The sequence below is a fragment of the Marinobacter sp. S6332 genome, assembly GCF_023016045.1.
GTDB lineage: Bacteria > Pseudomonadota > Gammaproteobacteria > Pseudomonadales > Oleiphilaceae > Marinobacter.
Genome location: NZ_JALKAP010000002.1, coordinates 57672 through 171773 on the forward strand (window position 1 = coordinate 57672; position 114102 = coordinate 171773).

Consider the following 114102-nt stretch of genomic DNA (forward strand, 5'->3'; position numbering starts at 1 on the left):
CCACACTTTGCGTAGCGGGCTGTCTTTCACCGCCTGCTTCAGCGTGGTTTGCAAACCGCTGGTAAGAATGGGATACCAAACAAGATAAACGCCGTGGCGGCATTTGTGCCAAGCTTTCTGGAGAGTCGAGGCGACATCCGAATAGTCGGACTTTATTTCGTAGGAAGGATCAATCAGCGCCATCAGTCTAGGCTGGGGAGGGGGTAACTGCCTCAATAAGCCCTTTAGGCCATCGTCGTGTATTACCCGCACCTTCTGGTTTGCTGCCCAATCGGCAAGTTGGCCGCTTTCAGTTGGGTGTAATTCAAACGCCGTTAAAGAGTCCCCGGGGCGCAGGAACCGGCGGAACCAAGCCGGGGAGCCCGGGTAGACCGTTAACTGGCCCTCGCCCGCGTTAAAGCGCGACAGCACTTTTAAAACAGGTTGCCAATCTTCAGAGATTAAAGCATTCCGGCTTGCCCAGAGCTTTTGCACGCCGGCATCCGCTTCCGACGTTTTACGCGCCCGCTCGCTCTTTAAGTCGTAAATGGCGCTACCCGCGTGGGTATCAAAGCAGGCAATGGCCGAAGGCTTCGCTTGCATCATAGAAATGGCAAGCGTCAACGCCCCATGCTTTTGAACATCCGCAAAGTTTCCGGCATGGAAGGCGTGAAGATAACTCAACATGTATAAGCTCCCTAGTAACAGGAGCTATTAGGCCCGAGCGCACACCATCAGTGCAAGAGAGCTCCTGAAAAAGCCCCCTATGAATACATTAGCCAGAATTACGATCGCGAGAGGTTGGCTGACATACCGCGCAGGATTCCTGCTCATTCTGTCGCGCACTGGTTTTATCCACCGACTTGCGAAGTGATTGCCATGCGGTGAAAACAGTTTTTGAAGAGCCTGCCAAACGCACTACTGATGTACTCATGATGCTTCCTTCTCAATTAAGAACCTGTCCAGATCGAAATTTAGCAGCACAAACAGTATTTGCAAATGATTATCATTAAAATTTAATATTGGAAGACATCTTGATTGATAAACCTTGCTCCGCGTCAAGGTTTCCTTGCGTTGTGGCGCTTTAGTCAACATAATTACGAACGATAATGCATCCGATTACCATAACCGTTCATCGAAATCCGGAGTTCTCAATGAAAACACTGTTTCGACCAGCCCCTCTTGCGCTCACTATTGCCGCAGCCATGAGCGCAGGCTGCGCCAATACCGCCACGTCTGATTCAGCAACCTCACAACCTGCCACCAAAGCCTCGGTTGTAGAGCACTACGCAAACTTGGCGCATGCTGGATATGAGGACGCCCTGATTACCGCAAAAGCTCTGGATAAAGCGACAGACCAACTCATTGCCAACCCCACAGAGGCCAACTTGCAAGCGGCTAAAGAAGCCTGGCTTGCCGCACGAGTGCCCTACCAGCAAACAGAAGTGTTCCGTTTTGGCAATGCGATTGTTGATGATTGGGAAGGGCAGCTGAACGCTTGGCCTTTGGATGAAGGCTTGATTGACTATGTACAAGCCGATGACTACCAATACGAGCTGGGCAACGCTGGCGCAACTGCAAATATCATTGCCAATAACAGTGTTAACGTAGGCGGCGAAACCCTAGATGTGACTAACCTCACCCCGGAGCTGCTGGCAAACCTGAATGAGGTTGGTGGATCCGAGGCAAACGTTGCTACCGGCTACCACGCCATTGAGTTTTTGCTCTGGGGTCAGGACCTGAACGGTTTTGAACAGGGTAACGGCGAGCGCCCGGTAACCGACTACGCAAAGGGCACAGGGTGCACCAACGGCAACTGTGAGCGCCGCGCCGAGTACCTTGATGCAGTGACCGATTTGTTGGTATCTGACTTAGAGTGGATGGCCAATCAATGGGCCGCCAATGGCTCTGAGAACTACCGCAGCCAACTACTGAGTGCCAACGCAGATGAAGGCGTCCAGAAAATGCTATTTGGTATGGGCTCTTTGTCGTTGGGCGAGCTGGCTGGCGAGCGCATGAAAGTAGCACTAGAAGCCAATTCCTACGAGGACGAGCACGATTGCTTTAGCGATAACACTCACAACTCCCACTACTACAACGCTCAGGGCATACAGAACGTATACACCGGCAGCTACCGCCGCGTAGACGGCAGCTTGGTTTCCGGCCCATCCCTGTCTGACTTGGTTAGCCAGAGCAATCCGAAGCTAGACGCGCGCTTGAATAGCCAGCTTGACGCTTCCATGGAAGCGTTGAGTGTGATGAAAGCAAAGGCCGAAGCAAGTCAGAGCCCTATGCCGTTTGATATGATGATTGCGCCGGGCAACGCAAAGGGCGCAAGCATTGTGAACGGGGCTATCATGGCGCTGGTTGAGCAAACTGGCTCCATTGAGCAGGCAGCCCGCCAACTGGGTCTTGAGGCTCTGTCGCTGGATGATGCCGGCCACACTTTCTGATCAATAAGTAGAAAGTAACAGATACCGGGGGCACCTTGAGCCCCCGGAATTCAAGGAACAAGAACAAGCCATGGAAAGCCTGCTTTGAAGAGAGCGGATTTTCCATGGCTTATTCAATTGTGTGGTAAGAAATAATGACCGGAAAACGACTCATAACGGGGCTGCTGCTAGTAAGTGTGGGGGGGCCGATATACGCAGCCTCTCACGCGGGCTTTCCACTGCAAGATACACCCGATACCGGCGGCGACGGCACCGTTCAGCAATTCGACACCAACGCTTACTCTCTGCCTCAGGGTAACCTCTCCATGACGAAACGTCTGGATTTCAGTGTAGGCAACAGCTTCTTCCGCAACCCCTGGGTTGAAGCACCCGCCAGCACCACGGCGCGCGATGGCTTAGGCCCCTTGTTTAATACCAACTCCTGTCAGGGCTGCCACATAAAAGATGGTCGCGGTCACCCCCCCGGCGTTGATGAGCCACCCGTTTCGCTGTTCTTGCGCTTGGCTGTTCCTGCAGATCCGGAAGTAGACTCGGATATTCTGCTAACCCACGGTTTTAAGCCGGCACCGGTTTACGGCAGCCAACTGCAAACAGCCGCCCTACCCGCATTTAAACCAGAAGCGAGTATGGTGCTTTCATGGAACACAATAACCAAAACTCTAGCTGACGGCACCGAGGTGGAGCTTAGAGAGCCTATTTACCGGATAGAGAACCCAAACTACGGCCCACTGCCCGAAGATCTTCTGATTTCTCCAAGAGTTGCACCACCAATGATCGGCATGGGGTTGCTCGAGGCAATTCCAATTGCTGACTTGGAAGCCTTGGCTGATTCACAAGATGCAAACGGTGATGGCGTTTCGGGCAAGCTTAACCAAGTCTGGAATCTGGAAACACAGCAAACGGCCGCCGGCCGTTTCGGCTGGAAAGCGGCGGAACCCAATGTTCACCAACAAAGCATGGGCGCCTTTGCAGGCGACATGGGGCTAACATCCAGCCTAAAACCTGCTACCGACTGCACGCCAGAGCAAAAATGTGAACAGTTTCCAGACGGCGGCCAGCCAGAGGTCAGCGACAAGATCGCAAACTTTGTCACCTTTTACGCCAAAAGCTTAGCTGTGCCCGCGCGGCGCAATATGGAGAATCCCTCCGTACAACGGGGCGCGCGGCTTTTTAACGAAGCCGGGTGCGCAGGCTGCCACACTCCTCGCCACATCACAGGTACCGATCCAGAACGGCCAGATTTGAGTAATCAAACCATCTGGCCTTACACCGACATGCTACTGCACGATATGGGCCCTGCCCTTGCCGATGGCCGCGATGAGTTTCTGGCAAACGGCAACGAATGGCGCACCCAGCCACTCTGGGGCATAGGTTTGGCGCAAACTGTTAATCCGCAAGCCGGTTTTTTGCATGATGGCCGAGCGCGCACGATGGAAGAGGCCATTCTCTGGCACGGTGGCGAAGCAGCCCCGGCCGTGGCCCAGTTCAGCCAATTCAGCGCCGACGACCGTCAAGCTCTGCTCGACTTCCTGAATTCACTTTAACGGAGCCTGATATGAAGCGACTGGCACTGACTCTCCTTCTGGCCTCATCACTGACCGCCGTGCCACTAATGGCGGCAGACGACAAGAACGCTAGTGACCCGACCGCTGTTTATCGAACGCAATGGCATAAAGATATTCTGGCGGGCTACCAGAGCCTGGCAACACAGAGCCAAGCGCTGGAAACCCAAGCGCAGACCTACTGCCAAAGCCCGTCCTCTGAAGAGCTGGAGCAAACAAAGCGACTTTGGTTGGATGCATTTCTCGCGTGGCAGCAGGTGCGTTTTATAGATTTTGGGCCTGTAGAAGAAAATAACCGTGCGTGGCAATTCCAGTTCTGGCCAGACCCAAAAAATTTAGTTGCGCGCAAAGCCTCTTATTTGCTCAAAAACGAGGCACCCATCACACCTGAAAAAATTGCTCAATCCGGCGTCGCCGTACAAGGCTTTCCAATGGTTGAGTACCTGCTTTACGACCAAACATTCAACAGCAGCGAAAATGCCCTACCGGCAGGGCGTAGTTGTGAATTACTGGCAGCCGTGACCCGTCATATCGCCCGCAACGGCGAAACACTGGCTACCGATTGGAAGGGTTTTCAGGGCAACTACCTTGGCAGCGAGCAGTACACAGATACAACTATTCGTGCCGCCATGGCTGGGCTGGAAATTCTTGAAGAGCGTCGTCTGGCCACACCCATGGGGTTGCGTGGTAATGGCAAGCGCTCGGTTTACAGCGCTGATGCATGGCGCAGCGGAGCCAGCCTAATCGCCGCAGACGCAAGTGTTCAAGGGCTAAAGAAGCACTTCATGCCAGCCTTTTCAAAGCTCCTTAACGATCGTGAGCAAACCGACTTGGCTAAACGGATCGAGCAACAATTTGAGGAAGTATTAGCTAACTTTCCCGAACTCGATCGCCCGATGGCACCGTTGCTGTCTGACGACAACGCATTCAAACCCCTTCAAAGCCTTTATATAGACCTCACACAGCTCACTGCTCTGGTGAATGATCGGGCTGCGGTTGAGCTTGAGGTTGTACGCGGCTTTAACTCCAGCGATGGTGACTGAGGAGCAGCCAATGCCTGAACTGACTCGCAGAAGCCTGATTAAGGCCACGCTTGCTGGTAGCGCAGCACTCACCTTCTCAGGTTGCGGTATGCTACCGCGCAAAGCTGGCAGCAATAGCCCACAGCAGTACACGGGGGCAATCGGTCTGGCAGACGGTCGATTTGCGGTGGGCGCCATAGCCCCGAGTGGGCAAATGCTATGGCAGGCACCGGTTAATACTCGCTGTCATAGCGGCTGCAACCGACCGGGCACCGCCGAAGTACTGTTCTTTGAACGCAGGCCTGGCTGGGCGTTCTACGTACTTAACAGCAAAACGGGCGAACAACGGCACCGCATTGAAGCGGTCAAAGGCGAGCATTTTGTGGGTCATGGCGTATTCTCGCCAGACGGTCGCTATTTGTACGCTCCTGTTAACCGCTATGAACCCGGAGAAGGCATTATCGCAGTTTACGATAGCCATCAGAATTATCGACGGGTGGACACCTTTGAGCTGAACGGCATAGGCCCGCACCAGATCACTATGCATCCAGACGGCCAAACACTGGTGGTGGGGCTGGGAGGTATTCTTACTCACCCAGATTACGATCGCATCAAGCTAAATCTGCCCACCATGAAACCAGCACTGGTGATGATGGATAGAGTCTCTGGCGACATTCTCGCCCGGTTCCGGCCATCCCATCACCAACTCAGTACCCGGCATGTAGATGTGGCGCCCAACGGCACGGTTTACTCAGCCTATCAATATCAAGGCCCAGACCACGAGCTACCGCCGCTCGTCGCACGCTACCGGAACGGGCATTATGAAGAGATTGACTTTGGTGAGTCAGTTCACCGGGAGCTGGGCAATTATATTTCCAGCATAATTGCACACCCGGAGAACGAACTGGTCGCCATTGCCTCCCCGATCGGAGGCACAGCTCTAATCTTCAATGGCCGCACTGGAGAGGTTATTGAAAAAAGCGCCATTGCAGATTGTGCCGGCGTTGAAGCTCTGGCAGGTGGGGATTTTCTAGTGTCTTCAGGGCGTGGCAAGCTGGTTCGCATAGGTAAGGGAAAGCCGGGAGTAGAGATCGCTAACATGCTCGTTCAATGGGATCATCATCTGGTGTAACAGCCGCAAACCTTAACTTTAAGAGTTCAGGGCTTTATTCCGGGGTTCAAGACTGCATTCCGGGGTTCAGGAGCGCCAGCCCGGCTGGTATCCTTGGCTATCCATTTTCCGGAGGACGGCGGCTTGTCCCAGCAACAGACACCTTCACAGAACAATATATCGTCACAAGAAAGCACCGACGCAGCAACCGGCACTCTGGAGCGCTCAGTCGACCGGCTCTATAGCCTGATTGCCAACGAAGAAGACGCCCGTGTTTGCAAAGACATCCCGGCGGAAGCCTGCCATGTGGTACCTCGAAATTTCTTCCTGATTTTGGCAGCCAACGTGCTGACCAAGCTAGGCGACCTGCTGATCAGCCCCAAAACGGTGCTTGCTTGGTTGATGAGTGCCATTGGAGCACCCGCACTGGTGGCATGGCTTGTACCCATCCGAGAGTCCGGCTCCATGGTGCCCCAGATGATGATTGCAGCCTGGGTTCGCCGTAAGCCGGTGCGCAAATGGTTCTGGACTCTCGGCAGTTTTGGTCAGGCGATCAGTGTCACGGCCATGGCTGCTTGCGTCTGGTTTCTTGACGGCTATGCCGCCGGTAGCGGCATTATTGCCGCACTGATAGTGTTTTCCCTATCGCGGGGCTTTTGCTCTGTGGCCATGAAAGACGTGCAGGGAAAGTGCATTCCGAAAACCCGCCGGGGTAGGCTCTCGGGCCTTGCGGCCACCATAGGCGGCACCGCTACTGTTGTTTTAACGGTGTTACTGTTCTGGGAGCGCGGCGACCCCACTCTGGCATTTTATAGCCTGTTGCTCCTGCTTGCCGCTGCACTGTGGATCATTGCCGGGCTGCTGTTTGCCGGTGTAGATGAACACGACGGGGAGACCGGTGGCGGCGGCAACGCTCTCTCTGAAGCGCTACATAGCCTTTCGCTGCTGCGCGATGACGCACCCTTTCGAAACTTTGTTATCACTCGTGCTTTGCTACTGTGCTCGGCATTGGCCTCGCCCTATTTCGTGGTGTTGGCTCAGAAAGAGTCAGATACTGGTTTAATGCTTGGCGTATTTCTTTTGGCGAGTAGTTTAGCCAGTTCGGTATCCGCAAGCTTTTGGGGCTGGATGGCAGATACTTCCAGCCGGCGAGTGATGATTCGTGGCGCGGCTATTGCCAGTGCGGTGTGTTTGGGCGTTGGCCTGACCGCCATGTTTGCCGGCACAGGTGTCGGCAACGGCTGGTTTTACCCACTCGCCTTCTTTACATTGAGCATTGCCCATGCGGGCGTGAGACTGGGCCGGAAAACCTACTTGGTGGACATGGCGGGGGGCAACAAACGCACTGATTATACTGCCGTCAGCAATACGGTGATCGGCTTTCTGCTGCTTGCAACCGGCGGACTGACAGCGCTGCTCTCGCTGATATCAAACTCAGCGGTGATTGTGGTGCTTGGCTTGATGGGGCTGGCTGGTACTCTCAGTGCCATTCGGCTCAAAGAAGTGACCGAGGGCTAGGCTACCCAGCCCTCAACTAGCTATGTCAACCGGGTGCTTTGCCGTCGTTCAACGCCAAGGCGCCCTTTACAATGCGGTAGATGACCCATATCGCTATACCAATGAGAATGAACCATCCGATAATAATAAAGCTGGTTACAACACCAATAACGGTCCACAACAAGCCTATCCAGAAGGTGCGAATCTGCCACCGGAAGTGCGGCTCAACCCAGGTGCTGCGAACATCATCCAGCTTTATGTAATTGATGATTACACCCGCCAGTCCGGTAATGCCCCCTAGAAAAAATGATAACCCCTGAAGTATGTAGACAACAACCGCCAGATTACGTGCGGGATCAGTTTTGCGTGACAACTCATCCGCGCCTTCATCGACGGGAATGTACTCAGGATCAGCCAAGGCATCTCTCCTTTTTAAGTGTAATTCCAGAGTTTATCACAAGCCATTGAGCGGTTTTCCCAGCCTCCGGATCAGTGATTATCCGGACGGTATCCAAGCCGGAAGCCACCCCAATGCCGTCCATTCACATATATCGGTACCGAAAGGTCATGCATTACTTCGCCGGTATCGCGCCTATAGGTCTGCAGCAACATATCTTCGGTATGGCTGCCACAACGGATGCCTGTACGGTCATTAAACAAACGCTTGCTGCGACTGCGCACCAGATCAACATCTGGGTCACCGGTGGGCGCATGGGCAAAATCCCTGTTATGGGTGGGAATGTAGCCATCGGGAGCTGCGACAATCGCAAATACCAACGCAGGATGCGAAGCTTTTACCTTTTCCTGAACCTCAGGCAAAAACTGATCAGTAAACGCATCGAAGCTGCTTGAATATTTTGCAGGCTGAGTACCGGGAATCGGTTTTCTTGTTTTATCAAACAACATGTTTTCAGCGAGCTTGCCATCGCGCACAGCCTTCTCAAAAATTTCTCCGATCTGCCCAGCGCCAGCACGTGCCTGATCGTAAAAAAATCGGTGATAGCTGGAACCACTATTCAACGCAAAGGCAGCATTGCCTATTTCCGCTAGCTCCATCAACGTAGCGGCCTGTTCCGCAAGGGAAACAACGTTAGTATCACTTTCAGAGATCTGGTCCCTAACGGTTTCAATGGCAGAAAACACATGAGTTAGGCTAACTTCATTGTTCTGGTCAATTTCCGCAATGCGTGCCACCTGTTGCTGCACGCGATCTGACTGATCCCGTATTTGATCAAGCCGCTCGCCAACGGTTTCTACGGAACCTAAGCCCTCCTCTACACTGCGGGCTAGGTCTTCAATGCGAGTCACTATCAATGCTGTATCGGAGCGAATCTCCTGCAGAGTTTCTGCCACCTCACCTGTAGCCTGAGCCGTGCGCCCCGCCAGCTGCCGAACTTCATCGGCAACCACTGCAAAGCCGCGCCCCTGATCACCTGCCCGGGCCGCTTCAATGGCCGCATTCAGTGCCAGCAGATTGGTTTGCTCAGCAATGCCCTGAATGGTAGCGGTTACACCCTGAATTTTGTTGGATTTATCGTTAAGCTCTTGAATTAGCCGCAGGTTTTCACCGGATTGCTGATGTACAACTCGAATGCTCTCGATGGCCGCGGTCAGCGCCTGACGACCTTCGGTACTGGCCTGCCGATTCTGCAGGGCCATGGTGGAGGCTTCGGTTGCTTGTTGTGAGGATTCCCGCACGGTTTCCGTAATCTGCCCCGCATAATCTGCCATCTGGGCAGTTTCTTGAACTTGGCGCTCAAGCTGCACTTTGAGCTGATCGGCAGCGAAAGATACCTGCGCCGCTGAAATGGCATTTTTATCCGCACTTCCGGAAAGCGCCTCCACTAAAGCCCGCCCCGATTGGGCATCGGCAAGGAGCGCCTGACAGCGGGATCGAAGAGGGCTATTTTCGTCCAATGTGCCACTGTTCAAATCGTTGAGTCCACGGTCAGTCGGCTCCAAAACTCTAACAACCAGAAAGCCCGCAGCGGCCACAAGACCGATAACCAAGCCGATTACCAGCGATGTCGGGTCTAAACCTAACAAGGGCGCCACCAAAGCAGAGGCAAGCGCAAGAACGATACTAATTGCGCCTCCCCAAAACACAGTTGCACGATCAAGCAACCCCATAAAAACCTCGTCATTGTTATTGTTACTGATGGGTACACGGTTATCCGGCCAATTTAGAGACTAGGGAATTAAAGCGGGTTAATAACTCATACTTTAGTTGATTTAATGAATATAACGGCCTAATTAAATCTTTCTTAAACAAAAAAAACCGCAACCCCCGCGTGCCTTTTTGATCAGGCCGCCGAGTTTGCGGTTCTCGAGGAGGTTAAATCTTCGTTCAGGCGCCCACAACACCGTTATCGTTGCGGGTAACGATAACCGTTGCGTCCCGAGGGTGGTCACCTTCGTTTCCGAAAGGCCAGTCCTTCGCTGGGTGCTGAATATTCACAAACATCGTTTTAACATCCGGCGTGGTTACGACTCCAGTTACCTCACAACCCTGAGGCCCCACGAAGAAGCGCCTAATTTCCCGGGTGGCGGGGTTGGCGGCCAACATCATATTATTCTGATACGGCGGAGCGTCGGAGCCATCGGTTTGAATCCAAAGACGGCCGTTGTAATCAAACCACAAACCGTCTGGGCTGTTGAAGATATTGTCATCGGTAAGCGACACAACGACTTCTCCGTCTACGACCGTCTCTGTCCCCTGAGCCCCGCCAAAGACAAATATATCCCACTGGAAGCTTGTGGCTGCAAAGTCGCTGTTACCTTCGCTCCAGCGAATGATATGACCCGTGCGATTCTCTGCCTGAGGGTTTGCGGCATCAACCTGTTCCTCGGTGCGGTTGGAATTATTAGTTAGGGTGAAATAGACTTCACCGGTATTAGGATCAACCGCGCCCCACTCTGGACGGTCCATGGGTGTGGCCCCGGCAATATCTGCAGCCAAGCGCGTATTCAAAAGAACATCCGCCTGATTTTCAAAGCCCTCAAACTGAACACCGCCAACCATCGTGCCCTGTGCAGCTTCCACACGGGCCATAAACGCTGACTCATCAAGTGATAAAGAGAGCCAGTCTCCGGAGCCATCTTCGTTAAAACGGGCGACGTACAGAGTGCCTTCATCCAACAAGTAACCACTAGCGGTTGCGGCGTAGTATGGCCGCGAAGAAACAAACTTGTAGATATACTCAAAACGCGAATCGTCGCCAGAATAGCAAACCACCGGCTTGCCTTCTTCTACTGGCGCAAAGATCACACCCTCATGCCCAAAACGACCAAGAGCGGTGCGCTTCTGAGGTTTGCTTTCAGGTGTAAACGGATCGATTTCGACCATGTAACCGAAGGTGTTGGCCTCGTTACGATAGTCATCCACAGCGCTCTCGGCAGTGGGCGTTATGTTGAACCTAACGTATTGGTCATCGCCACCTTCGGCAAGCTCCCAATCGTAGCGACTGGCATTCCCTACGCCATGACGGGTTTGTTCCCGTGGTGGCGTTGCAGAGCCGTTAGCAAAGTAACCGTGCCAGTTTTCCTCCGCCGTAAGATAAGTCCCCCAAGGCGTCGAACCCATTGAGCAGTTGTTCAAGGTGCCGCGAGTTTGAGTGCCATCTTTACTGAAGCGCGTTGCAAGCTTCTGGTAACCACGCACCGGACCGCGAATATCCATCTCGGTGCCACCGGTAATCCTGCGATTGAAAGGGCTTCCGAACACAACATCCCAGTTGCCCGCACTGTCTTGTTTTATATGCACAACAGACACGCCGTGAGCAGCTACCTCCTTACGCACTTCATCGGTAGGGCGCATGTTATTCGAGGTATAAGTAGGGCCGTCTGGGTGCAGAGCACTTTGGTTGATGTACTCATGGTTCATCACCAGCAGCCCCTCGTCAGAACGGTTACCACCAGCTTTGAAGTCAATCGGAAAGAAATGCATCCCATCGTGGTGCATGCCTACCTGCTGTTCTTGATCCGCGCCCGAATTAGAGGCGTCGGCCCTAAAAGCCGGGTAGGAACCAGTAATCGGCGTTCCCCAAGGCAAGAACGCTTTGGCGGTATAGCCAGTAGGCACCACGACAGAGTTCGCAGTTGATACAGCCACCGCTTCAAACCCAAGCTCGGTTGTGTTGACCGTATCTCCTTCTGGATCGCCTGTTCCGGTTCCGTCATCATTCTTACTATCACTTCCACAACCCGCAAGCCCAACACCCATAAGGCTGGCCAGAGCTGCACCAACGCCACCTTTAATTAGAGTTCGACGCTGCATGCGCGTCGCGAGCACGTCTTGGAAGGCTCTGTTGCCGGCATGGTTCACAACAGGTTCGTAATCGGGATCCAGATAATTGGGATCAAGGTCATGCTTGGCCATATTTTGTCTCTCTTTGTCTTTCTCAATATTCAACAAACGGGGTGTTGTCGGAAAGGCAGTGTCGGCGGGAGAGATGACAATATGTGTACAGTAAAAAGACAAAACCGTTAATTTTTTCTAAAAGGCGAGAAAAAAGGCCCGAGCACAAGTCCGCGAGCCTTTTAGCAACTAGATCAGAGTAGGCTATGCCTAATCAGATTGCGATAAAACCGCACGAACTACTTTTGTATGCGTTTTTTTCGAGACAAGCCCAAACCTGCAATACCTAGCCCTAGCAGTGCTAATGTGCCCGGCTCTGGAACTGGCGTAGGACCAACAATCTGGCTACCAAACCCGAAGTGCAGGTTGTCAATTGCAAAGCCGGCGGGTTCAGAACCCACTAAGCTGAACTGAATTCCCGCGATACTGCTAACCTTGTCCTCAGTAACCAAGCCCAAAAACTCAATACCTAAAGCTTCGTTTTGGACTGAACCAATGACGTTACCATTACGGTCGAATGCTGTAATTGCAGTACCGCCAATAGCATCGAAATAGCCCCCTTCTAGTCCGACACCTGCTTGATCGGTACTGAACAAGATAGAAATTGCTCCGTTGAACGTCGGACTACCAGAGAGAACGGGAGAGGTGGGGTTAGCGGAATCTGTTGTTATAAATGTGTTGGGAGAGTTGGGATCTAAAGCCAGTGAGCCAACTGGTGAACCAACAACGCATCCTGTAAGGGCCGCGCCTATTGGGCATTCCCCCGCTACACCAAGGCGTTGCCCATCAAAAAAGCCGCCAAAGCTTACAATTGTTGAGCCTACACCTCCGTAATCTGCCGGGTTATAAGTAGGGTTAACGGTCATGGTTGCGAATTCGCTAAATGTGATCGACCCAGCATCAGGGTTAAACGCAGTTTCGTCTATCTTAATAACTCCAGCACTTACTACTCCAGATACAAAAAGGCTGGTAGCCATGCCTAGAGACATAAAACTCACTTTGAGGTTGTTCATTGTCAAACTCCTTTGACAGTTATATTTTTTATGCCCAATAACAGAAAGTTAGCTGCTGGATACAAACCGAGGTTTTTGATCTCTGCGAGCTGGATCACAGCACCATTCGGGCGCGAATTTTAAGCACCATCTACGCCAACAACTACAACCCCATGATTTAAAATAATAAAAAGATCTTCGCAATAGAATTGGCCGAGTAGCTGTAAAAAAATTCGACATATTTTTTAGTTTTCGATTTGGGAATGAAGGCAGCGGCGGCGGGAGAGATGACAATATGAGGACAGTAAAAAGACAAAACCGTTAACCTTTTTTCAAAGACTAACGGTTTCGATGTTCTCGAGGAGAAGCGCCCCAGCGCAGCTAAAACGCGCTGGAGCTAGAAAGCGAGCATCTAATCGCTTACTTGGTTACGTCGTCATAACCTTCTTCAATGGCGTCGCCTGCATCTTCAGCCGCATCGCCCATTTCTTCGCCAGCGTTCTCAACGCCTTCTTTCATTTCGCCTAAAACGCCTTCGTCTTGGCCTGTGGCCTCTTCGTAGGTTTCTTCAACCGAGTTGCCAGCATCGTCCATTATTTCTTCAGCGTTGTCCGCGGCTTTCTCAAAATCAGCTCCCTCATCTTCGGAGCTGCAAGCAGCAAGACCCAAAGTCAAAAACATAATAAAAGCGCTGAGAGTTAACTTATTCATCACATATCCCTCTGTTGGTAAACGTTTGTAACCGTGTACAGGGTAAGGCCATGTTCGGTGCCACACAATTACTTGCGGATTACCCTTTATTTAGCTAACGCCTATAAAACCGCCTTTAAAGACATGAAAAAGCCGGAAAATTCAGGATCGCGCCAGATAACCCACACCCTCGAACCCACCTTGTCATTTTGCGCCAACCTCCCAAACACCACCTATTATTGTTGCATTGACAGATTGTCCGACATAAATTACCAAAACGCGCACTGCAATGGAGAAAAACAATGAATGCAAAAACCTATGACACTGTCGGTTTAAAATCTGACTTAAAATCCGATCCAAAAATGGTGAATAACCCCGTACAGAACCCCACGGAAACCAGCGTTGCTGGAAAGTGGAAAGACCCCAAGCGGTACCTCTGGCTACTCGGCCCAGCTCTACCCGGTATAGGTTTGGCAGCGCTAACCGGTTACGCGATAGCACCTAAAAAGCTTAAGGCGCTTGCTTGGACTGGGCCTGCATTGGTTCATGGTGTTATTCCAGCGTTGGACCGCGCTATCGGAGAAGATAAGAGCAACCCCCCGGAATCAGCAGTCAGTTCCCTGGAGCAAGACAAGTATTACAACCGCATTGTTAAGGCATTCATTCCCACCCAATATGCGATGACGGTTATGGGTGCTTGGCTTGCTAGCCGCAAAAACACCCCGATTGAGGATAAGATTGGTCTGACGCTGACCGTTGGAGCCATCAACGGTGTTGGTATCAATACGGCACATGAATTGGGTCACAAATCAAACAAGTTCAATAAGTTGATGGCCATGGCTGCTTTGGCACCTACGGGCTATACCCACTTTGTGGTTGAGCATAACTTTGGCCATCACAAACGCGTCGCGACGCCGGAAGATCCGGCGAGCAGCCGTATGGGTGAGAGTTTCTGGAAGTTTTTGCCGCGTACTGTGTTTGGGGGCATCAAGTCTGCGGTGAAGATTGAGAAAGCGCGGCTTGAGCGAAAAGGCAAGAGTTTCTGGTCTTTGGACAACGAACTATTACAAGGCTGGGCCATGAGCGCTGGCTTCTTTGGGGCGACGACCCTAGTTTGTGGGCCACGGGCCGTTCCGTTCCTTGCGGCTCAAGCGGTTTATGGTGCCAGTTTGTTGGAGAGTGTAAATTACATTGAGCACTACGGACTACTGCGCCAGAAAGATAAAAACGGGAAGTATCAACGCACTCAACCTGAGCACAGCTGGAACAGTAATCACATTGTGACGAACCTGTTCCTGTATCAGTTGCAGCGTCACTCCGATCACCACGCCCACCCGCAGCGCAGTTATCAGGCCTTACGCCACTTTGAGAAGGCTCCCCAGTTACCGGGTGGCTATGCATCTATGCTGATGCCCGCTTATGTGCCGCAGTGGTGGTACGAGACGATGGATAAACGGGTGATCGATCACTACGAGGGGGATCTGAGCAAGATCAACTGGGACCCGGATCGTAAGGCGGAGTTGATGGCTAAGTATGCAGATTATGCAGCTGAGGTGGCGGCTAAGGCTGCTGCTCGTCGGGAGGAAGAGGCTAGTTCGGCCTCGGAGAAGGCTGCCTGACTCCAAACATTCGGAAACTCGATCTCGGGGTTGCTGGCCTCGAACTTTTGGTGCGGGCCGCCGGTGGGCTCTGCCTCTCAGGACACGCTGTAAATACATCCCTGTACGCTTGACGGCAGCATCCTTGCTGCCGACAGTCCTGAGAGGCAGAGCCCACCGGCAGCTTCAAACTTCGCAGCGCCTGCCTTACTTTCCTTTGAACACTGCTTCTCGCCGTTCGAGGAAAGACTGGATGCCTTCTTTTACATCCTCACTGACCATCACTGGCTGCAAATCCGGAAACAGTCGCTGCTTGGCGGCCTCCTGACCTTCGCTTACCGCGATTTTGGAAGATTTCAGGCTGCCTCGCACACCCAGAGGTGCCGCATTGGCGATCTTCTCTGCAATTTTCAGGGCAGCGTTGAACTGCTCACCCGGCTCGACCAACTCCTGTATCAAACCCCACTCATAAGCTTGCTCTGCCGTCCACTCATCGCCGGTTAGAAGGTAACGCTGGGCATTACCCCAGCCGATTTCACGCTGCAGGCGTATAGTCGCGCCGCCGCAGGCGAAGATGCCACGTTTGACCTCCAACTGTGCAAACCGGGTGCCTTTTGCTGCAACACGAATACCTGTGTTCAGCATCATCTCAACACCGCAGGTAAAACAAATACCCTGAGCGGCAAAAACCACAGGCTTGCTGAGGCCATCGCCGGTGATATGGAACGGATCCAGCTCGCCTTCCGCCGGTTCTATTCCCTTACCGTTTGCAAATACGCCAGCCCAATCATCTAACTGCAAACCACTGGTAAAGTGGTCGCCTTCGGCATACATCAGGCCCACTCTCAAATCGGCATCGTGTTCCAGCAGGTAATAAGCCGCGGCGATGTCGTGGTACATGGCTCTGTTCATGGCGTTCATTTTTTCGGGGCGGTTTAGCCCTATGAGCAGAATATGATTTTTCTTCGTTACCTTAACCAGTGACATTGATGACACCTTTTAGTTAGTAAACAGCTGTTCTTTCGAGGCGTTTGAGGGCCATCTCTTGAGCTGAAGCGCAAGCGGCGGACGGTACCTCCCGGGAATGTCGTTGGCCATGGATGGCCAACGCCAAGCCCTACATGGATGTACTCGCGGGCGTTTCCCGGGAGGTACCGTCCGGCGATTGTGGCTACTCCAAAATCAGAACCACTCAGCCTTCATGTTCAAACACGTGTCATCCATATTCCGCAACAACACCAAATCCTGAGCAACCGTTGGCAACTCCCAATGGAAGAAATACTGAGCAGCCTGAAGCTTGCCCTGATAGAAGTTACGCTCATCATCAGTATTGGCAGAAGCCAGTGCATTAGCCGCTGCGTTAGCCTGACGCAGCCACATCCAAGCTACAATGATGTGCCCGAACAGATGCAAATAGCAGGAAGCGTTCGCCAGAGTTTTATCCACCTCGCCGCTCATTAGCGATTTACCCAGATTTTGAGTCACTTTAACGGCCTGTTGCAGCGTCTCACTTAACGACAACGCCCACTGCTGACAGCGATCCGTTGTAGCTGCCTGCAAATCCACCTGCATTTCCTGCATAAGCAACTGCAATCCATGGCTTTGATCCTGCCAAATCTTACGGCCCAGCAAGTCCAGACCCTGAATGCCGGTAGTGCCCTCATGGATGGGATTCAAGCGGTTATCGCGCCAGCACTGCTCCACTGGGTATTCGCGGGTATAACCCGCTCCACCATAAACCTGAATCGCCAAGTCGTTAGCTTTCGGCCCATGCTCTGATGGCCAGGTTTTGATCACAGGCGTAAGCAGATCAAGCAGTTTGCCCGCTTCGATTCGTTTCTGCTCATCCGGATGGGTGTGTTGATCATCCATCAAACGCGCACCGTAGAGGCAAAGTGCTAACCCGCCTTCACTGTATGCTTTCTGAGCCAGCAGCATGCGGCGCACATCTGCGTGATCAATAATAGGTACCTGTGGGCTTTCCGGGTTCTTTTCCGACGCCTTACGGCCCTGCAGTCGGTCTTTGGCGTACTCAAGACTGTGCATGTAACCGCGATACCCAATCACCGCCGCACCAAAGCCTACGCCTACCCGGGCTTCATTCATCATCTGGAACATGTACTTCAGACCCTGATGGGGCTCTCCAACCAAATAACCGTGGCAAGGTGCATCATCACCAAAACTAAGCGCTGTGGAGGTGGTGCCGCGATATCCGAGCTTATGGATCAGGCCAGCAAGGCTCACGCCGTTACGATCCACCGGATTTCCATCGCTATCCACCCGGAACTTAGGAACGATAAACAGGGAAATGCCTTTTACACCGGCTGGCGCGCCTTTGATTTTGGCGAGCACCATGTGGACGATATTTTCGGTAATGCTCTGTTCACCACCGGATATATAGATTTTTGCGCCTTTGATAAGGTAGTGACCATCATCGGTTGGCGTGGCAGAAGTGCGAATGTCCGCCAAAGATGAGCCAGCATGTGGCTCCGTGAGGGCCATGGTGCCGCTGTAACGGCCACTGAGCATGTTGGGTAGAAAGCTGGTTTTTTGGGATTCGTTACCAAACACACGGATTAGGTTTGCCGCCGCTGTGGTCAGGAATGGATAACCTGCTGTACCTGGGTTAGCGGCGGTAAAAAAGCCGTTACAAGCTGCCATGACGGTCTCGGGGAGCTGCATGCCGCCCAATTCGTAGTCATAACGCCCCGCAATAAACCCCGCCTCGGCGTAGGCATCAAAAGCCTGTTTAACTTCAGGCAGCATTTCGACTTGGCCGTTTACAAACTTCGGCTCGTCTTTGTCTGCTGCACTGTTGTGATTCGCGAATTTCTCCCGGGCCATTTTATCGGCGGTTTCGATAACGGCCTCGAAGGTATCGCGATTATGTTCGTTAAAACGCTCACGGCTAAGCAGGCTTTCAGTGTCAAGAACTTCGTAGAGTTGGAACGCCAAATCACGGCGGTCTATCAGTGTATCGGTCATTTTTTCAGCTTCCGGATGATTGGCTGGAGAATTTCATTGTTATGCACAGGCTCTCACACCCGAGTTTTTCTGGAAACCGGCATTTATGACATAATTATGGTTAAAACCGCCAATCTATAGGCCGACGCTGAGGTGCATTGCTGGTGCCACTGCTCAGGACTGTCGGCAGCATGGATGCTGCCGTCAAGCGTACAAGGATGTATTTACAGCGTGTCCTGAGCAGTGGCACCAGCATTGCACCGTTCTCGAACCGCGCCCCGGAGCCTCTATGCAAAAGGTCTTTATCATCGGATTTGACGGCGCTTTAGCCAGCGCCATAACCGGTGTGATCGATTTATTTCGTTTGGCCGGCGTCACCTGGGCACGAATTCACGGTGAGCACCCAGAGCCACGTTTCACTACCCGCCTGATAACTCGTAACGGAGATCCCTGCCGCTGCATCAATGGCATCACTTTGCTTTCAGGTGGAAGTTGGGAAGAGCTAGATACAGAGACAACGGAAAACGCTGATTTGGTGATCGTACCAACCATCGGGGCGCCAATTGATCAAGTACTGATGGCAAACCCGGATCTAATTCTCTGGCTGAGCCAGTTCAATGCCCCGAATAAAAAGAGCACCGGCCAAGTTCAACTGGCCAGCAACTGCACGGGAGCGTTTCTTCTAGCTGAAGCGGGACTGCTGAACAATAGAGAGGCCACCACGCACTGGGGTTTCAGCAACAGTTTTCGCCAGCGCTACCCACAAGTAAACCTGATTCCAGACAAACTGGTCACTGTAGATGGCCACATTGCATGTGCCGGTGGCGGCATGGCGTGGTGGGATTTGGGCGTGCACCTTATAGAACGCTATGCAGGTGCTCAGGTTGCCCGTGAGTTGGCCAAGGCGTTTGTTATCGATGCGGGGCGTAATAGTCAGGCACCCTACAGCGCACTTCAAACCAAACGGTACCACTCAGACCTAGTGATCCTAAAACTTCAGAACTGGCTGGATAGCCATTATGGAGAGGCCGTAAGCCTGCAATCACTTGCCGCTTTCAGCGGTTTGACAACGCGTTCACTGATACGTCGTTTCAAGCTTGCGACTGGTGAAACACCGACAGGCTATTTGCAATCCATACGCATCGAAGCCGCTCGGCGACATTTGGAAAACTCGCGCTTGCCCGTGGAAGAGGTTACCCGGCTGGTTGGCTATGAAGACGTCAGCTCTTTTAGCCGACTATTTCGCAAGCAAACCGGATTGGCTCCCGGGGCCTACCGATCGCGGTTTGGGCGCTAACTACAAGCTACAAGCCGAGCGTTTGGCCCGGGTTATGCATCGAATTACCCAAACGGCCGCTGGCCGGATGTTTCTGTAAATTATACTGACAGGTGCCATGTGGGAGAAATGAGCCATGAACGCACCCGTTCAACAAACACAGCTTGAAGTTCTGAGCAGGTTGTACACCATGAAGCTTGCACAGATTGAGCAGGCAACCCAACAAGGCAACAATCTGCGCAGCATGGTGCTGGAAGCAGAGGCCGAAGCAATTTTCAATGCGCTCAAATCCGCCAAGTAGCGCAAAGGTGACAAAACCAGACGACAAAAATGAGCCTCTCTATGCCCTTCCACGTCACTCTCAAATTCCCATTCTGCGCTTGATTGATCACAAGTTGACTTGACCTACGAGCCCGGGCACGTATCATCGGATATCAGGTTTTACTAACGGAGCAACCATGACCGCAAGGTCCTTCGGCTGCATGCAGATCAATCGCCCCCCTATTACCGCTGACATCGCGCGGCAACGCGGGCGTTTACCGTACTTTCCAGACCCACCGGCCTTTCGCTGATCAATCTCTTGTTGCCTAATCAAATCGTCTTGATGCGATTTATGCAGGGTGGGCAATGGGAGGCTAGACTCAGGCTCATAAGCCATCTCCATTCATAAGAAAAGAAAACCGCTAACGAGGTTGCGATGTCGCTACCGCTGGTTGTACTACTGCCATTTTTGGGTGCCATAGCCGCCCCTCTATTTGCTCAGGGTGGGCGAACCGCTATCGCAATAGCATCATCCGTTCCCGCTCTGATTGCGCTAGCCGCGCTGTTTCCGCATTGGTCGGTTCTTTCTGCTGGCGGCACGGTGCTTCACATATATGAGTGGCTGCCGGTTCTCGGGCTCTCCTTCAGTTTTCGCCTTGATGGCCTTGCGCTTCTCTTCGCACTGCTGATTCTCGTTATCGGCCTGTTGGTTATTATTTATTCTCACTACTACCTCAAAGCCAGTGAGAACGTGGCCAAGTTTTACTCCCTGCTTCTATGTTTCAAAGGCTCCATGCTGGGCATAGTGCTTTCTGGCAACCTGCTTTTGATGCTTATTTTCTGGGAGCTCACTAGCCTGACCTCCTTTCTGTTGATCAGCTTCTGGACACACAAACAGGACGCCCGGCGCGGCGCGCGGATGGCGTTGGCGATAACCGGCGGCGGCGGGCTTGCGCTACTAGGCGGTATTTTGCTCATCGGCAATATTGTGGGCAGCTTTGAGCTGGACGATGTGCTTGCCGCGGGCGACCAGATCAAAGCCCATGCTTTGTATCCCGTAGCGTTAACTCTCGTTTTGCTTGGCGCTTTTACCAAGTCAGCCCAGTTCCCGTTCCATTTCTGGCTGCCCCATGCCATGCAGGCGCCTACTCCGATCTCTGCTTACCTGCACTCCGCCACCATGGTTAAAGCGGGTATCTTCTTGATGGCACGCTTATATCCAGCTTTGGCGGGAACCGAGCAATGGTTCTACATGGTCAGTTTTACCGGCATGGCCACACTGCTTCTTGGCGCCTATATCGCCATGTTCAAACACGATTTGAAAGGGCTGCTCGCCTATTCAACCGTTAGCCATCTGGGTTTAATCACGTTGTTATTAGGCATGGGTACTCAACTGGCTGCTGTTGCGGCGATATTCCACGTAATCAACCATGCCACCTTCAAGGCTTCACTGTTCATGGCTGCCGGTATCATCGATCATGAAACAGGCACCCGCGACATGCGGAGAATCAACGGGCTTTGGCGCTACATGCCCCACACGGCAACTCTGGCCATGGTAGCAGCCTCATCCATGGCCGGTGTCCCACTGCTGAACGGCTTTCTCAGTAAAGAAATGTTCTTCGCCGAGTCGCTACAGCTCAATCTTCCTGGCCTCTGGGCGTGGGTACCGCCAATTGTTGCAACTCTGGCGGGCATTTTTGCGGTTGCCTACTCGGCCCGATTTGTTCACGACGTGTTTTTCAACGGCAAGCCGGTGGATCTACCCAAGTTCCCGCCCCATGAACCGCCCCGTTACATGAAGTTTCCCGTAGAGATTCTTGTATTCGCCTGCATCATGGTTGGCGTTTTCCCTACTGTCTCCGTTGGCCCCCTGTTGTATTCCGCGGCATCTGCGACCCTTGGCGGCGATGTGCCGGATTATCAGCTTGCGATTCTTCATGGCTTTAACCTGCCACTGCTGATGAGCTTCCTGGCCTTCTTTGGTGGCCTACTTATGTACACCCAGCGTCAGCGCTTTTTCGACTTCCACGCCCAGCTTAAGGAAGTGGACGGCAAAGCTGTATTCGAGTTTGTAGTTTCAAAAATTGAAGACATGGCTCGCAGCTTTACTGGATGGCTCGAAAACGGCTCCTTGCAGCGTTACGCGATGCTTCTGGTCGTTAGCGTTATTGCGGTAACCATAATGCCGCTTGCAGAGCATGGCTTCTTTATTGGCGAAAACGGATTAAGCCCTGTGGATTGGCCAACGGGTATCGCCGCCAGCGTGCTTATCATTGCAGCTCTAGCAACCGCACTCTGGCACCGAGAGCGCTTTTACGCGCTGGTACTTCTTAGCGTTGTTGGCCTTATCGTAGCCTTGGCGTTCGCCCGCTTCTCTGCGCCGGATCTCGCCATGACACAGCTTTCGGTTGAAGTTGTCACGATTGTGCTGCTCATGCTGGCGCTTTACTACATGCCATCTTGGACACCCATGGAAAGCTCTCGAAGCCGCCGCATACGCGACGTTTTGATTGCTCTGGCGGCCGGTGCTGGCATGACCCTGATAACGCTGGCTATGTTGACCCAGCCATTCAGCTCTATCTCCGAGTTCTTCCTAGAAAACAGTAAGCCGGGCGGCGGTGGAACCAATGTGGTGAACGTGATTCTGGTCGACTTCCGTGGCTTTGATACGCTCGGCGAGATAACGGTGCTGGCCATCGCGGCGCTTGGTATCTACGCCATGTTGAAAAACACTGCTCTGACTCCCCCGCCGGGAGATGGTCTAGGGCATGCCTGGACACGAGATCACTACCCTTTGATGCTACGACAGATTGCCCGGCCCATGCTGCCGTTAGCACTAATGGTGTCTGCCTATATCTTCTTGCGCGGGCACAACTTGCCCGGGGGCGGATTTATTGCAGGGTTGATTACCTCCGTAGCCCTGATTCTTCAGTATATCGCTAGTGGCATGGTGTGGACCGAGGATCGTATTCCGTTCCGGTACCACAACGTGATTGGTCTCGGTCTATTGTTTGCCACCATCGCGGGTGCTGGCAGCCTAGCCTTCGGATACCCCTTCCTGACAACCACATTCGGCTACATAACCTGGCCTGTGGTGGGCAAGTTCGAAGTGGCTTCGGCCTTGGTGTTTGATTTAGGCGTTTACCTTGCGGTGATTGGTGCAACCTTGTTGGCATTGGTCAGCATCGGCCGGCTGTCGCCTCATTCGGCCATCAAAAGCAAAATGGAGGGCGCGTAATGGAACTGTTATTTGCAATCGCTATCGGTGCCTTAACAACATCGGGGGTCTACTTGCTGCTGCGCGCTCGTACTTTCCCAGTGGTCATGGGGCTGACGCTGCTTTCCTATGGCGTGAACCTGTTCTTGTTCGCCTCTGGGCGCCTCGCCACAGGCCAACAACCCGTCATCGGAACTACGGCCAGCTATTCTGACCCTTTGCCTCAAGCTCTAGTGCTTACGGCCATCGTTATTGGTTTTGCCATGACTGCATTTTTGGTTGTGCTGTCGCTGCGCAATTTGGCAGACAACGAAAACGACCATGTGGACGGTCGGCGTGAGGCCACTACATCACCCTCCAAAATTGAGCAAGAGGTAAGCAGTAAATGACGCACTGGCTTATCGCTCCGATTCTGATTCCGCTGCTCGGCGGTATTCTGCAGGTGTTCATGGGGTATGCCCCTATCAGCCTGCGCCGAACTCTGGCAATTGCGACTACCGTGCTTATGCTGGTGTCTGCTGTTGTTTTGTTGGCACTTGCCAGCGATGGCAGCTACCGAGTTTATGCCTTCGGCAATTGGCAACCGCCGTTCGGCATTGTGCTGGTGCTCGACAGGCTGGCTGCTTTGATGCTGGTGTTAACAGCCGTGCTTGGCCTGTTCTGCCATATTTATGCGAGCGGCGGTGCGGATGAAGGAAACCGCCAGTTCCACGCATTGTTTCTGTTCCAACTGATGGGGCTGAACATTGCTTTTCTCACCGGCGACCTATTTAACCTTTTCGTTGCGTTTGAGGTTCTGCTTATTGCCTCTTACGGGCTGCTCATGCACGGCGGAGGCACATCTCGCACTGTACCTGGGCTTCATTATGTGGTTCTTAATCTGGCAGGGTCAGCCCTGTTCCTGATCAGCGTCGGCATGATTTACAGCGTAACTGGCACCCTGAACATGGCGGACCTAGCTGTAAAAATTCCACAAGTAACAGGCAGCAACCTAAACCTTGTTAAGGCTGGAGGCATGATGCTACTGGTTGTTTTCGGCCTGAAAGCAGCCATCCTGCCACTCTGTTTCTGGCTACCCAAAGCTTATGCCAGAGCAACCGCCCCTGTTGCAGCCCTGTTTGCGGTGATGACCAAGGTAGGCATCTACGCCATTGTGAGAATCTACCCTCTGATATTTGGGGACAATGCAGGCGAGCTCGCCAATTTGGGTATGGACTGGCTCTTCCCTCTGGCGTTGGTCACACTGAGCATGGGTGTCATTGGGGCTCTGGGCGCTGACAACCTCAAAACTCTAGTCGCCTGGCAGGTTATTATTTCCGTAGGAACACTGCTCGCTCCTATCTCACTTGGTTCCGAGGATGGCCTATCGGCAGCACTGTTCTATCTGGTGAGCACCACTTGGACCGTTGCAGCTCTGTTTTTAGTGGCCGAATTAGTGGCGAGCCAGAGAGGCACAGCGGCAGATAAAATCGTAACCGCACCCAAAATACCCCACAGAACCTTCCTAAGCGTATTGTTCCTGATAGGCGCAGTATCCGCTTCCGGGTTACCACCTCTGAGCGGATTTTTCGGTAAATTACTTATTCTTAAGTCCGTAGAGCCCGGTGTTGAAATGGCTTGGCTCTGGGGCGTTTTGCTGGTTGGCGGTTTTCTCACGCTTATCGCTTACAGCCGGGCTGGCAGTATCGTTTTCTGGTGGAACGTAGACGGCCATCTGGAAACCCCAGAACCCATGAACAACCGAGTGGCGGTTTCCACTGGAATATTAACGTGCCTCACCATGCTCATTGTTGTGCTGGCTGGGCCCTTGAGCGACTTCACCCGCGCAACAGCAGAGCAACTGCATGACAGTCAGGGTTATATCAATATTCTGAAAACACCCATGCACACTCCACAGAATCCGTTGGTCGAGGAGATAAACTGATGTTTGATCGCCTGAGTTTTCCTCAACCCTGGCTGAGCCTCATTCTGTTTCTTATTTGGCAAATACTCAGCGATGGTGTGTCCGGAGGCAGCGTTGCTCTCGGCCTTATTCTGGCCTGGCTGATTCCTCAGATAACCCACGGCTTTTGGCCGGAGCGCCCAGCGTTTGTGAAGGTTTGGCGTATGCCTGCGTATATTCTTCGGGTGTTAAAGGACATTGTGATCGCCAGTTTTTCAGTAGCCTGGTTGATTCTGAGCCCCCGAAACCCACGGCCAGCATTTATCAGCTACCCGCTGCAGCTTGATCATCCGTTGGCGATCTCCATTCTCGCCAGCACCATCTCGCTCACCCCCGGCACCGTCAGTGCGGACGTAAGCGATGACAACAAAACCCTACTGATCCACGCGCTAGACGCAACCAGCGATCAGGAAGTTATTGACACCATTTACAACAGCTACGAAAAGCCGCTGATGGAGATGTTCCAATGATCGCCATTGCCCTGTATTCAACCATCGCCATGGTAACTCTGGCCGCCCTATTAAACGTATACCGCTTGATAAAGGGGCCAGATGAGCCTGATCGGGTTTTGGCCATTGATACGCTGTATATCAACGCCATTGCCTTGATTATCCTATTGGGCATTACGCTGGGAACGCGCATGTATCTGGAGTCTGCCTTGCTGATTGCGGTTATGGGCTTTGTCAGCACGGTGGCTATGGCCAAATACCTGAAACGCGGCAGCGTCATTGAGTAAAACGGGAGATAAATCATGAGCCCATTGGCAGAATACGCTATATCGGCCCTACTGGTGTTCGGTGGTGCTTTTACCCTGATCGGTGCAATCGGCTTGGCCCGGCTGCCAGATTTTTATACCCGACTGCATGGCCCAACTAAGGCTACCACCGTTGGCGTGGGAGCTATCATGCTCAGTTCAGTTATCTATTTCAGCGCCATTGGCGAGGGCGTAGGCATCTCAGAAGTTCTGATCACCGTATTTTTGCTAATGACGGCACCCGTGAGTGCCAACATGCTGGCCAAAGCGGCCATGCACATAGGCGTAAAAACAGTGGAAGACACCGAAGGCAAACCGTGGGAGCAGTAGCTCCAGTCTAAGCTCTGGCCTCCAACGCCTGTAGAAACCAGAGCTTAGCAAGCTTCCGGTTTTACTCAATTTATGTCAGATTAAACCAACTTCTCAGACAAGACTAACAAACGGGAAAGAGGATTCCAGATATGGCACAAACGCGTATTTTACCTGCCGCAAAAAATGCCCACCAGTACCAACTTCTGATCAAACAACTGTTGCTCTCCGGGCCAAGATATTCGCCAGATCAGGAAATTGTGTACGCCAACAAAAGCAAGTACACCTATACAGATCTGGTCGAGCGCATTCATCGCCTCGCTAACGCTCTCACCGATGCGGGCGTTAAGCCAGGCGACACCGTAGCCGTTATGGACTGGGATACGCCGCGCTATCTGGAGTGCTTTTTTGCCATCCCCATGATCGGTGCCGTTTTGCACACCATTAACGTGCGCTTATCACCCGATCAAATTGTTTACACCATGAATCACGCAGAAGACGATGTGGTGTTGGTACACGATGATTTCCTGCCGATTCTGGAAGGCCTGCAGAGCGAAATCACAACGGTTAAAACCTACATCCAACTCAGCGATGAAAAAACTGCGAAAGAGACAAAACTCGATACCGCTGGCGAATACGAGGCTCTGCTAGCCTCTGCTGGCACAGAGTTCGACTTCCCCGACTTTGATGAGAACAGCCTCGCAACCACCTTTTACACCACGGGCACCACAGGAAACCCCAAAGGCGTTTTCTTCAGCCACCGCCAGCTAGTTCTCCATACACTGGCCATGACAGGGTCGCTTTCTTCCTATGACGAAATGCCGCTACTGCGCTCATCGTCTGTATATATGCCGGTAACTCCCATGTTCCACGTGCATGCTTGGGGTGTTCCTTATGCCGCAACCATGATGGGCATAAAACAGGTTTATCCGGGCCGCTATGAGCCGGAATTGCTGGTTGATCTGATTAAAGAGCACAAAGTATCTTTCTCGCACTGTGTACCAACCGTCATGCAAATGATGATGGGTACTGAGTCCATCAAAACAGCAGATCTAAGCAATTGGCAGGTATTGATTGGCGGTAGTGCTTTGACCAAAGGCCTTTGTGATGCAGGCGCGAAGCTCGGCATTCGCATGTATACCGGCTACGGCATGTCTGAAACCTGCCCCTTGCTCAGCACCACCTTCCTCAAGCCGGAAGACCTTGAACTACCCTTGGAACAGCAAACACCGAAACGCATCAAGACGGGCATTGCGGTGCCTATGGTAGAGCTGGAGATTGTTGATACGGATGGCAACCCTGTACCCCACGATGGCGAGGCCAAGGGCGAAGTTGTTGCACGTGCACCCTGGCTCACCCAAAGCTATATCAAAGAGCCCGCCAAAGGTGAGGAGCTCTGGGAAGGTGGCTGGCTGCACACCGGGGATGTTGCCTCTATGGAGCCGAACAACACGCTGACCATTAAAGATCGCATCAAGGATGTCATCAAAACCGGCGGCGAGTGGCTATCATCCCTCGATCTGGAAAACCTAATCAGTCAGCACTCTGCCGTCTCCGGTGCTGCGGTGGTGGGTATTCCTGATGAAAAATGGGGTGAGCGGCCTTATGCTCTGGTTACCCTGAAGCCAGGCGAGCAAGCAACGGCAGAAGATATACAAAGCCACCTGCAACAACATGTTGATAGCGGTGAGATCAACAAGTGGGCGATACCTTCCAAGATCGACTTTGTTGACGACATTCCGAAAACAAGTGTTGGAAAGATCAACAAAAAAGTGATTCGAGACCAACTGCAATAAGCCACTTTGCTCCTGACCGCTCTCATGCGGTCAAGAGCAACACCAACATTGTTCACCTTGGGTAAGCTGCCCGGCGTTATTCAGGCTTGACCCGTTTGAACCCGCCATTGCGCGGCGTAAGCTCCGCCCTGTTCCAGTAGCTCTTTGTGTGAGCCCACCTCAACCACCTTTCCCTTGGCTATAACAGCAATTGAATCTGCATCAACAATGGTAGATAGCCGATGGGCGATCATAATAACCGTACGGTTGTGCCCAATTCGCCGTAGCGAGCGCTGAATAGCAGCTTCTGTTTCGTTATCCACCGCACTGGTGGCCTCATCAAGCACCAGAATAGGCGAGTCTTTCAGAAGTGCGCGAGCTAGAGATAGCCGCTGTCTTTGTCCGCCTGAGAGTCGCACACCCCGCTCACCCACGGGAGTGTTCAACCCCTCCGGTAACGCCTCGATAAACGCCCAAGCTTCTGCTGTGCGCGCAGCTTCTATAATTTCGGCGTCCGTCGCATCAGGGCGCCCGTAGACCAAATTCTCGCGGATACTGCCTTCAAATAGGTAGACATCTTGGCTAACCAGACCAATGGACTCGCGAAGAGACTGCAAGCTTACCGCCCGGGTAGACTGGCCATCAATGCGGATGTCGCCGCTCTCAATCTCGTAAAACCGCAACAGCAGCTTAATTAAAGTGGATTTTCCCGAACCGGTAGCGCCAACCAGCGCTAGCGTATTACCGGCCGGGACGGTTAGTGAAATCTGATCTATCCCGGCGTTACTGGAGGGATAGTGAAAGCTGACATCACTAAATGTCACTGCTCCACTCACTGGCTGCTGGAGGGCTTTGGTGCTTTGGTCTTTGATGTGAAGTGGCTCAGAAAGCAAATCTAGAATGCGTCGAGTGCTCGCCATGGCGCGCTCAAACAGGTTGATCACCTCAGCCATACCAGTCAACGGCCATAGCAATCGCTGAGTCAAAAACACCAACACGCCATAAGCACCCACATTCAGATCGCCTTTCAGCGCCATCATGCCGCCGACCGTAAACGTCGCCAAAAAACCAGACAAAATCGCCATGCGAATAATGGGGATAAATGCCGAGCTGATGCGGATGGCCCGGCGATTGGCATCCACATAGGCACTGCTGCTGGCCTTGAGGCGTTCCGCTTCGCGCTGTTCTGCTGTGAAGCTCTTGATGGTGGCGATTCCGCCGAGGTTATTGGACAGGCGACTGGACAGATCGCCAACCTTCTCTCGCACATCGGCATAAAGCGGCCCAGCTTTGCGCTGAAAATAGAAAGCTCCCCAGATAATTAGCGGGATCGGCATAAACGCCAGCACAGCGATGAGGGGCGATAGCACAAAGAATACCGCCCCGACAGCGACCACCGTCACCAGCACCTGAATCATGGCATTGGCACCACCGTCCAAGAAACGCTCAAGCTGGTTAACATCATCATTCATCGTGGCCACCAATTGGCCGGAACTACGAGACTCGAAAAAGCCCATGTCCAATTTTTGAACATGCTCATAGGCATCTTGGCGCAGGTCGGATTGCAGCCGCTGGGCCAGGTTACGCCAGAGAATCTGATACAAATATTCAAACAGAGATTCACCTGCCCAAATGAAAAATGTTAGCACCCCCAACACCAGAATCTGATTCAGCGACTCCGTAATCCCCAGTGAAGCTACGAAGCTGTCTTCCTGATTAACCACAACATCTAACGCAATACCAATCAGTATTTCCGGTGCGATATCAAACAATTTGTTAACAATAGAACAGGTAGTAGCCGCGATAATCTGACGACGGTAGCCGCGCGCATAACGCAACAATCGAGCGAATGCTGCGAAGCTACTTGCAGCATTGATTTCTTCGGACATGGGTTTTCCTTAGAAGGCCTTAATGCAGATAGCAGAACTGAACGCTGAGCTGCGAGGTGCTAATTGAGGGCTAAAGGTGCGTTTACGCCAAGCCAAAAACAATGATGCGAATTATAATTATTTAGAGTTCATCAATCCAGTTTACTTACCACCCCAAGCGGACCATTTTTATTTTTCATCGTATACTCCCCCGCTTTAAATCTTTCTCAATTTAATGCTGCAAAAGAGTCCAACCATAATGATGTCCAAACTCCGCAACTGGATTTCCAGCCCGAATGGCATACGCAAAATAATGAATGTGTACGGCCCCTATGCAGGCGCCGGGGTTAAAGTGACTCACATTGCAGACGACTATCGCACAGCTTCGGTAGAGATGAACTTGCACTGGTACAACACCAACTACGTGGGCACGCACTTTGGCGGTTCGCTCTACAGTATGGTTGACCCTATGTACATGCTGTTGCTGATGAACAATCTGGGGAACGACTACATAGTGTGGGACAAATCAGCCTGCATCGACTTTATCCGGCCCGGTAAAGGCCGCGTAACGGCACACTTTGAGCTAACACAAGAGCGGCTGGATGAGATTCGCAAAGCCACCGCAAACGGCGATAAAACGTTGCCTGAGTGGGATGTGGATATTGTCGATGAAAAGGGCGAACTGGTCGCCCGGGTTAACAAGGTTCTATACGTTCGGAAAAAACGTTAAAGCCCAGAGAAGGTAAAATCCACCTCGGGCTTTCGGCCGCCAACGATATCTGCCAATGCGGCGGCAGAACCACAAGAGTGGGTCCATCCCAAAGTGCCGTGCCCGGTATTCAAATACAGGTTGGCAAAGTGGCTTTTGCCCACGTAGGGAACATTAGAAGGTGTGGCCGGGCGCAACCCCGTCCAGAACTCGGCCTGATCCCAATAACCGGCATCCGGCATTATGTCTGCGGTTCTGCGCACAATGGCTTGGCAGCGGGTGTAGTTAAGCGTGCGAGTGTAGCCGTTAAGTTCAGCGGTTCCCGCCACTCTAATGCGGTTACCCAGCCGGGAGTACACCAGTTTATATTCGTCATCCGTGAGGCTCACACTAAACGCCGCATCTTCATTTTTTACCGGAACCGTAATGGAATAACCTTTAGCGGGGTAAATATTCAAAAATAGCCCAAGTTTTCGGGCGAGCACAGCACTAAAGCTACCAAGGCTGAGCACATAGGCGTCGGCCCTTAAAGTTTGGTGTTGCCCGTCTTTCAATAACTGCACACCAAGAATACGCTCACCAGAGTGCTCGAATCCAAGAATGTCCGTGCGGAAGCGAAACTCCACGCCAGCCTTTTGGCAGAGTTCGGCCAATGCTTGAGTGAACTTGCGGGCGTCGCCGGATTCATCTTCAGAGGTGTAAGTTGCGCCTGCTATTTTGTGCTGGATAGGTTTGAGGCCAGGCTCAATCTCTACAGCTTTGTTTGCATCGATGACCTGACGGTCGCACCCGAGATCACACATGATGCGGGTGGGCTCAAGCGCTGCGTTAAACTCGTCGGGATTGGTATAAAAGTGCAGGATGCCCTTGGTAACCTGATCGTACTCAAGTCCGGTTTCCTGACGCAAACCCTGCAACTGGCTACGGCTGTACATGCCAAGGTTGACCATCTGGCGGATATTATAGGCGGCTTTTGCTGACGTGCACTGGGTTAGAAAAGATAGGGCCCAGCGCCATTGTGCAGGATCCATTTTCGGACGAAACAGTAAAGGTGCATCCGCTCGAAATAGCCATTTCAGAATTTTTAGTGGCGCGTATGGGTTGGCCCAGGGTTCGGCATGGGAAACAGAAATCTGGCCTCCATTTGCATAGCTGGTCTCCAGGCCTGACTTGCTCTGCCGGTCTACTACCGTTACCTGATGCCCCTGCTTCTGCAAAAACCAGGCGGTAGTTACACCAACAACTCCCGCGCCCAAAACCACTATGTGCATGCCCGCCTCCGTTCAAAGAGCGCCTACCCAACTGACAATAAGTCAGGCTTACGGCAGGGCTCTGGCCAGTGCTTAGTAAAAGAGATGCTTATTCACTTACCACGATTGTAACGTGGGAAAGGCCAACTTGTGACTTATACCATCAGCCACCGGCGCGCTTCACAACCCAGCCATTCTGCTCCAGAAGCAGCACGAGTAGGTCTCGCTGATCCCCCTGAATTTCCACCACGCCATCTTTCACCGTGCCGCCAGTGCCGCACTTGGCTTTTAGAACCTTAGCGTAGGCTTTAAGCTCTTTTTCATCCATGGGAATACCAGTAACCAGAGTAACGCCCTTACCTTTGCGCCCCTTGGTTTCACGGCTCACCCGCACTATGCCATCACCCTCCGGGCGCTGCGCTTGACGGCAGGTACAGTCTGAAACAGGGTGACGACATTCCGGGCACATACGCCCTTGTTCGGTTGAAAACACCAACCCACCTGTAGATCGTTTTGCCATGTATCCTCCGAATATTGAACAGCTTACAAGAGCTCATTGCTTTTTTTAGAGCTAGCCTCAACGAAGTGGAACGAAAGCTCACTCGCTGTGGCTTTGATCACGGTCAAAGCTGTAATTCAGCTTATGAGAGTCACAAAAAGCCGTGAAGGTTTGCATCTGATCCTCGGGAACGAGAACCCGTGCCGTTACCGAACTGCCATAGCTGATGGATTCGAGCTCGGCCGCGTTCACATCGCACCAATGCCGCAGGGGCTGCTCATCTGCAAACCCCATGGTTATATTTGCTGCCTTCACCGGTTTATGAACAATCCTCCCCACCTCTGACAGCACACTCTCAGCTGCACCAGCATAGGCTCGAACAAGACCTCCAGCGCCGAGTTTAATACCACCGAAGTAGCGGATTACCATCACCAGAACATCACCCATATCTTTGTGCTGAATGACATTCAGAATCGGCTTGCCTGCAGTGCCGGAAGGCTCGCCGTCGTCATTCATGCCCGCCTCGTCTGCCGAGCCGGGGCGCCCGATTTGGTATGCCCAGCATATATGGCGGGCGTCGGGGTGGTCCTGATGCGCCTTCTCCAACCAGCCTTTCACCTCATCCCGGGAGCCCACAGGTGCAATCCGGGCAATAAATCGGCTTTTTTTCACCTCAGTTTCCCGTTCAAGGTAGCTGGCAGGAACTGGATAATCTTTTTTCATAAGGTCGCCCGTGCTTGCATTAGTTGGCGGCGAATATCGGCAACCGGGCCACAATCTGCAAACCGCCACGCTCGCTGTTGTGGGCAGCAATCTCACCGTCATGGGCCAGAATAATATCTTTGGCAATTGCCAATCCCAAACCCCAACCTTGGCCACCCCGGGATTTGTCGGCCCGGAAGAAAGGCTCAAAAAGGTGTTCAAGAATGTCATCCGCAACACCCGGCCCTTCATCCTCAATCGTAAGGCTTACCCAGCCCGCTGAAAGCGCCAAGGAAACATGAACCACTTTGCCCGGCGGAGTGTAATCAAGGGCGTTCTGGAGAATATTATCGAATGCCCGCTGAAGCAGGCCCGCATCGCCCAGAACCGAAACACCGGTGCTTTCAGGCATTGAGTCAAGCTTACAATCCACCCTCTGGTGTTCGGCGTAGTCTGCAGCGTCTTGCAAAACCTGATTCAACAGATCCACCGGCCGCAATGGTTCACGGGCAATATCACTGCCCTGCTCAGTCACCCGGTATAGGGTCAGTATCTGACCGGTCATGGTGTCGAGACGCTCATTCTGGCGCAGAATACTGGCCATCAGGTCTTCTTCTATGCCGCCTTCGCTGGCAAGTTCGATAGCAACTCGCTGGCGCGCCAAGGGGGTTCGTAAATCGTGGGATATATCCCGCAGCAGGTGTTTCTGGCGATCCAGCAGGATACAAAGCTGTTCTGTCATCGCATTGAATGCGGTGGCTAACTGTCCCACCTCATCCCGGCGGCTGGCTATGCGCTCACTAACTCGCAGCTCGGTTTTACCTCCAGCGATAGCCTGCGCCGTACTCTCCATATGCCTCATAGGTCGCGAGACAAAGCGAGCAATCAGCCAGCAAGCCAAAGTAATTAAAACAAACGCCAATCCCATTTCTATAAACCGAAAAACTCTCGGTTCTAGCCAACCCTCACCGTGCATTTTCGGCCAGGCAACCAAGCGGTAACCATCGCCCACATCCACAATGGCCGGCTTTTGCCGGTACCAACCAGATTTTATGCGCGAACGGATTGCCGAGGGTAGGCGGTTGTCATCATCTGCGCTGATCATCATCAGATGTAGACCCAGCTCATCTCCCTGCGCGTTGAGAAATCTGTAAGCATCTCTACGTCCACGGCTTTCGCGGATAGCGGACACTTCAAACCCAAGATCCCTCAGCTCAAGCTGACGCTCGATTGCTGCGCGCTCCCGGTCGAGCATGACACCTGATGCAAGATTGCTGACAACCACAGTTACCACCATGGCCAGCCAGATGAGCAGGAAAATTCGCCAGAACAGGGGAATGATCAACCGACGTTTCATGTTGGCACCCGGTAGCTGTAACCAAGGCCTCGTACCGTCTCAATTCTGGGTGGGTCATCTGTACCCAATTTCTTACGTAGGTTGCTGATGTGCATATCCAACGTACGGTCGAATGCCTCTAGTCGCCGCCCCAATGCCCATTGCATTAAGTCTGTTTTGCGTACCACGCTGCCGGCGTGAGCCAGCAATACTTGCAGAATTTCGTACTCAGTAGCGGTCAGATCCAATGGCTCATCGTTCTGATAGATGCGTCGATGGTCCGGCTCAACGCGCAGATCTCCGTGGTGCCGGGCTGCTTTTGTCTCGCTCTTCTGGTCCCAAGCAACCCGGCGCAGAATGGCCTGAAGCCTAGCCACCAGTTCACGAGGGTTACATGGCTTGGGGATGTAATCATCCGCACCCACTTCAAATCCCACAATGCGGTCGGTTTCATCACCACGGGCAGTCAGCAATACAACCGGCAAATGGGTTTCAGTACGTAATTCGCGCAGCACTTCAAGGCCGCTAATGTCCGGCAGCATAATATCCAGAACAACAATATCGCAGTTCTGCCCTAGTGCCAGCGCTAACCCATCCCTGCCGCTGGCAGCCTCACGCACGGTAAAACCTTGGCCCGTTAAATAGCGCACGAGCAACTCCCGGAGTTCGTCGTCATCTTCTACCAGCAGGACCCTGTTCTGCATCTCTCGTTTCTACTCACGTTAATTTTCGATGTGTGCTTACTGTATTGCTCAAAGTCTAACACGGCCCCAAAGACCCGCATCCGCAGGCTCCGGTTCCTTTGCAGAACCTTTACATTGCATTGACGCTCGTTGACCAAGCACGCAGTACTATAGGGGTGAATCATGCTTCTGGCGAAACCGCCAAGCAGTTACATAACGGCGAGAGGAATTATCATGAGCAAACGTAAAACATCCATTATTACCGCAAGCCTTCTGGCTACCGCCTTGTTTGCAGCCAGCCCGGCTTTGATGGCCGGCAACTCGTATGGCTCATCGTCAAAGCACCATGACGGCCAGCGCAACATGTCAGAAATGTGCGACAACATGCGTGAAGGTAAAGGCAAATTTAATATGGAAGAGCGCCGAGCGGAAATGGCTAAACGCCACGAAGCTATGGCCGAGCGCCTGAAACTAAACGACGAGCAGCGCGGAACCTGGAATGAAATTCATGAGGAACGACGCCAGCAGCATGAGAAGCGCATGAGTGGCTGGGAGAAAAAGATGAAAAAGCGCTGCGCACAGCCACAAGAGTGATCACAATGCGGGTTTTGACGTAAGGTATCGGGAGCGATCAAGGAGCGCACCCCGAACATGTCAGAATCCGCAGTCAGAAACATAACACTTGAGGCCTGCCACTCTCTTTCCACTATTCCCCGAAAGGTTTGGGAGCGGTTGGCGGGCACCGATAACCCCTTTCTACGATACGATTTTTTCGAAGCGCTGGAAACAACCCGCTGCACCAGCGAGGAAACCGGCTGGAAGCCCTGCCACCTGTTATTCCGCTTGGACGGTGAGATTGCCGGGATCGCGCCTGCGTATCTCAAATCCCATTCTATGGGCGAGTATGTGTTTGACTGGGCATGGGCTGACGCCTATCGACGCTATGGCATGGACTATTACCCAAAGCTCCTGATAGCAGTGCCTTTTACGCCCTCGCAGGGGCCAAGATTGCTACTCGACCCAACACTACGAGATACACTCGACTCCCAAGCCGTCCATGACCTTCTAAACACACATATCACTCACATCGGCGCTCACTCCTGGCACCTTTTGTTCCCCAACGCAGACGACCAAAAATTACTTCAACAGGAGGGGCAACTGCACCGAATCGGCTGCCAGTTCCACTGGCACAATCGCAGCTACGATCACTTCGATGACTTTCTGGGTGAGCTCACCTCCCGCAAGCGCAAGTCCATACGAAAAGAGCGCCGTCAGGTAGCTGAGCAAGGCATTACCTTCGCCCGGTTCGATGGCGCCGGTATTCCCGATCACGTTCTTGCGGCTTTTTATGTGTTCTACCAAGCTACTTATCTCAAGCGTGGGCAACGGCCTTACCTAAGCCAATCATTCTTTGAAAAGATACGAGAAACAATGCCTGAGCACCTGCACATAATCATGGCTGTAAAAAACGGCGAAATGATTGCAGGGGCCCTATTCCTGAGTGGAGGGAACACCCTCTATGGCCGCTATTGGGGCTGCCTTGAGGAATATAACCATCTGCACTTCGAAACCTGCTATTACCAAGGCATTGAACTGGCCATCAAACGGGGACTTCAAACCTTCGACGCAGGCGCGCAAGGAGAGCACAAATTGGTCCGCGGCTTCGAACCCTTGATTACGCATTCATGGCACGGCATTGCCCATCCGGGGTTTCACGATGCGATTGAAGCGTTCACGCACGAGGAGGCGGAGCAAGTTATGGGGTATTACGAGGATGCGAAAACGGTGCTTCCGTTTCGGCAGGCAACGGGAGTTGAAGGAAATAACTAAAACTATTCTATACTGTTACTTCTAAGCCCAAAACAGGCGGGACTATGCTATTTCACTACAAAAAGACCCAAACCCGGCAAGCCGTGACTGTAGCTCTCAACATATTGGCCATCCCCGTTATTCTCTATCTTTTTCAAAGCTTGTCTAAAGACCAACCTGACTTCCAACAGATTTATGGCGTGGTTGAAAAAGGGGCAATTGCTGTTGCGTTAGTCTTAGCCATAATTCTAGTGTGGCTACTGAAAAGAAAGGACAAGTTCGAAATTTATGTGACCGAAATCGAGTTCTATAGCCACCATCCTTTCTCTGAGGAGTGGTGCTTCAGCGTCAACCCTCAAGATATTCAAGCCATCGAGCACAAATTGAACATTGGCTCCGGCTACATGACCAACATAAACGTGCACCTAAAAAGTGGGGAAAGGCTACAGATATGCCAGAACTACCCTTTTTCTCGTAAAGCTCTATACGCCGCATTGAAGAAGGTAAACCCAGCTATAACCTTTCCGAGCAACGCCAACACATTTAATCACAAGCGAAAAAAGTAATGGGGGCTATCAAGGCTTAGCAATCTCTTGATACCGATTAGCCGCCTGCGCCTTCTCACTCTGGCGGCTCAACAGTTCCAACCGCAGCCGGTCTATGATGCTCATATATTCATCCAGAGGTGATTCCGACTTTCCAAGATCCTTGGTTTCTTCAATAAACGCCTTTTGTTTTTCCCGGAGTTCATTGAGCTTTTCGAGCGCGCCACGAATGGCCTCGATGCGAGCACCCTCGAAGCCTCCCACTTCTTGAGTTCCTTCCGGGCCATTGCCTCTAATCACCTGTGTCGTCGCAGGAGCTTGTTCCTTACTTTGCTCCGACAAATTGATTTCTTCGAGAGTGCGAACTTCACCGTCTGTTGTCAGATAAATACCGGAAGCCTTGATCTCTCCCAGAGGAATGCCTTGGCTGTTGGTAAGCATAAAGTTGTCTTCAGCACTGCCCACGTATAGGGCCTGCACTCCAACCTCTCCCAGAGTCTTCAACGCTTGTGAGCCATCAGCAGTCTGGACCCATACCGAAAGGGATGAAAACACTTCATCGTTGGCATCAATCCATTGGTTGCTATCGTCATCAAATTTGGCCAACTCACCAAAGCCGGAACCACTCTGAGGGCCAAACAACTCGGTGCCATCATCCACCCTACCGTTGTTGTTACGATCAAAAACCAGATACCCACTACCGCTGCCTAGAGTGGCGAACTGCCCGGTTTCTCCATTCCCATCCAGATCAAACTCAAACAGGGCGTCGGTAAGCTGCGCAGTAGCACTACCAAAATTGATAACCAGAGGATCGGTCATTGGGCGCTCTTCAATGCGTAAGCTTTCGGAGTATTCATAGTTTCTGGATTGTGATTGGCGCAGAGACAGAGTGAAATCGACCGTCTCACCGTTCTCCAGCGAAATACTGCCGGTAGCTGCAAACGACCGAGTTTCACTTTCCGAGTAGAACATGTAACGGTTTGCCTCAACCGACATACTGCCTTTTGCCTGAGTGCCGGATTCTCCACCCAGAGCTGCCCGGCCTACGCTGATAGCCTGCTGCCCTCGAAAAAACAGCTCTGTGGTTTTCTCTGCCAGCTCCGCGCTTGTAAACACTGCGTTACGATCAGCACCGCTAACGGTGCTGGAACTGGTATATCCCATTCGCTCTTGGCTGCTGTAGCGGTAGGTCGCATCGCGGGATATATTTAGTTGGTTACCTGCAGCCGGCCCTTCCGAGCGATCGCCAGATAGCGGTTGCTGATTAATCCGAAGCTGGCTTTGATTGAAGGCCGTTTCCTGACGGGAGCTTCCCTGTAGAAAAGAGATCTGACTGGATACAATCATGGCGTGGGTTTACCTCAAAGTTCCGCGTTTACCTATCCGTCTATCGGCTGAGGCAAAGTGAACTTGAGCACTTTCTATGCAAGCTATCGCTTCGCAAACTACCTTTCAGTCACCTAAAACATATACCGAACAAGAGCAGCCGCAAGAATACCCGCAGCAATCGCTGGCAGCGGCTTTTTGAGCGCAAGCATAACAACTGCAGTAACCAAAAGAGCCGCAAGTGCGCCCGCATCACCTCCAAAAGCCATGGGCACAATGATGGCGATCAGTACGGAGCTGGCCATGGTGTTGATGAAGCTCTCAATACGAGGGCTTATGCGCACGAAAGACATGATAAACACGCCGCCGAACCGAGTTACCAAGGTTACCAGCGTCATGATCAGTATCAGCAACAAAATGCCCGTTGATGTGGTTTCGATGGTCATGCTGACTCCTCCCCAGCAGGTTCATCATCCGGTTTATTCTCAAGCCAGAAAAAACCAACCACACCCCCAGCAAGGGCTCCGGCAACCACATGGGTATTTGCTGGCAGCCACTTCCAAGCTGCCAAAGAAGCCAGTGCAGCAAGTACCCAAGCAACCAATACACGAGGGTTTTTCTTACCGCCTAGCGCCATCGCCAACAAAAAGCAGCCTAGTACCATGTCCATCCCGAGGCTTTTGGGGTTCTGTAACAAGCCACCGAAATACACCCCGAGCCAAGTACCCACAATCCATGCCAGCCACAGCACAAGACCCCCACCAAGAATCACTTCAAGGTTACGCCTACCGCTTTGGTATTCCTGAGCAGACACCGCCCAATTGGCATCAGTGAGAAGTAACAGCACGCCATACCGTTTTGCAGGGGAAACGTCCTTTAGCATGGGGTACAAAGAGGCGCCCATCAGAAGGTGGCGGGAGTTGATAGCAAACACTACAACCATTAAGGGGATAACAGACACTTCAGCTCCCCACATATCAATTGCAGCAAACTGCGACGCACCTGCAAATACTAGAGTGCTCATCAACAACGATTCGAGAGGCCCCAGCCCCTGCTGCACAGCCGCAAGACCGAAGGCAGCGCCGAATGCGACCACGAACAGGGATATAGGGAACATCCGAATAAGTTCGTAACGAACCTTTTCGGGCTGGAACTGATAGGAATATGACGCATTTTTCATCTACGCAAGCTAAGGAAATTTTACCGGCACGCGTATCAGTAGTTTCCACATGCGTGAGTTATTGATCTATCAACAAGTTTTGCAAATGCAACTAATATTCAAACAGCGATAACAGTGGAGCGGGCAGGTTTTACAATTGACCTCTACGGTTACAGCGATTAATTTACGTCTAGCTCGGCCCCGTTAGGGCTACCCCCTTCGGAAAACCCGAGCACCTGAAATCAAAACGCTGGCCAAAAGCCGGACGACAAAAACAACATTGCCAGTGACGCCGAGATCCGGCCAACTGGAGAGGATTTCAAAATGCCTATAGCAGCTCACCTTCAGGGCGTCTTGTGCCGTGCACAATTGTTCCCGTCTGTTAAGATAAACACCTTTGATTTCCGTAGGATAACGCCCACATGGGCCAAGGAAGCGAGGTGATCCCCATGTCTGTATTCAGCCATCCCGAGTTTGATAACCACGAACACCTGTCGTTTTTCTGCGACCCTGAAACCGGGCTTAGAGCCATTGTTGCCATACACAACACCTCTCGCGGGCCAGCCCTTGGCGGTTGCAGGATGTTTCCGTATGCCAGCGATGAAGAAGCCCTGCGCGATGTGCTTCGCCTATCGCGGGGTATGACTTATAAATCGGCACTGGCCAACCTTGATCTTGGCGGGGGCAAATCGGTCATCATTGGCGACCCGCGCAAGCAAAAAAGCGAGGCTTTGCTGGAAGCGATGGGGAAACATCTGGAAGGACTCGGAGGACAGTACATTGCCGCCGAAGATTCCGGTACCAGCGTGCCAGACCTAAAAGTGATGGGGCGCCATACCAAACACGTTGCGGGAATTGTTGAACACACAGGTTTTGATGGCCGCCCGAGCAATGGCGACCCCTCCCCGACAACCGCTTATGGCACGTTTGTTGGCCTCAAAGCGGCGGTTAAGCACAAGCTAGGCCGCGAGAACCTCACCGGTTTGAAAGTTGCCATTCAAGGCGTAGGCAACGTGGGCTACCGTTTGGCTCAGCACCTGAGCGAAGCTGGCGCAGAACTTTGGGTGTACGACATCCATCAGGAGAACATGCAGCGGGCGGTAGATGAGCTGGGCGCTCATGCGGCTTCGGGCGAGGACATTCTGTTCCTACCGGTAGACGTAGTCGCACCTTGCGCTATGGGTGCTGTGCTGAACGACGAAAGTATTCCCCGCCTGAAAGCGACAGTGATTGCAGGTGCGGCAAATAACCTCCTACAGCGCCCGGATCACGATCAGGCACTCAAAGACCGGGACATACTCTATGCACCGGATTTCGTGATCAACGCCGGTGGCATCATCGATGTGTTCTACGAGCGTACAGGGGGCTCTCCTGAAGAAGTGCGCGCTCACGTCGAGGGCATTGGTCAGACTCTTGCGGAGATCTTTACCCGCTCAGATAGCAGCGGTATCCCAACCGGTGCAGTTGCCAATACGCTCGCTGAAGAACGCTTTCGTAAACGCACAGGCGTAGCTCAGGCTGCACGCGAACAGCTTGCCAGCGCGGAGTAATTAAAGACATTTGCTTTGCGGGGCCTCGAGTAACTCAGGACCCCGCGCTTCCAAACAAAAACAAGTATCTAGCAGGAGACAATCATGTCGGAATCAAATGCGCCTATCACAGGGGCAATGGAAGGTTCTAACGCAAACAGAGGACTTTGGTCTTCACGTTTTGCTTTTATTCTTGCCGCCACAGGCTCTGCCGTTGGCTTGGGTAACATCTGGAAATTCCCCTACGTCACCGGCGAAAATGGCGGCGGCGCTTTTGTGTTGGTTTATCTTCTTTGCATCGCCGCCATTGGTTTGCCCATCATGATGGCTGAAGTGCTGATTGGTCGCCGCGGCGGGAGAAGTCCGGTTAATAGTCTTAGGCAGATTACCAAGCATCAGAATCTCAACCCGTCCTGGCGATTGGTCGGCGCAATCGGTGTGATCGCTGGCTTCTTGATTCTGTCGTTTTACTCGGTCATTGGTGGCTGGGCAGTTTCTTACGTAGGTACCGCGGCCACTGGGCAATTCACCGGCCAGTCTGCTGATGCCATTGGAGCAATTTTCTCTGACCTGCTCGCAGACCCAGCCACCTTGTTGATGTGGCACACCCTGTTTATGGCGCTGGTCATGCTTGTGGTGGCAAAGGGTGTTCGTGCCGGGCTTGAACGTGCTGTGAGTATACTAATGCCAGCCCTATTTCTTTTGCTGCTCGCGGTTGTGGGCTATGCCATGACTACCGGTGAGTTCGGGCGGGCTGTATCTTTCCTGTTTCAACCGGACTTCTCCAAACTCACTACCGCTGGCGTTCTGGTAGCTCTTGGCCATGCATTCTTCACCCTTAGCCTCGGCATGGCAGTAATGATGGCCTACGGCTCTTACCTGCCAAAGAACATTTCCATCGCCAAAACATCTATTGCTGTGTGCGTTATCGACACGGGCGTGGCGCTGCTGGCTGGTTTAGCTATTTTCCCGATTGTCTTCGCTAACGGTCTTGAGCCGGGTGCAGGTCCGGGCCTAATCTTCCAGACCCTACCTTTGGCGTTTGGTCAAATGCCAATGGGCAGCCTGTTCGGGACCTTGTTTTTCATACTGTTGATCTTTGCAGCTTGGACCTCCGGCATTTCCCTACTGGAGCCCATTGTTGAGTGGCTGGAAGAACAAAAAGGTATGACCCGCATCACCAGCACCTTGGGTGCTGGCTTTGTATGCTGGGCTCTGGGTATTGCATCGATTCTTTCCCTGAACCTGTGGTCAGGCTTTGCACCACTGGGATGGATAGGCATGCTTGAAGGTAAAACCATCTTTGACCTGCTGGACTTCTTTACCGCCAACATCATGTTGCCTTTGGGCGGCTTGCTGGTTGCGATATTTGCTGGCTGGATTATGTCTCGCAAAGCCATGGAGGAAGAACTGGCACTTTCGAAGCCCATGTTCAATCTGTGGTTTGTCACCGTGCGTTTCATTACGCCGGTGGCTGTGGGAACTGTGTTTGTTTACAACCTTGTGGGGGCGTAAGCAAGCCTATAGCTGATCGAGGGAGGCCTTTAGGGTCTCCCCGATTCTTGCATTCAGCTTCAAATCCGCTAAATCTTCCGCACGCGTTCTACCCAAATTAAGCGTCGCAATCGGCTTACCGAATTCTCTGGCGTACCGGCAAAAGCGAAAACCCGAGAAAACCATTAGTGACGAACCAATTACCAGCAAGCCATCACTCGCCTTGAGCGCATCCAGCGCTAAATCTACTCTTTGCTTGGGTACATAGTCCCCGAAAAACACGACGTCCGGCTTCAGTATTCCTGAGCATTGGGGGCAGTCTGCAAGCTTGAACCCTGAGAAATCCACGTTCAAATCCGCGTCCCCATCCGGAGCCGTCTCCGCTTTGTATTTCTGAAAAGCCGGATTAAGATCCGCGCAACGCTCGTGAACCTCGTCCCGGCGGCACCTGTAACCACAACTCATGCACAACACTTCATCCGCACGGCCATGCAGATCACTTACACCTTGTGTGCCGGCTTTTTGATGCAAGCGATCCACATTCTGGGTGACCACCAGGCTGGAGTGTTTGCGCAATTCCAATTCAGCGATATGAAAGTGGGAGGGGTTGGGCTTTGCATTGCGGATCACAGGCCAGCCGATCAAACTACGGCCCCAGTAACGCTGACGGGTTTCATAATTGTCCATGAACTCGCGGTGTTGAACCGGTTGCTTGCGCTTCCAGGCGCCTTCGCCATCACGGTAGTCGGGAATGCCAGAGTCTGTACTTACACCCGCACCGGTTAGGATCATCAGTTTTGGATAGCGGTGAATAAAGTCCGCCAAAAGTTCACCCGCCTGTTCCGGTGCATGCAAAACCGGCGGCTTGTCCAGCTCCGGCAGGCGCTGGTTTGAGCTGAAGGGGCGAGTTCGGTGGGTTGTCACTGGCATACCGCTCTCCTTTACATTCGCCGGCTGATTCAGCCCGGCTTGCGGGCCACGTATACGGTGTTGAAAGACTCTTTGTTCTGGAACGGGTTGTAGAAGCTAACCACGTGGCAAGCCACTTCGGTGAATACTTCTCGCAACACTTCCATGAATACGGAATCTTCGGCTTCATTGGACCACATGGCGAAGATACCACGAGGTTTGAGTTGCCGGGCCATGCGGCTAATGTTCTCGGTGGTGTAGAAGCTGGCGTTGGAGTCGTGCAGTAGAGCGCGGGGCGAGTGATCTATATCAAGCAAAATGGCATCAAATTCTTTGCCGGGTGTTTGGGGGTCGAAACCTCCCGTTTCGGGTTCGGCTATGGCAAGATCGAAGAAGCTGCCGTGAATGTAGCGGCTGCGGGCATCGGCGTTGATGTCTGTACCGAGGGGAACATATTCTTGCTGGTGCCAGCGGATCACAGGTTCGAGGTATTCAACGATCAGTAGCTCTTCTACCCGTTGATGTTTGAGTGCGGCAACGGCTGTGTAGCCTAGCCCTAAACCACCAACAACTACGCTGAGGTTGTCGCCTTCGGTTTGGTTCAGCCCGAGGTCTGAGAGCGCGACTTCGGCGTCTACGAACATGCTGGACATGAGAAATTCTTCGCCGAGTTTTACTTCGTAGATGTCTCGGTCACCCAATGCTGGGATACGCCGGCGCCGCAGTGTGATTTCGCCAATTTCGGAGGGTTGGCTATCAATTTGCTCGAACAGTCTTGCCACTGTGTTGCCTCTTTTTATCGTGACTGGGTGCTTGGCCTATTTAAGTCAACTTTGTGCTATCGCCGGTGGGTTGCCCCTCCCAAAAACCGCTGTAAATACATCCTTGTACGCTTGGCTCCGCCATCCATGGCTCCGCACATTTTTGGGAGGGGCAACCCACCGGCTCTTTGATCCACTCCCCTGTATTCTTGATCCGACATATAGTGCGAGGGGCGGGCCTCTCACCAGCTCTACCTTTTACTTCCCTGCATTCTCCGCCACATTAATGCAACCAGTTAAAATCGTCCGCATTTTCTCTGCACCAAGCTTATTCATCAGCTCAATGTTTCGCGGTGGTATTCCATCCACATCTGGGTGGTTGTCGATCGCTGATTCCAAACTCGCTTCCCGCAACAGGTGGAGCATCGGGAACGGGGAACGGTTGGTGTAGTTCTCAGCAGCATCCGGTGCCGTGTCGGCAAACTGGTAGTCCGGGTGGAAGCTGGCGATCTGGTAGATGCCTTCCATATCCAGATAGGTCAACAACCCGTCCGCAGCGCCTAGAAACTCGTTGTAATCCGGAAAGTCCTGCAATACCTGAGGGTGAATCAGGAGGGTCGTTTCGATTTCCGGTTCATCGTCCAAGCGCAGTAGTTCGATTTGCAAGGACTGGAAAAGTGATTCTTCGTTGTCAGCGTCGGATACCACAAACCGAACCCGGTCCCGGACCAATTCTCGTTTGGCGAATGGGCATAAGTTATAACCTACAACAACGTCTTCGACCCATTTCCGGGTTGCCTGTATAACGGTACCTTCGTTCACCTCAAGTTCCTCTTTTGGTTGATCCAAACTGCGAAGCTCAGGTCGGGTAGGCTGGCAGGGCTGTCCAAAAAATGTGCGGAGCCATGGATGGCGGAGCCAAGCTTACAAGGACGTATTCACAGCGTTTTTTTGGACAGCCCTGCCAGCCTGCCCAGCCCCAAAGTATCAGTAAGGCTTAAACATACCCCTGACTACGAAGGTAATCATCATAAGTCCCGCTAAAGTCAGTAATCCCCTCAGGCGTAACCTCAATAATCCGAGTCGCCAAGGAAGACACAAACTCCCGATCGTGACTCACAAAAATCAAGGTACCGGGATAGTTCTCCAGCGCCAGGTTCAGCGCCTCGATGGACTCCATATCCAAGTGGTTGGTGGGCTCATCCAGCAGCATCACATTGGGCTTTTGCAGAATGAGCTTGCCGAACAGCATGCGCCCCTGCTCACCACCGGAAATGACTCGCACCGATTTGCCAATGTCATCACCGGAGAACAACATACGCCCAAGTGTACCGCGAACCAGCTGCTCACCGCCTGTAGTCCACTGTGCCATCCAGTCTGAAAGAGTATCGTCTGCGGCGAAGTCGTCTGTATGATCCTGAGCGTAGTAGCCAACTTCCGCGCTGTCCGTCCATTTAACCTCACCGCTATCTGGCTCATAGGCTCCCGCTAAACACTGCAGTAACGTGGTTTTTCCAATACCGTTAGGGCCAATCACGGCCACGCGCTCACCGGCTTCAACCTGCAAGTTCAGTTTGTTGAACAACACGTTCCCATCAAAACCCTTAGTCAAATCCCGAACGGTTACCGCTTGGCGATGCAACTTTTTACCCTGTTCAAACCGGATAAACGGGCTAACGCGGCTGGATGGCTTTACTTCATCCAACTGGATTTTGTCGATTTGGCGGGCACGGGAGGTGGCCTGTTTTGCTTTCGAGGCGTTGGCTGAGAAGCGGCTAACAAATTGCTGCAGTTCTGCAATTTGGGCTTTTTTCTTGGCATTGTCCGAGAGCATGCGCTCGCGAGCCTGAGTGGCTGCCGTCATGTACTCATCGTAGTTGCCCGGGAACAGCCTTAACTCGCCGTAATCCAGATCAGCCATGTGGGTGCACACGCTGTTTAGAAAGTGGCGGTCGTGGGAAATGATGATCATGGTGCTGCTGCGGGCCACCAGAATGTTTTCCAACCAACGGATGGTGTTAATGTCCAAGTGGTTGGTGGGCTCATCAAGTAATAATACGTCTGGGTCCGAAAACAGTGCCTGTGCCAACAGAACCCGCAACTTCCAGCCCGGGGCTAGGTTGCTCATTGGCCCATCATGCTGCTCAAGAGGAATATCCAGCCCCAAAAGCAGTTCACCCGCGCGAGATTCAGCGGTGTAGCCGTCCATCTCGGCAAACTGTACCTCGAGATCTGCCACCGCCATACCGTCTTCTTCGCTCATCTCAGCGAGTGAGTAGATGCGGTCACGCTCTTTTTTAACGTTCCACAACTCTTCATGGCCCATAATGACGGTATCCATGACGGAGCAGGTCTCATAGGCAAATTGGTCTTGCCTCAGCTTACCCAAGCGAACGTTTGGCTCTAGCATAACCTGCCCCGCAGACGGCTCCAGATCGCCACCAAGGATTTTCATTAGGGTGGATTTGCCACAGCCGTTAGCCCCGATCAGGCCATAGCGATTACCGTTACCGAATTTGGCAGAAACGTTTTCAAACAGGGGTTTAGCCCCGAATTGCATGGTGATATTGGCAGTAGAGATCAAGAAACAAACCTATAGATGTGAGGGCCAGCGCCGCGCCGGCTAAAGAAAGCGGGCATTGTACAGGTTTGCAGTGGCAACTGTGAGGCCGCAGAAACACCCATAAAAAGGGCTTGCCTCAGGCGATGGGTACGGGCAGCATTCGTTCTCTGAGGTACACCTACATTTTATTTAAGGACAATTTTCATGACTCAAGCAACCGCACGCCACATTCTGGTAGACAGTGAAGAAAAGTGTGAAGAGCTAAAGAAAGAAATCGAAGGCGGTAAAGACTTTGCTGAAGTTGCAAAGCAGCACTCCTCCTGTCCGTCTGGTCGTAACGGTGGCGATCTGGGCTCATTCGGCCCTGGCCAGATGGTTCCAGAGTTCGACAAAGTCGTCTTCAGCGGTGAGATCAATAAGGTTCTCGGGCCGGTAAAGACCCAGTTCGGATATCACCTGCTAGAAGTGACTAGCCGCGGCTAAAAAACTGCCTAGCGCTGTGATGTATCGATAGGCTCCTGAATCAATCAGGAGCCTATCTCCACCCAATCAAAGCGATGTTGGGTATTCCTTACTTTTGCGGAGCGAGGAAGCGCACCATCTGATTGCCGATGGATTCGTTTGGATCGGTAATGGCCTGCTGAATGCTTCGAGTGACACTTTTCGTAAATGCCGACCCCGGGCCACTTTCTAGAAAGTCTATGTACAGCTTCATTTCCTGATTGCTGATTTTTTCGTATGTATGCAGATAGCTGTCATACACCTGTTGCTCCACAACACCGCGGATAGTGCCGCGCTGGCTCTCGAATTTCTGTTTCAGCTCATCGTAGTTTGCCGAATCGTTACGAAAGGCAGCCATGGCTGTTGCCAGCCCAAGTTGCACTGCAATGGTAGTGTCAACCGCACTTTCAGTAGCACGAGCCGCACGGTCGAACCGCGCGAACATCTGGGCACGCCCCGTCCCCTTGTACTTACTATTCAGTTCCGGAGCCTTGGCTCGAATCTGTTTCCACACTGCCGGGTCTGATGCAGCAATTTCCACCGCCGAGATTTTTCGGGCGACGAGTGTCGCATACCAACCCTCTACGTCTTCAAGCTGCTTACCAGAGAGATCGCGCTCCAGGTTGTTCACAATTTGCTGCTCTATATCCGCAGCACGAAAACTGTTACTCACAACATACCCAATGGTGTCTGCAACCATAGGCGGCAACTGCTGGCTGCGCTTCAGGCCTTCACGAATGCCTTCACTCATCATAGCGGGGTAGCGATCAACAATGTCGTCGATAGGCGATGCCGACAGAACCTGCTGAGCACTGGGTGCCGCCATGGCGGGACCAGCCAGAAACAAGCCGGTGACTAAAAGAGGTTTAACTAGGGTACTAAGCTTCATTTCACTATCATCCTGTTTGATGGATGCAGCGTTTATGACACGCGCACCCTCCCCTGAGCAAGTAATCCATGGGTCCCGGAGATGACAGTTTGGTAGGAAAATTCTGGAGGCCAGCACGTCCACGTAAAAGAAAGCGCCAGACCCGCCGCAACCTGTGGCAGTCCCGCATAAAATGGTACGGGCTTCCGGTTCTGGGTTTGGTTGTCGGTGTCTGGGCTACTCTGCGTTTTAGCTTGCTTGCTCCGGACCCACCTGTAAACCCGAACGATCTGTGTGAAATTTTTCGTGAGCACACCGTTTGGTACGACTACGCAAAAGAGTCTCAGGAACGCTGGGGCACCCCCATTGCCACTCAAATGGCATTCGTATATTACGAATCATCGTTCCGCAGCCATGCCCGGCCACCCAGAACTCTACTATGGGGCTTTATACCCTGGTCTCGTCCAACCACTGCCTATGGATATGCGCAGGCGCTGGATCCAGCTTGGGGGGAGTACCTTGCGGCCAATGGGGATGGCATTTTTACCGTGCGTACAGACATGGAATACGCTCTGGATTTCGTAGGCTGGTACAACCATCTGACTAATCGCCAGCTTGGCATTCCATTCTATAACCCGCGCCAGCTGTATCTTGCTTATCATGAGGGCCGTGGTGGCTACGCTCGCAAAACGTTTGCGCGTAAGCCCGAGGTTACAGCTTTAGCTTCACGGGTTCAGGCCCGCGCTTTCCGTTACGACAACCAGCTCAAATCCTGTGAGCAGGAGTTCCAATGTTGGCGCTGGTATCAGTTCTGGCCATTTTGTAGCGCGAACCCATCGCCCCAGTAATCAGGCTACCGGATTAAACTCAATAGCGGCTGCCTGCGCCTGTAAGCGGTCCACCAGAAACTCCATCACAATACGAACTCTCGCCATCTGGTGCGTGTCCTGGCTTACATGCACCCATAGATCAACACTTTCACCCTCAAGAGGGTCTGACAGGCGGCGTAACTCTTTTGTGCCCTCTCCCAAATAACATGGCAATACCGCAAGGCCTGCACCTGATCGCGCCAGCGCATGCATGGCATGCAAGCTGTTGCAGCGGATAACGGAAGTGGCATTTTTCAAATGCTTGCGATACCAGCGACCTGTTGCCAGATGGCTAAAGGTGTCATCCGGAATTATCCAAAGACACTCCTCGGGCTGGTTTTCAATATCCATATTACGATGGCGGCGGCAATAGCTGGCAGAGCCATAGACTGCGGATTCAATCGCGGCTATGCGTTCACCTTCCAGAGTTGCCTGGGGTTTGTTCTCAGGGCGCAGAGTGAGGTCCGCTTCCCTATGCGTGAGATTGGTTACGTCGTTATCGGTAAGAACCTCTAACTCAATATCCGGATACTCACGCACCAACTCGGCCAAAACCGATCCGAGCAGCTCACTCATCATCGTGTCTTCAGCCGCTAAACGTACCTTCCCTACCGGAGCTGCATCCTGTCCGACCAGCTTGCGCTCGAGATTTTCCATCTCCACGGACAGTTTTTCGGCATTACGGAAGGCGGTTTCTCCCACTGGAGTTAGCTGTAATCCATCTCGGTTGCGCTCAAAAAACTGCACCCCCAAAGACTCTTCCATCTGGTCTAGCCGGCGCAAAACCGTCGTTTGATGAACGCCTAGTATTTCTCCAGCTTTAGCGAGAGTTCCACCTATTGCCAGAGCGTGTATATATCGAAGATAATCCCAATCCATAGCTACTGCATATTTGCAACGTGAGTACGGAGTTTAACGTATTTACGCTGCAAAAAAATACCCCTATAATTGGCGGTAAATTCGGGTAATCCCATTTTATTCACTGATAATTAGCAACTCACCAGATAAGGGAGGAAGTCGCTATGGCACAAAGACATATGACAACCGTTAAACCGCTACCGTCCAGTATCCTCCACAACAGTACTGCGGTGAGAAGTCAGCACACACGTGCGGCTGCAAAGATGGCGGTTCAATTTATGAGCCGTAAACTACGGTCATTTAACCGTAAGGCTGTAGCTGTAACGCCTGATATCACCCAGATGCAAGGCGGACACTGATTCCAGTCGGGCTAACGTAAAGAGCTGCACCATATAGCGCAGCCCTGAAGCAACTAGCCAAACTGAAAACGCCGGTGGTTCTGATCTCAGAACCACCGGCGTTTTGCATTGCTACGCTAGAACTCCCACACCACTTTCTTTTTCTGCTCAAACCAAGCATCCATTTTGCGGTTGTATACATCCTCAATCACATTACGCTTGATTTTCATGGTGGGCGTCAGCATGCCGTTTTCCATGGTCCAAAGCTCTTTCACCACCACAACAAACGACACTTTTTCATGGGCCTCGCAGCCTTCGTTCACCGCATCCAATTCGTTTAGCAGCTCCTGCTCCAGCTCCTCCCGGTTCATACCTGCTGCAAGCGCATCCCGAACCTCCTCTGATAGAAGCAACATTAGGCAGGGTTGAGGCTGGTTTGCACCAGCCACACAGACAGCTTCCACCGATGGATGATTAAACCGATTTTCAATAGGAACCGGCACAACATATTTACCCTTCGAGGTTTTGAACAGGTCTTTTACTCTCCCCGTAATCTTCAGGTAACCATCGGCGTTGATTTCACCCATGTCGCCGGTTTTGAGAAAACCATCGGGGGTAACGTCTTCGCGAGTTTTCGCTTCATCCTGATAGTAGCCCAACATCATGCCGGGGCTCTTCACCAGCAACTCTCCACCATCGCCTATACGGTGTTCTACCCCGGGGTTTGCTACACCTACATAGCCGATTCTGGCCTGTCCGGGTCGGCTCGCGTGGGAGTAACCGAAGTTTTCTGTCATGCCGTAAACCTCCAGCAATTCCAGCCCAAGGCCCCGGTACCAGGTAATTATTTCTTCAGACAAAGGCGCCGCTCCTGTTAGAGCGGCCCTGCAATGATCCAACCCCAGCTGTTTGAGAACCTTCTTTTTAACCACGGAGCGGATTAACGGAATATTGAATAATAGTTTTTGCTTTTTAGGCGGCAACTTGGCGTTAATGCCAAGGTAAAATTTCATCCACAGCCGAGGAACCGAGAAGAACAGAGTGGGCCGGGCACGCTGTAAATCCTGCTGGAAGGTATCCAGTGTATTGGCAAAATACACATGAAAGCCGAAGTACAGCGATTGGGTTTCAACAGCCGCTCGTTCAGCCACGTGGGCCAGAGGCAGGTAAGACAGCATGCGATCCTCTGACGAAGCCGTGAACATCTGCTGCAAACCATCTGCAACTGACATCATCGCGCGAAAACTGTGCATCACACCTTTGGGGCGCCCGGTACTTCCAGAGGTGTAAGCAATGGTGGCCAAGCTATCGGGGTCCGGCAGTACCGGCGCTGCGGGCTCATGCTCGGCAATGATATCCAGCCACTTGGGCGTGTCATCTCGCGGCGACATAGGCAAAGAGATAATAGGAAGATCGGTAGGAATGTGCCCTTTTATATCGTTCCAACCATCCGCTGTTCCGTCGAGCTTACCCAGAAACAGAAGTTTTGCTCCACTGTGCTCAAGGATATAAGCAGCCGACTCGCCATTAAGCGTAGGGTAAAGCGGCACAGAAACATGTCCGGCCGCCCAAATAGCAAGATCTGACAACAGCCAGTGAGCACTATTTTTGCCCAGAATGGCGATTTTGCTGCGTTCTGACAGCCCAAGGCTGTTGATATGAGCCGCCATGCGTGAAACCTGATCAGCGGCTTGTTTCCAAGTAATGTCTGCAACAGAGCCGTCAGGGTATGGCTGGGTCAGATATACCTTTTCGGGGATTTTTTCTGCCCAATAGTATAAACAGTGCAAAGATGTCTGCCTGTCGGGATTCACTGCCATGAAAACTCCTTATTTTTGTTATCGCTGTCAGCACTAGGCCAACTTTAAGATATAGACCCAGTTTAATAAGTGTCAGTACGGATAGTAGCGGTATTTTGTGAGACCTCAATGGCATTAAACACCTGCGTCACTGACTAAACCATCCCATATTCGACAAGTGGCTGAGTGAGGCTGATAATTTTTATGTGACATTCGTCAAGATTGGTCTAGAGTGGAAATTGCAGCGTATCGAATTCCATCACTCATAGGAGACCACCATGAGACAATCGACCCGCTCTTTCCTAATTTTCCCTGCTTGGGGATTTATCCTGCTTGGATCAGCCGCTTTTTTATACAGCGCCTACGCAGGCATGCTTGGCACCTGAGAATCTTGCGTTAGCACAACACGAGAAAGCGCCTAGCGGCGGAAGCGGGTTTCTAAAACCACTGCCGAGTTAGTGCGCTCAACACCCTCAAGATTACCAATCTCATCCAATACAGCACTCAGCTCTTCCAAAGACCGTGCTTGCAAAATTGCTATAAGATCGTACTCCCCGCTTACCGAAAACAGCTGTGATACCTGACTAATACCTTCAAGCAATGAGTTTGTTCGTGCCGTCAGCTTCTGGGCAACCTTTATAGAAACATGTGCCTCAACTTGGTTGGACGAAAAAGCTCCTCCCAATTGGACGGCATAGCCCGCAATAACACCGGTGGATTCCAGCCGAGCTATCCTGTTTTGCACGGTTGAGCGCGACAGGTCTAGCGCCTTAGCTAAGTCCGTAATGCTGATTCTGGCGTTTTGCCGCAGCAGCATAAGCAGCTTCTGGTCTTTATCGTTGATCATTTTGGCAAGCCGCTGGGTTATTTTGGTAAAAGCATAGCTCATTACGATCAAAATGCATCTGCAAACTGGCAGAGCCCCACGGCATACTGTTTCGAAACAACGTCAGGTTGCAGCCCATGATCATTCGCCCTATTACCGACAAAGATCTGGACACCCTGTTTCAGATAGCCGAAGAGTCCGGCCCGGGGTTCACATCTCTAATGCCAAACAGGGACGCTTTGGCACAAAAAGTTGACCATTCCATGGCCAGTTTTGAGCGCAAGGTGGTTCGTCCTGCCGATGAGCACTATTTGTTTGTGCTTGAGGATGAAGCCACTGGCGACATTATGGGCACCACCGGCATTGAGGCCAACGCAGGGCATACTCAGCCGCTTTACCATTTCCGGCGCAATACGGTTACTCACCACTCCCGGGACCTTGATCTTCGCCATAGCGTAGAAACCCTCACCCGCTGCAACCATTACACCGGCTATTCCGAAATTTGCTCGCTCTATTTACGACCGGAATTTCGTCAGGCCAACGCGGGGAAACTACTCTCCCGGGTACGCTTCCTATTCATGGCCCTCCACCCTGAGCGTTTTTCACAAAACATAATTGCCGAAATGCGTGGAGTTTCAGACGCTTCCGGTCAGTCACCTTTCTGGAATTGGTTGAGAGCCCACTTCGTGGATATGGAGTTCAGTCAGGCTACGCATTTGGTTGGCGCTGGCTACACGGACTTCATTGATGAGCTGATGCCATCTCATCCACTTTATACCTGCCTTATGAGCCAAGCAGCCCGCACGGTTCTCAGCCAAGTGCACAGCCAAACCCGGCCAGCTTTGCGGATACTTGAAGCAGAAGGGTTTCAACACAAAGGGTTTATAGATCTTTTTGATGCGGGGCCAACGGTTGAATGTGCACTGGCGGATATTCGCAGTGTGAGAGCTTCTACAGCTTGCAGAGTTAGTATTGATGAGTCGGAAACACTTGGAAGAAGCGGGCTTGGGCATAGGCAACACGTGGCAAACGAGCCAACGCTTATAACCAACGCAGGTACAGTAGACTTTCGGGCAACGATCACAGCCGACTCATTCGAGGAGTCGGGTAACCTGATCATTTCTCCTGCGATGGCTGACAAACTTCACCTTGAAGACGGCGATCTCTCGCGCATTTTGCCGTTGAGCCACGCGAGACCAGCACAAACCCGAAATACCGCCATGGAGTTAAGTTATGCATACTGATCGCAACGCTTTATTCGGAAACCTTTGGGCGAATTATCAAAATGTTACGCCATCGGCTGTGCAAATACATCGTATTTTGGGGGCCGAGGAAGGCCAAGCAATCATCAACGATCATATCGCGCTGCGCACCTTCAACTTGCAGCCTGTAGGGTTGGATGCACTTGCAGAACATTTTCTGGGCTTAGGGTACCGAGAAGGAGGCGAATACCACTTCAAAGCCAAAAAGCTCTATGCCCGCCATTATGAGCACCCGGACCCAGAGGCTCCACGGGTGTTTATTTCAGAGTTGCTAACGGAACAATGCTCACCAGAGCTTCAAACAGTGGTGAAAAAGTTAGTCGAAGGAGTCACAGAGGAAAGCGTTGCTGCAGACAATTTTCTGTATTCAGGCCGACATTGGAGTTTGGATTACGACACCTATCGCATGCTGTTAGACGAAAGCGAATATGCAGCTTGGCTCGCAGCTTGGGGTTACCGGGCAAATCACTTCACCGTAAGCGTAAATCATCTGCATAACTTTAAGACAGTCGCTGATATCAACCAACTCTTGAAGGATAGCGGCTTCAAGGTGAATGCTTCCGGCGGCGAAGTGAAAGGCTCTCCGGAGGATTTGCTCGAGCAGTCTTCCACCATGGCCGACCGGGTTCCGGTTCAGTTTAGTGATCGGGAAGTAACCATTCCCAGCTGCTTTTATGAGTTCGCATTACGCTATGCCAAGCCCGACGGCAGCCTTTACAGCGGGTTTGTGGCCGCCTCTGCAGACAAGATCTTCGAGAGTACCAACGCCAGTATGTAACTCTTAACGGCGCACTATGCAGGCCAGCAGACGCTGCTTACGCGCCGTTACAAAGAAACAACTTTCTACAACGGTGTGCAGCAAGTTAATTGTCTACTTTTTAAACGTCAGTATATTTAACAGGCAGCCAGTTGATAAGCATTGCAAGTGGCTACATAACAACAAAATGGCGGCAGCACCCCAAGGGCAAGCGCCGCTGGAGAAGAGAAATGTCTGCATCCGTAAACCATCTCGAAGAGCGCACCCAAGATTCGGGCGAACTGCTTGAAGACATCATGCCTTCGGCGATCACTCTGGCGATGATGCTGCGCCATAAAAAAATGGCCGCATGGCTACGCTCAGAGCTCGATGGCTATCAGGATCATGATGCCGCCCCTCCCTATCGAAAAGATTTGCCTGGACACATTGTTGCGAAATCCCCTCAATACGGATGGATTCCAGCGCCGGTAAGTGATCAACAAACGACAGAGTTTGCTCACCTTGACCTGGTCGACGGCACCAAGTCTTTGGAAAAAATCTGCGTTAACAGCAAAAAAGGCGACGGCAATCGTCTGCTGCTTGATGCCGATGACATGGCCATCCTACAGAAGCAGATCAACCTCAGTGCCGAGCTGGCCATTAACCTCAGCAGAGACGTTTACTCAGGCATTCTCAGAACCGTGCGCGGCGCCGTGTATTTGTGGACACAGGCACTTATAGAAAAAGGCTTGGAGGGAGACCATAACCATTACAGCCGTGAGGAACGTGCGCTGGTTGCAGAACTGGACAACCCAGAGCACTTTTGGCGCACAGCAATGGATGAGTTAGACACACTGCCAATCCCGGACGTGCGTTCTGCTGGATTTTTCGAACGGATGTTTGGGCGGGCAAGCTAGAGCACCACTGATTAGGCTAAACTACCACCTTGTTCCCGAACAATTCCATTTTGTTCCATGCAACAAGGAGTAGCGATGAAGCCTATTGTCACACTTACAATTGCCTGCCTGCTCTTACTGACTGGCTGCCAGTCACTGTCAGACACTCCCCCTGAGAGCACGGCAGGCAATGAAAACCGGTCATCAAAAGCAGAAGCGGCAGACCGCAATACGGTTCTTCTGAGCGCCCAGCACTGCCTGAGCGAATACCTTAAGGAACAGGGCCGAGTTCATTACGGCCCCTGCCTCAAAATCATCACGATTAACGGTGATACGCCACAAGTTCGACAGGATGGCTTTATCGCCCTTCCCGTTGCTACCCCGATGACTCTCGGCATCAGTTGCGTCTATCGCCATGCCGACGGTTCGCCGATCCCCGTCACCATGGAAACAGCCGATTTCAGCATCTCTGCGCAAGCCTTCACCAAGTCAGGAAACCGTTGGTATCTGCACGCACACACGCAAGCAAGGCAGGTTATTGGTTGTGAGCCCACACTGTCACGATCAACAAAACCAACTCAGGCAACAGATTGAAAACGCTGGTTCTGCGCGATGGGCGCACATTAGCCTACACAGACGTTGGCGACCCGCATGGATACCCTCTGATTTTCAGTCACGGCATGCCAGGGTGTCGGGTTCAAGGCCAGTTTTTCCATAATCAAGCGCTGCGGCATGGCTTCAGAGTTCTTGCGCCTGATCGCCCCGGTATCGGTGGTTCAGATTATCAGCAGGGGCGCCAATTACTGAACTACCCAAAGGATATCGAGCAACTGGCAGATTCACTTGGCTTGGAGACATTCAGTCACTTCGGCTGGTCTAGCGGCGGGTCGCGCACTCTGGCCTGTTGTTACGCACTGAGTGAGAGAGTGGAACTGGGCGTTTGCCTCTCGGGTTACACCAATTTTTCAGAATACGACAGCCGCCAAACACTGCGCGAGGGAGCCAACTGGCCAATTCCATGGCTGGCACGATATAGTCCCGGTCTCGTAAAGTTCTCAGTGCGACTTATAGCCCGCCTCTCCCGACGCCACCCAAGGCTATACATGCGGGAAGCGAAAAAGCTGGTTAACCAATCTGATCACGACCTGCTAAACCTGTTGCTGCGTGGAGATACCTTCCAACAAGATCAGATGGTCTGTATGGAAAGCGGCGGTAAGGCCATAGCAACCGACCTGCTCACCGAACTTAAGGACTGGGGTTTCCGCTTAAATCAGGTACCGACGCCTATTCTGATATACCAAGGAGAGGACGATGCATTCGTGCCCGTAGACTACGCACGTCACCTTGCGGAACATCTACCTAATGCAGAACTGACTTTGCTTCCTGCCACTGGGCACCTCTACCCCTTAGCTGAAGATTTCCAAGACAAGCTGTTCACAAACATTCGCCGACGGCTAGCAAATAAAACTGATGTAAGGAGCCCTTTGCCATCATGAATTCAGATATCAGCATTATTTGGCTAGGCGCACTGGCAAGTCTGTTGGCAGGCCTTGCTACCGGCATTGGTGCTCTGGCCGTATTCTTCATCAAAGACCTATCTGACCGGCTGCAAGACAGCATGCTTGCTGCAGCTGCAGGCGTGATGTTGGCAGCCTCTTTCTTTTCCCTACTGTTGCCGGGGCTGGAACATGGTGAGGCACTACTGGGCTCAACCTGGGCTGCAGCATTGCTTGTGATATTCGGCATACTATCCGGCGCAGGTGCTTTGTATTACGTTCATCAAAAGCTGCCCCACGAGCACTTCAACCTTGGGCCGGAAGGACCAGATGCCTCCCACATACGCCGTATATGGCTCTTTATTATCGCCATAACACTGCATAACTTTCCGGAAGGTATGGCTGTAGGTGTGGGCTTCGCCGGGGGCGACGTGCGCAACGGTTTTGTGTTGGCGCTGGGAATTGGCATTCAGAATATCCCGGAGGGCCTTGCTGTTGCGCTATCGCTCATGGCTATTCAATATTCTCGCACCAAAGCGTTCACCATTGCCTTGATGACAGGCCTCGCCGAACCCATCGGTGGCGTGTTTGGCGCTACTATGGTTTGGTTGGCAGAGCCCATCATGCCTTGGACACTGGGCTTTGCTGCTGGCGCCATGCTGTTCATCATCAGCAATGAGATCATTCCCGAAACCCACCGGAACCACTACAAAGCGCAAGTAACATTCGCATTACTGGTAGGTTTTGTCGTGATGATGTTTCTGGATGCCACGCTAGGCTGACGCGCCAGCCAGCGCCACAATATCTTCGTATTGATGCACTAGAACAACCTGCTCTGCCACAGGCTCCATGGCCAATGAGCAGGCCTCGTTGACCATGGCAGACGCAACGGTTTGTGCTTCTATCCCACGGTACTTTTCCAAAGGCCCCAAAAGCACTCTATTGACCAGCGGCATGGCTTTGGCGCCAATTGCCTCCCCAAGACGGTGCTCTGACCGATCGCCCAATAGCAGGCTCGGGTGATAAATAGACAGATAGGGATATCCCAGATTCTTTACAGCATCTTCCAGTTCGCCTTTGACCCGATTGTAAAAAATAGTCGATGAGGATGAGGAGCCAATCGCAGACATCAGAATAAACCCACGCGCACCCGCTTCGCGGCCAAGTTCGGCGGCTTTCAGGCAATAGCCGTAATCCACCTTACGAAACTGCTCCTGAGAACCGGCCTTTTTGATCGTCGTGCCCAGACAGCAAATGATGACATCCACCTCAAAAAGCTCTGCATAATCGACCATGCGATCGAAATCTATTTCCTGCTGACGCAGCTTCTTGTGAGCAGACTCCAGAGGTTTGCGAACAGGTACAATCACCGACTCAACTTCATCACGAGCCAGCAACCCTTCAAGAACCAACCCACCGGTCAGGCCGGTAGAACCCAGCAATAGCACATTCATAACGTTCTCTTTTATTTTTTTCTGATACTCATCGTACCAAAACATCCGCCTTGATCTATGAACTGGTGATGCCCGAGAGCGGTTTACAGATCCTTCAGATATTTTAGCCCCGAAAGCTGGTCCATCTGGCCGCGAATCCAGAATGCCCGTTCTCTTACATAGGACGATGGCGATGCAGCACTCAACACCTTAGGATTCGGCAGAACCGCAGCAAGCCGGGCCGACTGATTTGCTGAGAGCTGGTGCGCGGGGATTCCGAAGTGAGCCCTGCTGGCAGCTTCCACGCCATATATACCGGGCCCAAATTCGGCGATATTTAGATACACCTCAAGAATCCGCTGTTTGGGCCAAAGTGCGTCAACGGCAAGTGCGAGCCCAGCCTCCAGAGCTTTACGAACAAAACTACGGCCATTCCAGAGGAACAGGTTTTTTGCGGTTTGCTGGGTAATCGTGCTGGCGCCCCGAAGCCCTTCTCCGGCACGGTACTCTGCCAACGCATTTTGGATTGCTGAAAAATCAACACCCCAATGATCTGGAAACCGTTGATCCTCGCTGGCTACAACCGCAAGCGGCATCCACGGCGAAATTTCCTGCAGACTCACCCATGTCTGCTCTAATTCTTTAGTCGGGTTGGCATAGCTGTAACTGATCATAAACGCTGAGGTTGGCGGATTTACATACCGGAACAGGATGAGCACGGTCAAAATCAGCAATAACACAATGACCAGCGCCCCGGTAGCCCAGCGAAACAGTCGCTTTGCGACGGATTTACGAGCCATATACACCCTGCTGTGGAGAGCCTGACCGGCTGCTTTCAGCTTCTCCGGTACGCACTACCGAAACACCAATTACCCGTAGGCAGTGCTTCCTGCACACCACATGCAGTGGTGTTTTACCTGCCTCATCGCCGTCCACCGTCACAGTTTTCGGTTTTGACGTAATAACGTCGCAGCGCTTCCCCTTCAGGTGAACCACCGTGCTGGTGCGATTCGGGGATTTACCGCTAAACCGAACCATAAGAAAAGTGAGCAATAGCTGAACCAAGGGGCGTGGTTTGACGGCAATAATATCGAGCATTCCATCATCTGCAGTTGCTTGCGGAATCTCATTACCACCCCCGAAGAAGGCTCCGCTGGATATGGCAATTGACAACCAACGGCCCCGCACAAATGCTTCATCGCATGTTATTTCTGCATGAAACCCGCGTTTGGCATTTACTCGTCGTAGCAGCTCAAAGCCATAGCTGAAGCGTCCAAACAGCTTTTTGGCGGCGCCTTGTGATTCTCTGGCCGGAAGCGTTCCCAAGCCAACATGAGCCACATTAAGAAAAATTCCGTCACCGAACTCTGCCACATCAACTTGCTGAGTAGCACCTCGCTGAACCAACTCGCACAGCGCAGCTGGGTCCTCCGGCAAATCAAGGTTGCGGGCAAAATCATTGGCGGTGCCCGAAGGTAGTACGGCCAGCGTTGCATTACGCTCAAGGCACAACTGGGCTCCAGCGTTCACAGAACCGTCGCCACCGGCCACCATAACAATGTCGTCTGGCTTTACCTGCGCCTTCCAAGCCTGCTCCTGAAGGTCGCAACACTTTGGGCTCGTAATACCGGCATTAGCCAGATTTTGGAGCCAAAAGTCCCTCCCTCTCTGGCCATCGCCTGCTTCCGGGTTTGCAACCAGCCAATAATTCATACCATCACGATCTCTTTAGTAGCTTGAATAGTAACTTGAAAAAGTTCATACCCCCCCTAAACACTCCGTCAACAATACCTCAAACATTACTTTCCAGACGTTACGATAAGGACACTGGAGCCATTTCCAACTGACGGATTGTCAAACTATAGTCAATGCCTGATCTTTACGATAACAACAGGGAAACTGTAAATGATTACCGAGCTGATCACGCCTGTGCGCTCCAAAGCGCAATTGACTGCACTCAAATTAGTAACAAAACTAATACCAAGCCCTACTCCCAATTTACTTCTGGGAACCGAGTCGCGCCTCAGGCTGGTTGAGCACATGGCCCACTTTGGTTTCAAGCGGGTTTTATTGGTCACCGACGATGTACTATTCGGACTGGGAGTTATAGACCCAGTCTCGGAGCGTCTGAATGCGCTAGGGATCGAATCAGTTGTTTACAGTGGGGTGACGCCAGACCCGGGTTTTTCAGTGGTAGAAGAAGGCTTAAACATGCTTCACCAGAATGGCTGTGACGCGGTTCTGGCTATCGGCGGCGGCTCTTCAATTGATGCTGCGAAAGTAATGGCCTTGGCAGCTACTAACCACAAAACACCTCAGGAGCTTATGGGTGTTCTAAAAGCGAGAAAGCCGTCGCTCCCTCTTTTTGTTATCCCAACAACGGCAGGCACCGGCTCGGAAGCAACAATCGGGGCCGTTATAGCCGATGAAACCACCCACGTAAAAAATCTCCTAATCGACCCCAAAGTAGTTCCTTTGGCGGCGGCTCTGGACCCGGAAATAATGGCTGGCATGCCCAAGTCGGTCACCGCGGACACTGGCATTGACGCGCTTACTCATTGTCTGGAATCCTGGGTCAGCGATTTTTCCACGCCTGAAACCGAGTTCCATTCGGGTGCCGGTATAAAGCTGGTGTTCAAGCATTTGGAAAAAGCCTGTGAGAATGGCCAGGACTATGAGGCACGAAGCGCCATGGCACTGGCTGCAAACTATGGCGGTTTGGCGTTGAACAAGACGGGGTTAGGTTATGTACACGCTATTGCCCATCAGCTCGGCACTCAATATGGCGTTCCTCACGGCCGCGCCAATGCCATTGTTCTGCCACACATCCTTGAGGTAAACAGGCACAGCGCACAAACGCGACTGGCAGCATTAGCTAGGCTATGTGATCTTGCCACGGATACAGATGCAGACGCATTGGCAACTGACAAACTGATCCAGCGAGTTAATGCACTGCTTGCAGCCTTGCCCATAGCGCGTGAAGTAGCAGGCATCAACGAAAGGCACTTTACAACTATGGCACAAGCCGCCATGAAGGAAGCACACGGAACCTATGCAGTACCCAAATACTTGAATAAAAAAGAGATTATTCAAGTGCTCCGCACTATAAGTGAGCAAACTGCATAACAGCCGCCCTGCCAGAACGCCCCTTATACCGGGCGTTTCTGAGACACCACTAGAGCAACACCCGTAATAGATACAATGCCACCGATGATAGCCAGTACGCCTAAGCGCTCATCAAACAGCCAGAAGGCTTCCAAAGCGGTTACCGGAGGGACAAGATAGAACAGGCTGGCCACCTGAGAAGCCGCACCCCGGCGGATCAGCCACATCAACAACAATATGGCGCCAATGGAAACACCTAAAACCAGCCAAGCCATGGAAAGCTGAAGCTGCACTGACCACACCACCTCGCGGGTTTCGAGCAGGAGTGCGCCAAGTGCGAAGAAGGTGGCGGCGGCGCCATATTGAATAATGGTGCCAGCCACCAAATCCGCGCCTGTGCCATGGCGCTTTTGATACACAGTACCCAGAGAAATGCCTGATAAAGCAAGCAGTGCCCATATCAGCGTCCACAACGGGAAGCTCTCACCCGGGTTGCCTGCCCCGCCAAACTTCTCTAGCAGAACCAGCGTTACACCCAGAAGGCCAAGCCCCAACCCCAGCCATTGCCGCCATGAAACGGTTTCTTTTAAAACAACCACAGCAACACCCGCCGTGACCAGTGGCTGCAAGCCAACCACCAAAGACACTATCCCAGAGGGCATTCCACCCTGAATTGCGTAATAAACACCACCAAGGTAGCAGCCGTGGACGAGCAGGCCTGTTACCGCAAGATGCCCTGCCGCCCGCCAGCCAGGCCAACGGGTTTTAAGCATAGCGGCAAGCCCAGCAAGTAGGCCTAGCGTCAAAAGCATTCGAATCAAAAGAAGGGTAAATGGCTCAGCATAGGGCAAGCCATATTTGGCACCGATAAATCCGGTACTCCACAGCCACACAAACAGCGCGGGAACAAAAAATGAATAAAATAAGGATTGCATAGCTGGCTGCCGAGATCAGATATCCGAAGCGCGAGCCAGTGTAGTGGCTGGCTCGCTTGCGGAACAGAAACGGACCTCCGACTGGGTAGCTATTACAAATAGCTCTCGGGGTCTTGTTGCAAACACTTAGGTCGTGAGGATAGATTGAAGCTTCTGGGTCAGCTCTACAGCTTCACTACCCATAGGCGTGAGATAGCCGCCGTCGTCCCGTGTGATCAGCCCCTTGGCAAAAAGACGCTCCGCGGCCTGCACGGTCTCTGGTGCCGCATCGCTCCGGTGCACTTTAATACCTGCTTGACCCGAAGAAGATTCAAACTGCGACAATAGATTGAGCTCTGCAATATGGTCTGAAGAGAATGGCATTGTATTTCCTTGTCTGGTTTTGGTGGTCAGATACTTTCTTTTCTTTTTTTCTGCTCAAGGGTTAAATCTTGCTCAGTTTCATTCCACTGCTCAGAAAGTGCTTCATAGGCCTCTGAAAAGCCCTTTTTAGCCCGCTCCCATGCCGTTGCTGAGCTAGCCTTGAGTTCGTTATACCAGTTTTGCACTCGTTCACGCTGTTCGCGTAAGGACGCCAGACTTTCTTTTGAACGTTCCCGCGCCGTGTTACTCATTTCATCCCAGTTTTCCGAAAGCTCTTGTTCGAGTTCTGCAATACGCTTGTCTAATGCCGAGAGCGCCCGGTTAATGGAATCCTCCGCCTGATCCTTCTGGTCGGCCCCGTATTCCTGCAATGCTTCTCCAAGCTCTTGGGTTTCCTGCTTGAGATTTTCCACCGAGGAATTATTTATTTCAGCCTGCAGCTGTGAGCTAAACACACACAAGGCAGAAACTAAAAGGGCAAACGCTGTGGGTCTTACATTCATAAATGTCTCCGGAGCTAGGTTATTCAAGAATAGCAGTAGCACCACCATAACAATATCCCGACCAACAGCTTATCTTATAAAAGCTTAATAAACTGACAATAAAACTCGTCTATATCAATAAAAACAGAGCCTTAAAAGCCAAAATAGAACGTAAAAACCGCTCCAGAACGACACTGAAGCCAGTTGGCGTTTGTGCATCACCCAAGCCTGTGTCATTTTGAGATGGAAGCCAAAAAAAGAGGAATAGTTATGCTCTATTGGGCTGTAGTTTGTCTTGTTATTGCCATTATTGCCGGTGTCCTTGGTTTTGGGGGCATTGCGGGTACGGCGGCTGGTATCGCCAAAGTCCTGTTTTTTATCTTCTTAATTTTGTTGGTAATTTCTCTTGTTGCCAATGCTGTACGCGGGCGTGGACCAAAAATATAGAGTCTTGTCTGACGCGATTTTCGGCCCGGGTGCTTTCAACGCGCCCGGGCACCGTTTAAACCCTCTCCAGCACCACCCAGTAACATTTCACCCACAATACGAAATATCATTTCTTGCCGGTAACGCCGTATAATCTGTGCTGTTCATGTTTTAACATTGCTCGCAGCAACATTTTTGATTGCGTTTCCCGTGAGTAGCAAATGATACGCTTCCAAACACTCGCACTGCCCTTTCTAATCGCTCTCGTCTGGTTACCGGCACCGGTTGCAGCAGACACTATCAAGCGTATTCTCCACCCTGATGGCAGAGTGGAATTTACCAATGTAAAAAGCAACAGCCGTGGTCGCGCCTCAAGCAAAAACGAGACAGTTTTTCGCTACAAGGACAATAACGGCGTTGTTGCCTACAGCGGCACGCAGCCTGACGTGACAAGCTTCGATGTTATCAGCTTCTATTGCTACGCTTGCGATCCAGACTCCCACGTAAACTGGCGTACAACGCCTCTCTTCACCGGCCGCTACGACACAGAAATCAAAACAGCTGCTCAGGAATACGGAGTAGACCCGGCGCTGGTGCGCGCAGTGATTCATGCGGAATCCGCGTTCAATGAAAAGGCTCTATCCCCTGTGGGTGCTCAAGGACTAATGCAACTGATGCCGGGAACAGCTTTGGAAGTTGGCGTGCAGAATGCAATGGTTGCAGCAGACAACATTCGCGGTGGAGTGACCTACCTTGCCAAAATGCTGGAACGCTTCAAGGGGAATACCCGGCTGGCAACCGCTGCCTACAATGCAGGACCGGGCACCGTAAGCCGTTACGGAGGCATACCACCCTACGCTGAAACCAAGGCCTATGTTGAGAGAGTCGGCATACTGCATGAGCGCTACGCGAGCAATTAAGCCGAACTCTGGAAGCCTCATCCATGAGAGCTTCCAGCCATAGGATTAACGTTACTCAGATGCTGCAATCAGGCTGGCGTTACCACCGGCCGCTGTCGTATCTACACAAAGGTGACGCTCAATTACAAAACGCTGATCGAGCGTGTGTTCTGTAATTAGCGGAAGCAGTGCACCATCGCGCTTGGCCAGCGCCAAACGATACTGGCGCAAGAGAGTCTGGTCAGCACAGCTTACAACGGCTTCAAAGCCGCTGGCATTAGCAAGCACTTCCGGCTCCAGAAGCCCCTCAACGCCCACTATCGGCAAGCCAGCCTGAGCTGCACGACCGACAGAATCGTCAATACCCGGTGCAATAACCACCACTTTGTTGCCTTGAGACAGGGCCATGGCGGCCTGTGCCAATGCGGTTTCTTTGTCTGGCCCCAAACACAAAACCGTTCCGCGAGGGTAGTTGGAAAGCCGGTTGAGTTCGCCCGTTGGTCCCGGCAACTCTTCAACCTGCGCATCTAGAGGTTCAGGCACCTTACCGAAGACGGGCTCCATAGCTTGGATTCTGGCCGTCGGCGCTGGCACAGTCAGCTTGCTAAGCTTACCAATCAGCCCGTCCAGCTTTTTGCCATCAACTGTTTTATTACTGGTTTCTGCTGAGCGCTCAGCAGTAGCACCTTTTAGGAAACGTCGAACGTACTGCGGCCCACCTGCTTTCGGACCGGTCCCGGAAAGACCTTCCCCGCCGAATGGCTGGGAGCCTACAATCGCACCGATCTGGTTACGGTTAACGTAGGTGTTGCCAACCTTGATACGGCTGACAATCTGGTCAACACGGTTATCAACCCGGCTATGGATGCCGAATGTGAGGCCGTAGCCTTTGGCATTTACCGCATCCACAACCTTGTTTATGTCCTTGGCTTCGAATGTGGCCACATGCAGCACTGGCCCGAAAATCTCTTCTTCCATCTCTTCAATCCCGCTGACCCTCAGTACAGCGGGAGAGACGAATAGCCCTTTTTCTGGCACCGGAAGCTTTTTAAGCAAGCGCCCTTCGCGCTCGAACTTATCGCAGTGATCCACAATTTTCTTGCGGGCAGCTTCATCAATAACAGGCCCCACATCGGTAGAGAGTGCCCAAGGATCGCCAATGCCCAGCTCTTCCATTGCTCCGTAGAGCATTTCCAACAAGTTGTCGGCAATGTCCTTCTGCACATACAGCATGCGCAAGGCCGAACAACGCTGGCCTGCACTCTGGAACGACGAAGCCAACACATCACGAACCACCTGCTCCGGCAGAGCTGTTGAATCCACAATCATGGCGTTTAGGCCGCCGGTTTCGGCCACCAGCGGTGCATCAGGCGCCATGTTTTCCGCCATAACTTTATTGATACGCTGAGCCGTTGCCGTAGAGCCGGTAAAGCAAACCCCCGCCACTCGGGAGTCAGAAGTCAGCGCCGTACCTACAGTGGAACCGGAACCTGGTAGAAGCTGAATGGCATCTTTGGGAATTCCGGCTTCGTACATTAGCTCAACCGCACGAACGGCTAACAAAGACGTTTGCTCTGCTGGCTTGGCAACGACAACGTTACCGGCAGCCAAGTTTGCGAGGATCTGCCCAGCAAAAATCGCCAACGGAAAGTTCCACGGTGATATACAGCAAATAATGCCGCGAGCTTCGCCATCGTCTTTGTAACGCAAACCTTCATTGGCATAAAACTGCGAGAAATCTACCGCCTCGCGGATTTCAGCAACACCATCCAGCAAGGATTTACCCGCTTCACGGGTGGTTAGCGCAAACAACTCGTCTGCGTTTTCTTCCAGCAAGTCACCCACTTTACGCACGCACGCAGCACGATCTTCTGCAGGCATGGCCGACCAGCTTGTGAAGCCTTGCTCAGCAGCTGTAATGGCAGCATCTACATCGGCTTCATTGGCCTGCGTGATATGCCCAACTAGATCATCCGGATTAGCAGGGTTTTTGACTTCCAGAACCTCGGTGCCGGTAACATCAGCAGCAATCAGCGGACCACCCGACCATTGATGACTGCGGAATGCGCCACGGCCTTCATTGATACGTGCAACCGTTACAGGGTCGGTAATGTCCCAGCCTTTCGAGTTGCGGCGCTTGGCACCAAACAAATCGGCGGGGTGCACTATGGCCTTGCTCGACAGGTTTTTGCCCAGTTCCTGAACCGAATCAATGGGGTCCTTGGCAATTTCCTCCGGAGTGATACTGGTGTCCACGATCTGGTTTACAAATGAACTGTTGGCGCCGTTTTCAAGCAAACGACGCACAAGGTAAGCCAGCAGGTCGCTGTGCTTTCCTACAGGCGCATAGATTCTGCACGGCACTCCGCTCTCGCTCAGTACCTGATTGTGCAGCGATTCGCCCATACCGTGCAGACGCTGAAACTCGTAACTCTTCAGCCCAGCGGCCCGGGTCAGTTCAAGTATGGCAGAAACAGAGTGCGCATTATGGGTAGCGAACTGGGAGTAGATACGGTCGCTCATACCTATCAATTTTTTGGCGCATGAGAGGTAGGCAACATCACTGCACGCCTTGCGCGTGAACACAGGAAAGTTCGACAGGCCCATGACCTGAGCGCGCTTGATTTCAGCATCCCAGTATGCGCCTTTGACCAAGCGAACCATGATTCGGCGATCAAGTTTTACAGAGAGCGCATACAGCCAGTCAAGCGTGTGGGAAGCTCGTTTGGCGAAGGCTTGAACTACCACGCCAAAACCGTCCCAGTTGGCCAGTGCCGGGTCAGACAAAATGGCTTCGATAACATCCAAAGAAAGATCAAGCCGGTCTTGTTCTTCAGCATCAATATTGAAGCCCATGTTCGCAGCTGCGGCCTTCTTCGCCAGCTCAAGTGCGCGGGGAACCAGTTCATTCATTACCCGCTCTTTTTGACCATATTCGTAACGGGCTAGAAGTGCAGAAAGCTTAACCGAGATACCGGGATTTTTACGCACATCGCCTTTGCAGTTCTTGGCGATGCTATCGATAGCGCTGGAATAGGACTCGTAATAGCGACGGGCATCGGCATCTGTGCGAGCAGCTTCACCAAGCATGTCGTAGGAGTAGGTATAACCCTTCGCCATGTAGGATTGGGCTTCGCTCTGGGCTTCTTCGATATCACGGCCCAGAACAAACTGTCGGCCCATTTCCTTCATGGCCTGCCCCGCAACCGTGCGGACAACCGGCTCACCGAGGCGTTTAACCAGTTTTCGCAGGGTATCACCCACGGTATGACGCTCAGAATCCTTAAGCAGATTGCTGGTCATTAACAGCGCAACGGTGGTGGAGTTGATAAATGCCGAGGTGGCTTTGCCCACGTGAGCGCCCCAGTTGCCTGAGGTAATCTTATCTTCAATCAACGCATTGACCGTTGTGCTGTCGGGCACGCGCAACAGCGCTTCTGCCAAACACATCAGCGCTACGCCCTCTTTAGTAGTGAGGCCGTATTCCGCAAGAAACTTTTCCATAATTGTGGATTTTGCGCTTTGCCGGACACTGCGTACCAGATCGGCAGCACGGGCAGAAATTGCTGCCCGCTCTGCTTCAGACAACTGGGCCTCAGCAATCATCTCGTGAATCACTTTGTACTCATCTTCGAGATAGTAATCGCGAATTGCCAACCGACTGCTAGCAAGCTCTGGAGCCACTGATTGCTGCGATCTCATACTTGTACCCTCTTATTTATTTGTCTTTGCCGCATTCTACCGACAACGACAAAGACTATTTCTCTGTAAGGACCCAAAACACTTTTAATTTCGGCTTTATTGTCAGCTGAAAATGTACTATTTCGCTTTAATACCATAAAATTTCAGATTAATTGACCAAAACGAAAACCCACACTGACGTAAAACCCTTGTGGGATCAGCCCCCCTTCACCTACAGCATAGTGTCCATGGCCATAACTTGCCCGAAAGTAGCGGTTATAGGCTTTGTGGAGGATAAAACATGACGAGCGAACTAGACCGAATCGATCACTCCATCATCCGCGAGCTGCAAAAGAACGCGCGGATTACCGTTACTGAACTTGCGTCACGAGTGGGTTTGTCCAAAACCCCGTGTCAGGTGCGCATGCGCAGGCTTGAAGAGCAAGGGCTGATCACGGGCTACACCGTGTTGGTAAACCAGACCAAGCTCGGTCAAAACCATATCGCTTTTGCCCAGATTACGTTGAGTGACACCAGCAGCGAGTCGCTCAAAGCGTTTAACGCAGCCGTTAAACAGATTGCGGCTGTTGAGCAGTGCCATATGATTGCTGCCAATTTTGATTACTTGGTGAAAGTTAGAACGCGCAATATGGCGGAGTACAGACAGGTGTTAGGAGAACAAATTTCTGCCCTTCCCCATGTGCTACAAACGAGCACGTTTGTGGTGATGGAGAACGTTAAAGATGCTGGGATTTAATGTGAGGAGAGGCGGTCTAGTTTTTGACTCTAGCCAAGCCGAGAGAAGAGACGTTCAAACCCAACTCACCTCGGTACATGGCGTTGCCAATACCCAGCACTATGTTTTCCACCGTAAAGTTTGAGGACACAGCGCTGGCCCCACCGGGAGAGCGGGACTCCAGAACAAGTACCAGCCGCAGAAGATCCAGAAGGCGAATGACCAAATCCAGAACACCAAAATTTTCAGGCGCCTCATCTATTTGGGACAAAACATAAGCCTTGGCAGACTCCACAACAAAGGCTTCATGACTGGTTAGGTGTTCTATACCGAGACACTTGATGGATTCCACGCGCTGTTCCCGTTCACGCCGAATAGCCTCCATGCAAACCTGTTCTGAGTTTTCTGATACATCTCCCTGACGCAGAATACCCGCCAGCCGAAAATCCACCTTACCCTCACTACGCATCTTCTCGAACTCGCTCTTAAGGCTCTCTTTTGCATGGGGCAAATATCGGCGCACTGCGATATCGCGAGCCCGTTCCAAATCTTCTGTTGTAGCCAAATTCACCAGCGAGCTCATCACTCGCACACAGTGGAGCAAGTGTTCCCAAATAGCGGGTTCGATGGCGTCTGGATTGCTAGGTAAGACTCGCTTGATGGACACAAATTCAAAGTAAAGCGCCGTTACCTTCTGTTCCGAGAAATCAGAACTACGAATAATCCTGCGCAAACCCAGCTTTTCTATATCACCCAGAAGGCTGGGAATCAGCATTAGAACGTAATGTTGCGCACCTTCCGATATTGGCATTTCTGGTTAACGCTCCACTTTAGGACGACCTATACCATAGCTCTTTCCAGAGAGCGGTAAAACATCTCGCCTTTCAGTTTCGTTAATGTTTATCATTAACTCACAACTTTCTGATTCAGGGACGACATCAAACAATGGCGACACAACGCTTCCGGTACGCAACCAGCATACTTAAACGTAGTGCATTCCTCACCGTAACCGGATCATTTCTTCTAGTCTTGCTAGCTAGCACCTTCCTGCTGCTAGACCTTCCCAACCTCGAGGAGTTAGAGCTAAGCCAGCTATACCTGAATGAAAACGGCGACGTATATGTTGAGGTACCGCTCTTTAGCTTGGTTTTACTAATCAGCACCATTGTGTTGCTGGCCAAGCACAAGATTCGATTAGTTCTCACTAACGAAGGGCTTACAATCAACATCCCCCGACTAACCGGGCTAGGTTTTTGGGGCCTGACCACCGGCAGCCACCGCATCCCATTATCCGCCATCCAAAGTGTTGAACTGGCTCCCGCTAGTGGAGTTCAAAATATTCCACAGGCTATTCAAAAGGCGAGGCTTAGCATTATCACGCGCGAAAAAACCTATCGGCTGCAGCCCTACAATTTTTTAAGAGAAGGCGGCCCGGATCACCGGATGGGCTTTGGCGCATTATTCGGAAAATCCCAATCCAAGGCCGAAGCACTACTTGCTGAAGCCCCTCTCGTGCAAGCTCTATCCTTAGCGACAAACAACCTTAGCTTTACGACCACCCCTACAGATGACACCGGACCACTGGCAGGCCATTTCGATTTACTCCAGCATAAGGGCATGGTGATACAGCTGTTGCTTCTGGCAGGACTGGGTATATATGCTCTTGTTGACTACCTACTGCTCACCAACTTCTTAGTTGTCGGCGAATGGCCACTATGGCCGTTTGTTTTTGCCGGACTGTTAGCAAGTGCTCTGGGCATTCATTTGGGAAAAGGCGCACCAAAGGCGGAGCACATAGGGCTCGCCATCATCCTAGGCTTAGCCGGTGCTGTTGCGGTTTATCCCGGTTTGCAAAGATACACACTGATAGCTGCCTCAGCGCCTATCGAAATCACTTACCAAATGACTAAAACTGGGTACTTTGAACACGCCAGCTACCCGAGCATTGATCAACGCGAAAGCGGCATTACCGAATATTGGGAAAGCCTAACGCTGGGGGCAAACTATTCCTTTTCTCTGTATGAGCCAGTGATGGGATTTACGATGGTGGATATGGCGCCCGTTTACGCGAAAAGCCGGGCTTTTTATGAAGCCGCAGAGCAATAACGTTCACGCCCGCGCAATTTTGTACAATACCGAGATTCAGGATCGCAGCAGACTCCTCACTCATAATTTCGAGATGAGGACTGTTTCAATGTCATTCGCCTTACTTCTGCCAATGGCCGCCTTTGCGCTGGCGGCCTCGATTTCACCTGGACCGGTGAACCTTGTTTGTCTCAGTAGCGGCACCCGATACCGGTTGCGCCAAGGCTTTTGGTTCGTATCCGGAGCAACGCTTGGGTTTATCGCACTGTTTCTTGCTATCGGGCTGGGATTGCATTCTGCCTTGGTGTGGATTCCCGGGTTCGATCGATTGCTCACTTGGGCAGGCATCGCATTTCTGCTCTATCTCAGCTACCGACTGGCGACCGATGACGGGAAAATTTCAGACAAAGCTCTGGGAAACGCTCCCGGATTTTGGACCGGCGCTGCGATGCAATGGCTGAACCCAAAAGCCTGGTTTGCGTCCGCATCAGGTATTGGAGCCTACACATCCGGCGGCGACCTTATACAACTGGCCGTGTTTTCCAGCCTTTATTTACCTATTTGCTGGCTGTCACTTAGCACTTGGGTATTGGCAGGGCGATTTCTGCGCCAGTATGTTCAGAGGCCGGGCCTACTTCGAACGGTAAACTGCGTGCTCGCCGCATTGCTATTGATCAGTTGCCTGTACCTTATACTCGGTCAGGATGCCGCTTTGGCGATCGGCTATATTGACCCGGCGTCGCAGCAACCAACCGTTTAAAAACTTTTTGAAAATGCGGTTGGTCAAAAAAACCAGCCGCCAGAGCTGCATCAGCAATGGGAGCGCCCTGCCGAATAGCCCGTTGCCCAAGCTGAACACGTCGATTAATCTGATAGGCGTGAGGTGTCATGCCATAGTATTTTCGGAACACCCGAACCAGATGCGAAGGAGACACACCAGCACGCTCCGCCATCCACTCAACAGACAACTCATCCGTGCAGTGAACATCAAGATATCGGGCCAGTTCCCGTAGCGATTCAGGGGCGGGTGGGAACGGCTTTTCGGCCTGCCCAGCCGCTCCAGATATCGATACCATCACCTCAGACAAAAACGCTTCTACGTCATGCTCTTTTTGCTCTGATGACACACCATTATCCAGCAGGCGGTCGGCCAGTGCCTGAAAGCCGGAATATAAAACCGCAGACGTAGTGACGTCGCAATGTATATCCTGCCAAACCGGCGCATCCAAAAACCCCAGGCGAAACCTCAAACTAGCAAGCCAGGACGCATCCACATACAACATCAGATAAGCCCAGGGTTGGTTATCTACCGGATTGCAGGCATGGACCCATTCCGGGTTCATGAACACCAACGAACCTTCACTTACGTGATATTGGCGCCCAACGTATTCAAAGGTACTCTCCCCAGCGGTAATCGCGCCCATCGACCATTGCGTATGAGTATGGGGCGCATAGCAGACAGTACGGCCATCGCTGACTTGTCGTAACTCAACGTGCGGTAACTCGCTGTCTCGCCAGAAAACCGGCTGTGTCGATGTGGGCCTGTTCATTGGGCCGGTCATTAGGCTGGTTCCATTTCTCTACTCTTGGCCTTGCGCGCCATATGGAGCACGCCCACGCCAAGCGCCATCACCAGCAGCGTGAGCCACAGGCCGTTCGTATAGTTACCTTCAACGTCCGCCAGATAACCCACGATAGCAGGCGCCAGCATCTGGGCGATACCATAACTGAAGGTAAGTCGGCTCATCGGTCGGGAAGGGTTTTCCGGGAACACTCGGCCCACCATTGCCAGCATCATGCTGACAATACCAATAAAACTGGCGCCGTAAATCACAGCACTGAGCATGACGCTTGCCATACTCGTGTCCATGATCAGCATCAGTATACTGACCGCGTTGAGCGTATAAGCAATGTAGAGAGCCGTCCACTGCCCCCAACGGCGGGAGAACACATCCCATAACCAGCAAGCGGGTGTGGCCGCCAGCCCGGCAATCAGCCAGATAAGCCAGCCACGACCACTAAGCTCGGGTATGGATTCAGCAATAGCCACCAAAAAGGTTGCGGTTACAACATATCCGACACCGGCACAAAAGTAGGCCAACTGCAGTATAACGATAAACCGGCTTCGGTCTTCGCCAGCAACCACACCCCCGGTTCGCGGCAAGGCACAGGCACGGTAGTCTGGCGTCCAACGCCACACTGGAACAATCAGCACCAGCCCTACCAGCCCGTAAATGACCCACTGCTGATCCCAGGTGAAGGGGTCTTTTATTAACTCTGCCAGCACGGCAGTAAGAACAATGCCTAGCCCAATGCCTGAAAAAAACACGCCAAGTTCGGACTTTTCGTTGTTCCTGATCAACCAACTCATTAATAAACCGGCACCGAGCAGCATGCCTGCAGAAGTACTCAGGCCGGAGACAAAACGCAGCAAGAACCACAACCACACGTCGGTGGTATATCCCATAAGCACCGTAGAAACCACAGCCACAACAAGGCCGAGCTGATACAGCTTCACCTTAAGATCAAGATCACTGATCCGGGTAATCAGAAGCGCCCCGGTGAGATAACCGGCATAGTTCACCGTCGCCAACATGCCAACAACGGACTGGCTAAGCCCGAGCGCTTCTACCATCTCTGGAATCATCGGCGTGTAGGAGAACCGGGCTATACCGACCATCACGACAACCGCGATTACGCTGGCCGCCAACACCCTTATTGTTTCTATTGTTTTCACAGGGTTCTCCACACTCAGGGCAACTTCAGAACGCTACCAGATCATGCCCGGCTTAGAAACTTGCGCTCTTCCACGTTGATCTTAATACGATCACCCGTGGAGATATGCTCAGGAACCTGAACCACCAAACCAGTAGCCATTCTTGCCGGCTTGGTACGAGCAGTCGCAGAGCCGCCTTTAACCGATGGATCTGTTTCCTCAATTTCGAGCTCAACGGTTGGTGGCAGAGCCAAGGCAACCGGGGATTCACTCACCAGAATCACCATTACTCCCTGAGTGTCTTCAGTGATGAACAGCAACTCGTCGGCAATCGCTTCACGGTTCAAGCTGTACTGAGTGAAGTCTTCGCTATCCATGAAGACGTATTCATCGCCATCAGAGTAGGAAAAAGTGGCGGGCCTGCGCACAAGATCGGCAAGATTCAGCATATCGGAATCTTTAAAGGTTTCGTCGATCTTATTGCCCGTAACTACATCGTACATCCGCATACGGTATAGACTTCCGCCAGCACGCCCCTGAGGAACAGAGCGCTCGATATCCTTGACGAAATACACCCGACCTTCGTATTCAACTGCAGAATTTTTCTTAATTTCACTTGCTCTAGGCATTTTTTATAGCTCCAAAACAATCTCTAAACGCATCCATACCGGGCATACGCCGGCGTGTTTTTTTCACCCGACAATTCTACCCTCAGACCTGCCCTGCTGATACAGGGCGATCGGATACTATAAGCCATTCAGGTAAAAGCTTCCCGAGCCTATAACCAGATTCGCAAAAGAAATAGCAATTTGATGTAAGCTATGCAGCATTATGACTATCACCGTTGCTCTCGCCTGACTTTAGGCCAACTCAGCACGCATGGTCGGCACGCTCACGGCTAAACTGAAAGGTGTTATGAAAGTACCCAAGAGATTACAACCTCTGGTCGACGACGGCCTTGTGGACGAAGTGCTTTACCAGCTTATGAGCGGTAAAGAAGCACAGGTTTACGTGGTGCGGTGTGGCGACCAAGTACGCTGCGCAAAAGTGTTCAAAGAAGAAAAAAAGCGCAGTTTCAAGCAGGCTGTTGAGTACCAAGAAGGTAGAAAAGTACGCAATAGCCGCCGGGCTAGGGCCATGAGCAAAAAAACACGCTACGGCCAGAAAGAGCAGGAAGACGCTTGGCTTAATGCCGAAGTGGATGCCCTGTACCGACTTGCAGAAGCCGGTGTGCGCGTACCTGAGCCCAAGGGCTTCGTGGACGGCGTGTTGCTGATGGAACTGATAGCCGATGCCGATGGCAAAGCCGCTCCGCGTCTTGATGATGTCACCCTAACTCCTGAGCAGGCTCGTGATTACCACGGCCGTATTATCGCCGAGATAGTTCGCATGCTGAGCGCGGGGCTTATCCACGGTGACTTGTCGGAGTTCAACGTACTCGTAGACAGCAGTGGGCCGGTAATTATTGACCTGCCCCAAGCAGTTAACGCTGCGGGTAATAACAACGCTGAGCGAATGCTAGAGCGGGACGTAGACAATATGCGTCGCTACTTTGCCAAGTACGCACCCGACCTGCTTGTTACCGACTATGGCAAAGAAATCTGGGCGCTTTACGAAAGTGGCGATCTGCACCCCAACAGCAAGCTGACCGGCTGCTTTGAGCACGACACCGCCAGCGCTGATGTAGAAGAGCTTATGGCCGTGATTGATGCGGCAAAAGAGGAAGAAAGGGAGCGGATTGAACGTATGCAGGATGACGACGAGGATTAACCCTCGTCGTTCCAGTGCTTACCAAGCAAGCCAGATAACGTGTTTTGCGCCCTTCCCCGGGCGATGGGCGCGCACGGTTACCGCCTCTGCCGAGAGCCCCGCGCGCTTCAGGCGCTCAGTAAATGCAGGATCTTGCCCGGCCGACCAATAGGCCAGAACGCCCTCAGGCCGCAACGCTTCCTGTGCTGCGGCAATGCCCGCAGCAGAATACAACCAGTCATTTTCTTTTCGCGTAAGCCCTTCAGGGCCATTGTCGATATCCAGCATAATGGCGTCGTAACTGGCTGGTGACTCTTTGATAAGCTGCACCACATCGCCGATGTGTACCTTGGCACGCGGGTCTTTTAGCGGATAGCCTGAAGCACTACCCAGAGGGCCGAGATTCCACTGTTCCACCTCAGGCACGAGTTCGGCAACGGTGACTTCGGCAGTATCGCCTAATGAATGCAACGCAGCTGCAAGGGTGAACCCCATGCCCAGCCCACCTATGAGCACTTTTGGTGCAGGATGATCGGCAATGCGTTCGCAGGCCAGTGTTGCCAACGCATCTTCGGAACCATGCAAACGGGTATTCATTAACTCGCCGCTGGTGCCTGCAATGCGGATAGAAAATTCATCGTTGCGCTGCAGCAGCCTCAGTTCGGTACCCTTGCCGGGAATAATTGCATTGCCTAGCAACTCGAAGCGAGCCATACAAACCTCTGAAGATAGAATACCGGGAGTGCGGTTAGGGATGGGAGTAAATCAGATTTGAGCGAGAATTGCCCGTTCAGTTTCGCAAGGAAGCAGGCCGGTCAGCCAAGACTCAACAACAACCTCGCCCAACTGATTCGAAAGCACGGCTTCCGCCTTTGCGCGATTCGTCTCATCTGCTTCGGTAATCGTGAACACACAGGTAATGGTATCGCCAAAATAGACGGGTCTGCGAAACCTAAAATTCATGCCGGACGCCAGCCAGCCAATCTGGCCACCCACCTCAGTAATCATGCCACCGACCAGCAGACCATGGCATATTTTGCCCCGAAACCCTTTGGCAGCAGTGAAGCGTTCATCGTAATGAACCGGGTTCATATCCCTGCTTATTTCGCCGAATGCTAGCGTGTCATTCTCGGTAAAGGTGCGGGTAACCGTAAAAACGTCGCCCGCCTTGAGACCCCGAACGGCCTGTTCTCGAATATGTGTCACTCAGGGTTCTCCGGGATCTCAGTATGGTAGTAAAAAGCTTAGGCGCGCGCAGCGAGGCGGCGTTCAACCCATGAATGATAAAGCTTTGCCAAAGTGGGTCGAATCAAAGGTAAAGAAATCAGCCAAGCCAGCGGTTTCAGCACGAAGACTCGCGACATTAGCAATATGTAGGCGTCCATCTCGCGATGAATTTCACCTTGATCATCCTTCACATGCAGCTCTCGAAGCGCTTTGTCCGGGTCTACGCCCTGCCGGCGCAGTTCGTCGTCCCGGCCTGTGATATCCAACCAGTCGACCGATTCACCGGTCTTCCCCGCCAGCTTTTCATACCAGCGTCGATCCTTTCTGCAGGTGGAGCAGGAGCCATCATAAAAAACGATCAACTTGCCTTGCGTGCGATTCATAAGAGCCCTCCAAGAACAACGAAAGCCTGAGTGACAGCTTATCATATCCAGTCACTCGGCTTTACTCCGCCTTTAGGCTCCAGCCTAATAAAGACAGAGTCAGGACTGCAACTGGCGCACATCTGCCAGAAACTGATCAACAACCGCGGGTGTCGTGGCCCAGGAGCACATGAAGCGCGCACTACCACCAATAAAGTTGTAGAAACGCCATCCCTTGGCCCGCAAAGCAGCTTGTAAGACCTCGGGCATTTCTACAAACACACCGTTTACCTGTCTTGGATACCGGAGCTTAATCCCTGGCAGCCCGGCCAGTCCGTCTGCAAGCCTTTTCGCACTGGCATTGGCATGGCGTGCGTTTTCCAGCCAAACACTGTTCTCCAGCAACCCGCACCAGGGTGCCGATATGTACCGCATTTTAGACGCCAGTTGCCCTGCCTGTTTGCAGCGCCACTCAAAGTCTTCAGCCAAGGCCTTATTAAAAAACACCACGGCCTCTCCCAACGCCAAACCATTCTTGGTGCCGGAGAAACAAAGTACATCAACACCCACCTTCCAAGTTATTTCTGAAGGGTGCACATCCAGAGCCGCCACTGCATTCGCAAACCGCGCACCGTCCATGTGGATATTCAACTTGTACTGATCCGCCAGAGTACGAATATCACGGAGTTCGTCCGGCGTATAAATTGTGCCCACTTCCGTTGCCTGGGTGAGACTCACTGCCTTGGGCTTCGGGTAGTGGATATCTGTGCGTTTGGTCACCAAGTGTTCGATGCTCTCTGGAGTGAGCTTTCCGTTCTCACCCTGCCCCAACAAGAGTTTGGCACCATTGGAAGCGTATTCCGGCCCACCGCATTCGTCGGTTTCAATATGCGCCAACTCATGACAAATCACGCTGTGGAAGGATTGCCCCATAGATGCCAAGGCCAGCGAGTTTGCTGCGGTGCCATTGAACACAAAGTAAACGTCGCAATCTGTATCGAACAAAGACCGCAATCCGTCTGATGCACGCTGCGTCCAGCTATCCTCGCCATAGGCGGGCTCATCCATTCTGTTTGCGGCCTCCATTGCCTTCCAAGCCTGAGGGCAAACACCACTGTAATTATCGCTGGCAAACTGCTCTGATCGTGACACGGCAAAGCGCTCCTAGTTTTGTTTTAAGCATGATGAAAGGTTTTGGCCGTTCGCTCAAACGTCAAAGCCATACGCTCGAACATACCCTCAATGGTTGCTGTTTGCGCATCTGGCTCTTTGGCTTCGTAGATAGCTCTTAAAAGCCCAGCGCTGGCTTCTCTAAACCGCGAGTTCATAGTGCCACGCGCACTCATCAAATAGGTATCTGCCAGTACCTGCTGCCATTCTGCCAATTTTGCATCAACTGCCGTATTTCGATGATTTTTGATCCGCCGACGCAAGCGGATAGACATGTGCCCTATATTGAGCCCGGTAAAGCCCAAATCCGTCATAACACGGCTTGAGTTGCCCGATGCCTGATCATAATTTGCAAGCCGCAGCAGGCGCTCTCCCATACGCCCGTTAAACCAGTTTTCGGGACGACGTTGAAAATCGATGGCAGTTAGGTCACGCGCTGTGGCCTTCAGCAGCCGGCGCTGCATCGTTTGGCCATCCAAAGGTGTAATCAATTTGAACACCCAATAAAGAACGCTAATACCTACAAAAAGCCCTAACGCATTACTGGTTGCCACCTCGGTATTAAACGTCATGTGGTTGCCGGGTTGAATAATAAGTGTAAAGGGAATGCAGAAGCCCAGCCCATACGGCAGAGTCGGCCGTTCGGCAAGCGCCAACAGACCGATAAAAAACGGGCCAGCAAGCACGAGCACCAACATTTCAAAGTCTCCGCTGCTTTTCGACAATAGGCCCAGCCCGAAAAACAATGCCGTGGGAATCGCCACCACAACGCCAAGCAACAGGTGCCGCAACATAACGGTAAGTACCACCAACGAAAAGCGGGCAAACATCACCGAAAACACCACAGGCATGATCATCAACATAATGGCCGCCTGACTACCTGTGCTTAACCAGATAGTTGCCCCAATCACGAACACGACCGCTGTTCGAAAGCCGTTAACCACACCTATCAATGGGTCTCTATGGGTTTTCAACTTGGAAGCTTTGAGCAATGTCTGGTCGCGGTTTTCCAGTGCATTGTAGGCACGCAAGACCATAACCAGATCCGCTACCAACTCCACGGCCGTTTGGCTAAGGCGAGTAACAATTGCGGCCTCATCCACATAAGCGGCTTTATGCTCTAGAAGCGCTCGCCTCAACTCCTGAGCCTGACGGTAAGATTCGTCATAGCTATCAGCCTCTGCGATTGCAATGAAAAGCGCCCTCATGTCCGCCAACAGCCTGCCGAATGCAGGGGAAACCAAATCCGGATGATTTCGTGGAAATCGCCCCATAATTTGTGTGACTGCCAGCAGAGACATCACCTTGTTACAAAGCAGGTTAGCGGCTCGGCTGCGCCCCGGCCCCTCTGGCCCTTCATAGGCAACCGCGCTGGAATCATCGTTCAAAATAACCAGAGTTTCGAGAATCTGATCGGCGAGCTGATGTCGCTGTTCATGGGTACTGTTTGGGTCCAACTCCAGCGAGAGATACTCAAGCGTATCGTTGATCACATTGCGGGAATGCAGGCGAAGGCTATCTTTTACCGTCACCGGCCACAACAACTGGCTAACCAACATAGCGCAGAGAGCGCCTACGGCTATTTCACTGATACGGGATTGGGCAATATCAAACACTGCGCGGCCGTCGGCAGCACTTGGGTCGGCCATGACCATGATAACCACCAAACCAGCCGTCATGCCCGACATAGCAAAGGCATAGATAAAGTTGGTGTTGTGCACCATGGAAGATGCAGCTGAATTCAAACCAATCCAAAGCGTAAGAGAGGCTAACGCGAGCAGTGGATAAGGCATAAAAAATGCGAGGATGAGAATGCCCACGCCACCGCCTACCACAGAACCGGAAATTTGGCAGAGAGCCTTTTCGATCACCAACCCGCTTTCCGGGCGAATCTGCAAGAAAACGGCGGAAACCAGCGCCCAGTAGGGACGATCAAGCTGCAAGTACATAGAAACAAACAAGGCAAGCGCCATGGATATCACCCCTTTCAGGGCAAATATCACGCTACGCTTGTTTGGCGTTAAAAGCTGGGCCAGTAGCGGTGGTAGCGTTATTGTGGCCACTTGATTACTCGTCTTCCGGAGTTCTTTCCGCGTCAGTTTCCAGATAAATGGAAACCGTCATTCCAGCGCTAATGATCACATCATCCGGAAGAGGGTCGAGGGCTATATCCACCGGGATTCGTTGGGCAAGGCGTACCCAGTTGAAGGCTTGCTGCACTTGCGGCAGCATCTGGCTATCACTGCTGGTATTCGAGTCCGCAATACCACGGGCAATGCTTATTACTTTGCCGCTTAGTTTTTTACCGCCGGAAAGTAGCGTAATCCGGGCCTTCTGCCCAACGTGCACCATTTGCAGCTTGGTTTCTTCAAAATATCCGGTTACGTAAAAGGAGTCGCTTTGAATCAGCGATAACACCGGAGCCCCCCGGGATACATAATTGCCCCGGCGCAGAGTGAGGTTATTAACAATGCCCGTTTCCGGAGCCACTACTTTTGACCGCTCCAAATCAATCCGGGCGGTGTCAAGCTCAGCTTGGGCAAGTTGATAGCTGGCTTTGGCTGTCTCGGCACGAATGCGGTACGCCTCAAGACTTTCTTCACTAATGGATTGGCGATCCGCCATACGTTGTCGCCGTTCGTATTGGTGTTGAGCGAGATCCCAGCCCGTGCGCTCTTGGGCGAGCCGCGCGCTGCTCTCTGCGAACCTTGCCCGGTAGCGGGTATCGTCTATGGCAAACAGCGGATCGCCTTTACGAACGAGCAGATTATTTTTTACATTCAAATCAGTTACCCAGCCGGACACATCGGGCGCAATAGTGATGATATCTGCGCGAATGCGCCCGTCCCGTGTCCAGGGCGAGTACAGATAGTGATCCCACACCCAGGTCCCGGCAACAATGGCAACCACTACCACAAATAATGTCAGTCCAATACGCGCAAGCTTTCCCATGAATGCCCTTTAGTCCCCGAACAAATAAACAATAGCGGCCAGATAACAGACAAAGATGCCCACATCAAACCAAGCTTCCTTCCAGATATAGCGGCGCAAGCTAAAATGATGCAAGACAAGCCGCGTAGAGGCAGCCAGAATAAAGGCCATAGGCACCAGCACCACAAAGGGGCTGAACAGCATTCCACCAATACTCATTTCGTGAAGCATAACATCCTTACTTTCGGCTCTTGCTACCGTGAATCGCTGCCAAGTGTTTGATCATAGGTGCCGTTTAAGCAATTGGCCAGCACGCATGTGCTAGAGTAACGGCTGTATTTACGACACGAGTTTACGAAGGATGTCCTCCGCTACTGTCTTTGCTGTCTTCGCCGTTATTTTCATTGCACTGGCTGTGTTCTATCTATTCTTTTACCGCTCCTGGCGGCGAGATCGGGAGCTCAGACAACCTTTCCCGAAAGCTTGGCGAAAACACCTACAAACAACGGTACCTCTATACCGCCTACTCTCGAAACAGCTTCAAAAAACTCTGGAGAATCAGGTTCAGCTATTCCTTGCCGAAAAGAATTTTTACGGGTGCGACGGGTTTGAGATAAACGATCGTGTGCGGGTAGCGATAGCTGGGCACGCTTGCCTTTTGACCGTCATGCGCTCGTACAGTGACTACAACGAAGTGCGCAGCATTCTTGTTTACCCGGATGTGTACCGAGTACAAGCGCAGGAGCGCGACGGGATGGTGGTTGGCGTGAGCGACCAAGTCCGGGCCGGAGAGGCCTCATCGCTGGGGCAAGTTGTGCTGGCGTGGGCGGAATGCGAAAGCGGCGCCATGCAACCGAGAAGCCCACACAATGTGATTCTTCACGAATTTGCACACCAGCTAGACTACCTGGATGGATCCGCCGACGGCGCGCCGCCCCTCAGCGGGGAACAAGCCGAAGAGTGGCAACAAACCATGACCATAGCCTATGACAACCTGCGCCACTCACTAAGGCATCATCGTAAAAGCTGGCTTGATCCCTACGGCGCCACAAAGCCAGCTGAGTTCTTTGCTGTGCTAACAGAAACGTTTTATCAGCAGCCACAACACCTGAAAGAACAGCAGCCAGCGGTGTATGACCTGCTTAGCGATTTCTATCGGATAAATACCGGCGAGTTGCCCCAGAGCTAACTCGCCCCAAATTGCTCTTAGGCCTTAACCCCCAAGTTCTCCGAATCTTTCTTGATGCTTTGATCCAACAGCTCAAGGTAACCGGCTTTTGTTTTCACCTTGGTCTGGGCGTGTGCTCTCATATTTAGCTTTCGGAAGCCTTGAGCCAGTTCATTCGCACGGTTCATGAGCTGTTCCGGAGCAACCACTTCATCCAAGTATCCGGCTTCCACAGCGCCTTCCGGGCTATAGATTTCAGCGTTGATAACCGAGCGATAGAAATGCGCGGGCGCCAAGCGGTGTCGCGCAATTTCGATACCTGCATAGTGCATGGTCATGCCAATGGCCACCTCATTAAGACCAAGCTTGAAACTGCCTTCAACACCTACCCGGTAGTCCACCGACAGCATGATAAACGCCGCCTTGGCAATGGCGTGGCCGCTGCATGCGCCAATAATCGGTAACGGGAAAGCTGCCAGGCGCCGGGCTAAAGTTGAGCCTACGGTAACCAGAGCTTCAGCTTCTTTCATGCCCTTTTGCATTTCTTTCAAATCATAACCGGCGGAGAATATTCCCGGCTGACCGGTCAGAATAACTACGGCCTTGTCTTTCTCTGCCTGATCAAGAGCGCTATTAAGCTGCTCAAATACTTGATGGCTCAGCGCATTCGCCTTCCCGTTATTGATGGCAATTGTCGCGACACCGTCGTTCAGTGTGTAGGTTACTAAGTCGGTCACCGGCGTTTCCTCTTAATGGAGATAAGTCTGATTTCGCAGAACTTTGCCAGCTTATGCTGGCCGCCACAAATTATTCTTCGCCAAAATCCATGTCATTCTCGTCTCAGCCGTTACGCCGCTGGAGTGACATCCGCAATTGAGCGCTAAAACCTTTCTTTGACGACAGAGGAATAAGAAAGCTCTCACCCTCAAGCTCGGCTTTGCTTCCTCCGCGCTCACTCCACTGTTCATCCGTGGTTACGTAACGCAGATTCCAGCCATCCCCAGCTGGGGTCATTTTGAGGGTGAGCGTGTCACGATATAGGTACTCCCCTTCCACTCTATGTTCTGTCCATAGAGCACCGTCAACAAAGTAATCCGTTGCCGAAACCGCAAGTTCAACTGTCATCACCATCGTTCGCCCCCGCTCAACGGTAATCTTTGAGCTATCAAGAAAGGTGGAGAACAACATGGGGGAGCGGGCGGAATTCAGCCCGGCTTTTTTCGGCTTCATCATTTCGTCAAATTTTCGCAAAACCGCACTGAAGGTTTCCTTGCGCCTTTCCGTCAGCCGGAAACTGCGCGCTCCTCTGGGTGATACAGTGGCCTCGAAGTAATAGGAGGCGCGAACCCTGCGGCCTTCTTTGCGCGCTTTCTCGACAGATGGCGGCAATGGTAAGGATTCCACATCCATCACGCCGTCTATACGCACGTCCCCAAACAGAAAGCGCACGAGGTTTTGGTAGCCGTCCTCAGAATTAACAATGCCATAGGGGCCACTGTGGCTACGGTATATGAAAGCTCTGGGCGCCCCCTGAATACTGGCATTTTCGATAGCCACCAGACCATCGCTCATCTTGCCCGCCAACCACTTCGAAACACCTTTGGCAGCGCCGTAATCTTGCTGGTTGGTTCCGACCAAACAAAAGAACCGATCCGGCTCAAACTTACCATCGAGAGAATCTACCCGTTCGGGCTTGCCATCGAACCCAAGATACTCCGCCATGGTTGCGCGGTTAAAGTTGTTGATATCCCAAAGCCCAAGAAACGCCGGCACGTTGATTCCGGCCATTTCTATGCCGTTGTGGGGCGTGGCATAGGTAAACACCTTATCCACCATTTTCCGCACAGCTGGCGTACTGATTCCGCCATTCTGCAAAAGGCAGCGGCACACTAGGCCACCCATGGAATGCGCTACGAGGTTTACCCGAAACTCCGCCCGGAGTGCTGCATCATCACCGCATAGGTGATCTCGAATATTGAGTATCAAGTCCCCTAACTGCAGTGCTGCAGCAGGAATGGATAGCGGCTTGCCCTCACCAAAATCCCTATCTGCTTGGTCATAGTAACGATAGATAACAACGGTTTTATGAGTAATCTCCCGGTCTACCTCGGCACCATCGGAAAACGCATCGGTGTAACCGTAATCCTTCATTAAGCGCATCATTGGCGATTCGAATACTTGTTTGTAGACGGCTCCATCCCATGATTGGCGCACCTTTGTAGCGCCTAGATTGAAGCCCATATAGGGCATGGATACGGTATCGGCTATTTCGCTGGCGGTCATGGCATAGCCACGAACATAAATGATGGGGTTAAACTGACTCATGAGACGTGCATCCTTTCAGGCTGATCCCAGCCTAGATGCATGCGATATTCGTTCCGGGAGGTTCTTTATTTGGTAGAAGCGAGCACTTGCGTAAAGCTGTCTCAAGTGGCCTGAAAGGATGTGTAAAAAAGGCTGACAAATGCAAGCCCAGAAAAGCCCCTAAAAAAAGTAGTAGCGAACGATCTGCGCAATAATCAGCACCGCAACCAACGGGAAAATAAAACGCGATAGGTTGCCGCTGCTCCGCCCATCGTCTTTCGGGGCATACTTTTCCACAAGGGGCAGCACCACAATCAGAGTCACAAATAAAACAGCAAGAATAATCAGTAGCGCTTTCATCAATTTTCTCCTTGGCTATCAATGCTCAGCCCGCTACTTTTCATTACTGGAGGATAATGGATATCAGCCTTGTGAAAACAACAGTTCTGGCATTCAGCCCTCTTGTGTCAGCCAGCGCCTCATACGCCGGAGGCCCCCATCATGCGCGTCTGGAGCTGGTTACCTATACGCCCGACACCGACTGGTACGAAGGCTTGGTCATGTTCAAATGTAGCGCTTCGCACTGAGATTTTGTTCACCGGCGATTTTGGCTGTCGCAGACGGGTGGCAGACTTCAATGAATTTCCCTAAATATTTCAAATCGTCGATGACATCAACAATCTTGCCTTGGGCGACAGGCTCCATTGCCTCTAGCGTTTGTTTCCAACGCTCTTGCTCGAGTTGCTGCCTATCTATGTATTCCGACAATGTCTGATTGATTACCCAGCCTTTTGAAGCGGCCACCTCAATGCTAATAGAACCCAAACTACAGAAAAGACCACGGGGAATGAAAATAGATGTAGATACTCAGCTTCATTGATTTGAAGTTGAGTTGTAACTACCCCACCAAGCAACCCTGCAATCATCGGCGGCCAATGGTTTTGTGTGTAGCGTACTCCACATTTTGGACAGACTACTGAGGCTCTCCTTAATAAGGGGAACATTTGCCTCTTCGAAACTTCAAACTCTTCTAAGCATTTTGTGCATTTCATGTCAGACACCTAACGAGACTGTCGCCCCCGCCCCTTTTCCCGGTGACGCCCCTGCGTGAAATCTGGGTGCGTTTTCGATGATGACGGCCCAGACTTTAAAAGAATAGTCGCTAGTTCTGGTACATTTATTGATCAACTCTAACCGAATCCAGACCTTCAACGTTTTCCTACAACCTCAACGCCCGGCTAACGCGCCGGTTTGGAGCCGCTAAGCGGCGGAAAATCGGCCGCTGTGCGGCCGCTGGTTATGCCCCATGCCCGATTTCGGATACAGCGGTCCAAGGACGAATATTCTTCAACTGATCCTCTAGGGCATCTTCGGCAATCTCAGTGTCGTAGGCTGCCTGAGCTCGCAACCAGTAGCCGTTAGACAAACCAAAGAAACGACAGAGTCGCAGGTCCGTGTCTGCGGTAATCGAACGTTTTCCCGCGATGATTTGGCCTATTCTCTGAGCCGGCACCCCAATTTCTTTGGCCAGGCGGTATTGCGAAATGCCCATCGGCTCCAGAAAATCTTCTTTGAGTAACTCGCCTGGCGTGACAGCATCAATGTTGCGCATGAGCCACCTCCTAATGGTAATCAACAATTTCAACATCTTCCGCGCCAGCCTTGGCCCAGCGGAAGCAAACCCGGAACTGTTTGTTGATTCGAATGCTGTGCTGACCTTGGCGGTCACCATGCAATGGTTCCAACATATTTCCGGGCGGTACTTTCAAATCATCCAACTGGCTTGCAGCTTGGAGTTGCCGAATTTTCCTCAAGGCAACTCGCTCGAAATTAACGAAGCGCCTGACGCGGCGTCCGCTTGCCAGTTTCTCGGTATCCTTACACTTGAACGATATGATCATGGCTTAATGATGACGGGGCGCGCTATTAACGTCAAGCGTTATTATCTGACGGATGGATCTGGAGAAAGGCATAACACCAGCAATAAACGGCGCCCTGACAAGGGCGTCCGGTGGAGGCCGAAGGCCGGAACGAACTACAACCATTTGTTAGGTTGCTCTCAAAATTCCTCAATTTCGACTACGTCCGGTCCCATCTCAATCCAGCTGCGCAGAAGCCAGGGAGGTTTATTGATGAACGCATACTCGCGTAGCTCTATTTCGTAGTCCTTTTTCTCCAAACCAGCGATCCGATAGGTGGCTGGGTATCCACAGTCGCATCCGATAATAGAGGGAACAATGCTCTTGTAACCAAGTACCAGTGTTCCAGATTCAGATTCAAGAACCTTATAGTTCCCGAAGAGCCAGGAAGTGCCGCAGTTTGGCGACAGTGTTATATCAATGACTGCAACATCCTCATGCCATACGATCTTGCTCTCGTTAACCTGAGAATTCGCGCGGCAATAGCTAAACGAAAAATCCAGCTCTTCAGGCGCTTCGTGATCGAAATACTCTTGAACCACCGTGGCCCCGGCCGCCAAGTGAAATAAAAGAGCCAGCACGCCTGACAGAACACAAGCCAAGCCAATCAACGAAAATTTTAATGCTCGATTCATGTGCTCGACCAATCTAACGCCGCTAAGCACGCGCGGTTGCGGAATGGAGGCGAAGCCGCAATGCAGTAACCGTCGCCGTGACTTGCATGGTTATAACTTTTTTTAAGTTACAACCTCCGCGCCCCAGCCATCGTAAACTCCAGCATGTTGCTCTGCAATTGACTCAAATTCTCGGGTAAGCCTTTGCATGGCAGACAACCTCGGAACCATTCTCTTTACTGCTTTGCAAGAAAATTCCAAGCCATATTCGCCTCTATAGACTTCAACCTCAAAACCTCTTTCGGCAACCTTCTTGGCAACCGCCCTTGCAGATTCCTCCGATCTAAAATCGAACCAGAAATCTATCTCATGCGGCTTATTCAGGTCTGAGCCATTTTTCTTTAAAGCCTTCAATACCTGCTCATCCTTATCCGCTCTTCCAAAAAGACTCTTGAAAATGTTCATGCCTCCCTCTTATAACGCTTTTGTTCAGCGGCGACCTTTTTGCAGCGAAGCGGAGAAAAGGGCGTCCGGTGGAGGGCCTCTGGGCCCGGAACGAACTGGAACAATTTGTTAGAACCTCGATACCCATTATGGCTCAGCAGGCGAAAGTCGCCCGATAGCCTCATCGGCCAAATCCAAGCGCCCCGCCTCAAGCGCAATTTGCTGGAACGCCATGAGAGCAAAAGTGCCTGAGAAACGTATAACTTCTGCCACTTCCTCAGCGTCATAATTTGGCTCAACGCTATTTCCCGAGAATCTACGACCTGCCTGAAGTGCCCCTCCGTGCGTATAGCTGTTCATTGCGCTCCAGGAGTTCCCTTTGAGTCCAGAAAGAACCCCATCGCCAAACCCTGGAACAGTCTCAACGGCGGATACTAATTGGCCAAACCTCAAACTCAGCCTGTCGGATTGATAGTTCTGAATTTCCGGATCTGTTGCACAGTGCCTCAGCCAAACGCCTCTGACAAAAGTTTCGAATAGTGAACGAACTAGTGCGAAGGCTGAGCCATAGATTTGGTCACGGACCAAAACCACAATACCGAGGTGATGCTCTATCACTAGGTCATGGCACGATATGGACAAGGACGAGCGCGTTCCCCCGTGCAACTCCAGGCCGTCTAAACGCTCGGCAATCCAATCATGCAATTCAAAAGCCCTAGACACTAATTCTTGAGTCATATCGTTCTAACAGCTAATTATACGAACGAGTTCGCATATCACTCATTCGCAAAACTCCATTCAAATATACTCAAAAGAAAAAGGTTTTATCAATAAAAACAGAATCTTGAGCATCAACCGCCAAGACTAGCGCCGGTGTTATACGCCCTCTCTCGGGTCGTTCGCGCTCTCGCTATGGGCGTATAACTCCGCCGTTCTTGCTCTTACTTTCAAACCTTATCAGATAGTTACAGCTATTTCTCATATGCCTTCTGGAGTTTTGCGAATGCGTTCGTATAACTCCGCTACGCCTCGCGCCTTGACCTCAGTCGCAACCGGTATTCTTTGCTACATTCAGCTTTCAGCCATGGAGGTGCGGCTGTGCCTAAATCACCTTTCTGCAACCGGTTCGCACCGAAATTAGAGCTAAGCAGTACAGCTATCGAACCGAGAAAACCTATCTCAGCCGGGTTCGCCAGTTCATTCTCTTTAATGACAAAAGAGCGCCTCGGGGTGATGGGCAAACGCGCGGCTTAAGAGTTATCCCGTAAATCTGTGGATAACTTTGTGAAAAGGCGCGGGACAAGCCAGTTCAGGCCAGTTAAAACGGGCGTTCGACAAATATGACCGTTAACTGACCAGATTATTTACTGCTCAATTATACCCCGCGCTGAGCTACCCTTTTCAGCAGCCGTTACTCTGCAGCCATTGGTCGATTTGGCCCTTGTTCATGGCGCCACTTTGGCGAGCGAGCTCGCGGCCATTGCGGAACAAAATCAATGTAGGGATGCTGCGGATACTGTATTGCCCTGCCGGGCCGGGGTGCTCTTCCGTACTAAGCTTGGCAAAACGCACTTTGCCTTTCCAGCCACGCGCTGCCTGCTCAAATTGCGGCGCCATCATTTTGCAGGGGCCGCACCAGCTCGCCCAGAAATCTACCAGCACCGGCAAGTCGCTGCGGCCCGTATGGGCTGCAAAGTTTTGCCCTGTAAGCTCAAGTAGGCTCTCTGGCCACAACGGCTGTTTACAAGCACCGCAATTACCGCCCGATGCCAAACGGGCAGCAGGCACACGGTTAACCTTGTCACAGTGTGGACAAACCACATGTTTAAGATCGTCACTCATGCATCCACCTCACAATACACAAAGTTGGTAAATCTAGAAGCTGGAAAGTTCATCTTGCAGGTCTTTTTTCAGCTCGTTCGCTTCGGTTATCCACAGGGTCTTGTCTGCACCCGGAAATACCCCCACTAACAACCCGTCTTTCGATAAACCCGGCACCCACTTTTTGAAAAAATCCGGCAGCGAAATGCTTTTCGGAGTCAGTTCATCAGATCCCTTGGCATATTCAACCGCGAACTCCGAGCTGGGCCAAACCGGGAGGTGGGCCACGCCATCGTCTTCTGAAACGATGGACAGAAAGCGGCTATCGGAATTAACAAGGATCCAGATCTCCCGCTCTTCCAGAACAGCGCTTAGAAAGTAGTCGTATCTCTCTTCGCCATCCATTTCGAGTACGCTGGTTAACTGCTCATCACTCATAGTCTGGTTCTCTGTTTTATAAATTTAGCTTACGGAGCTTGGGTACTGGAACGCTGCGCTTTTCGGTACATCCATGCAAGGCCAAGCAGGGCGAGCCCCAACCCCATAAAGGCCGCAACGCGCCACAAACCTTGCAAGCCAGCCATATCGATAAGGAAAATTTTACCAATTACAATCCCCAACAAAGCCATGCCAGCCTTATACAAGATAATATGGGCATTCTTCGTGGAATAAACAGTGGAGTACAGGATTGCCACAATGGCGTAGACCATGCCGACTACGGAATAGGTATACAGCTCCCCCTCTGTTACGCCATGCCAAAGTTCGATATCGCTCCCTTGCCAGAGCTGGCGAATTTGCAAAGCAGTGAATAGAAGGAACCCTGCCCCAGCAACACACAGTGACCAAAGCTTGGGCGCAATTTGCGGGAACCGGCTGATAACAAGAGCCAAAAGTACCGGACCACCAAAAGCAGGCAAGAGCATATTGAAGATGGGCGTGCTGCCAATGAAGTCACCGCTCCACCAAGGATTATGCAAAGTGGTCAGAGTTAGGTAGCTGATAACGGAGAGGGTCAGCAGAACCCATGAGAACAGTCGGTAGAGCCAAGCCAATGACTGACTGGATTTTGCCCGAACCGCATAAGTCACACTGAGAGCACCCCAAAGCAGCGTATTCATGGTTGCTTCGATCGGACTGTATTCGTGAGCAAATATATCGCCATCGTACAACCAGTAACGCAGCTCTGTGCCCAGGAACAACACCAGCAAATGCAGAGTGGCACCTTCCAACCAAGGGCGAATAGAATGGCCTTTCTCCGCAAGCCTTGTAGCCACAGCTGCCAGCAGAGTGGCGCCGCCATAAGTCCAAAGCGACCAGTGCACACTGGCATCATATCCTTGCAACCAGGGGTTGAAGGTAAGCCTTGCAACAACCAGAGCTAACACGCCTTTTAACATTAGGTACAGCTCAGGCATCTGATACCGCCTGGCCAGCCAGGTAAGGCTAACGAACTGAACCGATAAGGCCAGAGTGAGTGATGCCTCACGGAAGGCCATCACGGTCGCTAGTGAGTAACTTACGTGCGCTGCCATCAAGGCCCAGACCACGCCGCTCCCATAACGGGCCTGCCCTTCCATCCGCCAGGCCAGAACGCCGTATATTGCCCCAAGCACCAAGGTGGCAACCGCCCAAACAACCGATGTTGCGCCATAGCCCTGCAGCAACAGCCAGCCAAGCACCAGCCATACCAGCGGCGAAAGCAGGGTCAACGAGGCCCAGCGTCGCTGGCCAGCATAGCGTCCCCACAGCCAGAGGCCTAAACCAGTGGTGGTGATGGCGGCAGCAATCAGATAGCTGACAAAGCCAGCTTGCTGTGCCATGGGAATCTGCATCAGATAAAACAGATCGCCATCCATTCGACCCATGTACAACAGCCAACCCGCAGCACTGGCTAACACGGCACCCCACGGCAAAAACCACAGCGTACTCCGGCTCTGAGGGATCAAATTTGCAGCAGGCAGAATAAGCAGCCAGCTCCAAAACGCCGGGTTATCACCAGATTGATGTGCAATCGAAATACCCCAGATTGCCAATAGCGGCAGAAGTGCCTCGCGCAAACGTGAAGGGGCTGCCTGCTCTTGTCCCGGCAAAAACGCAAAAACAATAAACAAAGTGGTCAGATACACGGCCGTCGGCAGTTCAGTAGGCGCTGCAGCCACAGTGGCAGCCCACCAAAGCAAGGCCCCGGCCAGCGTGGCATACCAAAGCCAATCACGAAAAATGTAACGCATTAACAATAGAGAACTGACCGTAATCAGGAGGCTGTACGAGAGCACAAAGGCGACGCTGCCGTCTTCCCCACCGATAAGCAGAGGCACAATATAGGCACCACTCAGCCCCATAATGGCCAACAATGGGCCATGCACAAGAGCCAACACCATGGTGGCTAAGGAGACAACCGCGAGCATAATCAACCCGGCAACCGGGCTGATTAACTGGTAATGGTGAACACCGGCGAGCAATGCGGCGTATAGCGTAATACTGCCCCCACCCGCCAAGGCGGCAAACACCTGATCTGTACTCACGTGCCGCCTGCGCAGGTATTCCGCGCCAGCGTGCAGGGCAACGCCCGTAATTAGGGCGAGCAACAGTTGCTGCACAGGGCCAATCAGCCCGGCGTTAATGGAATGGCTAACCATAAAAATGCCAGCGAGCGCGACACTTAGGCCACCTAGCCAAACCATCCAGTTTTCTTTTAGGGCGGCCACCACAGGAGAAGACTCACGAGGCGCAACTGGAGTATGCGGCGTTGGTTCTGGTGTTTTTTCGGGTTCTGGCTCCTCAGGCTGACTCACTATCACTTCGGCAGGCTTAACAAAAACCGACGTCTGAGTGTCTTGCTCTTGGGCGCCTGAAGCCTGCCCCTGTTTAACATGCGAACGCAATTCGTTCAGCTCAAGACCCAGCGAAGCAACCTCGGCCTTTAACACATCAATACGAGCGTCTTGCTCATTCCGCTTTAGGAAAGCCAGAAGGCCCAGGGCAGAGCCCACAGGTATGAACAGTGCGAGTCCAACGCCAAGCAAAATAAGTATCGCTTCCAAATCCCTTTACCTTTTTTAAGAATCCCGTCCGGTGCAATTCAAGCCGATGGTGCAGCCTGGCAGTCTAGCTTTTTCGGAGCAATAGCTCACCCAAAAAGGACACTACCCAAAAGCCGCACTTTACGTTAAGGTCAACGTCAACCAATAAGACTCGGTTTTACCCAAACCGGAAAAATTGGCAGAAGGAGCCTGTCGCAACACCGGCAGGGTTGCATATTGCGTTCTATACTCTGGAAAAACACCGGCAGATAGGACAAGGCTCCATAATTTAACGAGGCCCTCATAAGGGGCATTCTGTTCCTCAAGCCATCACCCCAGGACGAGGATTATGACAACAACAAAATCCAAAACCGTTTATACCCCTGTTTTTACGGACGGTGCGGAATATCGCATACCGACCTTCAAACTTCTCAAGCAGGACGGCTCCCTCTACAAAGGTGGCAAAGCTCCTGACATTGATAAAGAGAAGGCCCTGCGAATTTACCACGCCATGGTTACTACCCGCGTGTTGGACGAGCGTATGTTGGGTGCTCAGCGCCAAGGCCGCCTCAGCTTCTACATGCAGTGCACCGGCGAAGAAGCTGCCATTATTGGTAGTACCGCAGCGCTCGACGATGCGGATATGATTATGGCGCAGTACCGTGAGCAAGGCGCGCTGGCCTATCGTGGTTTTACCATTGACGAGTTCATGAACCAGTTGTTCGGCAATGAGAAAGACTACGGCAAGGGCCGCCAAATGCCGGTTCACTATGGCTCCAGCAAGCTCAACTACATGACCATTTCATCTCCTCTGGCCACCCAGATTCCACAGGCTACCGGCTACGCCTATGGCCAGAAAATGGCCGGGGATGGGCATTGCACCATTGTCTACTTCGGTGAGGGCGCCGCTTCGGAAGGCGACTTCCACGCCGGCCTAAACATGGCCGCTGTACACCGCGTCCCTGCAATTTTCTTCTGTCGCAACAATGGCTATGCCATTTCCACCCCTGCTGACGAACAGTTTGCCGCCGATGGCATAGCGCCCCGTGGCTTTGGCTACAAAATGGACACTATTCGCGTAGACGGCAACGATATTCTGGCCGTTTATCAAGCCACTGAAGCCGCCCGCAAGCTTGCCGTTGAAGAGAACCGCCCGGTTTTGATCGAAGCCATGTCTTACCGGCTGGCAGCCCATTCGTCATCGGATGACCCTTCGGGTTATCGCAGCAAAGACGAAGAAGCTGTGTGGCGCGAAAAAGACCCCATTCTGCGCATGCAAAACTGGCTCACCAAGAAAAAATGGTGGAGTGAGGGTGAAGAGAAAGAGTTGCAGGAACGCCTGCGCCGCGAAGTGCTCGAAACCATGAAGCGGGCCCAAAAACTGCCACCGCCCCCGCTGGAAACTCTGGTAACGGATGTTTACGACGAAGTGCCCCCGCTGCTGAGCGCGCAGTTTGAAAAATTAAAGGCACACATTCGCAAATATCCCGATGAGTACCCCAAGTCGGCTATTCACGTTCAGGGAGGGGCATAACATGGCCAAGATGAACATGCTGCAAGCCATCAACGACGCCCTTGATCTGGCGATGGCTGCTAACGACAAAGTTTTGTGTTTTGGTGAAGATGTGGGCGTTTTTGGTGGCGTATTCCGCGCCACCAGCAACCTGCAACAAAAGTACGGCAAAGACCGCTGTTTCAACACGCCTCTGGTGGAACAAGGCATTATCGGTTTCGCTAACGGTCTGGCGGCCCAAGGCTCGTTCCCGGTAGCCGAAATTCAGTTTGCCGACTACATATTCCCCGCCTTCGACCAGATTGTTAACGAGTCCGCAAAGTTCCGGTACCGCTCGGGCAACCTGTTCAATGTGGGCAACCTGACCATCCGAACACCCTACGGCGGCGGCATAGCCGGTGGTTTGTATCACTCCCAGTCACCTGAAGCCTACTTCGCCCACACCCCGGGCTTGAAAATTGTGGTGCCACGCAACCCGCACCAGGCGAAAGGTCTGCTACTGGCCTCCATCAACGACCCCAACCCCACCCTGTTCTTCGAGCCAAAGCGTCTGTACCGGGCTTCTGTTGGCGAAGTGCCTGAGGGCGAGTATCAACTGCCTCTGGGCGAAGCCGAAGTCCTCAAAGAAGGCACCGATGTAACGGTGCTGGGCTGGGGCGCGCAAATGGAAGTGATCGATAAAGCGGTCGAAATGGCCGAAAAAGAAGGCTTCTCCTGCGAAGTCATTGATCTGCGCACCATCCTGCCTTGGGATGTAGAAACCGTCGCTGAATCCGTACTTAAAACTGGGCGTTTGGTCATCACCCACGAAGCACCTCTTACGGGAGGCTTTGCCGGCGAGATAGCCGCAACGATTCAGGAACGTTGTTTCCTCTATCTGGAATCGCCTATCGCACGGGTTACCGGGATGGATACCCCCTTCCCGCTGGTGCTTGAGAAAGAGCACTTCCCCAACCACCTGAAGGTCTATGAGGCCATTCGGGAAAGCGTCGAATTCTAAGCGGATATCCGGACAGGAGAACAATGATGAGCGATTTTATACTGCCCGATATCGGCGAAGGTATCGTGGAATGTGAACTGGTTAAGTGGCTGGTGAGTGAAGGTGACCTGATCGAAGAGGATCAGCCCGTTGCAGAAGTGATGACTGACAAAGCGTTGGTGGAAATCCCAGCGCCCTATAAGGGTCGGGTTACCAAGCTGTACTGGAAAGAAGGCGACATAGCCAAAGTACACGCGCCGTTGTTTGAGTTGGTGGATGAGAGCGGTGAAAACTCGGATGGTCAGGCCAGCGCCGCAAGTAAAAGCGACGAGCCCGAGAAGGGCCGCGAGTCCGGGAGCAGCCCTGAGCCGACAAGCAGCCCTGAGTCGAAAAATAGCTCTGAGCCAAAAGCCAGCCCAGAGTCTGCAGAGACACCTGCTGCCATTCCCTCAACACGACAAGACGGGCAACGAATTCCCGCCAGCCCTGCGGTACGCCGCTTGGTGCGCGAGAATGAGCTGACGCTGTCGGATATCGAAGGCTCTGGCAAAGACGGCCGTGTGCTCAAAGAAGATGTGTTATCGCACCTTGAGCAGCCTGCTGCAGAGCGTTCGTCAGCCTCAACAAGCAAGCCACATAGGCCGGAACAAAGCCAAGAGGTTCGCGTAGAACCCATCAAGGGTATGCAGGCTGTGATGGCCAAGCGCATGGTGGCGTCTGCATCTACCATTCCGCACTTCAACTTCAGCGAAGACATTGATGTGACGGAATTGCTGAACCTGCGCCAGCAGCTAAAACCGGAAGCTGAAGCCCGAGGCTCCCGCCTAACCTTGATGCCTTTCATTATGAAGGCCATAGCTCTAGCCGTGCGTGAGTACCCAATACTCAACAGCCAGATTAACGAGGACATTACCGAAATCCATTACCAGCCGAGTTGTAACGTTGGGATGGCGGTAGACAGTAAAATCGGGCTACTTGTACCTAATGTTAAAAACGTGGGCCAGCTAACCTTGCTGGAAATTGCCGACGAGGTAACCCGCCTAACAGAAGCCGCCCGGGAAGGTCGGGTCAGTCAGGCAGATCTCAAAGGCGGCACCATCACCATTTCCAACATTGGCGCACTGGGCGGCACCTATGCTTCGCCCATTATCAATGCGCCGGAAGTGGCGATCGTGGCCTTGGGTCGTACACAGAAGCTGCCGCGCTTTGATGCCAACGGTCAAGTGGTGGAACGCTCCATCATGACCATCAGCTGGGCAGGAGATCATCGCATTATTGATGGCGGCACCATCGCTCGCTTCAACAACCTGTGGAAGAGCTACTTGGAATCACCGCAAACCATGCTTCTCCACATGGGCTAATCGGTATGGCGTCACCGGACCCATCATCGCCGCGACAGGCACAGCTGCAGCAGTTCTACATCCCGGAAGAGCAGTCCATTTATCTGCTCAGCCACGACGATGCGAGAAAGCTGAAAGACTGGGTTGAGTTATGCACAACCCAGCTCAGGCAGATGGGCTACGCCGATGTTGCGATGATTGGCAAAGGCGCCTTTGGTTTTGTCTTTGCCGGTCGGCTGCCGCTGGAGGGTGCGCGGGATCTTGAGCACGTATTCAAGTTCACCCGCATCACCCTGCCCCAGCATCTGCATGACCGGCTGGAAGACGAAGCCTATATTCTGGAGCAGGTAGAGCACCCTCGGGTACCTGCTCTGGTTGCCTACCACCGCGCCGGCAGCCAACCAATCCTGGTTATGGAGCGCGCACCCGGCTTTAATCTGGAAGAAGTCTCGTTGCGGGAGGGACGCCTGAGCCCACGCCTGATTATACGTATCGCCGATCAGTTGGCCGATATACTGCGCAATCTGCGACGCGAAACCGATAACGGACGGCGCCCGATTGTGCACGGGGATATCAAACCGTCCAATCTGGTGTTTGATGCTGAAACCGAAAACATCGCCCTGATCGACTGGGGTTCTTCAGTCTTTGCTCAACTGGACGCCAACCAACAGTTCCTTAGCCCCAGCGTGATGGAGCTGATGTCCGACAACCTACAACAAACCAACGCCCGCTTGGGCGATGTGTACTTTATTGGTGAGGAGCAGCTGTACGGAGGGCTCTCATCGCCACGATTTGACGAACAAGGTGCGGCGGCTACTCTTTATGCGTTGGCGTCCGGACAATCCTGCCGTTTCGGTCATCTGGCCATTCCTGCAACGTCGCTCGGCTTGCCCATGGAGTTTGCACGCATGCTAGACGGCATGCTGGATCCTGACCCTGCCCTGCGCATGCGAGCCGGTGATCATTACCTGAAGGAGATGCCGCGCATGGGGCGCACGGTGATGATCGACCTGCCGGAACCACCCCCTACACAACTGGTGCCCATCTGGTTGCGAATCTCGGATCGTGAAATCGACACTGTTGTTTACAGCTCCCGAAAAGCTTTTTTGCGTCAGGAAGGCGCCGACGAGTCTCTGAATGATGTCAACGACGTGCAGCTCGATCGCTACTACAAAAATTTCATGCAGGGCATGGGGGACACTGAAAAAGCCTTTCTGGCTGCAGTGAGTCGGTTGGGCCGATACCCGGTAGAAGGCGGCCTTGCTGTGCGCTGGGAACCTGACGGTGTTTATGTGGACACCTCTTTAAATCTACATGATCCCGAACTCCGAACCGCCTTCACCACGGCTGTGAACAACATGGTTCACTTGGCTCAGGCAATTTACCGTCAGGGCATATTCAAAAGCTGCCTGTTCAATGCCCGGGACACCCTGCACATCGAACGGGATGAACAAGACCAGCCATTCGTAGCGCCACCGGAAATGCGGCTGCCCTATCAAGTAAGTTCCGCGCCGGAAGTAGAGGATCGCTCACGAGTGCATTCCTACTTTGAAGATGGGCCAGACCCGGAGGAATTCTTAGTGCTGCCGCAACCCATCATCAAATCCCTCGAAGCGCTGAACAGTATCCGCCACACCGGGATGATTATTTTTGAGGCTTTACCCCTTCACCTAAAAATACACAGCCAATACAGGCTGTTGGACCCCGAGAAAGAAGATGAGTTTCGCCAGAGGCTGGATGAGATTCTGGCAGCTGTAGATCAAATTACCGGGCTGGGCGTATCCGGCTTTATGAAAATGCCTTACAAAGATGCGCGCTTTTTCCCTTACATCGAGCGGCTTCCGGAGCGGTATTACCCGAGAAATCCAAGGCTGGAAGCTTCAGGCTCTGCCTTGTCAGGTAACTGAAAATGCTCTTAATCAGACGATAACGAACAAAAAAGTTACTCCTGCGCTTTTAACATTGTGAGCACCTTTCACCCGACGAGCCTGCTGCAGCACATTTGAACAATACGTTTGGATAGTTGCTATCAGTCTGGAGTTACTAAAGACTTCAAGCCTATAGTTTGCGTCTTGCATCTGTGAATAGGACTTTCTGGAGCTGCACCGATTATTCGAACACGCTGCAAGCACCCAGTTTAATGCCATCCAATAGCCGTTACGGCTCAACCGTGTGAAATGCACGACACGAAATTGGCCAATTACTGATCGTCGGTGCACAAGGTGAAGAATTGATCTGAGCAATAACGCCAAGGGTTTAATGGCATTGCTTTCAAAGTGCTGGAGGCCAGATCAACAGGAACCAAAGGTCATTTATACCGATCAAAGCTTTCAGAGAACAAAACTATGCTGCACTTACCTTTATTGAATGGGCTCAAAACGTTCGTAGTTGCCGGAAGCCATCTGAACTTCACGCGAGCCGCCGATGAACTACTGGTTTCGCCTTCAGCTATTAGCCATCAAATTCGAGCACTTGAAGATTATTTAGGGGTCAAGCTGTTTCTAAGACAAAACCGCGCACTTTCTTTGACACCTGAAGGTGCACGCCTGCACCAGGCTCTAGAGCAACCATTCGACCAAATAGCCAGAGCCATTCTGGACATGCAGCGAAGCCGCGATACGGAATCTCTCCGCATTGCTCTTCGCCCTTTCTTTTCGGGGGCATGGCTGGCGCAACGCTTAAACCGATTCTGGGGCAAGTGGCCACAGATTAGGATTGATCTGATTCACACTATAAAAACGATGGATTTCAACACAGAAAACATTGACCTCGGTATTCTGTGGGGCGAGGGCGACTGGCCTGATCTGGAGGCTAAAATGTTAGTGTCTGGCGATCTGACACCAATCTGCAGTGCAGGACTGATCGAGGCGCAGGGGCGACCGGTATCGCCCGCAGACTTGACCCGGTACACACTTATTCACGATGAGGATCATTCAGCCTGGGGTGCATGGGTAGACAAAGCCAAAGCGGGACCGGTCGATTTTTCAACCAATTTGACCATTGATGATACCAACGTACGGCTGCAGTCGATCCTCAATAATCAGGGCATTATGTTGGGGTGTCCGGCGCTTTTGAGAGAGTATCTTTCCGATGGGAGGTTAGTACAACTTTTTGATATCTCGCTTGATACTTATTCCTACTACTTGGTTTATCCAAAAAACTTTCAGCTGACCAAGAATATGCAGATTTTTGTCGATTGGCTTTTGGCGGAAACAGACACAGACCATATGTGAACCCAGCTCATAGACACATGAGCACGCCTCCACTCTAGCCGCGTAAATTTATGACAGTATGAGACTCAGGTGGTGAGCTCATCATTGCTGTTTTCCTAATTACAATAATTATTCTCAAGCCAGTGGAGAGAAGACATGAGAAAAACAACAAGCACTATACTAGTTCTTTCATTAGCTTTTACCTTGACCAATATCACATCCGTAAGTGCCAAAGAAATCGTTTGGGATATGCCAAACGAGTACCCTGCGACATCTGTTCAAGGTAAAGGAGATCAGGCCTTCGCGGCGCTTCTTGAAGAGAAAAGTGATGGCAAGATTAAAATTGCACATCACTTCGGTGGCGCTTTGGGCTTCAAATCCAAAGACCAACTGGATGCGGTGGGCGATGGCATCGTACAGGTTGCCAATACCTTCATCCCCCCCCTAGGTGGCATTAACCCGGTCTTCTTGTTGTCGTCACTTCCATTTTTGAGCTCCAACACTGAAGAAGCTCGGATGCTGTTTGATACGGCGCGCCCAACCTATGAGCGGGTCTTGGCCAAATACAACCAGCGCTTGCTGTACTCGTCGCCCTGGCCTTCCAGTGGTATTTGGGGAAAAGAGCCCCTGCAGAGCCATGAAGCCATTGGTAACCTCAAAATGCGCACCTACGACGCTAACGGTACTCAGGTGTTCCGCGAGGTGGGCTCGGCGCCTATCCAGCTGAGCTGGGCCGACATAGTGCCTTTGCTAAGTACCGGTGGAATCGATGCGGTACTGACGTCGATTGAGTCTGGGTTGAGCTCCAGCTTCAACGACTACGTTACCTATTTCACTGCGATTAACTATGACAGCACCATCAACCTGGTGACGATAAACCGCGATGTCTGGGACGACTTATCTCCGGAACTACAAGCTGTTGTAGAGGCCGCGGCTAAAGAGACCGAAGACAAACTATGGGCCAACGCAAGCGCTATCATTCAGAACAGCTACGCCGAAGCTGAACGGCGTGGTGTCACCATCATGAACGAAGTTCCAGCAAACTTCCGCAAAGAACTGCAAGACGCCTCAACACCCGTTATTGAATCTTGGGCCAGCAAAATGGGCCCCGATGGCCGTGAGATCCTGACCAGTTATCGGGCAGCTATCAAAAATATTCAATAAACACCCAAGTTGATCTGATGTCGATATAACTCACTTACCAGCTGCACAAGTCGCTGTTGATGGGTGAGTTGTATCCATATCATGCAGAACTGCCTATGTGTGGTTTCTAAAAAATGGGACGGTTAAACAATGAATAATCCCTTCATGAAAGCCTTTAGCGTGTTTGCGACTGGGTTTTCTGTTCTAGCAAGTCGGCTTTCAATGGCTGGGGCAATTGCTGCTGTTATCTTTATGGCGGGAATGACTCTACATATTATAGTAGAAATATTACTTAGATATTTTTTCAGCACATCCACCTTTGTTCTTGATGAGTTCGTTGGTTATGGCGTCGCCGCGATGACATTTTTGGCGCTGGGCTATACCTTCGAACATAATGTTTTAATCAGGGTTAACTTTATACTTCTTAAAGTGCGCAGCGCACTCGCACGGAAAGCTCTTGAAATCTCGTGTGTCGTGACAACGTTGTTTTTATGCTCTTTTATTGCACGCTATTTCTGGAGAAGCATCAGCCGTAACTTTGAGCGAGGCTCAACTAGTGAAACTATTGCTCAAGTCCCTTTATGGATTCCCGAATCACTAATCCTTATTGGCCTGGTCATATTTGTTATTCAGATGCTCGCTTATGTTTTTAGATTGCTATCTGGAAGTAAACTAATGTCTGAACAATAAAAAAGGTAAATAACGATGGATGTTTTATTAAGCATGGGGTTCATGTTGCTACTGATTATACTTTTCCTCGGGCTTGGGGTATGGGTATTTTCAGGTCTAATACTGGTATCAATATGTAGTTTGGCAATTCTTGCAGATTTCCCGATGGATCGCATTGGTATCATCGCCAAATCCATTATCTGGCGCAGCTCCAGTGCCTGGGAATTATCGGCGATTCCGTTGTTTATATGGATGGGGGAGATTATTTTCCGTACCGATATATCCGACCGGCTGTTTCGTGGCTTGTCACCACTAGTGCAATGGATGCCAGGCCGCCTTCTACACACCAATATATTAGGCTGCACCCTGTTCGCAGCGGTAAGTGGTTCTACATCGGCAACCACGGCGACGGTCGGCAAAATTACCACCGGTGCCTTGGCTGAGCGTAATTACAGTAATTCTCTATCAATCGGTTCTTTGGCGGGCGCGGGCAGTCTGGGCTTGTTGATTCCACCCTCAATCGTAATGATTATCTACGGCGTATTGGCTGAGGTTTCGATCGCCAAGCTCTTTGCTGCCGGTATTCTTCCAGGCTTGCTGGTCGCATTTGTATACTCCATGTACATCATCACTCGCTGTAGCATGAACCCAGATTTGGCACCCAAAGAGACGGAGCCGTTCAGTCTGAAAGAGTGCATTAGCGGGTTGCAGAACCTGTTACCGGTGGTGTTTCTGATCGTGCTGGTGCTGGGCAGTATCTATGCCGGTATCGCAACACCTTCAGAAGCCGCAGCGGTAGGGGTGCTGGCTACGTTCTTTGTGACCATCGTTATGGGTAGTTTCTCATGGAAGGTCATTATCGAGGCTGCTATGGGAGCAATACGGACCTCGTGCATGGTGTGTTCCATCCTGATTGCTGCGGCGCTGTTGTCCACGTCCATTGGCTATTTGCACATCCCCTCACAACTGGTGGCTGTAATTGAAAGTATGGGTCTCACGCCTTATGCCTTGTTGTTGATTCTAGCGTTGTTTTATGTGGTTCTCGGATTCTTTCTTGATGGTATTTCTATCATCGTTATGAGCCTGCCGATCACGCTACCGCTGATTTTGCAGGCAGGGTTTGACCCAATCTGGTACGGCGTATTTTTGGTGCTGATGATTGAGTTGGCGCAGATGACACCGCCAGTGGGGTTCAATCTATTCATACTTCAGGGCCTAACCGGGCAGCCTATCGGTACGATCGTAAAAGCGGCGTTTCCATTCTTCTTGTTAATGGCTGCTGTCGTCATGGTAGTGAGCCTGTTTCCGAGCATCGCGCTGTTCTTGCCACAGTTAATGTCATAAGAATGACGACCAAAAGGACTAACTCATGAATTTGCCAAAGATTAACCGGGTGTTGTACACCACTGCGCTCGGGCCCTATAGTCGGCATGTATATCGTCATGCGCTGAAACTGGCGTACAGAAACGACGCTGAACTGATTATGTTGCATGTCATCAGGCCGGTCGGGTCTATGGGTGAGGCGCTGATCAAGGAATACTTGCCAGCGGACCTGGTGGCAGAGGTGCACGATGAAGGTGTGCGGCGGGTCATGGCAAAGATGGAATCACGGCTGCAGGAAATCATGTCGGATGAGCAGAAGGACATGGGGCAGTACAGCGACGTTGTGGTGCGGCCAATGGTGGTGACGGGGCGTTATGATCAGGCGATTCTGGATGCGGCGACAGCAGAAGGTGCCGATGTTATCGTAATGGGCACCGAGAACCGTGCTGGGATGCAAAGCAGCAAGACCCAGCGCGTCATTCGCCGTTCAACCATCCCCGTGTATGTGGTGCCAACGGGCAAGCATTACCCTCAGTGAAGATTACTGACCCAGAACAAAAAACAGCGATCAAATGATCGCTGTTTTTTACTCTCTTTTTATTTAGATATTGGTTCATTTAATTCGATGATATAACCATCGGGGTCATAAATAAAACCCAGCATACGGGTGCCGTGGTTCATGGGTTTAGCAGAGCTACGAATGCTCACCCCTTCAGCCTCTAGGTACGCCATTGCTTCTTTTACGTTTTCAACATTAAAGGCAATATGCCCATACCCCTCTCCTTTATCGTAAGACTCCTTAGTATCCCAGTTATAAGTCAGCTCCAGAGTAGTAGTTTCATTTTCCGGCCCATAACCTAAAAATGTGTTCGTAAACCTGCCTTCCGGATATTCATTTTGCCGCAATATTTTCATACCAAAGATGCGCACATAAAAGTCAAGGGATTTATCCAGATCAGAAACACGAAACATCGTATGATCAAGTCGAAAGTTTGGCTTTATCTTCATCGTATCCAGGCTCACAATTATAAAATTTACCGACATTATCCTAGCATAGATGAGACTTTATTTTTTAAACAGGCATGCTGAGGTTTACTCACCTTGCATTGAAGTCTACTCGCTTCCCCCAGAATTATAGCTCAGGCAACATAATGACAAATGGATTCGCAATTATTTTAGAGTCCTTTCAGTAAGGTTCATTCGGTCGTGTTGATCTTCAAGGGAGCTATATTCAAATGAACATTAAAAAAACAATAAGTCCTCTACCAATTGAAACTTTCGATATAAGTTATCCTGATGATAAAGGATCGCCAATTTATTCGTTGCCTTCTGAGACCTACTGGTCCAAAGAATTCTACGAGTTTGAATTGAATGCAGTTTGGCGCCGTGACTGGATCTGTGTTGGACGGGCTACCGATATCCCGAATGCTGGCGACTATTACACAGTTACTATTGGCAACGACCCGCTAATTGTTATTCGTGATCGAAGTGGTTCTGTAAACGTGCTGTCTAATGTTTGTCAGCACAAAGGGATGCTAATTCTGGAAGGCCGGGGTAATACCCGTCGCTTGCAGTGCCCACTGCATGCGTGGGTGTATAGTACTAAAGGTGATCTGGTTTCTGCTCCAGGTCTGACAGACGTGGAAGAAGACTTTGATATCAAAGAGGTATGTCTGCCCAAAATTCGCGCTGATCACTGGGAAGGATTTGTCTTTATCACCTTTGATGAAACGATTCCGTCGCTGCAGGATCGTCTAGGTAATTTGGGCGAACAGCTCAAAAACTACGACTTGGCAGGAATGCGTCCACCAGAGCCATTGGAAATGGAAACCTTCGACTGGAACTGGAAAATCTTCAACGACGAATGCTACCACTGTGGCTACCTGCACGCTTCATCGTGGGGCGAAATGTATCCACTACCACCGTCTGCGGTGGATGAAGATGCCATATATAACGACGACTCTCAGGGCATCGTTTCTTATCACCTGCTTAGTACTCATCCAGATGCAGCGCCGACTCATACAGGCTCAATTTTACAGCCAGGGTTGCCCGGTCTGACCGAAGAAGAACGTAGTCGTTTGAGCTATATCACTGTTGCACCCAACATGTTCATCGTGGCGATGCCCGATAAAGTTAAGTATTTCATATGGTTACCCGCTGGACCAACGCAGACGTACTATGGCGTTTCTTGGCTGTACCCTGAGAGTACGCTTGAACGAGAGGATTTTAGAAAGAACTTCGATCAAGAGCACACTGATCTGTGGCCAGTTATGGAAGAAGATCTGTTTGCATGGCGTCGGACCCAAGCTGGGATGGAATCCAGCTTTGCTACGCGGGGTCGCTTGACCTCAAAAGAGCAGGTTATTCACCGTCTGCAAAAGTGGCTGATTGACAAATACCGTGCTGAGGATGCTGCTGTGAAAGCGCAGGATATTCCAGCTCGCAAGAAAGTCAGCTAACAGAGTAATCAGGCAGGCTCATACGAACGAGTGAGCCTGCCTGGCTGTTATTCCCTCGAACAATCGGTGTCCTGGTAACGGTACGGCACCCCGGAGTGTATTTATGGCAAACAACAAATATATCGCAGTCAAAGTTGCTAACCGGACTCAACTCAACGAAGACATTGTCAAACTAACGTTGGTTTCGTCAGACGGTACTCCCCTGCCTGCCTGGGAGCCGGGTGCCCACATTGAACTGCAACTTAGCACCGGCAATGGTGCCGACGAAGATGCCATTATGCTGCGCCACTATTCTCTGTGCGGTGATTATAACTGCACCGATAGCTGGGAAGTAGCGGTGCTGCGTGAACAGAGCGGCCGTGGCGGCTCTGCATACATTCACGAAAAATTGAAAGAGGGCGATGTGTTACAGGTCTCAGGGCCGCGTAACCACTTTCCTTTCAAGCCGGGTAAAAAAGTTCTGTTTATTGCCGGTGGTATCGGTATCACTCCAATTTTGCCCATGATTCAGCAGGCAGAAACGGATGGCATCGATTGGCGCCTGGTGTATTTGTCCCGAGAGCGCAGCCGTCTGGTCTATGTGGACCGGTTTGAGAAGTACGACAGTAAACGCATACGTCTAAACGGTGACGTCGAAGACGGTTTTTGTGATCTGGTGGAGCTGTTAAACACTTGTGATTCAGAAACCACGGTGTACTCCTGTGGCCCGAAACCACTGCTGGACGCACTGGAAAATCTGCATAGTGAACAGAAAGAAGCTGGTTGGAGTTTGACCATTGAGCGCTTTACTGCCAAAGAATCGGCTCTTGATCAGAGCGGTTCCTTCGATGTGGTCATCAACAGTACCGGTAAGCGCGTTCATATACCGGAGGGCCAGTCGATCCTTGAAACCCTCCGTGATCAGGGCATCCGAATTACCTGTTCTTGCCGTGATGGTGTCTGCGGTACCTGTGAAACCGGCGTTTTGTCCGGACTACCCGATCATCGTGACTCGGTATTGTCTGAAGAAGAGCGAGCAGATAACGATTATATGATGGTTTGTGTCTCGCGCGCGCACTCAGAAGAGTTGGTGCTGGATCTCTGATCCTTGGCCTTTAACGAAACCAACAAATTATCTGGAGAGAAATTGATGTCGATTAAGCGAGTAGTGGTGACCGGTGGCTCTGGCCGGGTTGGTGGTTACGTTGTGCACCAGCTCTTGCATGATTACAACGTGGTGATCGCGGATTTGGTGCCAGGCAATGTGGATGCCGAGTACGTGCAAGCCAACGTCATGGAACTGGACGAGTTACGGGCCGCATTTAAAGGCGCAGACGCCGTTGTGCATCTGGCTGCAATCGATTTTGACTGGAAAGCACCGGAAGAGCACTACATCAACGTTAATGTGCGTGGTACCTGGCACGTCCTACAAGCCGCTTCCGAAATGGGCGTAAAAAAGGTTGTGTTGTGTTCCAGTATATCCGCTTGCGGTTTATCAGAAATGCGGGCTGATTGGACACCCGAGTATCTGCCCGTCGATGAGCGTCATAACAACAAACCCGTGCAAGCCTATAGTGTTAGCAAGCTGGTCATGGAGCAGATGGCCAAGAGCTTTGTAGACGGCACTAACATGGATGTGATTTGTCTGCGACCGCTGGCTGTTGTGTTGGACGAAACGCTTGATGAATACATCGAGTTCGTCGACAGCCCGAACCGTCACTGGCTGTTTTACTATGTGACCGCCACTGATGTAGCAACGGCTTTCGATGCTGCTTTGAAAACAGAAGGTTTGCGCTACGGAACCTTCTTCTTGAGCGCTGATGACACCTCGCACCCCGAACCAACAGCCGAGTGGTATCAGGACGTGATCGGGCCGTTGCCCGAGATTGCCAACCCGAGGCTGTATCAGCAAAACCCACGCGCTTCAATTTTTAGTAATCGCCAAGCCAAGGAGGTGCTGGGCTGGCAACCAACGTCCAATTTTGACGAGTTACGCGCGAAAGCAAAGAGCCGTCAAAAGTAATCAACGAAAACTCAATAGAAATGTCAGGAGTATCTGAAATGAAATCAGTACGTACGGGAAAAGTCGATTGGACCGGTGATAACCCTTTCATTTATATGAAAACGGATCCTGAGGGTGACTGGACATCCTTGTCTGTCTACTTTCGCATTGCGGCCTCAGACTACGGTCGTGGTGAGGCCATTATCGTGTTGGAAAACCCATATGAGCTGGAAGACAACAGCGCAGTCCGTGTGTGCCTGACCGACAACCTTGAGCTGGCCCGCTACCTGGTTAAAGACTTTCTCTCTAATTTCGCCCTGTTCCGAAAAGCCGTTTCGCTGGAGAACATGGAATATATTGATGATGCAACCTTCAAGACCGAAGCAGATTACCCGAAACAGCACATCGAGTCGGCGTATTCAGTCAGTAAAGATATGACGGTCAACCTGATCTGGAACGGCCTTAACGATCCGTTTGCCGTGGCCTTGCCACCGGCTGAAACCCAGACGGGTAAACATGAAATGTTCTGCGTTTTCCAGGCAGCCACCAGTGCCCAGGTTGAAGTGAACGGAAAAGCGATTGAAGGGCAGCCTATAGAGCGCGACTTCCTGGACCGTCGAGCTATGTCTGCCGCGTTGGCGAGCAGCGAAAGCTGGGTGCAGATGTCCTGAGACCTTCTCTCTGATTGACCAAGGATAACAACAATGTTGAGTAATAGTGCTGATTCAGTAGCGTTTGACAAGGTTGCAGCGTGTGAGCCGCAGTGGACGGGTTTATGTCTGGTAAGGGACGTGCTGCAAGAAGGTAGCGGAAAAGTGTTGTTGCATGCCGGGCCTCCGTTCGGCGATGTGCAACGCATTCCGGTACCGGTGATGAACTCTCTGTGCATCGGCGCTATTTACGAAGGCTGGGCTGCAGACAGGTCTGCAGCCCAGGAACTGATCATGAGTGGTGCTATTAGGGTAGCGGCTGCCCAGGATCACGACATTGTTGTACCCCTGGCAGGGGTGGTTTCACCATCCATGCAGTTAATGATTGTGAGTGATGCTCGCAACCCCGAGGTGCGTAAATATTCCGTTTTTAATGAGGGTATGGTGCATTGCACACGTTTGGGTGTGATGAACCCGGGGTTGCCGCGTCATCTGAGTTGGCTCAATACCGAATTTGCAGATTGGGTCGGTCAGCGTCTGCAGCAACCGATGCCTTTGTTGCCCATTATTGCGGCGGCGCTGGCAGACGGAGATGATTGCCATGGACGCACCATGGCCGGCTCAGCCTTGATTGCAGAGTGTTTAAGACAGCAATCAACCGAAATTGTCCCCGAAGATATCGATGCATTTTTAAACGAATCACTCGCCTTCGCACTGAACGTGTGGATGGCAGCGTGCAGTCTGATGATGGCGGCTGCAGAAGGTGTGGCGAACTCGTCACTGATTACCCGGGCAGGTGGCAACGGCGTGGACTTTGGTGTCCAGGTAGCTGCACAGCCAGGTAAGTGGATTACCGCAACAGCGCCTGTAATCAACGGTGCGATTGAACCGGCCCATGAAGGCCGTAAAGCCTTGGGCGCAATTGGTGACAGTGCCGTGGTCGACTTTATGGGTTTGGGTGGTCAGGTGCTGAATACTGCTGAGCAGTCATTGGCGAACCTGAAGCCGTATTTACCTGCAGATGCCTTGGCTCGTCCTGCCAAGGTGCTCTCCGGAACCATAGCCGGGCTCGGTAATCGCCCTGGGGCTACTAATGCCCGTTCGGCCGCTGCAAATGCCAGCAGCCCGCTGATTTTGCTGGGCATGATTGAAGCATCCGGTGAGGCGGGGCGTATTGGTGGCGGTGTGGTTGATGTTCCCGTCACCTTTTTTGAACAAGTACTGAGTGAGGCTGGGCTATGACAACCAAACCGCTGAACCAACTCAGCCTGACCGAAGCGGTAAACGCCATTGAGCGCGGTGACACCAGCGCCGAAGCGATTATTAACGCCTGCTACGATCAGATTGATGCACGCGAACCGCAGGTTTCGGCCTGGCAGTACTCGTTAACACGAGAGCAGTATTTGCAGGCGTATCGGGCTAATGAAGAGTTCTATAAAAACAGCCGGCTGAAGGGGTTGCCAGTGGGTGTCAAAGACACCATTGATACGGCTTCTATGCCGACTGAAATGGGGGCCAGCCTGCACGTCGGCCGACAGCCGGTCGACGACGCCAGTTGTGTGGCATTAATACAGCAGGCCGGTGGCATCGTGTTGGGTAAAACCGTCACCACCGAGTTTGCCTACTTCCAGCCCGGTACAACGGCCAACCCAAAAAACCTGCAACACACCCCCGGAGGTTCCTCCAGTGGTTCTGCGGCTGCCGTAGCGGATTATATGGTGCCTGCGTCGTTGGGCTCGCAAACGGCCGCGTCAGTGATTCGCCCGGCGGCATATTGCGGCACGGTCGGGTACGTGGGTAGCTGCGGGGAGTTTTCTTCCCGGGGTATCCAGCCACTAGCGCAATCACTGGACTCATTGGGTTTTTTCGCCCGCTCTGTGGATGATATTGTGGTGCTGCGCTCGGTGTTACTGGCCAACCCGGCAACAACAACCGGAGCTAGCACCGAAGCGCCTGTGAAGCCCACAAAAATTCTGCTGTGCCCGGGAAGTAATGTGGGCGATACCGACGCCGACATGAATGCCGCCATGGCGGATCTGGCAACCCAGTTGCAGCATCATGGCATAGAAACCCCGGAACTGGACAGCTGCGATCTGATCAACCGGCTGGTAGGCAACCATGAAACTGTTATGGCCTATGAGGTGTATCGTAACCTGGCGGTAGAGCGCCAGCATGCAGATACGCTTAGTGAATCGTTCCGTGGCTTGCTGCAGGAGGGTGAGGGCATACCACGGGCAGACTATCTTGCGGCGCTGTCCAATATCGCCATCACTACGCGCTGGTTGTGGCACCTGCATCCGGATGTCGATGCCATTCTTGCTCCCGCAGCACCGGGGGCGGCACCAGAAGGGTTGGGCGCCACCGGCAAACCGCACATGAGTCGCCCATGGCAAGCGATGGGGTTGCCGGTGATTACCTTGCCCGGGTTGACCAATGCTGCGGGTCTGCCTTTAGGTGTTCAACTAATCGGTAAATCCCGTGAAGATGAGGAGCTGCTGCAAACAGCGCGCTGGGTTCATAGTCATATCGAAGGCTTATCATGCTGAACGTTGCCCGAAATAAGCTACAAATGATCCTGGGGAGCAATGAGTGCAACGTTTGTGCTTCTGTATTCGACCCATTGTCATCGCGCATGGCAGAGAGTATCGGCTTCAGTGTCGGTATTCTGGGCGGATCCATCAGCTCACTGATGCAGTTGGGGTTGCCAGATATTTCTTTGCTTACTTTGAGTGAACTGGCGGATCACGCCCGTCGAGTATGCCAAGCCTCAACACTACCAGTTATCGTGGATGGCGACAGTGGTTATGGCAATGCGTTGAATGTAACCAGACTGATCCAAGAACTGGAGTTTGCTGGCGCATCCGGCATAACCATCGAAGATACAGTTTTACCCAGGCCTCACGGTCTTGAGAATTCGTTGGCTTCACTTGCCGAAGCCAGCAGCAAACTCAAGGCTGCATTAGATGCTCGCAAGGATGAATCCCTGGCTGTAATTGCCCGTACGCCGGCAGACCTCAGCCAGCCTTTGGATTCGATTCTTGAGCGTGTCGACTGTTATACCCAGACCGGCGTTGATGCTATTTGTGCGTTTGGTCTGAGCAATCCCGAAACGCTAGCGGCCATCAAAAAGGTTACCCCCTTGCCACTCATGATCATCAGCTATGGCGACAATCAACTCGGCAGCCCCGAGGTTTTAGCGGCTCAGGGTGTGCGGGTCCATATGCGCGGGCACACACCATTCGAAAACGCTATCAGCACTGTTTACCAATCTTTAGTCGATACTTTTAATGAGCAGTCAGGGTCGGCCTCTGTCTCCCACCCTACCAGTAAGCGCATTATTTCCAACTTTTCCCACCAAGCACACTTTGATGAACTGTCTCAAACTTATGAAATCTAACACCCTCCTGCCCTGCCCTCTCATTGCTTCAGACAGTAAAGAGTTTACTGGCATATTTATTATCGATAACTAGTTCTGGGCTCTTAAGCTTACCTTACTTCGCAAACACTGCGGATTGGTTTAGGATGCGCCGCTACACCCTGTTCCCGCCAATAGTTTCTAATACCGTCAGGCCACCATGTCCTCCAATTACCTGTACACCGATTTATCCGCCTATTACGACTTGATGTGCGCGGATATCAACTACCACGCCCAAAGCTCCGGCGTGCGCAGACTGCATCAGCTATTTGGCAACGAGGGCAACACCCATCTGGATCTGGCCTGCGGGACCGGCCCCCACGTGCATCACTTTATCAACTTCGGATATCAATGCAGTGGCCTGGATATAAACCAGCCCATGCTGGAACAAGCGAAAACCCGGTGCCCGGAGGCCCATTTTTCGTTAGGAGACATGTGCGATTTCGAGATGGATGAACCGCTGGATTTAATCACCTGCTTCTTGTACTCCATCCACTACAGCGGTGAGATCGACAAACTAAAGCAGTGCATTGCCAGTGCTCATCGCGCTTTAAAGCCCGGTGGTGTGTTCTGCTTCAACTCCGTCGACAAGGACAAAATTGATAACAGATTATTTGAGCGGCATACCGTCACCCAGGGAGATAGCCTGTTCACCTTCAGCTCCGCGTGGCATTACTCCGGCGAAGGGGAGAAACAAGGCCTCAAGCTGAGCATCACGAAAACTACCGATGGCATCACTAAGTCATGGGATGACGAACACCCTATGGTCGCGGTGAGCTTTGAAGAACTGGCAAGCCTTTTACAACCCTACTTTGATGTCCATATTCTTGAGCACGACTACGAAAAGATAATGCCGTGGGATAAATCATCCGGGAATGCGATCTTCGTGTGTGTAAAAGCACTCACGCCCGAATAAGCGGAGAGTCGTCATCGTCGCTTCCTAACCGACGCACCTCACGTAGCAGCTCATCACCATCCGCAAGCCCCAACTGCAGTACGTTGCGGAAGCTTTGGGTTATGCGAACCGAGTACCCTAGATCGTGCATTAATGAGCTGGCCTGCAGGTTGTTCAGTTGGCCTTTGCGCACATCGCTGAAGATTCGGTGTCGAAATCCGGAATCGAACTTTGCAGCTTCACTATCCACCCAGTCCAAACGGTTGCGCCACACATCGTCCGGCACCTCCAAACCACCGACTTCACGCACTTGCCTTAGCACCCATAGCAGGTGGCGGCGTAGTTCCATGTAGTGCTCATGGGCAAGCGAGCGTTCATCCCGCAGATACCGTCCCAGATTTTTTTGCAGCGCTTTGGCGTCTTTTACCGCATCCACCAACTGTAATGCCGCCATTTGGCAGGTCATCCAAAATTGCTGGTGGTCCTCATCTTTGGTGGTGTCCAATCGGCTCATAAAACCCAACAGGTCGGAATACACAACTTTGATATGGCGCCGATACAAATCCTCAGTGTCCAAGCCTTCGGTTTCATCTGGCCTTGCATCCAGCCTTGCTTCATCCACCTCTCGCGAAATCAGCTGCTCGACTGGCTGATAAAGCGCATGGCAAATCACCTCAAGGCTTAACCGGCCAAGGTGTTGCAACTCCTGAACCACCGCCCGGGAAGCCGTGTCAACGGAGGCCAGCGCCGCCTCGTTTAGGTATCGCGCGTGGCTCTCGGGCAGATCCCGCTGCTCCACAAGGTTGCGAGGGCCGGTGGTTGCGTCTGTGATTAATACGGCAGGCTCTTTGCGATCCGGCAACACCCGGCGCAACCCACGCTCCAGCTGTTTCTGCCAAGGCCAGAACAGCAGCACACCAATTCCGTTGAATAAGGTTTGGAACATGGCCAGTTGCAACAGAGTGTTATCACCTGCACCAAACACGCCCATCAGAGCCTGAGACACCCAAGTAAGAGGCGACAGCAACAGGAAGGTGCCTAGCCCCGTAAGAATGTTGAATAGTGCGTGCACAAGCGCCAACCGCTGCCCACTGCGATTACCGCCCAGCCAACCAACGAATGCCGTAGTTACACTGCTACCTATATTGCCGCCAATGGCAATGGCAATGCCTTGCCAAAGCTCTATCTGGCCGCCAGCCAACGCGGCCAAAACCAACATCAAGGTAGCGTGACTAGACTGCAGAATTGCCGTTAACACCAGACCAATTGCAACAAAACTGAGCTGGACCGTGAAGCTGCCATCCATAGGCCCAGCCAGATCAATCACACTTCCAAACTCAGTGAAGCCGCTTTTTATTTGGTCGATGCCCAAAAAGATAAAAGCGATGCCCAGCACAATACGGCCAAAAGCCTTACCTTTTGGAGAGCTGAAGCCGGCAAGAACACCGAACACAAGTAACGGCAGGGCCAGTGGGCTCAGGCTAAAGTTCTGGCCTGCAGCTGCAAGCAACCAGATACCTCCACTGGTACCCAGGTTGATGCCCAATAGAATCGAGATGCCGCCCGCTAAATGAATCAAC

At 52.1% G+C, this 114102-nt stretch carries 114 protein-coding genes (2 of these 114 running past the window's edge); 56 read left to right on the top strand and 58 right to left on the bottom strand.

Features of this window, described 5'->3' with window-relative positions; all coding sequences use genetic code 11:
- A protein-coding gene (gene rlmJ / locus MWU62_RS02880; RefSeq protein WP_247113373.1) for a 23S rRNA (adenine(2030)-N(6))-methyltransferase RlmJ crosses the window boundary here: on the bottom strand, positions 1-666 show its 5' portion. It extends 174 nt beyond the left edge of the window; the window shows 666 of its 840 coding nt (coding positions 1-666); its start codon is at positions 664-666; its stop codon lies beyond the left edge, outside the window.
- An 88-nt stretch (positions 667-754) separates the two neighbouring features.
- Positions 755-913: a hypothetical protein gene (locus MWU62_RS02885; protein WP_247113374.1), complete on the bottom strand. Its 159-nt coding sequence runs from the start codon at positions 911-913 to the stop codon at positions 755-757.
- 220 nt (positions 914-1133) lie between these two features.
- Between MWU62_RS02885 and MWU62_RS02890 the strand changes: the two genes are divergently transcribed.
- The 5 genes from MWU62_RS02890 to MWU62_RS02910 all read left to right on the top strand — a co-directional run bounded on the left by MWU62_RS02890 (position 1134) and on the right by MWU62_RS02910 (position 7645).
- On the top strand, positions 1134-2432 hold the full coding sequence (locus MWU62_RS02890) for an imelysin family protein (protein ID WP_247113375.1): 1299 nt from the start codon (positions 1134-1136) through the stop codon (positions 2430-2432).
- A 134-nt stretch (positions 2433-2566) separates the two neighbouring features.
- On the top strand, positions 2567-3976 hold the full coding sequence (locus MWU62_RS02895) for a di-heme oxidoredictase family protein (RefSeq protein WP_247113377.1): 1410 nt from the start codon (positions 2567-2569) through the stop codon (positions 3974-3976).
- An 11-nt stretch (positions 3977-3987) separates the two neighbouring features.
- Positions 3988-5037 carry an imelysin family protein gene (locus MWU62_RS02900; protein ID WP_247113379.1) on the top strand — a complete coding sequence of 350 codons (1050 nt, stop codon included), beginning with the start codon at positions 3988-3990 and terminating at the stop codon, positions 5035-5037.
- Positions 5038-5047: 10 nt separating this feature from the next.
- Complete coding sequence (locus MWU62_RS02905; RefSeq protein WP_247113381.1) at positions 5048-6148, top strand: DUF1513 domain-containing protein; 1101 nt, start codon at positions 5048-5050, stop codon at positions 6146-6148.
- Positions 6149-6343: 195 nt separating this feature from the next.
- A complete protein-coding gene (locus MWU62_RS02910; RefSeq protein WP_247113767.1) occupies positions 6344-7645 on the top strand; it encodes an MFS transporter in 1302 nt (433 codons plus the stop codon).
- Positions 7646-7670: 25 nt separating this feature from the next.
- Here the strand turns inward: MWU62_RS02910 and MWU62_RS02915 are convergent, their stop codons facing one another.
- The 5 genes from MWU62_RS02915 to MWU62_RS02935 form a co-directional block, all read right to left on the bottom strand.
- The gene (locus tag MWU62_RS02915) at positions 7671-8042 is read right to left on the bottom strand and encodes a hypothetical protein (protein WP_247113382.1); all 372 of its coding nucleotides are present in this window, start codon (positions 8040-8042) and stop codon (positions 7671-7673) included.
- A gap of 71 nt (positions 8043-8113) precedes the next feature.
- Positions 8114-9754 carry a methyl-accepting chemotaxis protein gene (locus MWU62_RS02920; protein WP_247113383.1) on the bottom strand — a complete coding sequence of 547 codons (1641 nt, stop codon included), beginning with the start codon at positions 9752-9754 and terminating at the stop codon, positions 8114-8116.
- A gap of 217 nt (positions 9755-9971) precedes the next feature.
- The gene (locus MWU62_RS02925; RefSeq protein ID WP_247113384.1) at positions 9972-12002 is read right to left on the bottom strand and encodes a PhoX family phosphatase; all 2031 of its coding nucleotides are present in this window, start codon (positions 12000-12002) and stop codon (positions 9972-9974) included.
- 218 nt (positions 12003-12220) lie between these two features.
- Complete coding sequence (locus MWU62_RS02930; protein WP_247113386.1) at positions 12221-12994, bottom strand: PEP-CTERM sorting domain-containing protein; 774 nt, start codon at positions 12992-12994, stop codon at positions 12221-12223.
- Between the two features lie 399 nt (positions 12995-13393).
- Positions 13394-13684, bottom strand: coding sequence for a hypothetical protein (locus tag MWU62_RS02935; RefSeq protein ID WP_247113387.1), 291 nt, complete (start codon positions 13682-13684; stop codon positions 13394-13396).
- 341 nt (positions 13685-14025) lie between these two features.
- On the opposite strand from MWU62_RS02935, the gene MWU62_RS02940 reads away from it, so the two are divergent.
- On the top strand, positions 14026-15282 hold the full coding sequence (locus MWU62_RS02940; protein ID WP_348645623.1) for an alkane 1-monooxygenase: 1257 nt from the start codon (positions 14026-14028) through the stop codon (positions 15280-15282).
- 186 nt (positions 15283-15468) lie between these two features.
- Here MWU62_RS02940 and MWU62_RS02945 read toward each other — a convergent pair whose 3' ends face one another.
- Positions 15469-16248 carry a crotonase/enoyl-CoA hydratase family protein gene (locus tag MWU62_RS02945; protein ID WP_247113391.1) on the bottom strand — a complete coding sequence of 260 codons (780 nt, stop codon included), beginning with the start codon at positions 16246-16248 and terminating at the stop codon, positions 15469-15471.
- A gap of 195 nt (positions 16249-16443) precedes the next feature.
- A complete protein-coding gene (locus MWU62_RS02950) occupies positions 16444-18246 on the bottom strand; it encodes an acyl-CoA dehydrogenase (RefSeq protein WP_247113392.1) in 1803 nt (600 codons plus the stop codon).
- Positions 18247-18514: 268 nt separating this feature from the next.
- Here MWU62_RS02950 and MWU62_RS02955 point away from each other — a divergent pair, with 268 nt between their 5' ends.
- From MWU62_RS02955 to MWU62_RS02995, 9 genes are all read left to right on the top strand, one after another.
- Positions 18515-19522 (top strand): helix-turn-helix domain-containing protein, encoded by a 1008-nt coding sequence (locus tag MWU62_RS02955; protein ID WP_247113393.1) that lies wholly within the window; start codon positions 18515-18517, stop codon positions 19520-19522.
- 115 nt (positions 19523-19637) lie between these two features.
- Positions 19638-19802, top strand: a complete 165-nt coding sequence (locus tag MWU62_RS02960) for a hypothetical protein (RefSeq protein ID WP_200365299.1) — start codon at positions 19638-19640, stop codon at positions 19800-19802.
- Positions 19803-20198: 396 nt separating this feature from the next.
- Entirely contained in the window at positions 20199-23000 is a 2802-nt protein-coding gene (locus tag MWU62_RS02965; RefSeq protein WP_247113395.1) for a monovalent cation/H+ antiporter subunit A, read from the top strand.
- Positions 23000-23368, top strand: coding sequence for a Na+/H+ antiporter subunit C (locus tag MWU62_RS02970; RefSeq protein ID WP_247113396.1), 369 nt, complete (start codon positions 23000-23002; stop codon positions 23366-23368). Before MWU62_RS02965 ends, MWU62_RS02970 begins: the two co-directional genes overlap by 1 nt.
- Positions 23365-24903 carry a monovalent cation/H+ antiporter subunit D gene (locus MWU62_RS02975; protein ID WP_247113398.1) on the top strand — a complete coding sequence of 513 codons (1539 nt, stop codon included), beginning with the start codon at positions 23365-23367 and terminating at the stop codon, positions 24901-24903. The genes MWU62_RS02970 and MWU62_RS02975 overlap by 4 nt, the downstream gene beginning before the upstream one ends.
- Positions 24903-25391: a Na+/H+ antiporter subunit E gene (locus MWU62_RS02980; protein WP_247113400.1), complete on the top strand. Its 489-nt coding sequence runs from the start codon at positions 24903-24905 to the stop codon at positions 25389-25391. The genes MWU62_RS02975 and MWU62_RS02980 overlap by 1 nt, the downstream gene beginning before the upstream one ends.
- Entirely contained in the window at positions 25388-25657 is a 270-nt protein-coding gene (locus tag MWU62_RS02985) for a K+/H+ antiporter subunit F (RefSeq protein WP_200365310.1), read from the top strand. Before MWU62_RS02980 ends, MWU62_RS02985 begins: the two co-directional genes overlap by 4 nt.
- A 15-nt stretch (positions 25658-25672) precedes the next feature.
- Positions 25673-26005, top strand: a complete 333-nt coding sequence (locus MWU62_RS02990; protein ID WP_247113401.1) for a Na+/H+ antiporter subunit G — start codon at positions 25673-25675, stop codon at positions 26003-26005.
- A gap of 131 nt (positions 26006-26136) precedes the next feature.
- Entirely contained in the window at positions 26137-27780 is a 1644-nt protein-coding gene (locus MWU62_RS02995) for a fatty acid--CoA ligase (RefSeq protein ID WP_247113403.1), read from the top strand.
- Between the two features lie 80 nt (positions 27781-27860).
- On the opposite strand, the gene MWU62_RS03000 is transcribed toward MWU62_RS02995, so the two are convergent.
- A complete protein-coding gene (locus tag MWU62_RS03000; protein ID WP_247113405.1) occupies positions 27861-29648 on the bottom strand; it encodes an ABC transporter ATP-binding protein in 1788 nt (595 codons plus the stop codon).
- A gap of 238 nt (positions 29649-29886) precedes the next feature.
- Between MWU62_RS03000 and MWU62_RS03005 the strand changes: the two genes are divergently transcribed.
- Positions 29887-30357, top strand: coding sequence for a DUF4442 domain-containing protein (locus MWU62_RS03005; protein ID WP_247113406.1), 471 nt, complete (start codon positions 29887-29889; stop codon positions 30355-30357).
- Here the strand turns inward: MWU62_RS03005 and MWU62_RS03010 are convergent.
- From MWU62_RS03010 to MWU62_RS03030, 5 genes are all read right to left on the bottom strand, one after another.
- On the bottom strand, positions 30354-31607 hold the full coding sequence (locus tag MWU62_RS03010; RefSeq protein WP_247113408.1) for a D-amino acid dehydrogenase: 1254 nt from the start codon (positions 31605-31607) through the stop codon (positions 30354-30356). The two genes, MWU62_RS03005 and MWU62_RS03010, sit on opposite strands and share 4 nt — an antisense overlap.
- 142 nt (positions 31608-31749) lie before the next feature.
- Positions 31750-32106 (bottom strand): translation initiation factor Sui1, encoded by a 357-nt coding sequence (locus MWU62_RS03015; protein WP_247113409.1) that lies wholly within the window; start codon positions 32104-32106, stop codon positions 31750-31752.
- A gap of 78 nt (positions 32107-32184) precedes the next feature.
- Positions 32185-32808, bottom strand: coding sequence for a YigZ family protein (locus MWU62_RS03020; protein WP_247113410.1), 624 nt, complete (start codon positions 32806-32808; stop codon positions 32185-32187).
- A gap of 19 nt (positions 32809-32827) precedes the next feature.
- Positions 32828-34144, bottom strand: coding sequence for a HAMP domain-containing sensor histidine kinase (locus MWU62_RS03025; protein ID WP_247113412.1), 1317 nt, complete (start codon positions 34142-34144; stop codon positions 32828-32830).
- On the bottom strand, positions 34141-34827 hold the full coding sequence (locus tag MWU62_RS03030; RefSeq protein WP_247113414.1) for a response regulator transcription factor: 687 nt from the start codon (positions 34825-34827) through the stop codon (positions 34141-34143). Before MWU62_RS03030 ends, MWU62_RS03025 begins: the two co-directional genes overlap by 4 nt.
- A gap of 213 nt (positions 34828-35040) precedes the next feature.
- Between MWU62_RS03030 and MWU62_RS03035 the strand changes: the two genes are divergently transcribed.
- Genes MWU62_RS03035 through MWU62_RS03045 form a run of 3 tightly spaced genes read left to right on the top strand, consistent with a single transcriptional unit; the run spans position 35041 to position 37181 of the window.
- Positions 35041-35400, top strand: coding sequence for a Spy/CpxP family protein refolding chaperone (locus tag MWU62_RS03035; RefSeq protein WP_247113415.1), 360 nt, complete (start codon positions 35041-35043; stop codon positions 35398-35400).
- A gap of 57 nt (positions 35401-35457) precedes the next feature.
- Positions 35458-36636, top strand: a complete 1179-nt coding sequence (locus tag MWU62_RS03040) for a GNAT family N-acetyltransferase (RefSeq protein WP_247113417.1) — start codon at positions 35458-35460, stop codon at positions 36634-36636.
- A gap of 44 nt (positions 36637-36680) precedes the next feature.
- A complete protein-coding gene (locus MWU62_RS03045; RefSeq protein ID WP_247113418.1) occupies positions 36681-37181 on the top strand; it encodes a hypothetical protein in 501 nt (166 codons plus the stop codon).
- A gap of 9 nt (positions 37182-37190) precedes the next feature.
- Here the strand turns inward: MWU62_RS03045 and MWU62_RS03050 are convergent, their stop codons facing one another.
- From MWU62_RS03050 to MWU62_RS03060, 3 genes are all read right to left on the bottom strand, one after another.
- A complete protein-coding gene (locus MWU62_RS03050; RefSeq protein ID WP_247113420.1) occupies positions 37191-38507 on the bottom strand; it encodes a hypothetical protein in 1317 nt (438 codons plus the stop codon).
- A 113-nt stretch (positions 38508-38620) separates the two neighbouring features.
- On the bottom strand, positions 38621-38932 hold the full coding sequence (locus tag MWU62_RS03055) for an AzlD domain-containing protein (protein ID WP_200365342.1): 312 nt from the start codon (positions 38930-38932) through the stop codon (positions 38621-38623).
- The gene (locus MWU62_RS03060; RefSeq protein ID WP_247113421.1) at positions 38929-39666 is read right to left on the bottom strand and encodes an AzlC family ABC transporter permease; all 738 of its coding nucleotides are present in this window, start codon (positions 39664-39666) and stop codon (positions 38929-38931) included. Before MWU62_RS03060 ends, MWU62_RS03055 begins: the two co-directional genes overlap by 4 nt.
- A gap of 428 nt (positions 39667-40094) precedes the next feature.
- On the opposite strand from MWU62_RS03060, the gene MWU62_RS03065 reads away from it, so the two are divergent.
- Positions 40095-41195, top strand: a complete 1101-nt coding sequence (locus MWU62_RS03065) for a Glu/Leu/Phe/Val dehydrogenase (RefSeq protein ID WP_247113768.1) — start codon at positions 40095-40097, stop codon at positions 41193-41195.
- Positions 41196-41279: 84 nt separating this feature from the next.
- Entirely contained in the window at positions 41280-42689 is a 1410-nt protein-coding gene (locus MWU62_RS03070; RefSeq protein WP_247113423.1) for a sodium-dependent transporter, read from the top strand.
- 6 nt (positions 42690-42695) lie between these two features.
- Here the strand turns inward: MWU62_RS03070 and MWU62_RS03075 are convergent, their stop codons facing one another.
- The 4 genes from MWU62_RS03075 to MWU62_RS03090 all read right to left on the bottom strand — a co-directional run bounded on the left by MWU62_RS03075 (position 42696) and on the right by MWU62_RS03090 (position 46922).
- On the bottom strand, positions 42696-43598 hold the full coding sequence (locus tag MWU62_RS03075) for an NAD-dependent protein deacetylase (RefSeq protein WP_247113425.1): 903 nt from the start codon (positions 43596-43598) through the stop codon (positions 42696-42698).
- A gap of 29 nt (positions 43599-43627) precedes the next feature.
- Positions 43628-44359, bottom strand: a complete 732-nt coding sequence (locus tag MWU62_RS03080) for a spermidine synthase (protein ID WP_247113426.1) — start codon at positions 44357-44359, stop codon at positions 43628-43630.
- Between the two features lie 237 nt (positions 44360-44596).
- Positions 44597-45160: a DUF1415 domain-containing protein gene (locus MWU62_RS03085; RefSeq protein ID WP_247113769.1), complete on the bottom strand. Its 564-nt coding sequence runs from the start codon at positions 45158-45160 to the stop codon at positions 44597-44599.
- A 175-nt stretch (positions 45161-45335) separates the two neighbouring features.
- On the bottom strand, positions 45336-46922 hold the full coding sequence (locus tag MWU62_RS03090) for an ABC-F family ATPase (RefSeq protein WP_247113428.1): 1587 nt from the start codon (positions 46920-46922) through the stop codon (positions 45336-45338).
- 183 nt (positions 46923-47105) lie between these two features.
- Here MWU62_RS03090 and MWU62_RS03095 point away from each other — a divergent pair, with 183 nt between their 5' ends.
- Positions 47106-47384 carry a peptidylprolyl isomerase gene (locus MWU62_RS03095; protein WP_247113429.1) on the top strand — a complete coding sequence of 93 codons (279 nt, stop codon included), beginning with the start codon at positions 47106-47108 and terminating at the stop codon, positions 47382-47384.
- 88 nt (positions 47385-47472) lie between these two features.
- Here MWU62_RS03095 and MWU62_RS03100 read toward each other — a convergent pair whose 3' ends face one another.
- Positions 47473-48291 carry a DUF2059 domain-containing protein gene (locus tag MWU62_RS03100; RefSeq protein WP_247113430.1) on the bottom strand — a complete coding sequence of 273 codons (819 nt, stop codon included), beginning with the start codon at positions 48289-48291 and terminating at the stop codon, positions 47473-47475.
- A 68-nt stretch (positions 48292-48359) separates the two neighbouring features.
- Here MWU62_RS03100 and MWU62_RS03105 point away from each other — a divergent pair, with 68 nt between their 5' ends.
- On the top strand, positions 48360-49118 hold the full coding sequence (locus MWU62_RS03105; RefSeq protein WP_247113432.1) for a lysozyme-like domain containing protein: 759 nt from the start codon (positions 48360-48362) through the stop codon (positions 49116-49118).
- Here MWU62_RS03105 and MWU62_RS03110 read toward each other — a convergent pair whose 3' ends face one another.
- From MWU62_RS03110 to MWU62_RS03120, 3 genes are all read right to left on the bottom strand, one after another.
- Positions 49119-50018, bottom strand: a complete 900-nt coding sequence (locus MWU62_RS03110; protein ID WP_200365359.1) for a LysR family transcriptional regulator — start codon at positions 50016-50018, stop codon at positions 49119-49121.
- A gap of 454 nt (positions 50019-50472) precedes the next feature.
- Positions 50473-52155: an AMP-binding protein gene (locus MWU62_RS03115; RefSeq protein ID WP_247113433.1), complete on the bottom strand. Its 1683-nt coding sequence runs from the start codon at positions 52153-52155 to the stop codon at positions 50473-50475.
- 397 nt (positions 52156-52552) lie between these two features.
- Entirely contained in the window at positions 52553-52981 is a 429-nt protein-coding gene (locus tag MWU62_RS03120; RefSeq protein ID WP_247113435.1) for an Lrp/AsnC family transcriptional regulator, read from the bottom strand.
- A gap of 116 nt (positions 52982-53097) precedes the next feature.
- On the opposite strand from MWU62_RS03120, the gene astA reads away from it, so the two are divergent.
- From astA to MWU62_RS03150, 6 genes are all read left to right on the top strand, one after another.
- Positions 53098-54204: an arginine N-succinyltransferase gene (gene astA / locus MWU62_RS03125; protein ID WP_247113437.1), complete on the top strand. Its 1107-nt coding sequence runs from the start codon at positions 53098-53100 to the stop codon at positions 54202-54204.
- Positions 54194-55000, top strand: a complete 807-nt coding sequence (locus MWU62_RS03130; RefSeq protein WP_247113439.1) for a DUF1338 domain-containing protein — start codon at positions 54194-54196, stop codon at positions 54998-55000. Before astA ends, MWU62_RS03130 begins: the two co-directional genes overlap by 11 nt.
- 209 nt (positions 55001-55209) lie before the next feature.
- Entirely contained in the window at positions 55210-55875 is a 666-nt protein-coding gene (locus tag MWU62_RS03135) for a hypothetical protein (RefSeq protein WP_247113441.1), read from the top strand.
- Positions 55876-55950: 75 nt separating this feature from the next.
- On the top strand, positions 55951-56448 hold the full coding sequence (locus MWU62_RS03140) for a hypothetical protein (protein WP_247113443.1): 498 nt from the start codon (positions 55951-55953) through the stop codon (positions 56446-56448).
- On the top strand, positions 56445-57350 hold the full coding sequence (locus MWU62_RS03145) for an alpha/beta hydrolase (RefSeq protein ID WP_247113444.1): 906 nt from the start codon (positions 56445-56447) through the stop codon (positions 57348-57350). The genes MWU62_RS03140 and MWU62_RS03145 overlap by 4 nt, the downstream gene beginning before the upstream one ends.
- Positions 57347-58132: a ZIP family metal transporter gene (locus MWU62_RS03150; protein ID WP_247113446.1), complete on the top strand. Its 786-nt coding sequence runs from the start codon at positions 57347-57349 to the stop codon at positions 58130-58132. The genes MWU62_RS03145 and MWU62_RS03150 overlap by 4 nt, the downstream gene beginning before the upstream one ends.
- Here the strand turns inward: MWU62_RS03150 and MWU62_RS03155 are convergent.
- The 3 genes from MWU62_RS03155 to MWU62_RS03165 form a co-directional block, all read right to left on the bottom strand.
- A complete protein-coding gene (locus MWU62_RS03155) occupies positions 58124-58804 on the bottom strand; it encodes an NAD-dependent epimerase/dehydratase family protein (RefSeq protein ID WP_247113448.1) in 681 nt (226 codons plus the stop codon). The two genes, MWU62_RS03150 and MWU62_RS03155, sit on opposite strands and share 9 nt — an antisense overlap.
- Positions 58805-58887: 83 nt before the next feature.
- A complete protein-coding gene (gene mtgA / locus MWU62_RS03160; protein WP_247113450.1) occupies positions 58888-59583 on the bottom strand; it encodes a monofunctional biosynthetic peptidoglycan transglycosylase in 696 nt (231 codons plus the stop codon).
- Positions 59573-60496 (bottom strand): YegS/Rv2252/BmrU family lipid kinase, encoded by a 924-nt coding sequence (locus MWU62_RS03165; protein ID WP_247113452.1) that lies wholly within the window; start codon positions 60494-60496, stop codon positions 59573-59575. The genes mtgA and MWU62_RS03165 overlap by 11 nt, the downstream gene beginning before the upstream one ends.
- 192 nt (positions 60497-60688) lie before the next feature.
- Here MWU62_RS03165 and MWU62_RS03170 point away from each other — a divergent pair, with 192 nt between their 5' ends.
- Entirely contained in the window at positions 60689-61909 is a 1221-nt protein-coding gene (locus MWU62_RS03170; protein ID WP_247113454.1) for an iron-containing alcohol dehydrogenase, read from the top strand.
- Between the two features lie 23 nt (positions 61910-61932).
- Here MWU62_RS03170 and MWU62_RS03175 read toward each other — a convergent pair whose 3' ends face one another.
- The 3 genes from MWU62_RS03175 to MWU62_RS03185 all read right to left on the bottom strand — a co-directional run bounded on the left by MWU62_RS03175 (position 61933) and on the right by MWU62_RS03185 (position 63737).
- A complete protein-coding gene (locus MWU62_RS03175) occupies positions 61933-62823 on the bottom strand; it encodes a DMT family transporter (protein ID WP_247113455.1) in 891 nt (296 codons plus the stop codon).
- Positions 62824-62949: 126 nt separating this feature from the next.
- On the bottom strand, positions 62950-63186 hold the full coding sequence (locus tag MWU62_RS03180; protein WP_200365385.1) for a TIGR02647 family protein: 237 nt from the start codon (positions 63184-63186) through the stop codon (positions 62950-62952).
- 26 nt (positions 63187-63212) lie between these two features.
- Complete coding sequence (locus MWU62_RS03185) at positions 63213-63737, bottom strand: hypothetical protein (protein ID WP_247113457.1); 525 nt, start codon at positions 63735-63737, stop codon at positions 63213-63215.
- 201 nt (positions 63738-63938) lie between these two features.
- Between MWU62_RS03185 and MWU62_RS03190 the strand changes: the two genes are divergently transcribed.
- Positions 63939-64115, top strand: coding sequence for a DUF1328 domain-containing protein (locus MWU62_RS03190; protein ID WP_071266942.1), 177 nt, complete (start codon positions 63939-63941; stop codon positions 64113-64115).
- 200 nt (positions 64116-64315) lie between these two features.
- Positions 64316-65014 carry a lytic transglycosylase domain-containing protein gene (locus MWU62_RS03195; protein ID WP_247113458.1) on the top strand — a complete coding sequence of 233 codons (699 nt, stop codon included), beginning with the start codon at positions 64316-64318 and terminating at the stop codon, positions 65012-65014.
- Between the two features lie 51 nt (positions 65015-65065).
- Here the strand turns inward: MWU62_RS03195 and putA are convergent, their stop codons facing one another.
- Entirely contained in the window at positions 65066-68695 is a 3630-nt protein-coding gene (putA, locus tag MWU62_RS03200; RefSeq protein ID WP_247113460.1) for a bifunctional proline dehydrogenase/L-glutamate gamma-semialdehyde dehydrogenase PutA, read from the bottom strand.
- Positions 68696-68975: 280 nt separating this feature from the next.
- On the opposite strand from putA, the gene MWU62_RS03205 reads away from it, so the two are divergent.
- Positions 68976-69431 (top strand): winged helix-turn-helix transcriptional regulator, encoded by a 456-nt coding sequence (locus MWU62_RS03205; RefSeq protein WP_200365393.1) that lies wholly within the window; start codon positions 68976-68978, stop codon positions 69429-69431.
- Between the two features lie 16 nt (positions 69432-69447).
- On the opposite strand, the gene MWU62_RS03210 is transcribed toward MWU62_RS03205, so the two are convergent.
- Positions 69448-70221 (bottom strand): hypothetical protein, encoded by a 774-nt coding sequence (locus MWU62_RS03210; protein WP_247113462.1) that lies wholly within the window; start codon positions 70219-70221, stop codon positions 69448-69450.
- A gap of 134 nt (positions 70222-70355) precedes the next feature.
- Between MWU62_RS03210 and MWU62_RS03215 the strand changes: the two genes are divergently transcribed.
- Both MWU62_RS03215 and MWU62_RS03220 read left to right on the top strand, forming a co-directional pair.
- Positions 70356-71516, top strand: coding sequence for a hypothetical protein (locus MWU62_RS03215; RefSeq protein ID WP_247113463.1), 1161 nt, complete (start codon positions 70356-70358; stop codon positions 71514-71516).
- Positions 71517-71604: 88 nt separating this feature from the next.
- Complete coding sequence (locus MWU62_RS03220; protein ID WP_247113465.1) at positions 71605-72255, top strand: LysE family translocator; 651 nt, start codon at positions 71605-71607, stop codon at positions 72253-72255.
- Here MWU62_RS03220 and MWU62_RS03225 read toward each other — a convergent pair.
- From MWU62_RS03225 to yeiP, 3 genes are read right to left on the bottom strand one after another with little or no spacing between them, the layout of a single operon-like run.
- Positions 72185-73057 carry an AraC family transcriptional regulator gene (locus MWU62_RS03225; protein WP_247113467.1) on the bottom strand — a complete coding sequence of 291 codons (873 nt, stop codon included), beginning with the start codon at positions 73055-73057 and terminating at the stop codon, positions 72185-72187. The genes MWU62_RS03220 and MWU62_RS03225 overlap by 71 nt on opposite strands.
- On the bottom strand, positions 73057-74232 hold the full coding sequence (locus tag MWU62_RS03230; protein WP_247113468.1) for a YbfB/YjiJ family MFS transporter: 1176 nt from the start codon (positions 74230-74232) through the stop codon (positions 73057-73059). The genes MWU62_RS03225 and MWU62_RS03230 overlap by 1 nt, the downstream gene beginning before the upstream one ends.
- Positions 74233-74273: 41 nt before the next feature.
- Positions 74274-74840, bottom strand: a complete 567-nt coding sequence (gene yeiP / locus MWU62_RS03235; RefSeq protein ID WP_247113470.1) for an elongation factor P-like protein YeiP — start codon at positions 74838-74840, stop codon at positions 74274-74276.
- A 286-nt stretch (positions 74841-75126) separates the two neighbouring features.
- Here yeiP and MWU62_RS03240 point away from each other — a divergent pair, with 286 nt between their 5' ends.
- A complete protein-coding gene (locus MWU62_RS03240; protein WP_247113472.1) occupies positions 75127-75981 on the top strand; it encodes a PA4780 family RIO1-like protein kinase in 855 nt (284 codons plus the stop codon).
- Positions 75982-75999: 18 nt separating this feature from the next.
- Here MWU62_RS03240 and MWU62_RS03245 read toward each other — a convergent pair whose 3' ends face one another.
- The 7 genes from MWU62_RS03245 to MWU62_RS03275 form a co-directional block, all read right to left on the bottom strand.
- The gene (locus tag MWU62_RS03245; RefSeq protein WP_247113474.1) at positions 76000-76674 is read right to left on the bottom strand and encodes a hypothetical protein; all 675 of its coding nucleotides are present in this window, start codon (positions 76672-76674) and stop codon (positions 76000-76002) included.
- Between the two features lie 51 nt (positions 76675-76725).
- The gene (locus MWU62_RS03250) at positions 76726-77166 is read right to left on the bottom strand and encodes a MaoC family dehydratase (RefSeq protein WP_247113475.1); all 441 of its coding nucleotides are present in this window, start codon (positions 77164-77166) and stop codon (positions 76726-76728) included.
- Positions 77167-77204: 38 nt separating this feature from the next.
- Positions 77205-77570: a DUF393 domain-containing protein gene (locus tag MWU62_RS03255; protein WP_247113477.1), complete on the bottom strand. Its 366-nt coding sequence runs from the start codon at positions 77568-77570 to the stop codon at positions 77205-77207.
- A gap of 99 nt (positions 77571-77669) precedes the next feature.
- Positions 77670-78701 (bottom strand): low specificity L-threonine aldolase, encoded by a 1032-nt coding sequence (locus MWU62_RS03260; RefSeq protein ID WP_247113479.1) that lies wholly within the window; start codon positions 78699-78701, stop codon positions 77670-77672.
- Between the two features lie 23 nt (positions 78702-78724).
- On the bottom strand, positions 78725-80782 hold the full coding sequence (locus MWU62_RS03265; RefSeq protein WP_247113481.1) for an FUSC family protein: 2058 nt from the start codon (positions 80780-80782) through the stop codon (positions 78725-78727).
- 4 nt (positions 80783-80786) lie between these two features.
- Positions 80787-81671 carry an HlyD family secretion protein gene (locus MWU62_RS03270; RefSeq protein WP_247113483.1) on the bottom strand — a complete coding sequence of 295 codons (885 nt, stop codon included), beginning with the start codon at positions 81669-81671 and terminating at the stop codon, positions 80787-80789.
- A gap of 9 nt (positions 81672-81680) precedes the next feature.
- Positions 81681-81881, bottom strand: a complete 201-nt coding sequence (locus MWU62_RS03275; RefSeq protein WP_247113485.1) for a DUF1656 domain-containing protein — start codon at positions 81879-81881, stop codon at positions 81681-81683.
- 130 nt (positions 81882-82011) lie between these two features.
- Between MWU62_RS03275 and MWU62_RS03280 the strand changes: the two genes are divergently transcribed.
- The gene (locus MWU62_RS03280) at positions 82012-82839 is read left to right on the top strand and encodes a M90 family metallopeptidase (protein WP_247113487.1); all 828 of its coding nucleotides are present in this window, start codon (positions 82012-82014) and stop codon (positions 82837-82839) included.
- Between the two features lie 17 nt (positions 82840-82856).
- Here the strand turns inward: MWU62_RS03280 and MWU62_RS03285 are convergent, their stop codons facing one another.
- The 3 genes from MWU62_RS03285 to MWU62_RS03295 form a co-directional block, all read right to left on the bottom strand.
- Positions 82857-83555 (bottom strand): crotonase/enoyl-CoA hydratase family protein, encoded by a 699-nt coding sequence (locus MWU62_RS03285; protein ID WP_247113489.1) that lies wholly within the window; start codon positions 83553-83555, stop codon positions 82857-82859.
- A 103-nt stretch (positions 83556-83658) separates the two neighbouring features.
- Complete coding sequence (locus MWU62_RS03290) at positions 83659-85143, bottom strand: hypothetical protein (protein WP_247113490.1); 1485 nt, start codon at positions 85141-85143, stop codon at positions 83659-83661.
- Positions 85144-85302: 159 nt separating this feature from the next.
- Positions 85303-85482, bottom strand: a complete 180-nt coding sequence (locus tag MWU62_RS03295) for a hypothetical protein (RefSeq protein ID WP_200365431.1) — start codon at positions 85480-85482, stop codon at positions 85303-85305.
- 56 nt (positions 85483-85538) lie between these two features.
- Here MWU62_RS03295 and MWU62_RS03300 point away from each other — a divergent pair, with 56 nt between their 5' ends.
- Complete coding sequence (locus MWU62_RS03300) at positions 85539-85709, top strand: hypothetical protein (protein WP_247113492.1); 171 nt, start codon at positions 85539-85541, stop codon at positions 85707-85709.
- Here MWU62_RS03300 and MWU62_RS03305 read toward each other — a convergent pair.
- The 6 genes from MWU62_RS03305 to MWU62_RS03330 form a co-directional block, all read right to left on the bottom strand.
- Complete coding sequence (locus MWU62_RS03305) at positions 85687-85947, bottom strand: hypothetical protein (protein ID WP_247113494.1); 261 nt, start codon at positions 85945-85947, stop codon at positions 85687-85689. The two genes, MWU62_RS03300 and MWU62_RS03305, sit on opposite strands and share 23 nt — an antisense overlap.
- 472 nt (positions 85948-86419) lie before the next feature.
- On the bottom strand, positions 86420-86734 hold the full coding sequence (locus tag MWU62_RS03310; protein ID WP_247113496.1) for a HigA family addiction module antitoxin: 315 nt from the start codon (positions 86732-86734) through the stop codon (positions 86420-86422).
- Positions 86735-86744: 10 nt separating this feature from the next.
- Positions 86745-87023 (bottom strand): type II toxin-antitoxin system RelE/ParE family toxin, encoded by a 279-nt coding sequence (locus tag MWU62_RS03315; protein WP_247113498.1) that lies wholly within the window; start codon positions 87021-87023, stop codon positions 86745-86747.
- Positions 87024-87181: 158 nt separating this feature from the next.
- Positions 87182-87676 (bottom strand): hypothetical protein, encoded by a 495-nt coding sequence (locus MWU62_RS03320; protein ID WP_247113499.1) that lies wholly within the window; start codon positions 87674-87676, stop codon positions 87182-87184.
- Positions 87677-87778: 102 nt separating this feature from the next.
- Entirely contained in the window at positions 87779-88120 is a 342-nt protein-coding gene (locus tag MWU62_RS03325) for a ribonuclease E inhibitor RraB (RefSeq protein ID WP_247113501.1), read from the bottom strand.
- 126 nt (positions 88121-88246) lie between these two features.
- Entirely contained in the window at positions 88247-88459 is a 213-nt protein-coding gene (locus MWU62_RS03330) for a hypothetical protein (protein ID WP_247113503.1), read from the bottom strand.
- Positions 88460-89214: 755 nt separating this feature from the next.
- Here MWU62_RS03330 and MWU62_RS03335 point away from each other — a divergent pair.
- Positions 89215-89367: a phage integrase N-terminal SAM-like domain-containing protein gene (locus tag MWU62_RS03335; RefSeq protein ID WP_281494792.1), complete on the top strand. Its 153-nt coding sequence runs from the start codon at positions 89215-89217 to the stop codon at positions 89365-89367.
- 133 nt (positions 89368-89500) lie between these two features.
- On the opposite strand, the gene trxC is transcribed toward MWU62_RS03335, so the two are convergent.
- From trxC to MWU62_RS03350, 3 genes are read right to left on the bottom strand one after another with little or no spacing between them, the layout of a single operon-like run.
- Positions 89501-89941: a thioredoxin TrxC gene (gene trxC, locus MWU62_RS03340; protein ID WP_247113504.1), complete on the bottom strand. Its 441-nt coding sequence runs from the start codon at positions 89939-89941 to the stop codon at positions 89501-89503.
- A gap of 33 nt (positions 89942-89974) precedes the next feature.
- Complete coding sequence (locus MWU62_RS03345) at positions 89975-90358, bottom strand: DUF2750 domain-containing protein (protein ID WP_247113506.1); 384 nt, start codon at positions 90356-90358, stop codon at positions 89975-89977.
- A gap of 29 nt (positions 90359-90387) precedes the next feature.
- The gene (locus MWU62_RS03350; RefSeq protein WP_247113508.1) at positions 90388-92964 is read right to left on the bottom strand and encodes a DUF2339 domain-containing protein; all 2577 of its coding nucleotides are present in this window, start codon (positions 92962-92964) and stop codon (positions 90388-90390) included.
- Positions 92965-93292: 328 nt separating this feature from the next.
- Between MWU62_RS03350 and MWU62_RS03355 the strand changes: the two genes are divergently transcribed.
- The 9 genes from MWU62_RS03355 to MWU62_RS03395 all read left to right on the top strand — a co-directional run bounded on the left by MWU62_RS03355 (position 93293) and on the right by MWU62_RS03395 (position 103660).
- Positions 93293-94477, top strand: a complete 1185-nt coding sequence (locus MWU62_RS03355; RefSeq protein WP_247113509.1) for a thiamine pyrophosphate-dependent dehydrogenase E1 component subunit alpha — start codon at positions 93293-93295, stop codon at positions 94475-94477.
- Position 94478: 1 nt separating this feature from the next.
- Positions 94479-95456, top strand: coding sequence for a transketolase C-terminal domain-containing protein (locus tag MWU62_RS03360; protein WP_200367423.1), 978 nt, complete (start codon positions 94479-94481; stop codon positions 95454-95456).
- A 26-nt stretch (positions 95457-95482) separates the two neighbouring features.
- Positions 95483-96796, top strand: coding sequence for a 2-oxo acid dehydrogenase subunit E2 (locus MWU62_RS03365; protein WP_247113771.1), 1314 nt, complete (start codon positions 95483-95485; stop codon positions 96794-96796).
- Between the two features lie 5 nt (positions 96797-96801).
- Positions 96802-98682 carry a protein kinase gene (locus MWU62_RS03370; RefSeq protein ID WP_247113511.1) on the top strand — a complete coding sequence of 627 codons (1881 nt, stop codon included), beginning with the start codon at positions 96802-96804 and terminating at the stop codon, positions 98680-98682.
- A gap of 438 nt (positions 98683-99120) precedes the next feature.
- Positions 99121-100008, top strand: coding sequence for a LysR substrate-binding domain-containing protein (locus MWU62_RS03375; RefSeq protein ID WP_247113513.1), 888 nt, complete (start codon positions 99121-99123; stop codon positions 100006-100008).
- A 135-nt stretch (positions 100009-100143) separates the two neighbouring features.
- Positions 100144-101151 carry a TRAP transporter substrate-binding protein gene (locus tag MWU62_RS03380; protein ID WP_247113515.1) on the top strand — a complete coding sequence of 336 codons (1008 nt, stop codon included), beginning with the start codon at positions 100144-100146 and terminating at the stop codon, positions 101149-101151.
- A gap of 129 nt (positions 101152-101280) precedes the next feature.
- Entirely contained in the window at positions 101281-101820 is a 540-nt protein-coding gene (locus MWU62_RS03385) for a TRAP transporter small permease (protein WP_247113517.1), read from the top strand.
- Positions 101821-101835: 15 nt separating this feature from the next.
- On the top strand, positions 101836-103143 hold the full coding sequence (locus MWU62_RS03390) for a TRAP transporter large permease subunit (protein ID WP_247113519.1): 1308 nt from the start codon (positions 101836-101838) through the stop codon (positions 103141-103143).
- A gap of 25 nt (positions 103144-103168) precedes the next feature.
- On the top strand, positions 103169-103660 hold the full coding sequence (locus MWU62_RS03395) for a universal stress protein (RefSeq protein ID WP_247113521.1): 492 nt from the start codon (positions 103169-103171) through the stop codon (positions 103658-103660).
- A gap of 59 nt (positions 103661-103719) precedes the next feature.
- Here MWU62_RS03395 and gloA read toward each other — a convergent pair whose 3' ends face one another.
- The gene (gene gloA / locus MWU62_RS03400) at positions 103720-104145 is read right to left on the bottom strand and encodes a lactoylglutathione lyase (protein WP_348645621.1); all 426 of its coding nucleotides are present in this window, start codon (positions 104143-104145) and stop codon (positions 103720-103722) included.
- 212 nt (positions 104146-104357) lie between these two features.
- Here gloA and MWU62_RS03405 point away from each other — a divergent pair, with 212 nt between their 5' ends.
- From MWU62_RS03405 to MWU62_RS03440, 8 genes are all read left to right on the top strand, one after another.
- On the top strand, positions 104358-105581 hold the full coding sequence (locus MWU62_RS03405; RefSeq protein ID WP_247113523.1) for an aromatic ring-hydroxylating dioxygenase subunit alpha: 1224 nt from the start codon (positions 104358-104360) through the stop codon (positions 105579-105581).
- Between the two features lie 103 nt (positions 105582-105684).
- Positions 105685-106665 (top strand): PDR/VanB family oxidoreductase, encoded by a 981-nt coding sequence (locus MWU62_RS03410; protein ID WP_247113525.1) that lies wholly within the window; start codon positions 105685-105687, stop codon positions 106663-106665.
- Between the two features lie 45 nt (positions 106666-106710).
- Positions 106711-107583, top strand: a complete 873-nt coding sequence (locus MWU62_RS03415) for an NAD(P)-dependent oxidoreductase (RefSeq protein ID WP_247113527.1) — start codon at positions 106711-106713, stop codon at positions 107581-107583.
- A 38-nt stretch (positions 107584-107621) separates the two neighbouring features.
- Positions 107622-108233, top strand: coding sequence for a hypothetical protein (locus MWU62_RS03420; RefSeq protein WP_247113529.1), 612 nt, complete (start codon positions 107622-107624; stop codon positions 108231-108233).
- 33 nt (positions 108234-108266) lie between these two features.
- Positions 108267-109454 carry a DUF1116 domain-containing protein gene (locus MWU62_RS03425; RefSeq protein ID WP_247113531.1) on the top strand — a complete coding sequence of 396 codons (1188 nt, stop codon included), beginning with the start codon at positions 108267-108269 and terminating at the stop codon, positions 109452-109454.
- Positions 109451-110758, top strand: coding sequence for an amidase (locus MWU62_RS03430; RefSeq protein WP_247113533.1), 1308 nt, complete (start codon positions 109451-109453; stop codon positions 110756-110758). Before MWU62_RS03425 ends, MWU62_RS03430 begins: the two co-directional genes overlap by 4 nt.
- Positions 110752-111609, top strand: a complete 858-nt coding sequence (locus MWU62_RS03435) for an isocitrate lyase/phosphoenolpyruvate mutase family protein (RefSeq protein ID WP_247113535.1) — start codon at positions 110752-110754, stop codon at positions 111607-111609. Before MWU62_RS03430 ends, MWU62_RS03435 begins: the two co-directional genes overlap by 7 nt.
- A 178-nt stretch (positions 111610-111787) precedes the next feature.
- On the top strand, positions 111788-112543 hold the full coding sequence (locus tag MWU62_RS03440; protein ID WP_247113537.1) for a class I SAM-dependent methyltransferase: 756 nt from the start codon (positions 111788-111790) through the stop codon (positions 112541-112543).
- Here the strand turns inward: MWU62_RS03440 and MWU62_RS03445 are convergent.
- Positions 112530-114102 carry the 3' portion of a Na/Pi symporter gene (locus tag MWU62_RS03445; RefSeq protein ID WP_247113539.1) on the bottom strand. The gene runs 293 nt beyond the window's last position, so the window shows 1573 of its 1866 coding nt (coding positions 294-1866); its start codon lies beyond the right edge, outside the window; it ends in the stop codon at positions 112530-112532. The genes MWU62_RS03440 and MWU62_RS03445 overlap by 14 nt on opposite strands.

Excerpts from the sequence above, each read along its gene's own strand:
- MWU62_RS02885 (WP_247113374.1), bottom strand. The coding sequence starts at position 913 with ATGAGTACATCAGTAGTGCGTTTGGCAGGCTCTTCAAAAACTGTTTTC.
- MWU62_RS02890 (WP_247113375.1), top strand. The coding sequence starts at position 1,134 with ATGAAAACACTGTTTCGACCAGCCCCTCTTGCGCTCACTATTGCCGCA.
- MWU62_RS02895 (WP_247113377.1), top strand. The coding sequence starts at position 2,567 with ATGACCGGAAAACGACTCATAACGGGGCTGCTGCTAGTAAGTGTGGGG.
- MWU62_RS02900 (WP_247113379.1), top strand. The coding sequence starts at position 3,988 with ATGAAGCGACTGGCACTGACTCTCCTTCTGGCCTCATCACTGACCGCC.
- MWU62_RS02905 (WP_247113381.1), top strand. The coding sequence starts at position 5,048 with ATGCCTGAACTGACTCGCAGAAGCCTGATTAAGGCCACGCTTGCTGGT.
- MWU62_RS02920 (WP_247113383.1), bottom strand. The coding sequence starts at position 9,754 with ATGGGGTTGCTTGATCGTGCAACTGTGTTTTGGGGAGGCGCAATTAGT.
- MWU62_RS02925 (WP_247113384.1), bottom strand. The coding sequence starts at position 12,002 with ATGGCCAAGCATGACCTTGATCCCAATTATCTGGATCCCGATTACGAA.
- MWU62_RS02930 (WP_247113386.1), bottom strand. The coding sequence starts at position 12,994 with ATGAACAACCTCAAAGTGAGTTTTATGTCTCTAGGCATGGCTACCAGC.
- MWU62_RS02935 (WP_247113387.1), bottom strand. The coding sequence starts at position 13,684 with ATGAATAAGTTAACTCTCAGCGCTTTTATTATGTTTTTGACTTTGGGT.
- MWU62_RS02940 (WP_348645623.1), top strand. The coding sequence starts at position 14,026 with ATGGTGAATAACCCCGTACAGAACCCCACGGAAACCAGCGTTGCTGGA.
- MWU62_RS02945 (WP_247113391.1), bottom strand. The coding sequence starts at position 16,248 with ATGTCACTGGTTAAGGTAACGAAGAAAAATCATATTCTGCTCATAGGG.
- MWU62_RS02950 (WP_247113392.1), bottom strand. The coding sequence starts at position 18,246 with ATGACCGATACACTGATAGACCGCCGTGATTTGGCGTTCCAACTCTAC.
- MWU62_RS02955 (WP_247113393.1), top strand. The coding sequence starts at position 18,515 with ATGCAAAAGGTCTTTATCATCGGATTTGACGGCGCTTTAGCCAGCGCC.
- MWU62_RS02960 (WP_200365299.1), top strand. The coding sequence starts at position 19,638 with ATGAACGCACCCGTTCAACAAACACAGCTTGAAGTTCTGAGCAGGTTG.
- MWU62_RS02965 (WP_247113395.1), top strand. The coding sequence starts at position 20,199 with ATGTCGCTACCGCTGGTTGTACTACTGCCATTTTTGGGTGCCATAGCC.
- MWU62_RS02970 (WP_247113396.1), top strand. The coding sequence starts at position 23,000 with ATGGAACTGTTATTTGCAATCGCTATCGGTGCCTTAACAACATCGGGG.
- MWU62_RS02975 (WP_247113398.1), top strand. The coding sequence starts at position 23,365 with ATGACGCACTGGCTTATCGCTCCGATTCTGATTCCGCTGCTCGGCGGT.
- MWU62_RS02980 (WP_247113400.1), top strand. The coding sequence starts at position 24,903 with ATGTTTGATCGCCTGAGTTTTCCTCAACCCTGGCTGAGCCTCATTCTG.
- MWU62_RS02985 (WP_200365310.1), top strand. The coding sequence starts at position 25,388 with ATGATCGCCATTGCCCTGTATTCAACCATCGCCATGGTAACTCTGGCC.
- MWU62_RS02990 (WP_247113401.1), top strand. The coding sequence starts at position 25,673 with ATGAGCCCATTGGCAGAATACGCTATATCGGCCCTACTGGTGTTCGGT.
- MWU62_RS02995 (WP_247113403.1), top strand. The coding sequence starts at position 26,137 with ATGGCACAAACGCGTATTTTACCTGCCGCAAAAAATGCCCACCAGTAC.
- MWU62_RS03000 (WP_247113405.1), bottom strand. The coding sequence starts at position 29,648 with ATGTCCGAAGAAATCAATGCTGCAAGTAGCTTCGCAGCATTCGCTCGA.
- MWU62_RS03005 (WP_247113406.1), top strand. The coding sequence starts at position 29,887 with ATGATGTCCAAACTCCGCAACTGGATTTCCAGCCCGAATGGCATACGC.
- MWU62_RS03010 (WP_247113408.1), bottom strand. The coding sequence starts at position 31,607 with ATGCACATAGTGGTTTTGGGCGCGGGAGTTGTTGGTGTAACTACCGCC.
- MWU62_RS03015 (WP_247113409.1), bottom strand. The coding sequence starts at position 32,106 with ATGGCAAAACGATCTACAGGTGGGTTGGTGTTTTCAACCGAACAAGGG.
- MWU62_RS03020 (WP_247113410.1), bottom strand. The coding sequence starts at position 32,808 with ATGAAAAAAGATTATCCAGTTCCTGCCAGCTACCTTGAACGGGAAACT.
- MWU62_RS03025 (WP_247113412.1), bottom strand. The coding sequence starts at position 34,144 with ATGAAACGTCGGTTGATCATTCCCCTGTTCTGGCGAATTTTCCTGCTC.
- MWU62_RS03030 (WP_247113414.1), bottom strand. The coding sequence starts at position 34,827 with ATGCAGAACAGGGTCCTGCTGGTAGAAGATGACGACGAACTCCGGGAG.
- MWU62_RS03035 (WP_247113415.1), top strand. The coding sequence starts at position 35,041 with ATGAGCAAACGTAAAACATCCATTATTACCGCAAGCCTTCTGGCTACC.
- MWU62_RS03040 (WP_247113417.1), top strand. The coding sequence starts at position 35,458 with ATGTCAGAATCCGCAGTCAGAAACATAACACTTGAGGCCTGCCACTCT.
- MWU62_RS03045 (WP_247113418.1), top strand. The coding sequence starts at position 36,681 with ATGCTATTTCACTACAAAAAGACCCAAACCCGGCAAGCCGTGACTGTA.
- MWU62_RS03050 (WP_247113420.1), bottom strand. The coding sequence starts at position 38,507 with ATGATTGTATCCAGTCAGATCTCTTTTCTACAGGGAAGCTCCCGTCAG.
- MWU62_RS03055 (WP_200365342.1), bottom strand. The coding sequence starts at position 38,932 with ATGACCATCGAAACCACATCAACGGGCATTTTGTTGCTGATACTGATC.
- MWU62_RS03060 (WP_247113421.1), bottom strand. The coding sequence starts at position 39,666 with ATGAAAAATGCGTCATATTCCTATCAGTTCCAGCCCGAAAAGGTTCGT.
- MWU62_RS03065 (WP_247113768.1), top strand. The coding sequence starts at position 40,095 with ATGTCTGTATTCAGCCATCCCGAGTTTGATAACCACGAACACCTGTCG.
- MWU62_RS03070 (WP_247113423.1), top strand. The coding sequence starts at position 41,280 with ATGTCGGAATCAAATGCGCCTATCACAGGGGCAATGGAAGGTTCTAAC.
- MWU62_RS03075 (WP_247113425.1), bottom strand. The coding sequence starts at position 43,598 with ATGCCAGTGACAACCCACCGAACTCGCCCCTTCAGCTCAAACCAGCGC.
- MWU62_RS03095 (WP_247113429.1), top strand. The coding sequence starts at position 47,106 with ATGACTCAAGCAACCGCACGCCACATTCTGGTAGACAGTGAAGAAAAG.
- MWU62_RS03100 (WP_247113430.1), bottom strand. The coding sequence starts at position 48,291 with ATGAAGCTTAGTACCCTAGTTAAACCTCTTTTAGTCACCGGCTTGTTT.
- MWU62_RS03105 (WP_247113432.1), top strand. The coding sequence starts at position 48,360 with ATGGGTCCCGGAGATGACAGTTTGGTAGGAAAATTCTGGAGGCCAGCA.
- MWU62_RS03110 (WP_200365359.1), bottom strand. The coding sequence starts at position 50,018 with ATGGATTGGGATTATCTTCGATATATACACGCTCTGGCAATAGGTGGA.
- MWU62_RS03115 (WP_247113433.1), bottom strand. The coding sequence starts at position 52,155 with ATGGCAGTGAATCCCGACAGGCAGACATCTTTGCACTGTTTATACTAT.
- MWU62_RS03120 (WP_247113435.1), bottom strand. The coding sequence starts at position 52,981 with ATGATCAACGATAAAGACCAGAAGCTGCTTATGCTGCTGCGGCAAAAC.
- astA (WP_247113437.1), top strand. The coding sequence starts at position 53,098 with ATGATCATTCGCCCTATTACCGACAAAGATCTGGACACCCTGTTTCAG.
- MWU62_RS03130 (WP_247113439.1), top strand. The coding sequence starts at position 54,194 with ATGCATACTGATCGCAACGCTTTATTCGGAAACCTTTGGGCGAATTAT.
- MWU62_RS03135 (WP_247113441.1), top strand. The coding sequence starts at position 55,210 with ATGTCTGCATCCGTAAACCATCTCGAAGAGCGCACCCAAGATTCGGGC.
- MWU62_RS03140 (WP_247113443.1), top strand. The coding sequence starts at position 55,951 with ATGAAGCCTATTGTCACACTTACAATTGCCTGCCTGCTCTTACTGACT.
- MWU62_RS03150 (WP_247113446.1), top strand. The coding sequence starts at position 57,347 with ATGAATTCAGATATCAGCATTATTTGGCTAGGCGCACTGGCAAGTCTG.
- MWU62_RS03155 (WP_247113448.1), bottom strand. The coding sequence starts at position 58,804 with ATGAATGTGCTATTGCTGGGTTCTACCGGCCTGACCGGTGGGTTGGTT.
- mtgA (WP_247113450.1), bottom strand. The coding sequence starts at position 59,583 with ATGGCTCGTAAATCCGTCGCAAAGCGACTGTTTCGCTGGGCTACCGGG.
- MWU62_RS03165 (WP_247113452.1), bottom strand. The coding sequence starts at position 60,496 with ATGAATTATTGGCTGGTTGCAAACCCGGAAGCAGGCGATGGCCAGAGA.
- MWU62_RS03170 (WP_247113454.1), top strand. The coding sequence starts at position 60,689 with ATGATTACCGAGCTGATCACGCCTGTGCGCTCCAAAGCGCAATTGACT.
- MWU62_RS03175 (WP_247113455.1), bottom strand. The coding sequence starts at position 62,823 with ATGCAATCCTTATTTTATTCATTTTTTGTTCCCGCGCTGTTTGTGTGG.
- MWU62_RS03180 (WP_200365385.1), bottom strand. The coding sequence starts at position 63,186 with ATGCCATTCTCTTCAGACCATATTGCAGAGCTCAATCTATTGTCGCAG.
- MWU62_RS03185 (WP_247113457.1), bottom strand. The coding sequence starts at position 63,737 with ATGGTGGTGCTACTGCTATTCTTGAATAACCTAGCTCCGGAGACATTT.
- MWU62_RS03190 (WP_071266942.1), top strand. The coding sequence starts at position 63,939 with ATGCTCTATTGGGCTGTAGTTTGTCTTGTTATTGCCATTATTGCCGGT.
- MWU62_RS03195 (WP_247113458.1), top strand. The coding sequence starts at position 64,316 with ATGATACGCTTCCAAACACTCGCACTGCCCTTTCTAATCGCTCTCGTC.
- putA (WP_247113460.1), bottom strand. The coding sequence starts at position 68,695 with ATGAGATCGCAGCAATCAGTGGCTCCAGAGCTTGCTAGCAGTCGGTTG.
- MWU62_RS03205 (WP_200365393.1), top strand. The coding sequence starts at position 68,976 with ATGACGAGCGAACTAGACCGAATCGATCACTCCATCATCCGCGAGCTG.
- MWU62_RS03210 (WP_247113462.1), bottom strand. The coding sequence starts at position 70,221 with ATGCCAATATCGGAAGGTGCGCAACATTACGTTCTAATGCTGATTCCC.
- MWU62_RS03215 (WP_247113463.1), top strand. The coding sequence starts at position 70,356 with ATGGCGACACAACGCTTCCGGTACGCAACCAGCATACTTAAACGTAGT.
- MWU62_RS03220 (WP_247113465.1), top strand. The coding sequence starts at position 71,605 with ATGTCATTCGCCTTACTTCTGCCAATGGCCGCCTTTGCGCTGGCGGCC.
- MWU62_RS03225 (WP_247113467.1), bottom strand. The coding sequence starts at position 73,057 with ATGACCGGCCCAATGAACAGGCCCACATCGACACAGCCGGTTTTCTGG.
- yeiP (WP_247113470.1), bottom strand. The coding sequence starts at position 74,840 with ATGCCTAGAGCAAGTGAAATTAAGAAAAATTCTGCAGTTGAATACGAA.
- MWU62_RS03240 (WP_247113472.1), top strand. The coding sequence starts at position 75,127 with ATGAAAGTACCCAAGAGATTACAACCTCTGGTCGACGACGGCCTTGTG.
- MWU62_RS03245 (WP_247113474.1), bottom strand. The coding sequence starts at position 76,674 with ATGGCTCGCTTCGAGTTGCTAGGCAATGCAATTATTCCCGGCAAGGGT.
- MWU62_RS03255 (WP_247113477.1), bottom strand. The coding sequence starts at position 77,570 with ATGAATCGCACGCAAGGCAAGTTGATCGTTTTTTATGATGGCTCCTGC.
- MWU62_RS03270 (WP_247113483.1), bottom strand. The coding sequence starts at position 81,671 with ATGGGAAAGCTTGCGCGTATTGGACTGACATTATTTGTGGTAGTGGTT.
- MWU62_RS03275 (WP_247113485.1), bottom strand. The coding sequence starts at position 81,881 with ATGCTTCACGAAATGAGTATTGGTGGAATGCTGTTCAGCCCCTTTGTG.
- MWU62_RS03280 (WP_247113487.1), top strand. The coding sequence starts at position 82,012 with ATGTCCTCCGCTACTGTCTTTGCTGTCTTCGCCGTTATTTTCATTGCA.
- MWU62_RS03290 (WP_247113490.1), bottom strand. The coding sequence starts at position 85,143 with ATGAGTCAGTTTAACCCCATCATTTATGTTCGTGGCTATGCCATGACC.
- MWU62_RS03295 (WP_200365431.1), bottom strand. The coding sequence starts at position 85,482 with ATGAAAGCGCTACTGATTATTCTTGCTGTTTTATTTGTGACTCTGATT.
- MWU62_RS03300 (WP_247113492.1), top strand. The coding sequence starts at position 85,539 with ATGGATATCAGCCTTGTGAAAACAACAGTTCTGGCATTCAGCCCTCTT.
- MWU62_RS03310 (WP_247113496.1), bottom strand. The coding sequence starts at position 86,734 with ATGCGCAACATTGATGCTGTCACGCCAGGCGAGTTACTCAAAGAAGAT.
- MWU62_RS03315 (WP_247113498.1), bottom strand. The coding sequence starts at position 87,023 with ATGATCATATCGTTCAAGTGTAAGGATACCGAGAAACTGGCAAGCGGA.
- MWU62_RS03320 (WP_247113499.1), bottom strand. The coding sequence starts at position 87,676 with ATGAATCGAGCATTAAAATTTTCGTTGATTGGCTTGGCTTGTGTTCTG.
- MWU62_RS03325 (WP_247113501.1), bottom strand. The coding sequence starts at position 88,120 with ATGAACATTTTCAAGAGTCTTTTTGGAAGAGCGGATAAGGATGAGCAG.
- MWU62_RS03330 (WP_247113503.1), bottom strand. The coding sequence starts at position 88,459 with ATGAACAGCTATACGCACGGAGGGGCACTTCAGGCAGGTCGTAGATTC.
- trxC (WP_247113504.1), bottom strand. The coding sequence starts at position 89,941 with ATGAGTGACGATCTTAAACATGTGGTTTGTCCACACTGTGACAAGGTT.
- MWU62_RS03345 (WP_247113506.1), bottom strand. The coding sequence starts at position 90,358 with ATGAGTGATGAGCAGTTAACCAGCGTACTCGAAATGGATGGCGAAGAG.
- MWU62_RS03355 (WP_247113509.1), top strand. The coding sequence starts at position 93,293 with ATGACAACAACAAAATCCAAAACCGTTTATACCCCTGTTTTTACGGAC.
- MWU62_RS03360 (WP_200367423.1), top strand. The coding sequence starts at position 94,479 with ATGGCCAAGATGAACATGCTGCAAGCCATCAACGACGCCCTTGATCTG.
- MWU62_RS03365 (WP_247113771.1), top strand. The coding sequence starts at position 95,483 with ATGAGCGATTTTATACTGCCCGATATCGGCGAAGGTATCGTGGAATGT.
- MWU62_RS03370 (WP_247113511.1), top strand. The coding sequence starts at position 96,802 with ATGGCGTCACCGGACCCATCATCGCCGCGACAGGCACAGCTGCAGCAG.
- MWU62_RS03375 (WP_247113513.1), top strand. The coding sequence starts at position 99,121 with ATGCTGCACTTACCTTTATTGAATGGGCTCAAAACGTTCGTAGTTGCC.
- MWU62_RS03380 (WP_247113515.1), top strand. The coding sequence starts at position 100,144 with ATGAGAAAAACAACAAGCACTATACTAGTTCTTTCATTAGCTTTTACC.
- MWU62_RS03385 (WP_247113517.1), top strand. The coding sequence starts at position 101,281 with ATGAATAATCCCTTCATGAAAGCCTTTAGCGTGTTTGCGACTGGGTTT.
- MWU62_RS03390 (WP_247113519.1), top strand. The coding sequence starts at position 101,836 with ATGGATGTTTTATTAAGCATGGGGTTCATGTTGCTACTGATTATACTT.
- MWU62_RS03395 (WP_247113521.1), top strand. The coding sequence starts at position 103,169 with ATGAATTTGCCAAAGATTAACCGGGTGTTGTACACCACTGCGCTCGGG.
- MWU62_RS03405 (WP_247113523.1), top strand. The coding sequence starts at position 104,358 with ATGAACATTAAAAAAACAATAAGTCCTCTACCAATTGAAACTTTCGAT.
- MWU62_RS03410 (WP_247113525.1), top strand. The coding sequence starts at position 105,685 with ATGGCAAACAACAAATATATCGCAGTCAAAGTTGCTAACCGGACTCAA.
- MWU62_RS03415 (WP_247113527.1), top strand. The coding sequence starts at position 106,711 with ATGTCGATTAAGCGAGTAGTGGTGACCGGTGGCTCTGGCCGGGTTGGT.
- MWU62_RS03420 (WP_247113529.1), top strand. The coding sequence starts at position 107,622 with ATGAAATCAGTACGTACGGGAAAAGTCGATTGGACCGGTGATAACCCT.
- MWU62_RS03425 (WP_247113531.1), top strand. The coding sequence starts at position 108,267 with ATGTTGAGTAATAGTGCTGATTCAGTAGCGTTTGACAAGGTTGCAGCG.
- MWU62_RS03430 (WP_247113533.1), top strand. The coding sequence starts at position 109,451 with ATGACAACCAAACCGCTGAACCAACTCAGCCTGACCGAAGCGGTAAAC.
- MWU62_RS03435 (WP_247113535.1), top strand. The coding sequence starts at position 110,752 with ATGCTGAACGTTGCCCGAAATAAGCTACAAATGATCCTGGGGAGCAAT.
- MWU62_RS03440 (WP_247113537.1), top strand. The coding sequence starts at position 111,788 with ATGTCCTCCAATTACCTGTACACCGATTTATCCGCCTATTACGACTTG.